We start from the raw sequence: 113,628 nt of genomic DNA, 5'->3' as shown, positions 1-113,628 counted from the left end.
CCGAGAGCAGGGCAGGCCTGCACAGCGGGATGGCGATGCGCAGCAGGATCTGCAGTTCGCTGGCGCCGTCCATGCGGGCGGCCTCGAACATGGCGGGCGGCAGCTGGAGGAAGAACTGGCGGAAGATGAAGACGGCGCTGGTGTTGATCGCGAAGGGCAGGATCATGCCCAGGTAGGAGTCGGCCAGTCCGTAGTCACGGACGATCAGCACGTACAGCGGGATCATCAGCAGCTGGAACGGCACGACCTGCACCAGGAGCACCAGGGCGAAGGTGGTGCCCCGCCCCCGGAAGTGCAGTCGGGCCAGCGCGTATCCGGCGAGCAGCCCGAAGACGGTGGTGCAGACGATCACCCCGCCCGTGAAGATGCCGGAGTTGATCAGTGAACGCCCCAGCGAGATGGCCGAGTTGATCGCGGCGTAGTTGTGCAGACTCAGGTTCCCCGGGTTCGGGAACGCGCCGGCCGGACTCGAGTCGGGCTCCTTCTGCAAGGAGCCGATGATCATGTAGTAGAAGGGGAAGAGGAACGCGAACGCCCCGATGAGCAGCGCGATCTTCGACCGGATCGAGCCGGTGGCGGATCGCGGCGCGTGCGGTGGCCGCCGGCGCCTGCGGCCGGACGGCGCGGTGTCGTCGTCGGTCATCTCAGTCCCTCTCCAGGAAGCGGCGGTAGACGAGCGAGACGGCGGTGATCAGCACGATGAGGATCACGCCGATGGCTGCGGCCTCGTCCGGATGCCCTTGCTGAAGGCCCCGTTGGTACATCAGCAGTACGGGTGACGTCGTCGCGCCGTCGGGCCCGCCGCCGCTGGTGAGCAGATAGGGCTCGGTGAAGAGGTTGGCGCCTGTGATCGTCGCCAGGACCAGGACCAGCAGCGAGGCGGGACGTACCGCGGGAACCGTGATCGACCGGAACGTCCGGAGCCGGCCGGCGCCGTCGAGGGCCGCCGACTCGTACAGCTCGTTGGGCACGTTCTGCAGCGCCGACAGATACAGCACCACGAAGAAACCCAGCTGTTTCCAGGCGACGAAGACCGCGACGACGGGCATCGCCAGATGACTGTTCACCAGCCAGGAGGGATCGGGAGCCAGCGGCCCGAGGACCCGGTTGACCAGACCGCCGCTGTTGAAGAGGAACAGCCAGACGCCCACGACCGCGACGCTGGCGGTGATGTAGGGGATGTAGTACGCCGTCCGGAAGAAGGAGCGGAAGCGCAGCTTCTTGTTCAGCGCACTCGCGAGGACCAGTGAGGCCACCGCCGTCAACGGCACGTTGATGACCAGGAAGATCGCTATGTTGAGGAAGGAGCGCCAGACATCCGGGTCGGTGAGCACGGTGGTGTAGTTCTCCAGCCCCACGAAGGGCCGGTCGACCTGCACACCGGGTGCGGCGAAGAAGTAGTCGTGGAAGGACATCCACACGGCGAAGCCGAGCGGATACAGGAAGATCGCGGCCAGGTAGAGCACGTACGGCGAGACGAACAGCATGCCGATGGGCTGGTGTCCGCCGAGCCGGAACCGCCACTGCGGTCCCCGCCCCGTCGGCGGCCTTCCGGTCTTGTGCGCGGCGCGTCCAGGGCCGCGCGTGTCATGGGTGGTGCTGGAGGACATGGCGGCGGGTCACTGGCTTCCGGCCAGCTTGTCGACCTTGGCGGCGGCGTCCTTCAGGGCGGCGTGGAGGTCGCCCTTGCCGAAGATGACGGCCTTGGTGTAGGCGTCGCGGAAGGTCTGCCAGATCTCCACCGAGTTGGGCACGTTCGGCGCTTCCAGGGTGTGCTCCGCCTGCTGCGCGAAGACCTTGTAGTCCTTGTGGGACGCGAAGTAGGAGGGATAGGCGGACGTCAGGCCCTGTCGCATGGGCATCTGGCCGGTCGCCTCCAGGAGTTTGCCGTCCTGCTCCTTGCCGGTGGCGAACTTCATGACGTCCCAGGCGGTCCCGCGGTTCTTGCAGGAGGTGTACATGCCGATGGACTTCTCGTCGCTGAAGGTGCCCTTGCCGGCGGTGCCGTCGGCGGTCGGTACCGGCACGACGCCCCACTTGACCTTGTCGCCGTAGACGGAGACCGCCCAGGGCCCGACCGTGGCCATCGCGGCCTTGCCCTCGGCGAAGGCGTCGCCGTTGTAGGTCTCCTTGGGAGCGAGTCCCTGGGCGTACATCGTCTTCCACATCTCGGCGGCCTTGATGCCCTCGGGCGAGGCGAACTGGGCCTTGCCGTCCTCGACGAGCTGCTTGCCGGTCTGTGCCGCGAACACCGGGTAGTAGTCGAACCAGGACTGGTAGAACTCCGACGTCGGCGCGGGCCAGATCGCCGCCTTGGACACCCCGCTCTTCACCAGCTTGCGCGAGGTGTCCAGGAAGTCCTGGTAGCCGGCCAGCTTCGGGTGCTCCGGGTCCAGCCCGGCCTTCTTGAACAGCTCCTTGTTGTAGAAGATCATCACCGGGTTGCTCTTCCACGGCATCTGGTAGTACTTCCCGTCCGGGGACGCGTACTGCCCGAGGCGGTCGCCGACACGTGACTGCAGGTACTGCTTGCCGTCGGGGAAGTCGTCCAGCGCGACCAGGCCGCCCTGCTTCTGGAAGCCGGGCACGGCCGCCGGAGCGGTGTTGAGGATCAGGCACGGCTCGTTGCCCGCGGTGATCGCCGCGCCGATGACCTCCTCGGAGCTCTTGCCGGCGGGTATCTCCTGGGCGGTCACCTTCTCCTTGGGGTGGGCGGCGTTCCAGGCCGCCACCATGCTCTTGCCCCAGGCGACCTCCTGCGCGTTGTTGGAGTACCAGATCGTGATCGGGCCATGGGCGTCGTTCGCGCCGCCGCCGGAGCCCGATCCGGTGCCGCCGCCGCACGCGGTGAGTGCCAGAGCCGCTGCCGGCAGCAGGGCGAACAAAGCTTTCTTCATCAGAGGTTCCGTTTCTCACTCGAAGTGATCGGCAGGCGGGCAGGGAACATCACCGAGCTGACGCCGGCCGCTTCCTGGCGGGGAAGAAGTCTGGGAAGTGCCCTGCGGTCACAGGGCGGTACGGGCGGGGGCCGGACCGGTCGAGCCCCGTATCACGAGCGTGGCCGGCTCCAGTTCGACATCGGCGGTGGTGCCCCGCTCGACGACCTCCATCAACGCCTGCGCCGCGGCCCGGCCCCAGGAGGCCGGGTTGGCGCGGCAGGTCGTGAGCGTGGGGCTGGTCCAGGAGGCCAGCGGAACGTCGTCGAAGCCCACCACCGAAAGGTCGTCGGGCAGCCTCAGTCCGGCGTCCTGGGCCACCGCCATCCCGGCCGTGGCGGACAGGTCGTTGCCGTACACGATGGCCGTGGGAGGGTGGGGCCGGGCCAGCAGGGCGCGGGTCGCCTGGGCCCCACCCGCGGCCGTGAAGCCCCCGGACAGCAGCGTGCCGATGGGCAGCCCCGCGTCGGCGAGCGCGTCGGCCCACGCCTGACGGCGCCGTCGGGCGTGCACGAACTCCTCGGGACCGGTCACGTAGGCGATGTCGCGGTGTCCCAGCTCCACCAGGTGCTGCACGGCGTGGCGGACCGCGGGGCGGTCGTCGAGGTTCACCGTGGCCAGGTCGGAACCTGCTGCGACCGCGCCCACGGCGACCGCGGGCAGACCGAGCTCGTCGACCAGCGCCGGTCGCGGGTCGTCCACGCGCAGATCGGTGAGGAAGACGCCGTCGACCCGCCGGTCGGCCGCCAGCCTGCGATAGGTCTCCACTTCGTCGCCCGCGCGGCTCATCTGGAGCATGAGGCCGTCGCCGGTCTCGGAGATCACCGCCTCTATGCCCGCCATGAAGGCCGGGTAGAACGGGTCGTTGCCGATCAGCTCGGGCTCGCGGGCCAGGACGAGGCCCACCGCGCGGGCCCGGCCGGTGGACAGGGCCCGCGCGCTGCGGCTCGGGGTCCATCCGAGCTTCTCCGCCGCCGACCTGACGCGCTGCTGAGTGGTGAGCGCCACACCCGGACGGTTGTTGAGGACGAAGGAAACCGTCGCGCGGGACACCCCGGCCAACTGCGCCACGTCCGCGATGGTGGGACGGCGGGCCATGTGCGACCTCCAACTTCGGGCGAGCGGTGGACTTATGGGCATCTGCCCCGGTTCATGGCCTTGGCCGCCTACGGACAGCCAGTACTTGAACCGGTTTAAATGACGGTTTGTAGCTTCAACTTCATCTCTCGTTAAGTCAAGAGGTCGGCGTGAGACCGGTGGTTTCATCAAGCTTTGCCTGATTTGCCCGAATGGCTGGGCGCATCGCGGCGTCCTGAGCAGGTGGCTGCGCGAACGCCGCCGCGTGCGGTGCCGTCGGCGGGGCGGTCCGGCGGCGCGGCCGACGGGTCGGCCGGGCGAGGGGCCGCGGACCGGTCCGGCGGCGGACGGGCGCGGCGATGCGGCGCCGTTGGCGTGCCGGCGGAAGCACGGGAGCGTCGCGTCGTCCGGTGATCCGGACGGCAGGGCATGCCCCTGTGATGCGCCGTGGTCCCCCGGGCGCGCCCGCAGCCGGCGGAATGCTTCCAGGTGCCGAAGGTCACTGTTTCATGTCGGCATGCAGCGGATTGCAACCGATCTTTCCCCATAGCGGTCTATGTGTCCGAGAGCGCACACACGCGCACGGACCACGGGGGAGAGAAGGCCACAATGAGGGACATCGGCAGGCGGGGAGCCGTCGTACTGGGCGTCACGGGGCTGGTCGTGCCGCTCACGCTCGCGCTCGGCACCGCGCCGGCGCAGGCGGCGAGCTGCACGACGAAGACCGGGCCGTACCAGAGGCAGATCGAGAGGTTCCTCGGCCGGCCCGTCGACGGCCGGCAGTCGACCGCCGACTGCAAGGCCGTACGCGCCTTCCAGACCAAGCACGGCATCACCCCGAACATCGGGTACGCGGGTCCCGTCACCTGGGGTGTGATGAACCTCATGAACAAGCAGAAGGCGGTGGGGAAAAAGCCCAATAAGGACGGCAAGTGCCCCACGAGCAAGGGTCGCATCGCCTGTGTCAACCTCACCCTGCAGCTGAGCTGGATCCAGGACGGCGGCACGCTCGTGTACGGACCCGTACCGGTGCGTACCGGCCGCAACGGCTACGAGACCCGCACCGGCCTGAAGAAGATCTACTGGCGGCACATCGACCACGTCTCGAGCCTCTACAACGTGCCGATGCCCTACAGCCAGTTCTTCGACGGCGGCGAGGCGTTCCACTCGGTGGGCCTCAGCATGTGGAACCCTCCGGGCTCCCATGGCTGTGTGAACATGACCACCAAGGACGCCAAGAAGTACTGGTCGCTACTGAAGAAGGGCGACGACGTCATGGTGTACGGCCGCAAGCCCGGAACCTGAGGTCGGGCGCGGCTGGTTGCCCCGGATTCACGTGATGAGGGACACGGTCCGGAATGTCCGCATGGCGTGCACTTCCTCACGGCGCCTTCACGTCGAGCGGCATATGCTCACACCATGTCCACCACTGTTGAAACCGCTTCCGAGCGATCGGCCGCGGAGGTCAACGAGGAGATCCGGGCCCTGTGGCGCCGGGCGGGCGGGACACTGACCACCGAGCAGCGCGAGCTGTACCAGCGCCTCGTCATGGAGTGGGCCGCCGCCGCTCCGCAGCAGTCGGACAGGGCCGCCTGACCTGCCTCGTGGGGCACCCTCGCCGAACGCGCGAAACAGGGTGCCCCCGACCTCGGCACACCGGCCTCCGTTCGCACCGACCGCCGTCGGCCTGTTCCCGCATCACCTCCGGCACCTTCCTCGTCAGCCCCACGTGGCCGAGTAGTACCGCTGGTACGCCTTCCTGTCCTGCTCCGCGCGGATCCACCGGGTCGCCACCAGCGCGACCAGACTGCCGGCGATGACCAGCAGCCCCGGGCCCACGTTCCTCGGGTCGGTGAGCCGGGCGAGCAGTGTCACCCGGTTCATGGCGCCCGTCACAGGCGCCGGCGACCCGGGAGAGACGGCGCCGGGGGCGACGGCGCTGTGGGTGGCCGGGGCGGACGGGGCGGCGGAGGACGCGGAGCCCTGGCCGGCGCCCTGCCGCGGAGCCGACACGATGAGTTTCACACCCAACGTGGTCAGCGCCTTGGTCACCGGCTGGAAGAACGTCGTACCGCCCGTCGTGCAGTCGCCGGTGCCGCCCGAGGTCACCCCCAGAGCGATCCCCTCCGAGAAGAGCGGGCCGCCGCTGTCGCCGGGCTCGGCGCACACCGTGGTCTCGATCAGGCCGGTGACGGTGCCCTCCGGATAGTTCACCGTCGCGTTCAGCCCCGTCACCTCACCGTCGTGCAGCCCGCTGGTGCTGCCGCTGCGGAACACCCGCTGCCCGACCGCGGCATCGCCCGCGCCCGTGATCCGCACCCCGTTGCCGCCGCCGATCGCCACCACCTCCGCACCCGGACCGGCTCGGCCCGAGGCGTACTTCACCAACGAGAAGTCGCTGCCCGGAAAGCTGCCCCCGACCGTCGTGCCCAGCTGCCGGCTGCCCTGGCCGTCCGCGAACCAGATGGAGCCGGTGGGCCCGCAGTGACCGGCGGTGAGGATGAAGTCGCCCCGCCCGTCGGTCACGTTGAAGCCGGCCGAGCAGCGCCCGCCGGTCGACAGAATGGGCTGCGCCCCGTTGAGCCGGGTGGTGAACCGGCCCCGGGTGCGTTCCATGTGCACGAAAGAGCCGATGCCGTCGGCGACTTGGGACATCCGGCGCCAGTCGGCGGCGGAGACGGTGCTGTCCGCCTCGACCGTCACCCTGTTGGTCCGGTAGTCCGTCACCCATGCCGTACCGGGCACCCGGGGCGCCGTGCGCAGGGCCGCCGTGGCCGATGTCAACTCGTCCATGCTGTGTGGTACGACCTTCGCCTCGGCGCCCGCCCGCCGGACCTCGGCCGCGGCCCCGGTGTCCGTGACGGCCACCACCGGGCGCCCGTCGGCGCCGATCCAACTGCCCGCCGTACGCGCCGTACCCAGCCGTGCCACCAGATCGGCGCCCGCGGAGGCGGCCGCGGTGGCACCCGTGGCGGCTGCCGACCGTACGGAGCCGGGCGCGGCACCGACGGTGCCGGGAGCCTCGTCCGCCATCGCGGCCTGCGCGACCATCGCTCCTCCGAGGAGGAGTCCCGCCACGGCCGTCAGCCGTGTCACCCGTCGGACGACCCGTCGTCGTGCATGCCTCATGCGTGGCTCCCGAACACCGAACACTCCCAACACCGCGCGCCGCATCGGACCTTGGGCGCCCTCCCTCCATACGGGGCGCGGCAGGCCGGTGTTCAGCCCACGGGGGGAGTCCCTGCCGCCGTGCGTCCGCGTCGTTCCGGGGCGCGGGTGCGGCCGCCTGTCCCGGGTGGACGAGGCGGCCTATCTTGGGCGCATGGACGAGATCCCGAACGACCCGGCCGGTGAGCCGCTTTCCCCCCGTGCCCGACTGGCACGGCTCGCGGCCGGAAAGTACCTGCTGATCACCAGCTACCGGAAGAACGGCACCCCGGTGGCCACCCCGGTGTGGGTGGTGCGGGACGGCGACGCGCTCGGCGCGTGGACGGCGGCCGACTCCTGGAAGGTCAGGCGGATCCGCAACCGCGCCGACGTCCTCGTGGGCCCCTGCGACCTGCGCGGCAACCCGACGGGCGACCAGGTCCCGGCGACCGCCGAGATCTGCGACCCGGCCACCACGGCCCGCTACCGGGGTCTGATCGCCCGCAAGTACGGCCTCATCGGCCGCCTCACCCTGCTCGGCAGCCGCCTGCGGCGCGGGGAGCGGGGAACCGTCGGGATCCGGTTGACCCTCACGCACTGACCGGGCCACGAGGGCCACCCGGACGGCACGGCCTCGCCCCGGGACGGGCCGGCGGTCGGAGCCGGGATGACACATATGTTCCGGGGGTCGGGCCTCCGCGTGGCGGCGTTTCGCGGGACGAGCGCCCGGCTAGGGTCCTTCGTCTGGATCGGGCCGGATCCCGCGAACCCGGCGTGGTCCCGACGAAGCGCCCTGGGCCGCGGGCGTCGCGGACAGGGCCGGCACCTGCGGCCGGCCGGTGTCGCGGCAGGGCCGGCGGCGCCCGCGGACGTGACGGAGCTGGTGGAGTGAGGGGAATCCTGGCCCGGGGCCGGGGAGTCGGCGAGTGGCTCATCGCTCGTGCCGGCTGGTGTCTGGCCGTTTCCCTGGCGCTGTACGCGCTGACCGTCGTCACGCATCCGCCCCACCCACTGGACCTGCGCGTCTACCGCGAGGCCTCGCCGCACGTGCTCTCGGGCGGCCTGTACGACCACGTGGTGCGCACCGGTCCGCCCATCCCCGAACTGCCGTTCACCTACCCACCCTTCGCCGCGCTGCTGTTCCTCCCGCTTGCGCATCTGCCCTGGACGGTGCTCGTGGCGCTGTGGCAGGCGGTGTCCCTGGCGGCCCTGCTCGGCATCACGGTGTGCGCCCTGCGGCTGCTGTCGCCGTGCCCCGGCGCCGGCGTCCGGGACCTCGCCCTGCTGTGGGCCGCCGCCGGTCCCTGGCTCGAACCCGTGCGGCACACCCTCGACCAGGGACAGGTCAACCTGCTGCTGGGCGCCGTCGTCCTCGGCGGACTGGCTCTGGCCCGTAAGGCGGCGGGGCGTGGCGCGGCCGTGGGTCTGGCGGCGTCGGTGAAACTGACGCCGGCCGTCGGCGGACTGTATCTGCTGGCCACCCGGCAGTGGCGCGCGGCGATGTGGGCGGCCGCGACCGGCTGCGCGACCGTGGTGCTGGCCTGGGGCGTCGCCCCCGACGCGTCGGCACGGTACTGGTCGGGCCTGGTGACGGACACGGCGCGGGTCGGCCCGGTGTGGTCGGTGCGCAACCAGTCCCTGCGCGGAGCGCTCACCCGGCTGCTCGGGCCCGGCGTGACGGAATCGGCCCTGTGGTGGGCGGCGCTGGCCCTGGTGACCCTGACGGCGGCCTGGGCCCTGCACCGCCGCGTCCGGCGGGGCGACCTGCTCGGCGTTCTCGTCACGGTGGAGCTGTACGGGCTGCTGATGTGCCCCATCTCCTGGAGCCACCACTGGATCTGGTGCGTGCCCGCCATGATCTGGCTGGCGCACGGCCCCGGCCGTCGGCGGACGTTCAGCAGAATCGCCCTCGCCCTGTGGGCACTGGTCACCGTGACCCGGCTGGTGCCGCGTCTCATCGGCGCGGAGGACCGGCTGGGGCACCACGATCCGTATCCCGAACTGCTCGCCTGGCCGGGCAGTGTCTACGCCGTCTGCGCGGTGCTGACCTTCCTCGCCCTGGCCCTGGCCTCGGAGCGCGTCGTGCCGAACACGCCGGGCTCGCGGCGTCCGGAACCGCACCCGGCCGGGCTGTCGTCGGCCAACGGTGCTCCGCGGCGGCTTTCCGGGCCGCCTCGCGACGCCGCCCCACTGCCCGGACGGGGTGGGAGGTAGGCCCGGTCCCGGCCACCGCTCCCCGGTCGGCCCGGGTCGGCGAGGCGCCTCCGCGGACCGGCCCGGGGGGACATCACGGCGGAGTCCCCCGGACCGGAACCCTCGTGGGACCTGCCCCGCCCGAGGGTGCCGTGGTGACGGCGGCTGCCGAGGGATCGTCAGCTCCAGGCGCTGTACGGCTCGTCGACCAGCTGGAAGACCGGCTCGCCGCGCACCGGGTCCTTGGCGGTGGACAGCCGCACCCGGTCGCCGCTGTGGATGCCGATCGGCGGCCCCATGACGCGGCCTCGCACCACGAAGCCCTCACCCATCTCTATGAGCGACACGTTGCGGGCGGCCGGGGTGTTGCGGTGCACCACCGTGGAGTGGCGGACCGTGCCCGTGCCCGCGCTGCGCTCGGTGCGCAACTCGCTGCCCCGGCACACCGGGCACAGCACCCGGTGGAACATCGCCGTGCCGCACCAGGCGCAGCGCTGGAAGTACAGGGCGTCCTGGTCGCGGGCGCCGGGCTCGAGGAGGCCGGTCGCGGAGCCCGCCGTGGCGCGGGCCTCCGCATGAGCCGTGCTGCCTGAGTAGTGGTACACGCTGGTCAACTCCCTGCGCTCGGCCGGAATCCGGCGCGCCCGGTCACCCGTGCACGCCCGTGCGCGGTACCCGTGCCACCGTGCACGGCCACCAGAGTATGGCACTGAGTGCCAGAGGTAAAGGTACTCCGTACCAGAATCTGGCGCCTGCGCGGTACGGAGTACCGTTCCGTGAAAGCTCTGAGGGACAGGTCCGAAATCGATGGCACTCAGTGCAGGACGCTGGGGCGGCCGAGGGCCGAACGAGTCGCCCGGCCTGCCCGCAGTAGCCTTTCCTCGCCCTCTTCCACCAGGCACACCACCCCCGGGAGTCCCGCATGCCGTCCGCACGCCCCCGCCTGCTGTACGTCACCGACCTGGCGTATCCGGCGCGCGGCCGCCGCTACTGCGACGAGGACATATGGCTGACCGCCCGCCTTCGCGAGGAGTTCGACCTGGCCCTGTGCCACCCGCGGGACGCGGCGGCCCTGATGGACGCATTCGACGCCGTCGTCGTCCGCAACAGCGGCCCCGTCCTGGAGTACCGGGAGGCCTACGACGGCTTCCGGACCCGGGCCCTGGCGGACGGAACTCGGGTCTACAACCCGCTCACGGGCCGGGGTGACATGGCCGGCAAGCAGTACCTCCTCGACCTGACCGCCGCCGGGTACCCGGTGATCCCCACCGTCGACCGCCCCGAGGACCTGAGCCTGCTGCCCGCCGCCGACCGGTATGTGGTCAAACCGAAACTGGGCGCCGACTCCATAGGGCTGCGCATCGTCACCGCCGACGGGCTGCCCGGCCTGGTCGACGGCACCGTCCTCGCCCAGCCGCACATCGACTTCGTCCACGAGATCTCCTTCTGCTTCGTCGACCACGACTTCCAGTACGCCCTGTACGCCCCGGACCCCGAACGGCGGTGGGAGCTGCGGCCGTACGAACCCGCCAGGGGCGACCTGGAGTTCGCCCGCCGCTTCATCGAGTGGAACGCCCTCGGCCACGGCATCCAGCGCGTGGACGCCTGCCGCGCCCCGGACGGGGAACTGCTGCTGGTCGAACTGGAGGACCTCAACCCGTATCTGTCGCTGGACGCACTCGACGACCCGGGCCGGGACGCCTTCGTCGCCGCGATGACGCGTTCGCTGCGCGGTTTTCTCGCCGTACCGGGGAAGGCGTAGCGTACGGGCGGACGCGGCCGTGATGTGCCGGCCGGTGCCGCCGGACGGGCACAAGGACCGGAGCGGCGGGCGGAGGGCTGCGGCATGACGGGCATGGACGCGTTTCTGGGGCGGCTCGACCCCGAGATGTACGTGGTGACGGCCGCGGCGGACGGGGAGCGAGCGGGCTGCCTGGTCGGGTTCGCCTCGCAGTGTTCCATCGATCCGGTGCGTTTCGTGGTGTGGCTGTCCAAGGTGAACCGCACCCTCCGGGTTGCCGAGCGGGCGGACCGGCTCGCCGTGCATCTGCTGACCCGCGACCAGTACGCCCTCGCCGAACTCTTCGGCGGCAGCACCGGCGACGACGGCCTGGACAAGTTCGCTCACGTGCCCTGTACCCGGCGGCAGGGCGGGGCCGTCGTGCTCGACGGCGCCCCGGCCTGGTTCGTCGGCCGGATCGTCCGCCGCGCCGACGGCGGGGACCATGTGGGTTTCGTACTGGAGCCGGTGGAGTCCGGCGCACCGGGAGAACACGAAGGGCGGCACGGCCCGTTGCTGCGTCTGACGGACGCGGCCGCCGTCCCACCGGGCCACCCGGTGGACTGACCCGGCCACCGGGCGCATCGGGAAGGATCGGCCGGGCTATGCCCCTTCCACCGGGACCCTGATGTCCAGGACGCAGACGTCGTCCCGCCGTTCGCCCTTGAGCAGCGTGGACAGCAGCGGGCCGGGCGTCTCCGCGCGGCGGGCCGCGGCGGCCTCGGCGAGGCGTTGCAGGCCCTCCTGGATGCTCTCGCCGGGCCGCTCGACCAGGCCGTCGGTGTAGAGCAGCAGCTGGTCGCCGGGCTCCAGCCGGCACTCGGCCTCCTCGAAGTGCGGACTCTCGGTCGCACCCAGCAGCATCCCGCGCGGGCGCTCGAGGTAGCGGGCCTCGCCCCGGCGCAGCAGCAGCGGCGGCAGATGGCCGGCCTGCGCCCACACGAGGCGGTGTTCGTCCGGCTGGTACCGCGCCAGCACCATGGTCGCCGTGCCGTGGACGTCGCGGGAGTGCAGCAGCAGCGTGTTCAGCCGGGCGAGGGCGCCGGTCAGCGAGGAACCCGTGAAGATCATGCCCTTGGCGGTGAACCGCAGCTGGGCCATGGTGGCCACCGCGTCGATGCCGTGCCCGGCGACGTCCCCCACCACGAACAGCGCGTCCCCGCCCGGCAGTTCGATGGCGCTGAACCAGTCGCCGCCGACGTGGACCCCGGACTCGGCGGGCAGATAGGCGAGGTCCACCTTCAGCCCGGCCAGGCGTACGGGCCGGCGGGGCAGCGGCAGCAGCGCGTGCTGGAGCCGGCCGGCCAGCATCCGCTCGGCCTGGAGGATCCCGTGCTGGGCCAGCATCGCCCGCTCGCTCTCCACCAGGGCCAGCTCCGCGCTGCGCTGCGCGGTGAGGTCCTGCACGAAGCCATGGACCTCGGCCGGTGTGCCCTCGGCGTCCGCCACGGCCTCGGCGACGGCCCGCAGGTGCCGTACACCGGACGTCGTGCCGATCCGGAACGGCACGTCGAACGGCTTGCCCGTGTCGAGGAGTTCCCGCACGGCCCCGGCGAGCGTGGGCTCGTCCTCCCGCAGAGCCAGCTTCGGCAAGTCCTCCAGCCGCACCGGGCCGTGGACGGGATCGCGCTCGCAGAGCGCGTAGACCTGGGACGACCAGACGGCCTCCCGGGTGACCAGGTTCCAGGTGGCCCAGCCCAGACGGCCCAGGCGCTGCAGATCCGCCAGGCGCTGCTCCTGCCGGTCGGAGGAGTCCTGGCGCAGCCAGGAGACCAGCAGCCGGTCGCCCACGCGGCAGGCCCGCACCGAGTACGTGGACAGCTCCTGGGCACCGGCCACGAGCTCCTGCTGCGCGTACGGCTCGCTCTCGTAGGGCTCCCCGGTCTCGAGGACGCCCAGCCAGCCCTGCCAGAGCGGTTCCTCGGCGACGGTCGGCCAGCACTCCAGGATCCGCATCCCGGTGAGCTCGCGTCCGCCCCGCCCAGCCGGGTGGACGGTCTGCGGGGTGGCGGCGTCGACGCGGTAGTCCTCCACGTCGCCCGAGGCCGACCGCAGCGGGGTGAGCAGCAGGGTGGTGCCGGGCAGCGCCTCGAACAGGGCGTGGACCTCGGCCGGGGCGCCCTCGCCGGGGTGCTCGGGGCGGGCGTCGAAGGCGCGCAGCCGGCCCGCGCACAGCCGGGCGGCACCGCGCAGCAGTTCCCGGGCGTGCGGGCTGAACGGCCCGTCCTCGTGGCGGAGCACACCTATGGCCACGTGGGCCGGGCTCCCGCCGACCACCGGCAGCCAGGCCCGCGACCGCCACTGCTCGGTGGAGCCGCCGATCAGCAGGTGGCGCTTGCTGTCCTCGGCGAAGTCCTCCAGCCAGCGGGGCTCACCGGCGTCGAGCACGTCCAGCGCGGGGACTCCGCTGGACGGCGGCGCGTGCCGCCACTGGTCCGCCAGGGTGTCGTCGACGCCGGCGTAACCGATCAGCTTCAGCCCGCCGGCGTCCAGCCGCCGGTAGAGGATCACCGCGTCCGCCCCGACGGGCTCGGCGAGGTGCTCCAGCAGGCAGTGGGCGACGTCGTGCGGGGTGCCGGCGCGGATCAAGGCCCGGCCGAGCACCGCGAGGACGGCGGAGTCGCCGCCCGATCCGCCCACCGCGGGCGCGGCCTTGGGGGACGGGGACGGGCCCCGCGTGCCGCCGAGGCCGGAGCCGGCCGGGGCGGCGGAGACGGCCGCGGCGGGCTCGGGGGCCCTCGCGCCTCCGGCGTGGGCGAGCGGGGGCACCAGGGTGCCGAGCGCGATCCAGCACTCCTCCACGAGCGTGTGGCCCGCGGTCTTGGCGCGCTGGATCAGCTCCTCGTGTGCGGCCTCCGGGGAGCAGCCGGTCAGCGCCATCAGCGCCCCCTTGGCCCGCTCGACGACGGTGGAGGTCGCCACCTGCTCTTGCAGCCGGTCCATTTCGGCCCGCTGCCTGGCCACCATCCTGGCCAGCGCCGCCGTGTCGGGTGCGGGGCCGGAGTCCGCGGAGAAGCCGGAATCGCTGGTCACGGGACGAGCATTGCACATCGGCACCGGTCCGATCACCGGATTGCCGGTCGTATTCGAGCAAGAAAGCGATGAGGGACGGGTTTCAGCGGCCGCCGCCGCGTCCCACCAGCGCCTCCGACACCGCCCGGACACTGCGGGCGATGTGCTGGAGTTGCAGCAGTTCAGCGGCGTACAGCTTGATCGTGTGCTCGATGACCGACTCCGGTACGCCGAGCCGGGGAAGGTCGGCGCGGGCGGTCTGCAGGGCGGTGCGGGCCACCCGGATCTCCTGCTGGACCTGGATCTGCGCGTGCCGGGCGAGCAGGACGGGGTGGCGCACCAGCGCGGGGTAACTGCCGTAGCGCGCGGGCACCAGCTCGCGCAGCCACCTGGTCGCCGAACGCTCCCAGTCGTAGCTGCCGGGGGCCTTGACCTGGCAGGGCCAGTCCGGGCTGGTGCGCGGGGTCGTCACAGGCATGATCATCGCTTCCGGGTGTGCGGCGTCGTGGAGGGTGGTCCGACGAGGGCGAGGCGGCCCCGGCCTAGGGGATGACCGGGGCCGCCGCGGGCGCTCGCGCAGGCGGTGCCCGTTCGGACGCCCCGTGGAACGCGCCCGGAGTGGGCCGGCCGCGATCCGTGAGCAGTATTTATATATGCCATCCGCTTGGCAAGACGTATGAAAACATTCATGCCTGCTTTGCGTGACATGCTCCCCATACGTTCCGACCGGTTCCGCGAAAACCGTCGCGACCGGTTCCGCGACCCACCGGTCCTGGTCGGCGTTGTCAGTCCTTGAGGAAGAACTGGTGCTGCTCCGCGAGCTGCTCGTACTCCTCCAGCCGGGCCTGGGTCCGCTCCGGGTCGGCGTCGGTCATGGCCTGGAGCAGCGCCGCGCACATCACACCGGGCCCGGCGTAGGAGTCGAAGACCAGACGGGAGCCCGTGCCGGTGGCGAAGGTGACGTCGGCCTCGTCCGCCACCGGGCCGAGCGCCAGGTCGGTGATCAGCGCCACCTTCAGACCCGCGCTGCGCGCGACCCGGACGGCGGTGAGGGTCTCGTGCGCGTGCCGGGGAAGCGAGAACGCCAGCACCCAGGTGCCGCCGGCCTCACGGGACTGCAGCAGCGCGTCGTAGGCGACGCTCCCGCCGAGGGTGACCAGCCGCACGTCGGGGTGGATGCGCCGAGCGGCGTAGGCGAAGTACTCGGCGAGCGAGACGGAGATGCGCAGCCCGAGCACGGTCAGCGGGGTGGACCGCGACAGCTCGCGGCCGACGGTGATCACACGGTCGGGGTCGGCGAAGTCCCGCCGCAGGTTCTCCAGGTTCTCGATCTCGGCGTCGACCGCGGCCTGGAGTTCGTTGCCCCGGTCCTCCTCCGCCGCGCCCGGACCGCCCGCGAGCGTCTTGAGCGCGATCGACTGGAGCTTCTCGCGCAGCGCGGGGTAACCGCTGAAGCCGACCGCGCCGGCGAACCGCGTCACGGAGGGCTGGCTGACGCCGACCCGGTCCGCCAGCTCGGTGATCGACAAGAAGGCCGCCTCGGCGATGTTCTCGATCAGGTACTGGGCGATGCGACGCTGCCCGGGCGACAGACGGGGCCCGTCGAAAAGCTCTCTGAGCTGGGAGGCCGGGGCCGCCTCCGCGTCCGGCACCGTCTTGCCCGCGGTGATCGCGGACGCCTGTGCCCGGGCCTGCTGCGGCGATGGCGCCTGGGCGCCTTCAATCTCTCCCACAGAGGTTCAACATAGCTCACTCACCGTCATGACCTGGGCTCAGCGCCGGTAGAGCGTGATCGAGTGACCGACCTCGCCGACCGGGCGGGCGGACCGGATCAGGGCGGCCAGCCGCCCCTTCGCCTTGGCGGCCGCCGAGTCCGACACCGCCAGCAGACCGTGCACCCGCCCCGGGGGCACCCCGCGCGGATCGGTGGCGTGGATGCCGTAGAAGGAGGGCACGCCGCTGCCCTTGTAGACGAGCCAGACCCGTTCCCGCGGGTACCGGGTGCGCAGCCGGTCGGCGAGCCGGCCCAGGTCCTGGCCCCAGTCCACGTTCGAGTCGTGCAGCCGCAGATGCGTCTTCGTCGGACCGCCGAACGCCTCGTTCGAGTACGGCAGGTAGTACGGGAACGTCCGCAGCGAACCGACCGCTACCCACGCCACCAGCATCGCCACCACGGCGAGCCCCCGTCCCGCGCCGCGGAGGGCCGGCGCTCCGGCCGTGCGGGGGACCGCCCGTGCCGCGACGGTGACCGTCCCGGCCGCGGCGACGGCGAGGAACATGGGCAGGAACAGCGCGTACCGGGTGCCGAAGTCGCGCGAGGAGTGCATGGCCCCGGCCAGCAGCACGGCGGGCGGCGCCAGGACGTACGGCGCCGCGCGCCGCAGCCGTCGCACCGCCACCAGGGCCACGGCCCCGGCGGCCCACAGGGCCAGCGCGCCGAGCGGCGTCTTCACCAGCAGCGCGACCGGCAGGTAGTACCAGCGCGGCCCGGTGTACACGTGCCCGAACAGGAATCCCTGCCACGGGTGGGCCTCCAGCCCGAACTGGATCCGCATCCCGTCGCGGTACGACACGGGCAGCGGCAGCAGATCCACCAGCGTCCCGGGCAGCCCGTGCACGGCCGGCACCGCCTGCCGGGGCGGCGGCCGCAGGTGCGGGTCGACGACCAGGTACGAGAGCCATACGACGGCGACCGCGACCGCCGCGGCGACGGCCGCCCGTCCGGTGCCCACGGCCAGCAGCCGGGCGGTCCCGCCCCGGTTGCCGCCGGCGTCGCGACGCCGGCCTCCGGCCCACGCCGTGAGCACCGCGAGCGCCAGCAGCACCGGCACGGCGGGCAGCGCGTTCATCTTGGTGGCCACCGCCGCGCCGAGCGCCGCTCCGGCCGGCGGGACGTACCGCATCGGCCGCAGCCGTGCCCGCCACATCAGCCACGCCGAGAGGAGCACGAAGCCGGCCGCCGGCACGTCCAGCGTGGCCAGCGAGCCGTGCGCGATCAGATCGGGCGAGAACGCGAACAGGGTGAGAGCCACCAGCGCGCCCGCGGTGCCGGCGACCTCCCGGGCGAACGCGAACACCACCAGTCCGAACAGCACGGTCATGACCATCACCGGCAAACGGGCCCACAGCATCAGCCGCCAGGGGTCGTTGCCCGACTCGTACAGCAGATGCCGACCGAGCCGGCCCTGGTCGCCGGTGAACGAGGCGTCGAAGTGCGGGCGGGCGGCGGCGACTCCCGTCGCGATCAGCAGCTTGCCGAGCGGCGGGTGTTCGGGGTTGTACGCCAGGCTGTGCTCGTGGAGGTAGACGGCCGCCGTCCCGACGTACACGGGCTCGTCGATGGTGGGGGTCTGCTCGGCCGCCGCCGTGACCATCGCCACGGCCATCTGCGCCAGCAGCAGGACCACGGCCAGCGGCACCAGCCACCGCCGGTTCCGCCGCAGCACGGCGTACCCACGCGCCGACCTCGCGACCCCGGCCGCGCCGGGCGGCACGGCGGACGTCCCACCGGGGGACGGCCGGCCACTGGACGTTCCTCCGGAGGACGTCTCACCCGCGGGGGCCCGACCGGTGGAAGCCCGACCGGTGGAAGCCCGACCGGCGGGAGCACGACCGGCGGAAGCCCGGCCGACGGAAGCCCGGCCGGCCGGGGCCCGAGGAGACCCGTCGCCGGGAGACCCCGGGGCCGGGGTCGTGTGCTGTTCGCCCGCCGTCATCCGCCGTGTCACCGCTCCAGGCTCGTGCCGGCAGACCCTCTGCCGCACCCACCGGTACGGGCGCGGGCGGGCCGTGGTTCACCCGGCTGCCTCGGCCGCTTCGGCGCGGGCCCCGGCCCCCGGGCCCGGACCGGGTGCCGGCGCGGCACGCCCGCCCCGTACCAGGGCCTCCGGCACGACCAGATCCGCCCGGTCCCGGGTCGCCGCCACCAGATCCGCGTTGCGCTGGTCGGTGCCCAGGACCGAGGCGACCGCCTGCTCGTGGTCCTTGCCGAACTCCTCGTGCCGGGCGACCAGCCGGGCGATCCGCTCCCGCTCGTCGAGTTCACAGAACCACACCTCGTCCAGCTGCGGCCGTACGCGCGCCCAGGCACCTGTGTCCAACAGCAGGTAGTTGCCCTCCGTCACGACCAGCCGGACGGAGCAGGGCACCGGGATCGCGCCCGCGAGCGGCTGTTCCAGGACGCGTTCGAAGCCGGGCGCGTACACCGTCCCGCCGCCGTCCGCCGCCGCGACCCCGTACTCCTCGCGCAGCCGGCGCAGCAGCGCCGCGTATCCGGCCGCGTCGAAGGTGTCCGGCGCGCCCTTGCGGTTCCGGCGGCCGAGCCGGTCCAGTTCCACGTCGGCGAGGTGGAAGCCGTCCATGGGGACGTGCGCGACCCAGGGTTCTCCCGTGCCGTTCAGCTCCCGCACCAGTCGCTCGGCGAGGGTGGACTTGCCCGCGCCCGGGCTGCCCGCGATGCCGAGGATCGCGCGGTGCCCCTCGCGGGTGAGGGACCGGGCCCGGATGAGCAGATCGTCGAAGGTCGAGGTCGGCGCCACAGGCCACAGTGTGTCACCCGGTCACCCGGTCACCCGGTCGGCCCTCCTTACCGTCGCACCCAGGGCGTCTGATGGTCCGATGGTTGTCGGAAGGCATGCGGACGGCATGCGGAAGGTATGTCGGAAAGTACGTCTCATGTGGCGCGTGACACCCGCTCGGTCCCGCGTCGTGGGGAAGGGTGCCTGTATGACAGAGCTCGGTCTGCCCCAGACAATCCTGGCCTGCCTCTTCGACCTGGACGGCGTCGTCACCAAGACGGCCGTGGTGCACGCGGCCGCCTGGAAGGAGACGTTCGACGCGTTCCTGCGCGAGCGGGAGGGCGCGGACTTCCGGCCGTTCGACGTCGTCGCCGACTACGACGAGTACGTCGACGGCCGCCCCCGCGCCGACGGGGTGCGCACCTTCCTCGCCTCCCGGGGCATCCAACTGCCCGAGGGCAGCCCGGACGACCCACCGGACGCGCAGACGGTCAACGGCGTCGGCAACCGCAAGAACGAACTCCTGCTGCGGAAGATCCGCACCGACGGTGTCGAGGCCTACGACGGCACCCTGCGCTACATCGAGGCCGTCCGGTCCGCGGGCCTGAAGACGGCGATCGTCTCCTCCAGTGCCAACACCCTGGACGTGCTGCGCTCCATCGATGCCGAGCACCTCTTCGACGTCCGGATCGACGGCGTGGTGGCCCGCGAGCGGAAACTGCCCGGCAAGCCGCACCCGGACACCTTCCTCGCCGCCGCCCACGACCTGGGCGTCGAGGCGAAGCAGGCCACCGTCTTCGAGGACGCCCTGGCCGGCATGGACGCCGGCCGCTCCGGCCACTTCGGGTACGTCGTCGGCGTCGACCGCGTCGGCCAGAGCGACGCCCTCTACGCACACGGCGCCGACGTGGTCGTCAAGGACCTCGCCGAGCTCCTGACCGGCAAGGGAGGTGCAGAGTGATCACCCACGGCGCGTTCGCGGTGGAGCCCTGGACGGTGCGCGAGACGGAACTCAGCCTGGACGTGCTGGCCCAGAGCGAGTCCGTCTTCGCCCTGTCCAACGGCCATGTCGGCTGGCGCGGCAACCTCGACGAGGGCGAACCGCACGGCCTGCCCGGCTCCTACCTCAACGGTGTCTACGAGGCCCACCCGCTGCCGTACGCCGAGGCCGGCTACGGCTACCCGGAGTCGGGCCAGACGGTCATCAACATCACCAACGGCAAGATCCTGCGGCTGCTCGTCGACGACGAGCCGTTCGACCTGCGGTACGGCCGGCTCGTCTCCCACGAGCGCGTGCTCGACCTGCGCCGCGGGGTGATGGAGCGGACCTGCGAGTGGTGCTCGCCGGCCGGCACCCGCATCCGGGTGCGCTCCACCCGGCTGGTCTCCCTCGCCCAGCGGTCCCTCGCCGCGGTGTCCTACGAGGTGGAGGCGGTCGACTGCCACACGCGGGTGGTCATCCAGTCCGAACTCGTCGCCAACGAGCAGTTGCCGCAGACCAAGGGCGACCCGCGGGCGGCGGTGGCCCTGGAGTCACCGCTGGAGCCGGAGGAGCACTTCGCCTGCGACAACCGGCTGCGCCTGGTGCACCGCACCCGCACCAGCGGGCTGCGTGTGGCGGTGGCCGCGGACCACGTCGTCTCCGGCCCGGAGCGCACCACGACCAGCGTGGAGAGCCACCCCGACCTGGCCCGGCTGACGGTCGCCTCCGTCCTGGAGTCGGGGGAGAGGCTGCGTGTGGACAAGCTCGTCGCCCACGGCTGGTCCGGTACCCGCTCCCTGCCGGCGATGAGCGACCAGGTCGACGCGGCCCTGGCGGCCGCCGCGCATGACGGATTTCAGGGCCTGGCCGAGGAACAGCGGGCGTACCTCGACGACTTCTGGGCGTGCGCGGACGTCGAGGTGGAGGGCGACGAGGAGATCCAGCAGGCGGTCCGCTTCGGCCTGTTCCATGTGCTGCAGGCCGGGGCCCGTGCCGAGGAGCGGGCGATCCCGGCCAAGGGGCTCACCGGCTCGGGCTACGACGGCCACGCCTTCTGGGACACGGAGATGTTCGTGCTGCCCATGCTGACGTACACCGCGCCCGGCGCCGTGGCCGAGGCGCTGCGCTGGCGGCAGAACACCCTGCCCGCCGCCCGGGAGCGCGCCGCCCAACTGGGGCTGCGCGGTGCGGCGTTCCCCTGGCGGACCATCGCGGGCGAGGAGGGGTCGGCGTACTGGCCGGCCGGCACGGCCGCCTTCCACGTGAACGCCGACATCGCGCACGCCCTGGTGCGCTACGTGTCCGCCACCGGCGACGAGGAGTTCGAGCGTGACACGGGGCTGGAACTGCTGGTGGAGACCGCCCGGCTGTGGCGCTCGCTCGGCCACCACGACCACCGCGGCACCTTCCACATCGACGGCGTCACCGGCCCCGACGAGTACAGCGCGATCGCGAACGACAACCTGTACACCAACCTGATGGCCCGGGCGAATCTGCTCGCCGCCGCCGACGTCGTCGAGCGCTACCCGAACGAGGCCCAGCAGCTCGGCGCCGACGACGAGGAGAGCGCCTCCTGGCGGGACGCCGCCGAGAGCATGAACATCCCCTACAACGCCGAACTGCGGGTGCACGAGCAGCACGCCGGCTTCACCCGCCTCCAGCACTGGGACTTCGAGGGCACCGGCGCCGACCAGTACCCGTTGATGCTGCACTTCCCCTACTTCGACATCTACCGCAAGCAGGTGATCAAGCAGGCGGACCTGGTGCTGGCCATGTACACCTGCGGCACCGAGTTCGACGACGACCACGTCGTCCGCAACTTCGACTACTACGAGCCGCTGACCGTGCGGGACTCCTCGCTGTCGGCGTGCATCCAGGCCGTCATGGCCGCCCAGGCGGGCTATCTGCGCCTCGCCTACGACTACACGGTCGAGGCGGCCCTGATGGACCTGGAGGACCTGCAGCACAACACCCGCGACGGGCTGCACATCGCCTCGCTCGCCGGAACCTGGATGGCGCTGGTGACAGGGTTCGGGGGCGCCCGCCGGGCCGGCGAGACCCTGGAGTTCGCGCCGCGGCTGCCGGAGAAGTTCGGCCGCCTGGCCTTCGTCATGCTCTTCCGCGGGCGCCGGCTGCGTGTGGAGTTCACACAGGAGACCGCCACGTACACGCTGCTGTCCGGACCGGCGCTGACGGTCCGCCACCACGGCGAGGCCGTCCCCCTCCAGGTGAACACCCCGACGTGCCGCCCGGTCCCGCCGCCGAAACACCTTCCGTCCCCGGAACAGCCCCCGCACCGACGGCCGAACATGCGCTGAGGACGCGGGCCCTCACGCGGGGCCGCTGGTGAGCAGCTCCCGCAGGGCCCGCTCCTCCTCGGGGCTCAGTCCGGTCACGAACTGCCGCAGGGCGGCGATCGGATCAGGGCCCCGGTCCAGCGCCTCGTGCATGGCCTGGGCGGTCAGCTCCGCGGCGTTCTTCGCGGGCCGGTAGGCGCCCCGCCGCCCGTCGACCTCGCGCAGCACCAGGCCCTTGTCGTAGAGCCGCTTGAGGATGGTGTGCACGGTGTTGTAGGCCAGACCGTCACCGAGCGTCAGCTGGATCTCGGCCGGCGTCAGCGGCCGCTCGGTCGACCACAGCGTGGCGAGGACCGCGCTCTCCAGCTCTCCCGAGCTGCGCCGTTCCGTTCTGCCATGAGGCCCTCTGCCAGCCATGCCCTCAACCTTACAGCGCGTAGTGATCTCCGCCGTCCGGCGGTGTCCCGCCCGGCGGGGCGCCCGGGCGCGGGTTACGTTGTCCCTGTTTCGCCGTTTGAATCGTTACCTCAGCTTATTCAACGGATTGTCGTTTTTGTTGGTTTTATCGGATTCTGGCCGAGTCCACGGACAGTTTCGCGACGCTTTCCCGCCGATTCCCGACGTCTTAGCCGACTCCTGCATCGATCCCGCCAGACTTGGAGAGCCAGAACCCTACAGCGCGTAGGGGTGAGGGGTGGAGATGGCCGACAGTCCGCACGCCTTGCTCGCCACGTCCCGGCGAGCCGGACCGGCGCCCGGCCTCGGCCGCGTTCTGCCCTCCCGCCGCGACGTGTCCCTCGCCGCCGTGGCCGCCGCCTTCACCCTGGCCCAGCTCCTCCTCGTCCGCCCCGGCATGGGCCTGGGCTGGGACGAGACCGTCTACGTCAGCCAGGTCAGCCCGCACGCCCCGGCGGCCTTCTTCAGCGCCCCGCGCGCCCGCGGCGTCCCGCTGCTGGTGGCCCCCGTCGCCTCCTGGTCGTCGTCCACCGCGCTGCTGCGCGTCTACCTCGCCGTCCTGTCCGGCCTCGCCCTGTACCTGGCCCTGCGCGTATGGCGGAATCTGTTCCCCACCGGGGTCCTGCCCCTGGCCGGCGCCCTGTTCGCCTCCTTGTGGGTGACGCTGTTCTACGGCCCCCAGGCCATGCCCAACTACTGGGTCGCCATCGGCGCCCTGGTCTGCGCGGGCTGCTTCCTGCGCGTCCACGCGGACCGGCACGACCGCGCGGCGCTGTGGGGCCTCGTCAGCGGCTCCGCCCTCATGGCGTGGATGCGGCCGATGGACGCCGTCTGGGCGGTGCTCCCGCTGCTCGCCCTCGCTCTGTTCCGGCGCCGCCTGCAACCGCCGGCCGCCCTGCTCGCCGGGCTCGTCGCCGGCTCCGCCGAGTGGGTCATCGAGGCCTACGTCGGCTACGGCGGCCTGCTGCGGCGGCTCTCCGACGGCTCAGCCATCCAGGGCGGCCTCGGCCTGCACGTCGCCGTGGCCGACCAACTGCGCAGCCTGGGCGGGCGGACCCTGTGCCGCCCCTGCACGGGCGAGCTGCCGAACCCGCTGGTCACGGCCTGGTGGTACGTCCTGCCGCTGCTCGCGGTGCTGGGCCTCGCCCTGGCCCGGCGGGCCCGGCGTCCCCTCCCCACGCTCATCGCGCTGGCCTGCGGCGCCTCGGTCGCCATCCCGTACCTGTTCATGATCGGTTACGCGGCGCCGCGCTTCCTGCTGCCCGCCTACGCCCTGCTCGCGATCCCGGTCGCCGACGCTCTGGTCCACCTCGTGCGCGCCCCGGGCGGCACCTGGCGGCCGGTGCCGCTGAGCCTGGTCGGGCTCGGGCTGGTCCTCCACGTGGGAGTCCAGTACGCGGTCCTCGCGCACACCGTCGAGCGGACCACCGCCGACCACCGGGAGTGGGACCGCGTCGCCGCCGCGCTGCACCGCCTCGGCGTACGCCCGCCCTGTCTGCTCACCGGAGAGGAGGCCATCCCGATCGCCTTCTACACCGGCTGCGGCTCCGCCGCCACCGGCGGGCACAACGCCAACTCCACCCCGGCGGCCATCGAGGACACCGCCCGGCGCATCCCGGTCGCCACCCTCGTCACCGCCGAGGGCTCCCCGCCCGCCTACGCCCGCACCTGGCCCTTCCAGCAGAGTGGCGACCTGCGCCTGTACGTCGCGCCGGCGGCGCAGAGAGGCGCCGCTGGATGACCTCTCCGCTCCTCACCGCCACGGCAGGCCCACGCGGCCGCGTCTGGTGGCACACCGGGGCCACGCTCGCCGTACTGCTGTGCGCCGGCTACCTCGGCCGGCGTCACTGGCCCGTGCTCGAGACCGGCGCAAGCCGGCTCGCCACCGCCGACCAGGCGTGGCTGCTGGTGGCCGCCGCGGCCACCGTCGCCACCTGGGGGTGCTCGGCTCTCGCCCAGCAGGGCGCGGTGGCCGAGCCACTACCGGGCGGCCGGCTGGTCGCCGCGCAGTTCGCCGCCTCCGCCGCCAACCACGTCCTGCCCGCCGGCCTCGGGGCCGGCGCGGTCAACCTGCGTTTTCTGATGCGTTGCGGACTGTCCGCCGGCCGCTCGGCCAGCGCCCTCGCGGTCAAGGCTGCCGCCGGTGTCCTCACCCGCGCCGTCCTGATCGCCGCCCTGGCCGCGGCCTGCCCGGGCGTCCTGCGGCTCCCGCGCGTCCCGGGCGCCGCCGTGGCCGCCGTCCCGGCCGCCGCGGTGCTGGTGACCGTGCTGGTGCGCGGGCCGCTGCGGTCCCGGTGCGGCTCCGCGGCGGCGTCGGTGCTGAGCGACATCCGGGCCGTGCACTCCCGGCCGCGCCGGGCCGCCGCCCTGTGGGGCGGTTCGCTCGCCTTCGCCTCGGCGCACTCGCTGGTGCTGGTCGCCGTCACCCGGGCCGTCGGGCTGCCGTTGTCCCCGGTCCGGATCGCCCTGCTCTACCTGGCCGCGAGCAGCGCCGCCGCCCTGCTGCCCACCCCCGGCGGCCTGGGCTCCCTGGACGCCGCGCTCGCCTTCGCCCTGACCACCGGCGGTGCCCCCGCGACGACGGCCGCCTCCGCCGTGCTCGGCTACCGCCTGCTGACCGTCTGGCTCCCCCTCGTCCCCGGCCTCCTGGTCCTGACGGCCCTGATCCGCCGCAGAGCGGTATGAGCGGGCGGGGGACGGCGGCGCGCGGGCAGGGCCGGGTCACCGCACGCCACGCGTGCTCGCCCTCGGGTGCGGGCGGGCGCGGACGGATGAGTCCACCGCCGGGGAAGACGATGCGTCAACCGGGGTGATTGGGCCGGGCGCGGCGGGAAACGCGAAACAGGGCACTCCGACACCGAGCCCCGCCGCGAGGGAGGACCCGTGAGCAGCGATCCGATGGCCGACGACGCCTACCAGCCCACCGGGAGCAACGAGGAGCAGGAGGACGCCGCGCCGCTGGACATGCAGGACGCGGTGGACGAGCGTACCTACGACGACACCCTCGACGAGGGGTACTCCCCGCCCGAGCGGCCGCTCGGCGTCGACAAGTACGGCACGACGGCCGCCGAACAGCACGACGGCGAGACCCTGGACCAGCGTCTGGCCCAGGAGCGGCCCGACGTGGCGGAGCGGGAGGGCGACGACATCGGCGACCTGCCCGGCGGCGAGGGGGAGCCGGTCGACCCGGAGGCGGGCACGGCTCGCGCCGGCCGGCTGGTCGCCCCGGACGAGGGGGCGCACACCGACACCATCAAGGAGGAGATCGCCGCCGACCAGGGCGTCGACGGGGGAGCCGCCGGAGCAGAGGAGGCCGCCGTGCACGTCGTGGACGACGACCACACCCTCCCGGACGACGCCGGGCGCTGAGCCCCGCGGAGCCCGCCGGCCCGGTCCCGGAGCGGTCACCCCCGGCACGGGCGAAGGAGGCGTCCTCCTGCCCGGTCGCGGAACGTCTGCCGGACCGGTCCCGGCGCGTTGGCCGGCTCAGTCCCCGAGCCGGTCGATCTGCCGCAGCTTGTTCGTCGCGTCCAGGGCGGCGACCTTGTACGACTCCGCGAGCGTCGGGTAGTTGAACACCGCGTCGACCAGGTAGTCCACCGTGCCGCCGCAGCCGATGACCGTCTGTCCGATGTGGATCAGCTCGGTGGCCCCGGTGCCGAAGCAGTGCACGCCGAGCAGCGTGCGGTCCTCGGGGGAGACCAGCAGCTTCAGCATGCCGTGCGAGTCGCCCATGATCTGCCCGCGGGCCAGTTCCCGGTAGCGGGACACGCCCACCTCGAACGGGACGCGGTCCTCGGTCAGCTGGTCCTCGGTCCGCCCGACGAAGCTGATCTCCGGGATGGTGTAGATGCCGATGGGCTGAAGGCCGTGCATGCGGCCGACGGGCTCACCGCAGGCGTGGTAAGCCGCCGCCCGGCCCTGCTCCATGGAGGTCGCCGCGAGCGCCGGGAAGCCGATCACGTCGCCGACCGCGTAGATGTGCGGCACCTGCGTGCGGTAGTGCTCGTCCACCGCGATCCGGCCGCGCGCGTCGGCGGCCAGCCCGGCCTTGTGCAGGTCCAGACCGTCGGTGAGCCCCTGCCGGCCCGCCGAGTACATCACCGCGTCCGCCGGTATCTTCTTGCCGCTCTCCAGAACGGTCAGCGTGCCGTTCTGATGCCGCTCGACGGCGGCCACCGTCTCCCCGAACCGGAAGGTGACGGCGAGGTCCCGCAGGTGGTAGCGGAGTGACTCGACGATCTCGACGTCGCACATGTCGAGCATGCCCGCCCGCTTCTCGACCACGGTGACCTTGCTGCCGAGCGCGGCGAACATGGAGGCGTACTCCATGCCGATCACCCCGGCGCCGACGATGACCATGGACCGCGGCACCCGCTCCAGCGCCAGCACGTTGTCGGAGTCCATGATCGTGCGCCCGTCGAACTCGACGCTGTCGGGGCGGGCCGGGCGCGTACCGGTGGCGATGACGATGTGGCCGGCGCTCAACAGCCGTTCGTTGCCGCCGGCTTCGCGCAGGGCCACGGTGTGGTCGTCCACGAAGCGGCCGGTCCCGGCGAACAGGGAGACGTGGTTGCGGGAGAGCTGGTTGCGGATGACGTCGACCTCGCGGCCGACCACGTGCCGGGTGCGCGCGGTCAGATCGGCGACGGTGATGTCCTCCTTCAGCCGGTAACTCTGCCCGTACAGATCGCGCTGGGTGAGTCCGGTGAGGTAGAGCACCGCCTCACGCAGGGTCTTGGAGGGGATGGTACCGGTGTGGATGGAGACCCCGCCGACCATGTCGGGGCTGTCGACGACAGCGACCCGGCGGCCCAGCTTGGCCGCGGCGATGGCGGCCTTCTGGCCGCCCGGTCCGGATCCGATGACGAGCATGTCGAAGTCGGGCACGCACCGGAGTCTGACAGCACCACGCCTCCCGCGGAAAGAGCCCGGAGGGACCGGAGCGGCACCCTCGGTCGCTCAGTCCCTCCGGGCTCCCTCCGGACGGCCCGGCGGACCCGCACGGTCCGCCGGCCGAAGGCGCCCTCCGTCCGGATCACCCCGACCCGATCGACGACGCATCGCCGTCCCGGCGTCCCGGGACGGCACGGCTAGGGCAGCAGCTTCTCCAGGGCGGCCGGGCCCTCCGTTTCGATCTTGCGCTTGGCCCACTCCAGGTTGCGCGGGGTGATGTCCCGGCCCGCGGCCAGCACGATGTCCTCGGGTGAGACCTCGGTGCCGGTACGGGCGTGGAGCACGCTGTCCGGGGTGCGGCCCCCGGTCTGACGGGATGCATCGGGTTGTGACGTCGACATGTGTCCTCCTCGGCTCCGGCCGGGTCCCCGCCCGGGTCCGGACTGCGCCGCCCGTGCTGCGGGACCGGGACCTTCTCCCACCATTGCCCGGCGCGCCGCACCCTGCATCCGGAAGGGCCCGCCGCACCGGCCGGATCGGCCCCGGCCGGTTGTGGGGCATCTGCCCGCCGCGTCCGAAAACATCCGTCTCGGCCGTCCGCTCATAAGCTGGAAGGGCCCGAGAAGGCCGGACAGCGGCTCGCTCCGGAAGCTGTCCGCGTGTGCCCAGACAGGGAGGCCGCCGCGATGGCCGACACCCCGACCCCGTATCCCGCGCCCGCCCCGGGCCCGTACCCCGCGGGCGGCACCCAAGGCCCGTACCCCACGTCCGGCACGCTGTCCCGGCCCGGTGCGGCGGGCTATGTGCCGATCGCCGAGCACGGGCTGATCGGCGATCTGCGCACCGTCGCCCTCGTCGGCAGCGACGGCACGATCGACTGGTACTGCTGCCCCGCCTTCGACGCCCCCAGTGTCTTCGCTGCGGTGCTGGACGCCGAGCGGGGCGGCTGCTTCGAGCTCGCCGCGGCCGAGGCGGCACGCACCAAGCAGTTCTACTTCCCCGACACCAACGTGCTGATCACCCGGTTCTTCACCGAGGACGGCGTCGGCGAGGTGCAGGACTTCATGCCCGTGACCGGGAACTCGGGCGGCGGCGGGGAGGCTGCGAGGCACCGGCTCATCCGGCGGGTGCTGTGCGTGCGGGGCACCCTGCCGTTCCGTGCGCGCGTCGCGCCGCGCTTCAACTACGGTGCCGACCCGCACACCCTCCAGGCCCAGGGCTGCGTGGTCCTGTTCGAGTCGGCGACCCTGTCCCTGGCCCTGACGGCCACCGTGCCCCTGGAGATCGACGGCCCCGACGTACGGGCGGACTTCAAGCTCTCCGAGGGCGAGTCGGCGGTCTTCGCCCTCGACCAGGTGGGCGGCGAGGTGGCGCCGCGCCGGTGCGCACACCTGGAGGCCGAGGAACAGTTCACCGCCACCGTGGCGTACTGGCGGCGCTGGCTGGGGCAGTCCCGCTACCGCGGCCGCTGGCGGGAGCATGTGCACCGCTCCGCGCTCACCCTGAAGCTGCTCACCTACGCCCCCACCGGCGCCATCATCGCCGCGCCCACCACGAGCCTGCCCGAACAGATCGGCGGCGAGCGCAACTGGGACTACCGCTACGTCTGGGTCCGCGACGCCGCGTTCGCCGTCTACGCGCTGCTGCGCCTCGGCTTCACCGGCGAGGCGGAGGCCTTCATGCGGTTCCTGACCCAGCACATCAGTCCGGGCGACGGGAAGCCCAACGGTCCGCTGCAGATCATGTACCGCATCGACGGCGGCAGCGAGCTGCCCGAGCGGGTGCTCGATCACCTGGAGGGGCACCAGGGCTCGGCTCCGGTGCGGGTCGGCAACGCCGCCGCCGACCAGCTCCAGCTCGACATCTACGGCGCCCTGATCGACTCGATCTACCTCTTCGACAAGTGGGCCCAGCCGATCTCGAGCTCCCAGTGGGACGACGTGTGCGACCTGGTGAACTGGGTGTGCGACAACTGGGACCAGCCCGACGAAGGCGTCTGGGAGACCCGCGGCGGCCGGAAGAACTTCCTGTACTCGCGCCTGATGTGCTGGGTGGCCATCGAACGCGCCATCCGGCTGGCCAACCGCCGCGGGCTGCCCGCCGACCTGTCCCGCTGGCAGCGGAACCGGGACACGATCTACCGCCGCATCATGGACCGCGGCTGGTCGGCCGGGCGCCAGGCCTTCGTCCAGTACGAGGACGGCGACGTGCTGGACGCCGCCGTCCTGATGATGCCGCTGGCGAAGTTCATCGCGCCGACCGACCCCAAGTGGCTGTCCACCCTGGACGCGCTGACGGAGGACCTGGTCTCCGACTCCCTCGTCTACCGCTACGACCCGCACTCGAGCCCCGACGGGCTGCGCGGCGACGAGGGCACGTTCTCCATCTGCTCGTTCTGGTACGTGGAGGCCCTCACCCGGGCCGGCCGGCTCGACGAGGCACGGCTCGCCTTCGAGAAAATGCTCACCTACGCCAACCACCTCGGCCTGTACGCCGAGGAGATCGGCCGCACCGGCGAGCAGCAGGGCAACTTCCCGCAGGCGTTCACGCACCTGTCCCTGATCAGCGCCGCCTACAACCTCGACCGCGCCCTCGGCTGACGCCGTCCGCGTCCGCGCGTCATGCGCCCGTACGGTCAGCCGATGTGGTACGGGTCGCCGTACACCTGCCAGTCCAGCGGCGGGTCCAGGTCGAGGTTGCCCCGGCGCAGGAAGACCCGCTGCTCGGTGTCGACCCTGCTGGTGTCGCTGTGCGCCTCCTCCTGCTTCATGGCCCACACCCGCGCGTCCAGGAACGCGTCGAGGTACGTCACCTCGTCGCCGCCCTGCGCCGGCGGCCTCGCGGCCCGCAGGGCGCGCTCGCGGATGTTGCGGAAGCTGGTCGGGTCCTCGCCGTCGCCGTGCATCACGATCGCGTCGTAGTAGGCGAACTGGCCGAGCGCGCGCAGCCCGTCCGCCTTGCCCTGCCGGACCGCCGGCCCGAAGTAGACGCGGTCCCGCTCGTCGTTCTGCGCCTGCTGGAACGTCGTGTCCCGGGCCGCCCTGCGCCAGTCCCCGGGGAAGTCCGGGTCCAGTCCCTCGTGCGAGTCGGTGCCGTTCACGCGGCGCAGCGCCGGGAGGTATCCGGCCAGGACGTTGCCGGGATCGCGGTCGGTGTAGAGCCGGACCAGGTCGAGCATGTCGCCGGTGCCCGAGCAGAAGCCGATGATGCCGGCGGTGTAGCCGCGGCCGTCGCCGATGTCCTCGATGTACCGGTACTGCGCCTTCCAGTCCAGCGAGGAGTTCTCCGCGCTGGACACCAGGCGCATGGCCATGTCCTTCTTCGCCGGGTCGTCCAGGCCCGGTGCCGTCGCGGGCGCCGCCGCCGCGCGCGGGGCGTCGAGCAGGGGGACGGCGGCCAGGCAGGCGCCGATGACGGCGAGGACGCCGCGGCGGGAGACGGCGGCGGGAACGTCCGTGCCGGAGTTCGGATGCACCATGGGGGGCTCCAGGAGTGAGTGGGGGGTGGGGAGTCGGCGCGTGAAAGCCGACTGACAGGAAGGTTTACTATCAAAGCTTCGAACGGGTGGACACCCGTCGAACGTGAAATTCGTAGAAACGCACAATAGTGCTCGAGAGTGCTCGGGAGCGCGGCCCCGCGCCGTCAGGACAGCGGCTGCTCCGCCCAGATGACCTTGCCGGTCGGCGTGTACCGGGTGCCCCAGCGCTCGGCCAGCTGCGCCACCAGGAACAGTCCGCGGCCGCCCTCGTCCGTGGTGGTGGCGTGGCGCAGATGCGGCGAGGTGCTGCTGCTGTCGAAGACCTCGCAGATCAGTGTGCGCTCACGCAGCACCCGCACCCGGATGGGCGTGCTGCCGTAGCGGATGGCGTTGGTGACCAGTTCGCTCAGGAACAGCTCCGTGGTGAACGTCAGCTCCTGGAGTCCCCAGTCGGCCAGCCGCCGGCCCACGGCGGCCCGCACGTCCGCGACGGCCGCCGGGTCCCCGGGCACGTCCCACTCGGCGACCCGGTCCTCGCCCAGGGCCCGGGTACGCGCCACGAGCAGCGCGATGTCGTCGCCCGGCCGGAACGGCTGCCGGGCGTCGAGCACCGCACGGCACGTCTCCTCGGGCGACTCGCCGGCCGAGGCGAGCTGCTCGCGCAGTTCCTCCAGCCCGGTGTCGATGTCCCGGTCCCGGTCCTCCACCAGACCGTCGGTGTACAGGACCAGCCGGCTGCCCTCCGCGAGCTCGAGTTCCGCCTTCTCGAAGGGCAGCCCGCCCAGTCCGAGCGGGGGCCCGGCGGGCACGTCAGCGAACACCACCTCGCCCCCCGGCCGGATCACGGCGGGCGGTGGATGGCCGGCGCGGGCCATGGCACAGCGCCGGGAGACCGGGTCGTAGATCGCGTAGAGGCAGGTCGCGCCGACGACGGGGGCGCCGGCGTCGTCCGCCGTCTCGTCCTGGTCGATGCGGCCGACCAGTTCGTCCAGCAGCCCGAGCAGTTCGTCCGGCGGCAGGTCCAGCGCCGAGAAGTTGTGCACCGCGGTCCGCAGCCGGCCCATGGTGGCCGCGGCATGCAGGCCGTGCCCCACCACGTCCCCGACCACGAGCGCGACCCGTGCCCCGGACAATGGCAGGACGTCGAACCAGTCGCCGCCCACGCCCGCCTGGGCCGGCAGATAGCGGTAGGCGATGTCCAGGGCGCTCTGCTCGGGCAGGCTGCGCGGCAGCAGACTGCGCTGCAAGGTGACCGCCATGCCGTGCTCGCGCGTGTAGCGGCGAGCGTTGTCGATCGCGACCGCGGCCCGCGCCACCAGCTCCTCGGCCAGGGCCAGCTCCTCGGCGTCGAAGGGCTCGGCCTGCTCGGACCGCCAGAAGTCGACCAGGCCCAGCACCACCGACCCGGCCCGCACCGGAACCGTGATCAGCGAGTGGATGCCGTACCGCGTCAGCTGCCCGGAGCGCTCCGGGTCCTGGGCCGCCCGGCCCGGGGCCGCCTCCAGCCGGGGCTCCAGGACCGGCCGCCGGGTGCGCAGGCTGTCCGCCTGAGGGGAGGAGGGGACGAGACGGATCTGCCGTCCCACCGGGTACAGCGGGGCGTCGTCGCGGATCCCGCCGGACGCGGTGCGCCGCAGGGCGTCCTCCGGATCCGGTTCCTCGCCGCGCAGCACGGCGTCGTACAGGTCGACGGTGACGAAGTCCGCGAACCGGCCCACCGCCACCTGTGCCAGTTCCTCGGCGGTCCGGGTCACGTCCAGGGTGGTGCCGACGCCCACCCCGGCGTCGTAGAGCAGGCTCAGGCGCTCACGGGCCACCTCGGCGCGGCCGGAGAGCGCGCGCAGTTCGGTGGAGTCGCGCAGGGTGGCCACGCTGCCCGCCGGGCCGCCCTCCAGATCGGTGGGTCGCTGGTTGACCGCCAGCAGCCGGTCGCCGACCAGGTGCACCTCGTCGGTGGCGACCCGCCCGGACGACAGCAGGCCGGCGATGTCGGGGGCGAGACCGAGATCGGGCACGCGCCGCTTCTCCGCGTCCGGCGGCAGGCCGAGCAGGCGGTGCGCCTCGTCGTTGGCGAGCAGCAGCCGGCCCTCGTCGCCGACGATGATCACACCCTCGCGCACCGAGTGCAGCACCGCGTCGTGGTGCTCGTACATCCGGGTCATCTCACCCGGCCCCAGCCCATGCGTCTGCCGCATCAAACGCCGGCTGACCAGCGCCGTACCCGCCGTGGCCAGCGCCAGGGCCGCCGCCGCGGCGCCCAGCACCACGGGCAGCTGACGCGCCGCGACGCCCCCTACCTTCTGCGTGGTGATGCCGGCCGACACCAGGCCCACCACGGTGCCGTCCGGCGCCTTGACCGGCACCACGGCCTGCACCAGTTCCCCGATGGTCCCCTGGGTCTCCTCGACGACGGTGCCGCCGCGCACCGCGGGCCCGATGGTGCCCACGAACTTCTTGCCGATGCGGTTCGGTATGGGATGGGTGTAGCGGATCCCGTCGGTGTTCATGACGACGATGAAGTCGACGTGCGCCCCGATACGGGCGGCCTCGGCGCGCGGCTGAAGGACCGTCGTCGGGTCGGGCGCGGCCAGGGCCGCGCGGATCCCCGGCGCGTCGGCGAAGGTCTCGGCGACGGCGAGCGACCGGTTGCGGGCCTCCTCGGTGCTGTCGTGGCGCACCTGGAGCACCAGGGCCCCGACCGCCGCGAGAACGAGCAGCAGCACGATGACGACCTGAAGGAGGAACACCTGCCCGGCGAGAGTGCGTCCGCGCAGCGCGGCCCGCACGCCCGTGGACCGGCCGTCCGCGGCCCGGGGCCGCTCGGCGCGCTCACGGGCTCGCCCAGCGGAGCCAGGCGCCTGTTCGAGGCGCTGACCGCGAAGACGGCTGGTCGACCGGGTGCCGGTTCGACCCGGAAGCCGGACCATGAGCCATGTCTACACTGCCGCGCCCCGTGAGGCGAGGCCCGTCACACCCGCCGTTCATCGGGTGACGACCGAGCGCCCGCAGGGCGGAGGTGGAGAGCCCCGCGTACCCGTCGGAGCGCGTGGCGGCGTCGGGGGCGCCGCCGCCGATCGTGTCGTGGACGCCGGCACGTCCGGGCCAGGTGCATGGGGTCGGTGGCGCGCGGCCGGATCGGCGACCTGTGTGCATGCCCGCACCGGGGCGCTCGGCCGGCCCGAAGACACCTTCGGCTCAAAGCCAAGGTGCAAGAGAATGGATGACGGGGCGTCAGTGCCTCCGCCCGGCACGCGTGCCGGGTGCAGTACGGTACGGCTGTGTACACCACGACGGTCTCGCGGCAGGTGAAGGCGCCGCCCGCGGCCGTGTACCGGGCGCTCGTCGACCCGGACGCGGTGGCGGCCTGGCGGGTCCCGGACGGCATGACCGGCCACGTCCACGAGTTCGATGCCCGCGAGGGCGGCAGGTTCCGGGTCTCCCTCGTCTACGACGAGCCCGGCGCCGAGGGGAAGTCGGGTGCCCGCACGGACACCTACCGGGGCCGTTTCGCGCGGCTGGTGCCGGGTGAACTGGTGGTCGAGGTCCTCGAGTTCGAGACGGACGACGACGCGCTGCGCGGCCCGATCACGATGACCACGTCCCTCACCGAGGTGCGGGACGGGACGGAGGTCGTCATCCGGCACGAGGGAATGCCGGACGCCGTCCCCGCCCAGGACAACGAGCTGGGCACCCGGATGGCTCTGGACAACCTCGCCCGGCTGGTGGAGGGCGTGCGGCGGTGAGCGCTCAGCGGCCGGCGCCGCGCGCCGCCTCGACGGCCTGCCGGGCGTACCCACGGCCGAACAGCACCGTGTGCACCAGCAGCGGGAAGAGCTGGTGCACCCCGATACGGTGGGTCCAGCCGTCGGCGAGCGGGGCCACCTCCTGGTAGCCCTCCAGCACCCGGTCCAGATGCGGGCAGCCGAACAGGTGCAGCATCGCCAGGTCCGTCTCGCGGTGCCCGCCGTGCGCCGCCGGGTCGATCAGCCATGCCTGCCCGTCCGCGCCCCAGAGCACATTGCCGTTCCACAGGTCGCCGTGCAGTCGCGCGGGTGGCTCGGCGGGGCCGGAGAGTTCCGGCAGCCGTTCCAGGGCGTCCTCGATCACGGCGGCCTCGGCGGGGCGGAGCGAGCCGTCGTCGACCGCGCGCCGCAGATAGGGAAGGACGCGGTGCTCGGCGTACCAGTGCGGCCAGTCGTCGCCGGGCGCGTTGCGCAGGGGCGCGAGCCCGATGTACGCCCGCTCGGGGCCGCCCGGGGGAGGGGCCCCGAACGAGGGTGCCCCGGCGGTGTGCAGGGTCGCGAGCTCACGCCCGAGGCGGAGCGCCGCCCGCGCGCCGGGCGGGCCCGGAGGAACCCGGTCCGTCACGAGCCAGCGCTCGTCGTGTCCGTGCACGGCGGGGACCGCCACGGCGCCCGCGGCGGCCAGCCAGCGCAGCCCCGCGGCCTCGGCGCGCACCGCGCCCGGCTCGTCACCGCGCTTGACGATCACCACCCGCCCGTCGTCGAGCGTCACTTCGGCGAGTGCCGAGGACATCGGGCGCAGGGTCGTCACCCGACGACCCGTCAGCCGGGCCGCCGCGGCAGCCGGGTCGTCCGGGCCGGCGCCCGCGTGGTCCGGCGCGGCGCCGACTTCGTCCGCCCGTCCGTGCTGTCGCTTCCGCACGTCACGACGGCCGGCGTTCGCGCACCCAGGCCAGCAGTCCGGGCATCGCCGCCTCGATCATTCCCAGCACCTCCTCGAACCCCTCCGGACCGCCGTAGTACGGGTCGGGGACGTCGAGGTCGCCGGTGGCCTCCGGGTCGAACGAGCGCAGCATCCGCACCCGGGACGGGTCGTCGACGAGACGGCGCAGTGCCTTCTCGTGGCCGCGGTCCATGGCCAGGAAGAGGTCGGCGTCCAGGTGCTCGGCGCCGATCTGCGCGGCGACGTGTTCGACCGGGTAGCCGTGCCGGGCCAGTGTCTCGCCGGCCCGCTCGTCGATGGGCTCCCCGGCGTGCCACGGTCCGATGCCGGCGCTGGTGACCCGCACCGACCCGGCCGACCCCGCCCGGCGCAGATGCTCGGCGAACACCAGGGCCGCGGACGGAGACCGGCAGATGTTCCCGCTGCAGACAAAACAGATGTGCACGGCCCCAGGGTACGGGGCGGCGGCCCGGTTCGTCGTCCTCCTCGCCCCCCGGCAGAGGCGTCCGGGAGGCTTTCGAGGACCCTCGAACTCGGCGTCCGGAGCCTGCTGTTTGCCTGGACGATCCGGCCGTCCCGTCGCCGTGCGGCGGCCATGGTGTGACTACGCGGGTTCACCGGCGGCGCCGGCTCCCACCGGCTGCCGCGCGTGCAGGTGGTACACGTGGAAGGCCCGTCCGATCACCGGCTGGGCCACATTGCGCACCCGGACTCCGCCGTTGGTCATGCCGTTCTCCGTGCCCAGGTGCGCATGGCCGTGCACGGCGAGGTCGGCCCCGGCCGTGTCGATGGCCTCGGCCAGCAGATAGCTGCCGAGGAAGGGATAGATCTCCAGGGGCTCGCCGGCGAGGGTCTCCGGCACGGGGGAGTAGTGGGTCAGGGCGATACGGATGTCGCAGCCCTGCTCGGTCAGCCGTGCCAGCGACGCGCGCAGGCTGTCGGCGCAGCGGCGGGAGTACCGGACGAACTCCTTCATCAGCGGCTCCCCGAACTCGCCCGCGCTGCGACCGACGAAGCCGCCGCCGAACCCGGTAGTGCCCGCCACCCCGACGCGTTCCCCGCCGCAGTCCACGACGACCGAGCGCCCTTCCAGGACCTGCGCGCCGGCGTCCTCCAGGATGGCGGTGACCTCCTGCGGCCGGTCGTCGTGGTGGTCGTGGTTGCCGAGGACGGCCACCACCGGCACGCCCAGGCCGTGGATCTCCCGCGCCACCACCCGTGCCTCCTCCGGCGTGCCGTGCCGGGTGAGGTCACCGGCCAGCAGGAGCAGGTCGGCGCAGTCGGGCAGCGTCTCGAAGGCGGGGCGCAGGGTGCCCTCGGTCTCGGGCGCCATATGGATGTCTCCGACGGCTGCTGCGCGGATCATGCGAGGTCCTCCGCGTGATCGGGGGAGGAGGAGTCGGCGACCGTGATGTCGCAGTGGACCTGGTGTCCGGCCAGCTCCGCCGCGACGAGGTCGCAGATCTCGTCGCGGGTGTGCGCCGAGGGGACCGTGCCGGTCAGCAGCACCGCCTCGCCGCGCACCTCCAGCCGAACGCCCAGCTCGCCCAGGGGCCCGCCCGCGATCCGGTCCCTCAGATGGGCCACCCGGTACTCCACATTCTCGCCGGCGGCCGGAGCGCCGGGCGCCGGCTTTCGGGCGTGGTGGTTCATGGCTGCTCCTCCCCAGGCTCGTTCCGCTCCCGTGGCGCGCCCTGCCGCTCGTTCTGCCGTGTGCGCGCTGTCTTCTGCCGCGGGGCGATGACCTTCAGGCGTTCGAGAAGGAAGAAGAAGGCGGCGGGCATGGGCTCGTCGCCGCAGGCCCGCCGGACGTGGTCCCAGTCGACTTTTTCGCGCAGGGCGCGGGCGATGGGCAGGACCGCGCCGAAGTCGCAGTGGTGCTCGGAGAAGGCGGCGATCAGACCGCACAGCAGATCGTCGGGGGCCAGCACGGGCATCCGCACCGAGTCCACCGGCAGTTCCTCGGCCCGGGCCAGCATGTCCAGGGAGACGGGCTCGTGGGCCAGTTCGAAGATGATGTCGATGTCCTGGTCGAAGCACTTCGACTTGATCAGCCAGTCCTCCGGCGGCGTATGGACCGGCAGGCCGCCGTCGCGCAGGGTGTCCGCGACCGCCTCGGCGTCCTCGCGCCGTACGCAGAAGTCGGCGTCGTGCCGCAGGTTCGCGTTCCCCCCGTGCGCATAGGCGGCCACGCTGCCCGCCAGGGCGAACGGGTGTCCCTTACGCTTCAGGAGCGCACCGACCTGCTTGGCCGCCTCCAGGATCGCCTGTCCCTGGTCGGGCGGCGGATGCTGTTCCTTCGGCAGCGTTCCGTGCGGGCCGTCAGACTCCGCCCCGCCTGCCGCGAGACGAAGGCCGGGGGGTCCTGCCCGCCGGGCGGAAGCCGCGTCGCCGCCGTTCCGCGTCATGCCCACTCCATTCACCGGACCGAACGCCGGGCGGCCCACCGGGCCGCACCTCCACAGGTCGGCCGGCTCGCCCGGTCCCGGACGCCCACTTGTGCCGGATCGGGTACCCGACGTGCCCGTGCCGACACGGCATGCCCGCCCGCCGTGACCGGCCGAGCCCCGGCGGGCACCGGGCGGCCCGCCGGAGACCCGACGCGGCGGCCGACCGGACGCCGGACGCCCCGGCTCGGGGGCGGCGGGCGGCGGACGCGGTCAGGAACGGCGCAGGGTGCGCTTGGCGAGTTCGTAGGCGGGGAGCATCTGGTCGTGCTCCTCGGTGTCGAGCCCGCCCAGGTGCAGCACGACCGGCCCCTTCGGGGTGACGACGGCGAGCGCGCTCTCCGTGCTCGACTCGTCCAGGGTCTTGAGCGTGATCAGGTATTCGACCTGGACGCCGTCGAGACCGCCCCCCGTGAAGGGGCTGTACTGTGCCTTGCTCACGTCGCCCTCGGCCGTCAGGAAGGCCCGCAGCACCGAGCGGGCGTCCCCCGAGCCCGGCTTGCCGGTGTACACCCGCAGAAAGCCGATGATCCCGGCCGGCTTGGCGTCGATCTCGCACGCGGCGGTCACCGGGCCCACCCGCAGGAACGCGTCCGCGATCGCCCTGGCCTCCGGGGAGTCGCCGCCGACGTCCGGGTCCACGGCCTCGGCCTTCCAGTCGGCGGCGACGTCGAAGCTGACGGGGAGGGGGCACGCCGACCCCGCCGCCCCGACGCCGCCTCCGCGCCGGGCCACGCCCCGCGTGGTCTCCGTGCCCGCGTCCGTGCCCGCGTCGGCCGTCCCCGTGCCGGTGGCCGTCGTCGGCGTACGCGAGGCACGGTGCCCGTCGTCGTCCGACGCCTGCGAGCAGCCGGTCAGCGCCCCGCCCAGCAGCACTGCCGCGGCGACCGTACCGCGCCACGCCGTTCCCGCCCCGATGGTCACCGTGTCTCTCCCCTCCCGCGGGCCGGGATCCTTCCCCTCCCGCAGCCGCGTCACTGTAACGGAGGATGCGCCGCGCGAGGGTTGGAGGGATTCACCCCCGCGTCGCGTGCCCCATGCACCCGCCTCCCCGCCGTGAGAGATTGACGGAGTTGATGCCCGTTGAAGGCGTTTTGTTCTTCTCATCCGGGTTAGCCAGTGGGCTCGGGCCCAGCGGTGACGACCGGCCGGGCGGCGCGGACCGGCGCGCCCGCGGACGACCGCCCTGCCGGACAGGACAGCACACGGCCGGGGCACCCAGCCGCGCCACGGCCAGAAGCGGAGGAACGGTACTGATGAGCGAGGCCAGCCCCATCAAGAAGGCAGCCCACAAGGTCGCCGACGCCCTCCAGGGCGACGGCGCGGGACCGGAGGGGGGCATCCCGGGCAAGCCGGGTTCGCGCTCGCCCTCCGTCGCGGAGCCCACGGAGCCCCAGGGGCCCCTGCCGCCCAAGCCGGACCAGACCGGCCCGGACACCGTCTCGCCCACGGGACAGCCGACCGGCGCGGACCAGTCCGCCATGGCACAGGCCGGGAGCTATCTGACCACCGCGCAGGGCGCACGGCTGTACGACACCGACCACTCGCTCAAGGCCGGTCCCCGCGGACCGGTGCTGCTGCAGGACCACCACCTGCGCGAGAAGATCATGCACTTCGACCACGAACGCATCCCGGAGCGCGTGGTCCACGCCCGCGGGGCCGCGGCGCACGGCATCTTCACCAGCTACGGCACCGCGGCCTCGGTGACCAAGGCGGCGTTCCTCGCAAGGGACGTCGAGACGCCGGTCTTCGTACGGTTCTCCACGGTGCTGGGATCCCGGGGATCCGCCGACACCGTGCGCGACACCCGCGGTTTCGCGACGAAGTTCTACACCGAAGAGGGCGTCTTCGACCTGGTCGGGAACAACATCCCGGTCTTCTTCATCCAGGACGCCATCAAGTTCCCCGACGTCGTGCACGCCGCCAAGCCGCACCCGGACCGGGAGATCCCCCAGGCACAGAGCGCCCACGACACCTTCTGGGACTTCGTCACCCTGCACACCGAGGCCACCCACCACACCCTGTGGAACATGTCCGACCGGGGCATCGCCCGCTCGTTCCGGATGATGGAGGGCTTCGGCGTCCACACCTTCCGCCTGGTCAACGCCAAGGGCAACACCACTCTGGTGAAGTGGCACTGGAAGCCCAAGCTGGGTGTGCACTCCCTGGTGTGGGAGGAGGCGCAGATCATCAACGGCGTCGACCCGGACTTCCACCGCCGGGACCTCGCCGACGCCATCGAGGCGGGCGCCTTCCCCGAGTGGGAACTGGGCATCCAGACCTTCCCCGACATCCCCGAGCAGACCTTCGAGGGCATCGACCTGCTGGACCCGACGAACATCGTCCCGGAGGAACTCGCCCCCGTGCAGCCCGTCGGGCGGCTCGTCCTCAACCGCAACCCGGAGAACTTCTTCGCCGAGACCGAGCAGGTGGCCTTCCACCCCGGCCACCTCGTCCCCGGCATCGACATCACCGACGACCCGCTGCTCGCCGGGCGTCTGTTCTCCTACCTGGACACCCAGATCACCCGCCTGGGCGGCCCCAACTTCGGGCAGATCCCGATCAACCGCACACACGCCCCGGTCAACGACATGCTGCGCGACAGCTTCCACCAGTCCGCCGTGCACACGGGCGTCGCCCCCTACCGTCCCAACTCCCTCGACGGCGGTTGCCCGTTCACGGCGGGCGCGGACACGGGCGCGTACATCGAGACGCCCGTACGCGTGCCGGAGGCGAAGAAGGTCCGGGACGCGCCCGAGACCTTCAAGGACCACTTCAGCCAGCCCCGCCGGTTCTGGCTCAGCATGAGCCCGGTGGAGCGCGAGCACATCATCGGCGCCTACACCTTCGAACTCGGCAAGTGCTGGGAGCAGGCCATCAAGGAACGGGGCCTGCGGGTGCTCGCCAACATCGACCCCGAGCTGTGCGCTCAGGTCGCCGCCGGGCTGGGCCTGCCCGCGCCCGAGGCCACCGTTCCCCTGGCCGAGGTCGAGCCCAGCCCGGCGCTGTCCCAGGTCGGGCGGACCTGGCCGACGGAGGGCAGGGTCATCGGCATCGTCGCCGGGCCGGACGGCGACCTGGACGGCGTGCGGGCCGTACGCGAGGCGGTGCTCGCCGACGGCATGGTCCCCTTCGTCGTCGCGCCGACCGGCGGCATGCTCGGCGACGGCGCCGACGCGCTGCCCGTCCAGCGCACCTACGCCACCGCCCGCTCCGTCGAGTTCGACGCCGTCCTGCTGGCCGGGTCGCCGGGCGTGGGCGCCGACGCCTACGGCGCCCGCGACGCCAAGTCCCCTCTGCCCTCCCCGGAGCAGGCGACCCACGATCCGCGCGTCGTCCTGCTGCTCTCCGAGGCCTTCCGGCACGGCAAGGCGATCGGCGCCTGGAAGGGCGCGGAGGCCGCGCTGGAGGCGGCCGGCGTCCCCGTCGACGCCCCCGGCGTGATCGTCGGCGACAGCGGACCCACCACGCTGGAGCGGATCACCCGTCTCCTGGGTGCCCATCGCGTCTGGGAGCGCTTCCCCGGCGAGGCCTGACCCGCCCCGCCCCGCTGGGCGCCGGTCACGTCCGAACCGTCACAACTGCACACCCGCCGCAGCGCCCGGGCCCCCCGTCCCGCACCGCCGTCCACCGGCGCGTGCCGTGTGGTACATGCCACGCCCCGGAGGAGGCCTGGGCCATATGGCCCGCCGCGGCCGACGGCTAGCGTGGACGGAGTCCTTTTCGTCCGTGAACAGCTCGAACGGCCCGGCAGTGCTCGAAGATCTCTCCCCTCTCATCGCGGCGACCACCCAATGGCTGACCAGCGCGTACCCGGCGTCCGGCGGGGCGCTGGCCTCCGCCCTGTGCGAGGTCCAGGCGCGCCAGGCGGTCACGGTCGCGGCCTGGCTGCGCTACCCCACGTCCATGGACGCCGCACTGGTCGGCATGTCGGGCCCCGGCGGTTCGGCACGGCTGGACTGGATCGCCGGCGCCGACGGCGTCGAGGCCGACGACCCGGAGGCGTGCGCCTGGCGCACCTGGGTGGACGAGGTCGTGGCGAGCTGGGCGGCCTGTCTGCTCACCGACCCCGGTCTCGCCGGCCGCGCGGTGGCCGCGCTCGCCGACGGCGACCACCTGGCGGGCGCCTCGGTCGAGTTCCGCCGGCTCCTCGACCCGGACGAGCGGGACCGCCGGGCGGCCGCGCTGCTGCGCCACCCCGACCTCCTCGCCCCGGTGAGCACCCTGCACCACCCCCAGCTCCTGGACCGTCTGCAACCGGACCGGCCCCTGGCGGCCTGACCGGCACGGACCACCAGGGCCCCGGCCCGGGCCGGAGGGCCCCGAGATCACCGGGGTCCGGGAGCCGCCTCCGCCTTTACCGGGACCCGAGTACCTTCCCCGCCGCCTCTCTTGCGGCCGGCAGCGCGGCGGAGCGGTCGGCGGGGACCAGGCCGATGCGGGTCCGCCGGTCGAGGAGGTCGGCCTCGTCGAGCGCGCCCTCGTGCCGTACGCCCCATGCCAGTTCGGCGCGTGTGACGGGATGGCCTTCGAGCACGGGTTCGCGCAGCCGCGGGTCGCGGACCCCCAGGGCGTGGACGGCCGGTGCCTCGGTGCCGTAGCGGCGGATCAGCCGGCGCGGTGCCCGGAGCGCGGACAGGGCGCGTGGCGACGCGGCGCCCACGAGGGGCAGCGAGGCGGTTGGGGAGGGTCCCGCGGCCAGCCGGCGCGCGGCGACGGCGGCGTCCACGGCGTCCTCGGCCATCCGCCGGTAGGTCGTCAGCTTGCCGCCGACCACGGTGATCACACCGTCCGGCGAGGTGAGCACCGCGTGCCGCCGGGAGATGTCCGCGGTCCGGGGCGCCCCTTCCGGGTCGTCGCCCGGCCCGGTGTCCAGCAGGGGGCGGAGCCCCGCGAAGGCGCCCACGACGTCCGCGCGGTGGACGGGCGCCTCCAGAGCGGACCCCAGGACGTCGAGCAGGAACCCGATGTCGGTCTCCGGGGCCTCGGGAACGTCGGGGATCTCGCCGTCGACGGGCTCGTCGGTGAGACCGACGTAGACCCGGCCGTCGCCCTGGGGCAGCACGAGGACGAAGCGGTTGCTCTCGCCGGGGACCGGAATGTGCAGCCCGGCGGGCAGCGGACCGAGGCGGTCGGCCCGCAGCACCAGATGCGTGCCGCGGGAGGGGCGTATACGGATGCCGTCCACGAGACCGCCCGCCCACACCCCGGAGGCGTTGATCACGGCGCCGGCCCGGATCTCGCCCTCCTCGCCGGTGAGTTCGTCGCGGACCCGGGCGCCGGTCGCGGTCAGTTCCAGCGCCCGCACCCGGGTCAGGATCCGCGCGCCGCGCGCCGCGGCCGTACGGGCGACGGCCGTGACCAGGCGGGCGTCGTCGGCGAGCCGGCCGTCCCAGGACAGCAGACCGCCGCGCAGCCCCGTCCCGCGCAGCGCCGGGGCGAGATGGCGCGTCTCCACGGCGGACAGCCGGCGCGGCGCCGGCAAGGTGGCGCGGGCGGTGCGCGCCGCCAGGCGCAGACCGTCGCCCGCGCGCAGGCCCGCCCAGGCGAGGGCGGCCTGACCGCGGGAGACCAGTGGGGTCAGAGGCAGCACGAACGGCTGGGCGCGGACCAGGTGGGGCGCGGTGCGCTCCATCAGCACCCCGCGTTCGACCGCGCTCTCGTGCGCGACGTCGAGCTGGGCCGAGGCCAGGTAGCGCAGCCCGCCGTGGATGAGCTTCGAGCTCCAGCGGGAGGTGCCGAAGGCCAGGTCGTGGGCGTCGATCGCGGCCACGGTCAGCCCCCGGGCCGCCGCGTCCAGCGCGGCCCCCGCCCCGGTCGCGCCCAGTCCGACGACCAGGACGTCCACGGCCGGACCGCCGACGGTCAGGGCCAGCTCGCGGGCGCGACGCGCGACGGTCAGCGACGATCCGGGAGCCGCGCCGTCCGGGGTGGTGTGCGGGTGGGCTCGGCTCATGGCGTCAGGGTCCTCTCCAGGATGGTCCGCAGTTCCACGAGGAACGCCTCGGCGGTCAGGCCGGCATCGTCCTCGTCGGTCATCGTGCGCAGCGACAGCGTGAAGGACTGGACGACCAGCAGCAGGGACCTGGCCTGCCGGTCCGGGTGGCCCGCGCGTACCGAACCGTCGGTGTGGCCCTCGCGCAGGGCGTCGCGGAGCAGCGCCAGCAGGGCCTCCTGGCTGGCTCCGCGGCGGTCCAGTACATAGGGGAGCAGCAGTTCGGGGTCGACGTCGACGATCTTGCGGAACAGTGGGTGCGCGCGGAACGCCGCCACCCCGGCCACCAGCCCGTCGACGACCCGCGTGCGCGTGTCGCTCCCGGACCGGCGCTCGGGCATCGCCCGCGTGGCCACGTCGATCCACTCCCGGGTCATCAGATCGCCCACCAGGGCGCGGACGTCGGGCGAGCGCCGGTACAGCGTCATCCGGGAGACACCGGCACGCCGGGCCACGTCCGTCATGGTCGTACGCCGGACTCCGACGGCCAGCACGCAGTCGCGCACGGCGTCGAGCACGGGATCCCCGGCGGTGTCCGGCGGGACGGAAGCCGCCGCGAGGTCGCCCTTGGCGTTCGGCGCCGCCGAACCGTTGTGACGAATAGGCGTCATGTGTAACAGTGTAACGCGTGTAACGCCCCTTCGATCCGACCGGTGAGGAACAACCCCATGGACATGCTGTGGAGCGGCTGGGGCGACCCGGCCAAGGCCACACCGCTGCCCGACTCGGTGACCGCGCTGCTGCGCGACCTGCTCGGGGTCACGGCGCACGGCACCGGCCCGGTCGAGCTGGAGGACATCGACGTCCCCGCGGTACCGCTGAGCGCCGCCGCGCACCGTGCCCTGCGGGACGCCGTCGGCGACGAGGCGCACCTCCGCACCGACGCCGAGTCCCGGATCCGGCACACCCGCGGCAAGTCCACCCCCGACCTGCTGCGGATCCGCCGCGGGGACGTCACCGACCTCCCGGCGGCCGTGGTGCTCCCGGCGGGCCACGACGAGGTGCTCGCCGTCCTGCGCGCCTGCGCCGCCCACGACCTGGCCCTCGTCCCGTTCGGCGGCGGCACCTCCGTCGTCGGCGGCCTCGCCCCCGAGCAGCCGGGGTCCCGTCCGCGCCCCTTCGTCGCCCTGGACCTGCGCCGCATGGACGGGCTGCTCGCCCTCGACCCCGTCTCCCGCGCCGCCACCCTGCAACCGGGACTGCGCGCCCCGCAGGCCGAGGCGCTGCTGGCGGAGCACGGCTTCACCCTCGGTCACTTCCCGCAGTCCTACGAGTGGGCCACCATCGGCGGATGCGCCGCGGCCCGCTCCAGCGGCCAGGCCTCGGCCGGGTACGGCCGCTTCGACGAGATGGTGCTCGGCCTCACCCTCGCCACCCCCGAGGGCACCCTGGAGGCCGGCCGGGCCCCGCGCTCGGCGGCCGGACCCGACCTGCGCCAGCTCGTGCTCGGCTCCGAGGGCGTCTTCGGCGTCATCACCTCGGTGACCGTGCGCCTGCGCCCGCTGCCGCACACCCGGGTGTACGAGGGTTGGCGCTTCGCCTCCTTCGAGGAGGGCGCCACCGCGCTGCGCCGGCTGGCCCAGGACGGACCGCGGCCCACGGTGCTGCGCCTGTCCGACGAGACCGAGACCCTGATCGGACTCGCCCAGCCCGACGCCATCGGCGCCTCCGGCGGGCAGCAACCGGCCGGCTGCCAGGCGATCGCCGGTTACGAGGGCACCGCCGAGGACGTCGCCCACCGCCGGGAGCGCGCCGCCGCCGTGCTGCGCGCGTGCGGCGGCACGTACCTCGGCGAGGAACCCGGCGAACGCTGGGCCCACGGCCGCTACTCGGCGCCGTATCTGCGCGACGCGCTGCTGGACGTGGGCGCGTTCGCCGAGACCCTGGAGACCGCCGCGTTCTGGTCACGCGTGCCCGAGCTGTACGCCGCCGTCCGCACCGCGCTCACCACGACGCTCACCGAGTCCGGCACCCCGCCGCTCGTGATGTGCCACATCTCGCACGTCTACGAGAACGGCGCCTCCCTCTACTTCACCGTCGTCTCGGCGCAGGGCGAGGATCCCGTGACACACTGGGCGCCCGCCAAGCGCGCCGCGAACGAGGCGATCCTCGGCGCGGGCGGCACCATCAGCCACCACCACGGCGTGGGCACCGACCACCGCGACGGGTACGTCCGGGAGGCGGGACCGCTGGGCGTCGAGGCCCTGCGCGCCGTCAAGCAGCGGCTCGACCCGCACGGTCTGCTCAACCCCGGAGTCCTCCTGCCCCTGGAGTGACGCGGGCGGGCGCGGCGCCCGCACCGACCCGCGGTCCGCGCGCCCGCCCGCTCCCCACCGTTCCCGATCCGCCCGACCGCCCTGACTCCGCCCGGAGGCCCACCGATGCGACAGTTCACCGCCATCGTCAACCCGACCGCCGGCGGATCCGCGGGTGCCGCGGCGCTGCTGAGGGTGGCCAGGCTGCTCCGCGAGGCGGGCGCCGAACTGGAGACCGAGTACAGCCGCAGCCTCGCCCACGCGCAGGACCTCGCCCGGCGGGCCGGCGAGCAGGGACGGGTCGTCCTGGCCGTCGGCGGCGACGGCATCGCCGGAGGCATCGGCGGCGCCCTGAGCGGCACCGGCACCGTCCTCGGTCTCGTCCCGGCCGGCCGCGGCAACGACTTCGCCCGCGCGCTCGACCTGCCCGCCGACCCGGCCGCACTGGCACGGGTGTTGCTGCACCACGAGCCGCGCCAGGTCGACACCATCGAGGTGGAGTCGGCCGTCCACCCCCGCACCGTCGTCCTCGGCAGCGTGTACGCGGGCGTCGACGCGCTCGCCAACCGGCACGCCAACCACGCCCGGCTGCTGCGGGGCGCCGCCTCGTACTACGCGGGGGGACTGCGGGCGGTGGCCACCTGGCGCGCGGCGACCTACCGCGTCACCGTGGACGGCGAGGAGCACGGCCACCGCGGCTACACCGTGGTGGCCGCCAACTCGGCGTACTACGGCTCCGGCCGGATGATCGCGCCCGGCGCCCGGGTGGACGACGGACTGCTCGACGTGGTGCTGATCCGCGCCGCCCCGCGCAGGCTCTTCTTCGCCCTGATGAACGAGTTGAGGTCGGGCACGCATGTCGACCGGCCCGAGGTGCGGATCCTGCGCGGCCGGGAGATCCGGATCGAGGCCGACCGGCCGGTTCCCTACGGCGCCGACGGCGAGGTCGACGCGGTGCTGCCCGTCACCGCCCGGGTGCTGCCCGGCGCACTCTCCGTACTGTGCTGACCCGCGGGCCGGGCCATCGGTCGAGGCGGTCGGGGCGGGCTCAGGCGCAGCCCCAGGCCGACATCCCCTGGATGCGGGCCAGCCGCCGGGCCACCTTGATCTGCTCCCGGCGCGTGGCCAGGTCCGCCCGGGGCGCGTACCTCCGTCCGCCGGCCGCGATCCAGCTGGACTGGGCGAACTGAAGTCCGCCGTAGTACCCGTTTCCGGTGTTCGCCCTCCAGTTGCCGCTGGACTCGCACGCCGCGATGGCGTCCCAGTTGGGGCTGAGGCCCCGGGACGGGAGCGCGGTCGCCGCGGGTGCTCCGGCCAGCGCCGCGGTGGTCGCGGCGACCAGCAGCGCCCCGCGCAGTCCACGGCGACGAGGGTGCTGACCTGATGCCCCGTCATGACGGACGGAGGCCCTGTCGATGTTCTGCTGCCGATTCATGTGCAGACTGTTACATCATATCAACCTACAGTAGCGAGGCGACGCGCCGATGGTGACGGCGGGCTGCGGCGTGCGCGCAAGCCCCGCTCCGGCCATGCCACATGGGGAAAGCTCCCGTTCATGACGTTCGAGAGTCCCGCGCACCGTGGCGGCCCCCGGCGCGGCCCGTTCGACCAGTTCGCCGAGACGCCTCCAACTTCACCAGCTCACCGGCCTTCTTCCTGATCTGCCTGGTCTTCGTCGGCTTCTTCGTCTCCGCCCACGCGGCCCATCTGGAACCGGAGTTGCTGCTGCTCGCGGGTGAGTCCACGACCGCTGTGACGCTGCTGCTGCCCGCCCTGCTGAAGAACGCCGAGATGCGCGCCGAGCACGCCGTCCAGCGCAAACTCGACGCGCTCGCCCGCGCCCTGCTGGAGATGAACAAGGACGACCACAGCCCGGCCTTCGAGGACCTGAGGAATGCGATCCGGATGGAGGAAGAGACCTGACCGGACGGGCGAAACGCCGCAGCGGTCCTTCCCGGTGCCCGGCGAAACGGACACCATGCCGCGTCATGGACATCCTGCTGGTCGTGAGCGCGTTCAACAGTCTGGCCCAGCGTGTGTACGCCGAACTGTCGGACCGCGGGCACCGGGTGGACGCGGTCCTCGCCTCGCACGGCGCCGACGCCGTCCGCACCGCGATCGCCCGGACGCGGCCGGAGCTGATCGTCGCCCCGATGCTGCGCACGGCGCTGCCCGAGGACGTGTGGCAGCGGCACACATGCCTCATCGTCCACCCGGGACCCCCCGGGGACCGCGGGCCGTCCTCCCTGGACTGGGCGATCACCGACCAGGCGGCGCGCTGGGGCGTGACCGTCCTGCAGGCCGAGGCGGCCATGGACGCCGGTGACATCTGGGCGTCGATGCCTTTCGAGCCGTCCGACGTGGGCAAGAGCGACCTGTACCGCAACGAGGCCGCGGACGCGGCGGCGGCCGCCGTACTGCTGGCCGTACGGCGTTACGAGGAGGGCTCGTTCAAACCGCTGTCCCAGAACGACGCGTCGGTGCACGTGATGTGGCGCGACGTCATGCGCCAGCCGCAGCGCCGCATCGACTGGGACAACGACAGCACCGCCACCGTGCTGCGCAGACTTCGCGCGGCCGACTCCCGGCCCGGCGTGCTCGACGAACTGCGCGGCCGGGAGGTGTTCCTGCACGGCGGCCACCCCGAGGACCGGCTGCGCGGACGCCCCGGCGAACCGCTCGCCACCCGCGCCGGAGCCGTGTGCCGGGCCACCCGGGACGGCGCCGTGTGGATCCCCGAGCTCAGGCCGCGCAAGAACTCCGGCGACCCCGCGCCCTTCAAGCGCCCCGCCACCTCCGTCCTCGGCCCCTGCTCACTCCCGGAGGCCACCGTCCCGCTCGAACTGCCCCCCGGTCGGCGCACCTGGACCGACATCCGCTACCGCCGCGACGGCGACGTCGGCTTCCTCACCTTCTCCTTCCCCGGCGGAGCCATGAGCACCGACCAGTGCCGCAGGCTGCTCGCCGCCTACCGGTACGCGCTCGCCCGCCCCACGCCCGTGCTCGTGCTCGGCGGCGCCCGCGACTTCTTCTCCAACGGCATCCACCTGAACGTCATCGAGGCGGCCCCCGACCCGGCCGCCGAGTCCTGGGCCAACCTCAACGCCATGAACGACCTCGTCGAGGCGGTCCTGCGCACCACCGACCGGCTGGTGGTCGCCGCGCTCGGCGGCAACGCGGCCGCCGGCGGCGTCATGCTCGCGCTCGCCGCCGACGAGGTGTGGTGCCGCGGCGGCGCCGTGCTCAACCCCCACTACCGCCGCATGGGCCTGTACGGCTCCGAGTACTGGACCTACAGCCTGCCGCGCCGCGTCGGCGCACGGACCGCCGAACGGCTCACCGCCCAGGCGCTGCCGGTCAGCGCCGCCACCGCGCACGGCCTCGGCCTGGTGGACCGTCTGCTGCCCGTCCCCGCACCGCGGTTCGCTGACGAGACCGCCCGCAGGGCGGCCGAACTCGCCGCCGCCCCCGACCTCGCCCGGCGGATCGAGGCCAAGGCCGCGGCCCGCGCCCGGGACGAGGCCGTACGGCCCCTCGCAGACCACCGGCGGGCCGAACTCGCCCGCATGCACGAGATCTTCTTCGACCACGCGGCGCCCTACCACGCACTGCGGTCGGCGTTCGTCCGCAAGACGCCGAGCGGCCCCGCCGACCCCCTGGCCCCACCCCTCCTCCAGCCGGCCGGCGGGGACGCGCGATGACGACCCCGCCCGGGTCCCGCCCCCGGATGCTCGTGGCGGGCGTCGGCAACATCTTCCTCGCGGACGACGCCTTCGGCCCCCACGTGGTGCAGGCGCTCGCGGCCCGGCCGCTGCCCGACGCCGTGCGAGTGCGGGACTTCGGCATCCGCGGCCTCGACCTCGCCTACGAACTGCTCTACGGATACGACACCGCCGTCCTGGTCGACGCGGCGCCGCGCGGGCACCGGCCCGGCACCCTGTCCCTGATCGAGCCGGAGCCGCCCGACACCTGCGCCGGGGCCGCGGCCCCGCCCGAGGCGCACGGCATGGACCCCGCGAAGGTGCTGGCCCTGGCCGCCCACCTCGGCGACGGACCGCTGCCCCGGGTCCTCGTCCTCGCCTGCGAGCCCGACGTCCTCCCGCGGGGCGACGAGGACATCGTGCCGGGGCTCAGCGGTCCGGTCGGCGCCGCCGTCGACCGGGCCGTCCAGGCGCTGCACGGCATCGTCCCGGTCCTGCTCGCCGATCCCGCGGCCACCCCGTCCTTGGGCCGCCCGGACGAATCCGCACCGCCGCACACGGCTGCGCTGCCGCTTCCGGCCACCGGCACGGCACAAGATCGGTGAGGGGCCGGACGGCCCGCCCGCCGGCCGGCAGTCCCCCGACCGACCGCGAGCACTCGAACCGACCGCGAGGAGAAGCGACATGTGCCGGTCCGCCGACGTCACACAGGACGTCAAGCAGGCTGTCCTCGCCAAGAACGACGACCTGGCCGAGGCCCTCAGGAGCGACCTGGCCCGGCAGGGGACCGCGCTGGTCAACCTTCTGTCCAGCCCCGGCAGCGGCAAGACCGAACTCCTGGGCCGGGTGCTGGCCCGGGCGGTCGAGCGAGGCGTCCCGGTGGCCGCGCTCACCGCGGACCTGGCCACCGAGAACGACGCGCGCCGACTGGCCCGGTCCGGCGCTCCGGTGCAGCAGGTGCTCACCGACGGGCTGTGCCACCTCGAGGCCCGGCAGGTGCGCGCCCGGCTGGCGGGCCGGGTGCCCGCGGCCACGCGGGTGCTGTTCGTGGAGAACGTCGGCAACCTCGTCTGCCCGGCCTCGTACGACCTCGGCGAAAGCCTGCGCATCGTGCTGATGGCCGTGACCGAGGGCGAGGACAAGCCGCTGAAGTACCCCACCGCGTTCGGCTCCGCCCACCTGGTCGTGGTCACCAAGACGGACCTGGCCGCGGCGGCCGGCTTCGACGAGGACACCTTCCGGGCCAACGTCCACCGGGTCAACCCCGGGGTGGAGATCCTGCGGTCCTGCGCCCGCACCGGCGACGGCGTCGACACCGTACTGGACCGGGCGCTGGCCGCCCTCGACGGCACACCGCCGCACCGACCGCCCCTCGACCCGCGCCCGCACAGCGCCCGGCACGGCCACAGCCACACCCCTCGTCCGGCTCCCGTGCACACAGCCGTCGACGAGTACGCCGACGACACCCGCGCACAGCCCCGCCCGGCCGGTACTCCCGCCTCATGACAGCCCCCGCCACCGCCCCCGTACGCCGCCGGCTCACCGTCCGCGGCACGGTCCAGGGCGTGGGCTTCCGGCCGTATGTGCACCGGCTCGCCGCCGACCTGGCGCTGGCCGGTTTCGTGAGCAACACCGCGGGCGGGGTGCTGATCGAGGTCGAGGGCCCCGCGGACGGTGTGGCCCGGTTCTGCGACCGGCTGGCCGGGCAGCCGCCGCCCCTGGCCGTCGTGACCGGCATCGGACTCGAAGAGCTGCCCGTCACGGGCGCCACCGGCCCCTTCGCCATCCGCCCCACCGAGCGGGCGGCCGGCCGCACCCAGCTCCCGCCCGACACCGCGACCTGTGCCGACTGCCTGCGGGAACTGGCCGATCCCCGCGACCACCGCCACCGGCACCCGTTCATCACGTGCACCCACTGCGGCCCCCGGTTCACCATCGCCACCGCGATGCCCTACGACCGCGCGGCCACGACCATGGGGACCTTCCCGATGTGCCCCCGCTGCGCGCGCGAGTACGCGGACCCCGCCGACCGGCGTTTCCACGCCCAGCCCGTCGCCTGCCCCGACTGCGGACCGCGGCTGCGTCTGGTGCCCGCCGAGGGCGGCGGCCCCCGCCCGGCCCGGGACGCCGAAGCCCTCGCGGCGGCCCGGTCGATGCTCGCCGCCGGACGGATCGTCGCCGTCAAGGGCGTCGGCGGCTACCACCTGGCCTGTGACGCCACCGACCCCCGCGCCGTCGCCACCCTGCGTGCCCGCAAAGACAGGGGCGGCAAGGCCTTCGCGGTGATGTGCGCGGACCTGGCCACCGCGGAACACGTCGCCGTCCTCGGCGAACGCGAACGGGCCGTGCTCACCGGCCCCCGGCGGCCCATCGTCCTGCTGCGCCGCCGTACCCCGGCCGCCGGGCCCCGACCCGCGGACGAGGTGTGTCCCGGCAGCCCGCACATCGGCCTGATGCTGCCCTACACCCCTCTGCACACCTTGCTGTTCGGCCTGCCCGGTGACCCGCCCGGCCCCCGACTGCTGGTGATGACCAGCGGCAACCGCTCCGGTGAACCGATCGTCACCGACGACGACGAGGCGCTGACCCGGCTGGCCGGACTGGCCGACGCCTTTCTCGCCCACGACCGGCCCATCGCCTGTCCGTGCGACGACTCGCTGCTGCGGGTACGCCCCGACGGCACCGAACAGGTGCTGCGCCGTTCCCGCGGCCATGTGCCCCGCCCGCTGCGCCTGCCGTTCGCGGTGCGTCCCGCGCTCGCGGTGGGCGGCGACCTGAAGAACGCGCTGTGCGTCGGCGAGGGCGACCACGCCTGGTTCGGCCCGCACGTCGGCGACATGGGCGACCTGGCCGGCCTGGAGGCCGCCGGGCGAGCCGAACGACATGTGCTGGCGCTCACCGGGGTGAGCCCCGAACTGGTCGCCGCCGACCTGCACCCCGGCTACCACTCCACCCGCCGGGCGCGTCGGCGGGCCGCCGGGCTCGCCCGTCCGGAGCCGGTGCTCGTGCAGCACCACCACGCGCACATCGCCTCGGCGATGGCCGAGCACGGCCTCGACGGCACCACACCGGTGATCGGCGTCGCCTTCGACGGCACCGGGTACGGCGACGACGGCACCGTGTGGGGCGGCGAGTTCCTCCTCGCCGACTACGCGGGTCACCGGCGCTTCGCCCACCTGGCCCCCGCCCCGCTGCCCGGCGGCGACGCCGGGGTGGCCAACCCGTGCCGCCTGGCGCTGGCCCGGCTGTGGGCGGCGGGCCTGCCGTGGGACCCCGACCTGCCCAGCGTCATCGCCTGCGCGCCGGAGGAACGGACCGTGCTGAGGCGGCAGTTGGAGCGGGGACTGGCGTGCGTGCCGACCTCCAGCATGGGCCGTCTCTTCGACGCCGTGTCGTCCCTGGCCGGCCTCTGCCACCGCGCGCACTACGAGGCGCAGGCCGCGCTCGAACTGGAGGCGGCCGCCACCGAGGCGCACGGCGCGGACCGGGCGGCGTACCCCTTCCACCTGACCACCGGAAGCGGTCCGGTGCGGTGCGACCCCGCGCCCATGCTGCGGGCGCTCCTCGCCGACCGGCGGCGCGGTACCCCCGCACCGGTCCTGGCGGCACGCTTCCACCGGGGCGTGGCTCATGCCGTCGCGGAGATCTGCCGCCGCGCCCGCGCGGCGACGGGCCTGACCACGGTCGTCCTCAGCGGCGGTGTCTTCGCCAACGGCCTGCTGGAGGAGGAGTGCGCCGCGCTGCTGGCCGCGGACGGCCTCGCCGTTCTGCGCCACGGCGAGGTCCCGCCCAACGACGGCGGTCTGGCCCTCGGACAGCTCGTGGTCGCGGCCCGAACGCGGCGACGGACCCCGGACCGCGACGCGACCCCGGACCGCGACGCGACCCCGGACCACGACGAGACCCGGGGCAGCGACGAGATCCCCGACCACCACGAGATCGCCGACAGCGACGAGACGGAGTGACCCATGTGTTTGGCAGTGCCCGGCAAGGTCGTGTCCATCGACCACCGCGCCGACCCGCTCACCGGCGTCGTCGACTTCGGCGGGGTCCGCAAACAGGCGTGTCTGGAGTACCTGCCCGATCTGCGGGTGGGGGAGTACGTGATCGTCCATGTCGGGTTCGCCCTGCAACGGCTGGACGAGGAGTCGGCCCGGGCGTCCCTGGAGCTGTTCGAGCAACTGGGGCTGCTGGAGGAGGAGTTCGGCGATGCCTGGCAGCAGGCGGCGGAGCAGGCCGGGAGCCGGGGCGAGGTCCCACCGGTCTCCGCGGCCGGCGCGAGCGAACACGGCGGGAGTGAGGCCCGATGAAGTACATCGACGAGTTCAACGACCCCCAGCTGGCCCGGCGGCTGCTGGACGAGATCCATGCGACGGTCACCCAGCCGTGGGCGCTGATGGAGGTCTGCGGCGGCCAGACCCACTCCATCATCCGGCACGGCCTCGACCAACTCCTGCCCGAAAAGCTGGAGTTGATCCACGGCCCCGGCTGCCCGGTGTGCGTCACCCCGCTGGAGGTCATCGACAAGGCCCTGGAGATCGCCGCACGCCCGGACGTGATCTTCTGCTCCTTCGGCGACATGCTGCGCGTGCCGGGCACCGACCGCGACCTGTTCCGCGTCAAGGGCGAGGGCGGTGACGTACGGGTGGTGTACTCGCCGCTCGACGCGCTCCGGCTCGCGCGGGAGCACCCCGACAGGCAGGTGGTGTTCTTCGCCATCGGCTTCGAGACGACGGCGCCCGCCAACGCCATGGCGGTGCACCAGGCCCGCCGCCTCGGCCTGGACAACTTCAGCCTGCTGGTCTCGCACGTCCGGGTTCCGCCGGCCATCGAGGCCATCATGACCGCGCCCGCCTGCCGGGTGCAGGGCTTCCTGGCCGCCGGGCACGTGTGCAGCGTCATGGGCACCGCCGAGTACCCGGAGCTGGCCGCCCGGCACCGGGTGCCGATCGTGGTCACCGGCTTCGAACCGCTGGACATCCTCGAAGGCGTCCGCCGCGCCGTCCACCAGTTGGAGCGCGGCGAGCACCGGGTGGAGAACGCCTACCCGCGCGCGGTGCGCGAGGACGGCAACCCGGCCGCGCTGCGCATGCTCCAGGAGGTCTTCGAGGTCGCCGACCGCAACTGGCGCGGTATCGGACGCATCCCCGCCAGCGGCTGGCGGCTGTCGGACGCCTTCCGCGCCTACGACGCCGAACACCGCTTCGACGTCACCGGCATCCGCACGGAGGAACCCGCCGTGTGCCGGGCCGGCGAGGTCCTCCAGGGGCTGATCAAGCCCACCGAGTGCGCCGCGTTCGGCGCCGCCTGCACACCGCGCACCCCGCTCGGCGCCACCATGGTCTCCAGCGAGGGCGCCTGTGCGGCCTACTACCTGTACCGCCGGATGAACGGCACTCCGGCACCGGGCTCCCGTATCCCGCAGGAGGAGATGAACTCCGTTGGCTGAACTCGCCCCGGAAGCGACCGAGACCGCCCCCGTCGACCCCGTGAACTGGACCTGCCCCGCCCCCCTGCGCGACCAGCCGGTCGTGGTCATGGGCCACGGCGGAGGCGGCGCCCTGTCCGCCGAATTGATCCACGACGTGTTCGCCCCGGCTTACGGCAACCCCGTCCTGGCCGGCATGGGCGACTCGGCCGTCCTCCATCTCGGCGGCGCCCGGCTCGCCTTCTCCACCGACTCCTACGTCGTGCGGCCGCTGTTCTTCCCCGGCGGCAGCCTCGGTGACCTCGCGGTCAACGGCACCGTCAACGACCTGGCCATGAGCGGCGCACGCCCCGCCTACCTCTCGGCCGCCTTCGTCCTGGAGGAGGGCGTGGAGCTGGCCGTCGTCGACCGGGTCGCGCGCGCCATGGGCGCCGCGGCGGAGGCGGCCGGGGTCACCGTGGCCACCGGCGACACCAAGGTGGTGGAGGCGGGGCACGGCGACGGCGTGTACGTCACCACCGCCGGGGTCGGGCTGGTCCCCGAGGGGGTGGACATCCGCCCGCAGCGGGCCCGCCCGGGGGACGCCGTGATCGTGAGCGGCCCGATCGGGCTGCACGGCGTGGCCGTCATGAGCGTGCGGGAGGGCCTGGAGTTCGGCGTCGAGATCGCCAGCGACACCGCACCTCTGGCCGACCTGGTGGCGGCCGTGCTGGCCGTCACCCCCGACGTCCATGTGCTGCGCGACCCCACCCGGGGCGGGCTCGCCGCCTCGCTCAACGAGATCGCCCGCGCCTCCGGCACCGGCGTCCGGCTCCAGGAGCGCGCGATCCCCGTACCGGATGCCGTCGCGAACGCCTGCGGCTTCCTCGGCCTCGACCCGCTGTACGTCGCCAACGAGGGACGACTGGTGGCCTTCGTGTCAGCGACGGAGGCCGAGGGGGTTCTGGAGGCGATGCGCGCTCACCCGCAGGGCGGCGAAGCCGCGCTCATCGGCGAGTGCGTCGCCGAACACCCCGGCATGGTCGTCGTCTCCACCGGCCTGGGCGGCACCCGGGTCGTCGACCTGCCGCTCGGGGAGCAACTTCCGCGCATCTGCTGACCCCGGGGAGGCCGCCGCAGGTCCGGGCGGCAGCGCGACCGGGGGAGGCGACCTCGCCGGTGAGTCGGGCACCGGCGGGGGACCGCGTCCTCCCGGGTGCGGCCGGCCTGCCCGGCGGTCCAGGGCGCCCGGACCGGCCCGGGGCCGTCAGGGCGTGGGCGGCGGCGCGGGCTCGACGGCGGTGATCTCCAGTTCCCGTCCGCCGCGCAGGTCCCGTGACGGGCGGTCGCAGCGCGGACACCAGAAGAACGGCGGCATGCCCAGCGCGAACTCCGCCGCGCACGGCGCGCAGTAGGCGCGCGCCGTCACATGCTCCACGACCAGCCGGGCCGCGGCCAGGGGGGTGCCCTCCCGGGCCACCTCGAAGGCGAAGTCCAGCGCGTCGGGCACCACACCGGACAGCTCACCGACCCGCACGGTCACCGACGCGACGTCGCCCGTCCCGTCGGCCCGCGCCCACTCCTCGGCCCGCTCCACGATCGCGGTCGCGATCGACAACTCGTGCACGTCTCTCCCTGCCGCCCAGCCTGTCGCCAGGCGTCGCTCGGCCCGTCGCCGGGTCGCTCAGTGCCGTTCGGTGAGGTTGGCGAAGAACTCCTCCACGGCCCGCCACACCCGGCCGCCGCCCGACAGTCCCCGCCACTCCCGGCGCACGAGGGCCACCATCCGGAAGCAGTCGTCGACGGGCACGATCCAGTGGTGGTCGAGGCCGCGGACGGTGTTCACCAGCAGCGCCTCCACGTCCGGTTCCATGGCGGCCAGTTCGGGACACTGCTCGGCGGCCCGCCGCCAGGCCGCCGCGTCCACCTCCCACCGCATCGCGCCCGCGGGGCTCGGCCCCTGGGCGGTGACCGTTCCGTCGGCGTGCGGCACGAAGAACACCAGACCGACCGGCACCCCGAGCGTCCCGGTGTCGACGCCGCGCAGCCGGATCCGGCGCCGCGGCACGAGCCGGAAGCGCCCGTCGCCCGCGCCGTCCCCGGCGAACAGCAGGGAACAGGGTCCGCAGGCGCAGCAGAGCTCCGCCTGCGCGGTGTCGTAGAGATGGGCGTGCTCCTCGGGCACCGGCGTGGCGCACAGCTCGCACGCCTCGGCGCCGGCCGACCGGTCGGCCACGGCCGAGGAGCGGATCAGGCGGGCCAGTGCCCCGTCCGAGCTCACCGCGCCTCCCCGGCCGGGGCCGTGCCCGTGGGCCGTCGCACCAGGGCGTCCAGCGGTACGAACGCCGGTGCCGCCCGCCGGTCGGCGGGCTCCGGGAGGGGTTCCACCGCGGTCAGCTCCGGAGCGGCGGCGAGCACGGCCTGGCGCACCGCCTCACGCACCGCCCCGCCGGCGTCTCCCGTCCCGCCGCCGCACCCGGAACCGCAGCCGCCGGCGGTCTTCAGGCGGACCCGGGCCACCGATCCGTCGACCCCGGCCCACTCCACGTCGCCGCCGCGTTCACGCACGGCGGGCCGCAGCCGTTCGACCGCGCGGGCGGCACGGCGTTCGGCGGGTTCGGGATGGATCTCGTGCAGCACCAGCAGATGCCCGAGAAGCTCGTCCTCGGCCAGCTGCCGGGCCAGGGCCTCGTCCGCGCGCTCCAGCACCCGGGCCAGCGCCTCGCCGTAGACCTCCGTCAGCAGCCGGACCGCCTCCACCGCCAGGCGCACCGTCGGACCGGGCGCGCAGTCCAGTCCGGCGAGCAACTCGTCGATCCGGGCGAGCCGGACCTCCACGTCCGCATCCTGGAGGCGGCCGGCGGGGAAGGCCGGCCCGGCGTCAGCCATGTCCGGCTCCGTAGGTGGGGGTGTGGCTGGTGGTGAGGGTTCTGCCGTTGCCGATGTACATGTGGACGCCGCAGGGCAGGCACGGGTCGAAACTGCGGACGGTGCGCATGATGTCGACGCCCTTGAAGTCGTCCGGCCCGTTCTCCTCGAAGACCGGCTGCCCCTGGACGGCGTCCTCGTACGGCCCGGGGGTGCCGTAGGAGTCGCGGGGGCTGGCGTTCCACGGGGTGGGCGGGTACGGGTGGTAGTTCGCGATCTTCTTGTCCCGGATGACGAGGTGGTGGGAGAGCACACCGCGGACGGCCTCGTGGAAGCCGCAGCCGATGGCCTCGTCGGGGACCTCGAAGTTCTCGAAGACCTTGGTGTCGCCGCCGCGGACGAGGCCCATGGCGCTCTCCAGGAACTGGACGGCCATGGCGGCGGCGTAGGCGACGAAGTAGGGGCGGGCGCGGTCGCGTTCGATGGTGTTGGACCACTTGGGGATGTGCCATTCCAAAGTGGTCTCGGGGAGCTTCTCGCTCTTGGGCAGGGTGATGCGGACGCTGTGCCCGGTGGCCTTGACGTAGGGGGTGTCGACCAGGCCGCTGAGCGCGGTGGTCCACAGGCGGGCCAGCGGTCCGCCGCCGGTGTCCAGGGCCAGGTGGTCGCCGGTGCGCCGGTCGTACCAGCGGGGGCTCATCACCCAGCTGTAGTTGCCGTCGAAGTCACGTTTCTGCGGTGCGGGCAGGGTGGTCTGGTTCCAGGGGTGGCGGATGTCGACCGGGTTGCCGAGCGGGTCGTGGGTGACGAACGGCTCCTCGTTCACCCAGTCCTCGTAGAAGGAGGAGCCCAGCAGGATCCGCAGGCCGAGGTTGATGTCGACCAGGTCGTTGGTGACCAGTTCGCCGTCCACGACGATGCCGGGGGTGACGAACATGTCCCGGCCCCAGGCGTTCATGTTCTCATAGCGGTAGTCGCAGGTGGCGGGGTTCTGGAAGGCGCCCCAGCAGCCCAGCAGGATCCGGCGTTGTCCCACCTGCTCGTAGCCGGGCAGGGCCTCGTAGAAGAAGTCGAAGACGTCGTCGTTCATCGCCACCGCCTGCTTGATGAAGTCCAGCACCCTCAGCAGGCGGGAGAGGTAGTCGGTGAAGACGGTGGGCTGGGGCATGGTGCCCACCCCGCCCGGATACAGCGTGGAGGGGTGCACGTGGCGGCCCTCCATCAGGCAGAACATCTCCCGCGTCACCCGGGAGACCTTGAGCGCCTGCTTGTACACCTCGCCCTCGAAGGGGTTGAAGGCGCGCATGATGTCGGCGATCGTGCGGTAGCCGTGGATGTAGCCGCGCGGGGCTTCGGTGCGCTCCGCCCGGGCCAGGACGGACGGGTTGGTGGCCTTCACCATGGCTTCGCAGAAGTCGACGAAGACCAGGTTGTCCTGGAAGATCGTGTGATCGAACATGTACTCGGCGGCTTCGCCGAGGTTGGTGATGTGCTCGGCCAGGGGCGGCGGTTTGACGCCGTAGGCCATCTGCTGGGCGTAGTTGGAGCAGGTGGTGTGGTTGTCGCCGCAGATCCCGCAGATCCGTGAGGTGATGAACCCGGCGTCGCGCGGGTCCTTGCCCTTCATGAAGACGGAGTAGCCGCGGAACAGGGAGGACGTGGAGCGGCACTCCACGACCTCCTGGTTGGCGAAGTCGATCTTCGTGTAGATGCCCAGGTTCCCGATGATCCGGGTGATCGGGTCCCAGGACATGTCCACGATCTGCGCGGGTTTGCGTGCCTTGGAGCGGGCCTCGGTGGTGGTCATCTGGGTTGCTGCCCCTCGCTGTCCGTGTCCGATGGGGGTGGTGTGGGGGTGTGGTCCGGTCGGGCCGTGGGGGGCCGCTGGTCGGGCAGCGGCTCGAGCTCGTCGGGACGGAAGTAGTGGAAGCGGCCGTACCAGGTGTGCAGCTCGGACGCGGGGTCGTCGTCCACGGTGACGGCGAGGTGGACACCGCCGTCCACGTCGTGGCGTACGGCCGCGACCCGTGCGGTGCGCCCGGCCAGGAACATGTCCTGGGCGTCGGCACCCCGGCCGAGCGGACGGAGCCGGACCCGGCTGCCGCCGCCCACGCGCACGCCGTCGACCAGCACCGTGTCCGTGGCGGGGGACAGGCCGTCGTCACCGCCCTCCTGCCACCAGGCGGGACGCCCCGGGCCGGGGGGCTCCCGCCGCTCCGGGGCCAGGGAGCGGATGGCGCCGTGCAGCCGGGCGAACACCTCCGGCGGCATGGTGTCCACCCGGTCGAGGATCGCGGCGGCGCGTGGATCGGTCGCCCGGGCCTCGGCCTTCTCCTCGTCGGTCAGGAGCATCGTGCGCAGGGTCAGGATCTCGTCGATCTCCGCCGCGTCGTGGAGATCGCCCGGGCTCTCCGGCGCCACCTGAGGGCGGTCGGAGAGGATGATCGGCGCGGAGAGCAGGACCGGCCCGGCGCCCCCGGAACCGTCGCCGCCGGCGGGCGCCGGTCCGCCGAGCACCGGGTAGGTGAATGCGTTGCGGCACGCGGCCGCGTGCTCCGCCAGATCCGGGGGCGGATCGATCAGCGACACGAACTCCACGCCGTCGCCGCCGATCAGGCAGTGCGTCGCGATGAGCGCGTGGCGCAGCGCCTCGGCCCGCCCCGCGGCCGGGTCCGGGGCCCGGCCGGTGTTCTCGGTGCGCACCCGCAGCCGGACCAGGCCGGGCGCGAGCCGTTCGGCCGTGAGCACGGTGCTCGCCCGGACCTCCGCGCACCGCCGCACCACCCGCCCGGCGCCCGAGGGCAGCGACCGGGTCTCGGCGCAGGCCGCCGCGCCCACCGGGACGGTGAGGTCGCGCCGGAGCAGGTCGTCCAGGGCGACGGCGAGGTCGGTCTCGCGAGGCACCGCCTCGTCGAAGGTCAGATGGGCCGTGCCGTCGTCGGTCCGCAGCGACTCGACCGGGCGGTGCCCGCCGTCCGCGTCCGCGGCCTCCACCTGCTTGTGCCGCATCTGCAGGTACCGCACCCGTACCCGCAGGCCGGCATCCGGCCGCCGCACCCGCACCAGGCACTCGGTCCGCTGGTACCAGGAGTCGGCGGAGCCCGACACACCGGCCGCGACCGGGCCGTCACGCTCCACCCAGTTCCGGGGCAGCAGGACGCCGAACTGCCACCGCACCCGGTTCTTGGGCGACGAACGGCGGTACGGGTAGAGCAGGTAGCCCTCGTAGAGGACCGCGTCGGCCACCGCGCTCAGCCGGTCGAAGCCGGGCCCGTCCCGGTCCAGGGTCGGAGCACCTTCGTCGACGGCGGCCGCGTACGGCACGGCGTCCTGGGTCACGGCATCGGGCATCCGGCCTCCCTCGCATTCGCGTGTGCGCCATCCCTTCCACCACCGGCGCACCGCTCACGCGCCCCCGCCCGCCTGGCCCGGTGTGTTGGCCCGTCCGGCGCAACGGCGGGCCCGCGCCGCCGGATGCGGGCCGCGCGCTGCCGTACGTCCGGCCGCGCCCCGCCGGAATCCGCCGTTCCGCATGGAACGGCCTGGCCAGGGCACTTGGAACGGGTGGCGTCCGGTGTCAGCGGAGCCACGGCCGACGGTGTGGATGAACGCATGGACGTGCTGGCCCGACTGGACGCCTACCAGCGACGGCATCGCTGGGCGGGCCTCCCGCTGGCCGTGATCTACAAGTTCTACGACGACCAGGCCGCCTATCTGGCCGCGCTGCTGACGTACTACGGCTTCCTCTCGCTGTTCCCGCTGATGCTCTTCCTCGTCGCGGTGCTCAGCGCGATCCTCAGCGGCAACCCCCACCTCCAGCAGCAGGTGCTGAACTCAGCGCTCAGCGAGTTCCCGGTCATCGGGGACCAGATCGTCAACAACATCGGCTCCTTCCGCGGCAGCACCGTCGCCGTCGTGGTCGGCGTGATCGGCAGCTTCTACGGCGCGCTGAACGTCGCCCAGGCCGCCCAGCACGCGCTGAACAAGATCTTCGCCGTGCCGCGGCACGCCCGGCCCGACCCGCTGCACTCGCGCTGGAAGGGGCTGAAGTTCCTGTCGCTGCTGGCGCTCGGCCTGTGCGTCATCACCGGTGTGTCCACCGTCGCCGAGTGGGCGGCGGGCATCTTCGGCGCCCGGTTGGAGGTCGGCGTGCGCGTGGCCGCCGGCCTCCTGGCCGTCCTGCTGAACGCCGCCCTGCTGATCGGCAGCTACCGACTGCTCACCCGGCGCCGGGTGCCACTGCGCGTGATGTGGGGTCCGGCGCTGGGTGCCTCGTGCGCCTGGCAGGGACTGCTGTGGGGCGGCACCTACTACGTCGGGCATGTGCTGAAGGGCACCACGGCGACATACGGACTCTTCGGCATCGTGCTCGGCCTGCTGGCCTGGATCTACCTGGGGGCGCTGGTGTACCTGGTCACGGCGGAGATCAGCGCGGTACGGTGCATGCGGCTGTGGCCCAGGAGCCTGCTCAGTCCGTTCACCGACCGCGTCCACCTGAGCGCCGGGGACCAGCGGGCCTACCGGTCCTACGCCACGACCGAGTCCTTCAAGGGATTCGAGCGGATCACCGTCCACTTCGACCCGCCGCCGCACGCGCGGGAGGGTGAGGAACGGGCGCCCGAGGAGCACGACCGGGACGGCCTCACGTGACGGCGGACGCCCGCCCCGACGCGTGGCCGCGCGACCTCGCCGCCACGGGCCCCTCGCCGCGCCGGACCGCCCGGCCGTACGAGGTCCGTCGTATCACCCCTGTGCGGAGGGAGTGTCCGCACCCGGCGGCGTCCCGGGCGTCATGTCCGGCACCCGCAGCGCGAGCAGGGCGACATCGTCGTCGTAGGTGTCCTCGCGGGAGATCAGGTGGTCGCAGAGGGCGGCCAGTGGGGCCGTGGCCAGGGCGGCGGCGCGGTCGGCCAGTTGCCGCAGCCCGGTTCCGATGTCCTGCCCACGGCGTTCGACCAGTCCGTCGGTGAACAGCAGCAGCGTGCTCGCCGGAGGCAGCGCGTGGGTGTGGTCGGGGCGGTGCAGCCCCGGATCGACGCCGACCGGGATGCCGTGCGGTTCGGGCGCCAGCCATCGTGCGGTGCCGTCGGAGGTGATCAGCAGGGGCGGCGGATGGCCGGCGTTGGTCCAGCGCATGGTGTATCCGGCGCCCGGCTCGCGCGCGATGCGGGCCATCACCAAGGTGGCCGCCGTGGGGTCGGGGGACATGGTCAGCGCGTGATCGAGCCGGTCCACGACCAGGCTGGGCGACCCGCCCCGGTCGAACGCCAGCGCCCGCAGCATGCTGCGGATCTGCCCCATCACCGGCGCAGCCTCCACGTCGTGGCCGGTGACGTCCCCCACCACGACGAGGACCGCCCCGTCCGGCAGGGGCACGGCGTCGTACCAGTCCCCGCCGAGTTTCGGCAGCTCGGACGCCGGCTGGTAGCGGACCTCCACCTCGAGGGGCGCCAGGTCGGGCAGCACGGGCAGCAGCCGGCGCTGGAACTGCTCGGCGGCCCGCTTGAGATGTTCGTACAGCCGGGCGTTCTCGATGCTGACGCCGGCCGCGCTGGCCAGCGCGGTCAGCAGGGCCTCGTCGTCGTCACCGAACGGCGTCCCGTCGTGCTTGTCGGCGAGGTAGAGGGTGCCGTACACGGTGCCGCGCACCCGCAGCGGGACCCCCAGAAGGGTGGTCATCACCGGGTGCCCGGCCGGGAACCCGACCGAGCGCGGGTCGGCGGCGACGTCGTCGACGCGCAGCGGCGCGAGATCCGCGAACAGGGCGCCCAGCAGCCCGTGGCCCTGTGGCAGTCCGGACTCGGCCAGCAGCCGCGTCCGGTCCACACCCGCGGTGATCAGGTCGGCGAACTCCCCCTCGTCCCCGAGCACGCCGAGGGCGCCGTACCGGGCGGCGACGAGGTCGACCCCGGCGTTCACGATGTCCTGGAGCACTGTCCTTGTGTCCATGTCAGCACTGATGGCCACCACCGCGTCCAGCAGCCGCCGCAGCCGGCGCTGCTCCAGCGCCAGCTGCCGTACCTGGGCGCTGAGATCCGACACGGTCGCGCCACCCGGCAGCGGCCGCGGCTCCCGCGGATCGTCCGACATGCCCGGCACCTCCCGCCGGGGCCGGCTGTCGTCGCCCGCCCACCGGGCACTGCCCCGGCACGATCACCCTACGCCGCGGGCGGGACGGCGGCCCGTCGTCGCGTCACCCGTCGGGCCGGCCGCACCGCACGGCAGCGGAACGGGCGCCGGTCCGGCCGGGCCGTAGGCCCGTCACGGCAGGACCGGCGCGACCGTGCAGGCCGTCAGCAGGCGCCCTCGTCCTGCCACGGGCCCCACTGGGAGGCACCGGGGACCTCGTTCTGGGTCCACCACTTGGCCTTCCAGTCGTGCTCGCCGTAGGAGACCTCGTCGCCCGCGGTGTACACCGAGCTCGCATTCCAGGCCGGCTTGCACTCGTCGCCCGGCGGGGTCGGCGTGGAGGAGGTGGGTGGCGTCGTGGTGGGCGGGGCGGTGGGCGGTGTGGCGCCGGCGAACTTCACCGAGAACTTGGCGAAGTCCCACGCGTTCTGCGCAACGCTGGAGCAGGTGCCGGAGGTGCGGCCGCCGTTGTCGGGCGGGGAGCACTGGCGGTCGCGGTTGAGGGACCAGAACGTGAAGCGGTCCATGTGGTGGGTGGTGGCGAAGTCCAGCACGGTCTGGAAGTCGTTCTGGTAGAACATCTCGCCGGTGTCGCTGCGGCCGTTCATCCCCGAGAAGCCCTCGTGGGCGTAGGCGGTCGCCTCGTCCCAGCCGAACGTGGACTGCAGGATCTGGTTGAACTTGGTCAGCGCGCCGGTCGGGGAGGCCGCGCCGTTGAAGCCGCCGTCGAACGGCATGATGGAGAAGTTGTTCGGGGTGAACCCCTGCGACTTCGCCTCCAGCAGCATCTGCTTGCCGAACCATCCGGTGCCGTCCGCCGTTCCGGCGGTGGTGACCGAGACGTAGAGGCCGGGGTTGTGCTGCTGGAGGATCTTCGCGGCGCCGATCTCGTTGTGGATGGCCGCCGCGTTCTCGTACTCCGGCTCCTCCAGGTCGAAGTCGATGGCGTGCAGCCCGTACTTGGTGATGACCTGCTGGTACGCGGCGGCCGTGGCGGCCGGGTCGGAGCAGGCCTGGCCGAGCTTGGTGCCGCCGTAGCCGCCGATGGAGACGGAGACGTCGCCGCCCCTGGCGCGGATGGTGTCGATCACGGACTTCACGGCCGTGTCCGAGGAGACCGCGGCGGTGCCGCCCCAGGTGGGTGTGCAGCCGCCGCCGTTGGGGGCGAGGATGAAAGCGAGCTGGAACGCCTTCAGCCCGGTGGCGTCCATGATGGCGGCCGCGTCCGGCGGGTCGTTGTCCAGAGGCATCAGATACGGGGCCGCGGCGTACCAGCGGTCGCTCGGCCGGGTGGTCGCGCCCGAGGCGCTGCCCGCGACCAGTGCGGTGGTGCCGACGGCGGCGAGCGCGACGGCGGTGGCCGCGCCCAGACATGCGTGACGACGTCTCACTGCCTGCCTCCAGGGGGTGTGGGGAAGTTGCCCCAGCTTCCTGAGGGTGTTGCGAGCACGTCAATAGATTGGTCTGGACCAGAGGAGTCCTTGGACTGGACCATACGATTCCTTTACCTGCCGGAGGAGCCGCACCGGGCCGCTCGGGGAAGGCCCGGGCCCCGCGGAGGGGGGCGTCCGGCGGCGTGGCGGCGCGGACGGAGGCGGCCCGCGCGGTGAGGATGGCTTCCGGCGTCGCCCGCCGCTCGGCGACGCGAATCGACTCGGAGACGGATGTGACGGTACGTCGGATCGGCCTGGTCGTGCACGAAGGGCGCGCGGAGGCCGTGGCCGCGGCGGGGGCCGTGCGCTCCTGGTGCGCGGACCATGCCGTGCACTGCACGGACATCGACGTGTGGCGCGACGGCGGGCGGCACAGCGCCCGGGAGGAGGTGGACGCCGCCGGCGACCCGGACCTCATCGTGACCCTGGGCGGCGACGGCACGTTCCTGCGCGGCGCCCGGCTGGCCGCCGTGCACGACGCCCTCGTCCTGGGCGTGGACCTCGGCCGGGTCGGCTTCCTCACCGAGGTGCCCGTGGCCTTCGTCCACTCGGCGCTGGACGCGGTCCTCGCCGAGCGGCTCGACGTCGAGAACCGCATGCTGCTCACGATGCGCGCCTCGCGCCGTCTGGAAGTGCCCGCCGGCATCGAGGAACTCATGCGCTACGGCCGCCGCCCGATGCTGCCGCCGCCACGCGTGCGCACCGAGTGCGAGTCGGGCTGCGACTGGGGCATCGCGCTGAACGTCACCGCGCTCAACGACATCGTCGTGGAGAAGCTGGTGCGGGACCGCCAGGTGTCGGCCGGCGTCTACATCGCCGGACGGCTGCTCGCGTCGTACTCCTCGGACGCGCTGCTGGTCGCCACCCCGACCGGCTCCACGGCCTACAGCTTCGCCGCCGGCGGTCCGGTCGTCTCGCCGCGCGCGGACGCCCTTGTCTTCACGGCCGTCGCCCCGCACATGGTGTTCGACCGCTCGGTCGTCGCCGCGCCCGACGAGCCGATCGCCCTGCGCATGCTGGACCACTCGGGCCAGGCCGTCGTGAGCATCGACGGACAGCTGCGCGGAGTGCTGGACCCGGGGGACTGGATCGGCATCTACGCCTCCCCACGCCGGCTGCGGGCCGTGCGGCTGGGCCCGATGGACTTCTACGGCCGCCTGCGCGAGCGCATGAGACTCTCCGACGCCCCCGCCGCGGTCGCCGACGGCACCCCGCCGCCGCTCTGGCCGGTGACCTCGCCCCGGCCCGGAGACCTCGCGCACCTGGCACTGCCGCCCGCACCCGACGCTGCTCCGCCGCCCCAGTGAACCCGCGGCCGACGCGGCGGTCGTGGCGGCGGCGGTGTCGGCCGGAGGAATCCGGCGGGCATGCCCTCAGGCCGGGTGGTCGCCGGGCAGGCGGTACGCGGCGAGGGCGGCGATGTCGTCCTCGAGGCGGCCGCCGCTGTGGATGAGCAGATCCTCGTGCAGACGGTCCAGCAGAGTGCGGGGAGGCAGTGCGGCCCACTGCGCGACACGCTCGGCGAGCGGGTAGAAGGCCCCCTCGGCGTCGCGGGTCTCGGTGACGCCGTCGGTGTAGAGCAGCAGTTGGTCACCGGGACGGAACGGCTGGACGTCCACGCGGTAGCCGTTGCCGATCAGCATGCCGAGGTTGATGGGCGGTGACGGGTCGGTCGCGTACAGTTCGGTGACGCCGCCCTCGTGGACCAGCAGGGGCGGCGGATGACCGCAGTTGACGATGCGGACGATCTGCTGGTGCTCGGGGATCTCGGCGAACACCGCGGTGACGAAGCGTTCCGCCAGCTCGCTGCCGGGCAGCTGCGCGGCGTGACGGCTCATGCTCCGCTCCACACGGCCCGCCACGCCGGCCAGGCCGGGTTCGTCGTAGGCGGCCTCCCGGAACGCGCCCAGTATCGTCGCGGCCGTCTCCACGGCGACCAGGCCCTTTCCGCGCACGTCCCCGATGAGCAGCCGAACCCCGTACGCCGTCGGCACCGCCTCGTACAGGTCGCCCCCGATGCGCGCCTCCGCGGCGGCGGACAGATAGAGCGTCTCGACGAAGACCTGGCCGAGGTGACGGGGCACCGGCCGCAGCAGCACCCGCTGCGCGGTCTCCGCCACCGAACGCACCGTGGCCAGCGTCCGTTCCCGTCGCCTCCGGTGCGCCGCCAGGATCGTGCCGAGAACCCCCACCAACCCGGTGCAGACGTAGTTGGCCACGTAGTGGCGGTCCCACAGAAAGCCGACCATACGCCCGGCACAGCACGGCGTGCCCGCCAGCACGCCCTCGAACACGACGGCGAACACCGTGGTCGCGGCGACCCCGGCGGGCCCGTAGGCGAAGGCCGCGACCAGCGGCAGGGCGGTGAGCAGGAAGCTGACGGGCCAGTCCACCGGAGTGATCGGCTCGATGGCCAGAACCCCGGCGACGTAGGCGAGCGGCAGCAGGCGCAGCCACCGCGGCGTGGCGGGCAGCCGGCGCTGGGCGGCCTTCACCCGTGCCGCACGGGCCCGGGCGGCCTCGGACCGGCCGGGCGGCCTCACCGCGGGACCCGGTGCGGACCCGGCGGTGGCACGGCGGACCCGTCAGGGCACCGCGGACGCACGAGCGTGCGGCCCGGCACCGGGCGACGGTCTGCGCGGTAACACTCAGGCGGCCTGTTCACAGGAACTCCCGGCGGGCTTGATCAAGACCACCAGCCTGCTGCGGAACTCCGTCCCGAGGGCTCCATTGCTCCAGGCAAGGGCATGTCAGCGCAATGGGCGACGGCACACCGGCGGGCCCGGTCCCCGCCACGCCCTGTCTCCGGTCCTCGCCGACGGCCCCGGCCCGCGGCCGGTGCCGCGCCGGTGGTCACCACCGGCCGTCGCCGCCGTGGCCGTCACGCGAAGCGCGTGGTCGATGAAGTGCCGCGAGGCCGGGGGAGGGTGCGTCCGGAGAGCCAGGCGATGCCGATGTCCCGGGCGCCGTGCACGTCGGTGATCCCCAGATAGCGGATCGGGACGTCACCGGTCGCCGCCGCGTCCGGTGACGACGGGATCAGGGAGACGCCGAGCCCGGCCGCCACCAGGCCGCGCAGGGTGTGCACCTCCTCGCCCTCGAAGCCGACGATCGGGGCGAAGCCGGCCTGACGGCACAGCGACTCGGTGACGCTGCGCAGCCCGTAGCCGGGCCTCAGCAGGATGAAGGGCTCCTCGTCGGCCTCGGCGAGCCGGACCCGGGGGCGGCCGGCCAGCCGGTGCCCGGTGGGCACGGCGAGCAGCAGCGCTCGACCAGCAGGCGCCGCCAGGTGATCAGCGGATGGCCGGGGTCCCCGCTGGTGATCGCCATGTCCGCGGTGGCGTCGAGGAGATGCTGGACCAGGCCGTTCTCCCCGTGCTGGTGCAACTCGAAGCGGGCCTGCGGAAAGTCCTCCCGGAACCCGGTGACGAGGCGGGGCACCAGCCAGGTGCCCAGGGTGTGCAGAAAGGCCGGCGGCACCACGCCGGCGGCCGGGTCGACGAGTTCGGCCACGGCCCGCCGCCCCCGGTCGTAGTCGTCCAGGGCGGCGTCGACGTACTCCTTGAACACGCGTCCGGCCGGTGTCGGGCGCAGCACACGGCCGACGCGGTGGAGGAGCTGCGCGCCCACCTCCTCCTCTGAGCTGTCGCTCATCCATGCGTACGGTGCATGGAATGCCAACGCACGCCGAGTGGCTGTCAGTGCACTCCCGCGGTGACGCCGATGGCACGGACGTTCGTCATCTCGGGCGTCACGGCCTCCGCCTTCCGTGGGAGCCGGCCGGGACTCGCCGACGTGCCGTTCAGCAGACGTGCCAACCTCCCTGTGCCGGGCACGACGGCCCGGCCGGCACAGGGAGGTGGACGTTTGACCGGTCACATCGGACGCGTCGGCGGGCGACAGGTGGTGGCGGTGCTGGCGCTGGGGGGCGGTCTCCTGCTCGGTCCGGTCCTCTCGGCCCAGGCGGCCGAGGACAACGCCATGGCGCCGGGCGAATCCGATCCCGTGCCGACGGCCCTGGAAGCGGCCCACGACCTGGTGTCACCGGTTCTGAACGCCGACGACGGGGACCACGGTGGCAAGGGCCGCGGGAAGGGCCACGGCAGGGGCAGGGGACACGGCTGAGCGGTCCGGCGCCAACCGCCCCTGAACAGCGCTGACGACGCGTTCGGGTGACGGTGCGCGCGTCTCGTGGGGCGTCGGCGGCACGGGCGGGATAGTGTGATGGTCACGCAGGCAGCCGGAACTCCCGGCACCCGCCCCTGCGTTGGTGGTCCAAGGAAAGACACCCCGCTTCCCGCGGGGAGATGCAGGTGCAAGGCCTGCCCAACGCTCCTCACGCCGCATCCCCCGTCCGCCGCAGGACGGGGGATGCGGCACGTTCCGGCAGGCCGCCGCGGTCAGCCGAGGTTCCCGGTACGGGCCGCCCGCCACAGGTCCACGCCGCCGTCGGTGGCGTACTTGTCGATCTCGGCCAGTTCCTCGTCGCTGAAGTCCGGCCGCTCGAGCGCGGCCACGTTCTGCTCCAGCTGTTCCACCCGCGAGGCGCCGATGACCAGCGAGGTGACGCGCTCGTCGCGCAGCGCCCAGGCGAGCGCCATCTGCGCGAGGCTCTGGCCGCGCCGGGCCGCGATGTCGTTGAGGGCGCGCAGCCGGCGCAGCATGTCCTCCGACAGCCACGCGGTGTCGAACGACGTGCCCCGCGCCGCCCGCGAGTCCTGCGGGACGCCGTCCAGGTAGCGCCCGGTCAGCAGGCCCTGGGCCAGGGCCGTGAAGCCGATGACTCCGAAACCCTCCTCCTGTGCCGCGTCCAGCAGGCCCTCGGTCTCGATCCACCGGTTGACCATGCTGTACGACGGCTGGTGGATCAGCAGCGGGGTGCCCAGGTCGCGGAGGATGGCGGCGGCCTGCCGGGACCGCTCGGCGTCGTAGGAGGAGATGCCCACGTACAGCGCCTTGCCCTGGCGGACGGCCGTGTCCAGGGCGCCCATCGTCTCCTCCAGCGGCGTGCTCGCGTCGAGCCGGTGGGAGTAGAAGATGTCGACGTGGTCGAGGCCCATCCGGCTCAGCGACTGGTCGAGCGAGGCCAGCAGGTACTTGCGGGAGCCGCCGCCCTGCCCGTACGGGCCGGGCCACATGTCCCAGCCCGCCTTGGTGGAGATGACCAGCTCGTCCCGGTACGGCGCGAGGTCCTGCCTCATCAGGCGACCGAAGTTGATCTCCGCGGAGCCGTAGGGCGGCCCGTAGTTGTTCGCCAGGTCGTGGTGGGTGATGCCGAGGTCGAAGGCGCGCAGCGCGATCTCGCGCTGGGTCTCGAACGGCCGGTCGTCGCCGAAGTTGTGCCAGTAGCCCAGGGACAGGACGGGCAGGTCGAGTCCCGAGCGGCCCGTGCGCCGGTAGCGCATGGTGCCGTCGTAGCGCGTGGGATCCGCGACGTAGGTCATCGAGTGTTCTCCGGGTGGTGCTGTCATGGGTCGTCCTGCCGTGGACGGCGGGACGACCCCCACCCTACGAGCCCGGCCGGACCGGCGGTGCGCACGGGGCGTGCCGCACAGGACGCCGGCAGGCCGGGGACCGCCGGGCACGTCCGGACCCCTGAGAACGCCGAGAAAACTCTTGGCTACGCATTTTCCCGGACACCTGTCCGGGCCACGCTCGTTGCCTAGCATGAGGTGATCACGCGAGGTTTCGAGCCGGGGAGGACGAGCATGCCGGTGGCCGGCCGCCCTGGTGCGGGGGCGCCGCGGCGGTGGGCCGTGGCCGGGCTGGTGGCCCTGCTGCTCCTGGCGGCCGGCGTGGTGGCCCTGGCCCGCGCCCGGCACCGCGCGGACGCGGGGGCGCAGGGACCGCCGCACACCACCGTCGAGGTCTCGCAGAGCCACTGCGGCCGCGGCTGGGACGCGGCGGAACCAGGCGTGCGGATCTTCGACCTGCACAACACCTCCGACCGGGCCGCCGAGGTCTATCTGGAGGCGCCCGGGACCCGCGCCGTGTACGGGGAGGTCGAGGGCATCGGACCGGGCACCACCCGGTCCCTGACGGTCCGCCTCGGACAGGGCGCCTACGCGTTCCGGTGCGTGCCCGAGGACGCCGACGCGGTCACGGGGCCCACCGTCCGCGTCGGCCGGGGCCGCGGCGGCCCGGCGGCGGCACCCGTCACCGAGCACGACCTGATCCCCCCGGCGATCGACTACCAGAAGTGGGTCGCCGGGGGACTGGCGGACACGCTGCGGCTGACCGGGCGGCTGCGCGACGCGATCGACCGCGGCGACCTCGGCGCGGCCCGCGCGGCCTGGCTGCCCGCGCACCTGCGGTACGAGCGCCTCGGCGGGGCCTACGACGCGTTCGGCGACGCGGACGCGCGGATCAACGGCACCGACGCCGGCCTGCCCGGCGGCGTCCACGACCCCTCGTTCACCGGCTTCCACCGGATCGAGTACGGGCTGTGGCACGGCGAGTCCGCACACGCGCTGCGCGCCCCGGCCACCGCCCTGGTCAAGGCCCTCACCGCGCTGCGCGACGACTGGGCGCAGGCCCGTATGGACCCGGCCCAGCTCGGTCTGCGAGCCCACGAGATCCTGGAGAACACCGTGCAGTTCGAGCTGACCGGCCGCACCGACTACGGCAGCGGAAGCAACCTCGCCACCGCCCGCGCCAACCTCGACGGCACCCGTGCCGTGCTGTCCCGGCTGCGCCCGCTGCTCGCTCCCCGCTACCCCGGTCTGCGGGACCTGGACCGGGAGATGGACCGTGCCCAGGCCCTGCTGGACAGCCTCCACCACGGGGATCGCTGGACTCCGCCGGCCGGGCTGAGCCGCAGTCGGCGGGAGAAGACCGACGCGGTCCTCGGCGACCTGGTGGAACGGCTGGCCTCCGTGGCCACCCTGTGCGATCCGCGGAGGACGGCGTGAGCCCCGGCGAGCGGACGCGCCCCGGCGCGCGGGACGAGCCGCCGGCAGCTCGTGTGGGACGGGCGGCGGCTCCGGGGGAGGGGGACGCGGACACCGGGGGAGTGGGGCGGCGCCGCTTCCTGCGCGGTGCGGCCCTGGCCGGTGCCGGACTGGCCACGGGCGGCGGAGCCGCCGTTGCGACCGGCTCCGCGGCCGGTGGGCTCGAACCGGGCCCGGTGCCCTCGGCCGTCGCCGCGTTCCACGGGCCGCGCCAGCAGTCGGTGCTCGCGGCCCCGCGTCGGTCGACCGCGTTCGTCGCCTTCGACGTCACCGCCGACGACCGCGCGGAGCTGACCGAACTGCTGCGCACGCTCACCGACCGCGCCCGGTTCCTCACCTCCGGCGGCATACCCGAGCCCGTCGGCATCACCGGTCCGCCCGCCGACTCCGGCGTTCTGGGCGGCCGGCTGCCCTCCGGCGCGCTGGCCGTGACCGTCGGCGTCGGCGCCGCGCTCTTCGACGACCGTTTCGGGCTCGGCACCCGCCGCCCGCGGCGCCTGACGGCCATGCCGTCCTTCCCGGACGACGATCTGCGGCCGGACTGGTGCCACGGCGACCTGAGCCTGCAGCTGCACGCCGACGAGCCCGACACGGTCCTGCACGCGCTGCGCGACATCGCCCGGCACACCCGCGGCGGGATGCAGGTCCGCTGGCGCCTGGACGGCTTCACCAGCCCGCCCCGCCCGTCGGGCACCCCGCGCAACCTGATGGGCTTCAAGGACGGCACCGCCAACCCCGACCCCACCGACCCCGGGGAGATGAACCGGCTGGTGTGGGTGGGGCCGGGCGGCGGGGAGCCGGACTGGGCGGTCGGCGGCAGCTACCAGGTGGTCCGGCTGATCCGGATGCTCGTGGAGTTCTGGGACCGGGTCTCCCTCGCCGAGCAGGAGCGCATGCTCGGCCGGGCCCGGGAGTCCGGGGCCCCGCTGGACGGGAACGCCGAGCAGGACACCCCGAACTTCGCGGACGACCCCAAGGGCGACGTCATCCCGCTGGACGCGCACATCCGCCGCGCCAACCCCCGCACCACCGCCACCGCCGACCAGCGACTCCTGCGCCGCGCCTACAACTACGACCGGGGCCTGGACACCAACGGCAACCTCGACATGGGCCTGCTGTTCTGCTGCTACCAGCAGGACCTCACCCGCCAGTTCGAGACCGTCCAGAAGCGCCTGGCGGGCGAGCCGCTCACCGACTACATCGAGCCGTTCGGCGGCGGCTACTTCTTCGCCCTGCCCGGCGTCCGCGACGAGAGCGACTGGTACGGCCGCACGCTGCTCGCCTGAACTCCCGGGCCTCCTCGGTCTCTTCACTCCTTTTCGGCCTTCCGGAGGGGTACGTTCGGCCAATTGGTCAATACACGGTCAAGAGTTGGCGCTGCCTTCCTGACCCGGTGTTCACTTCCACGCCATCATGGCTCCGCCACCGCGCCGCCCGCCCGGCGGAGCATCCCAGGCCGTACGACGCCAAGACGATCCTGCCCGGAAGGTGAAGCCGCATGGCCAGCAGGGGAAGACGAGCAACGATACGACGCCTCGGGGCGCTGGCCGGTGCCGCGGCGCTCACCGTCCTGGGCGCGGGAGCCCCCGGCCGGGCCGCCGTGCCCACCGGCCACCACGGTCACGGATCGACGGCCACGCCCATCAAGCACGTGGTCGTCCTCTTCGACGAGAACGTCTCCTTCGACCACTACTTCGCCACGTACCCGAAGGCCGCCAACACCGATGGCACGCGGTTCACGGCGTCGAGGAGAACCCCCAGAGACATCGACACCCTCGCCCACGCCGGGCTGCTGGAGCACAACCCCAACCAGTACGCGCCCCGGCGGCTCGGCCCGGCGCAGGCCGTGACCTGCGACCAGAACCACTCCTACGGGCCCGAGCAGTACGCCTACAACGGCGGCAGGGCCGACCAGTTCGTGCAGAACACCGAGGTCGACAAGTGCAGCGGCGGGCTGTTCGGCGAACCCGGCCTGGTCATGGACTACTTCGACGGCAACACCGTCACCGCGCTGTGGAACTACGCCCAGCACTACGCCCTCGGCGACCGTTCCTTCAGTTCCAACTACGGGCCGTCCACCCCCGGCGCCATCAACCTGGTCTCCGGCCAGACCCATGGGATCATCTCGGTCGATCCGGCCTCCGGCACGGAGAACCCCCGGCAGACCTCCACGCCCGACCCCTACACCGTCAAGTCGCCCGACGCCGACGGCGTGGGCACGATGGTCAACGACCCGGACCCGGGCTACGACGACTGCTCCGGCAAGAACCACACCAGCAGCAACGCCCTGGGCGTGATGACGGGCCGCAACATCGGCGATCTGCTCAACGACCGGCACGTCACCTGGGGTTGGTTCCAGGGCGGTTTCCGGCCCTCCACCGCGTGGAGCGGCAAGCAGGGCGAGTACGCCCGGTGCGACACCGCGCACGCCAACGTCGGCGGCGCCCAGGTCGTCGACTACAGCCCGCACCACAACCCGTTCGCCTACTACGAGTCGACGGCCAACCCGCACCACCTGCCCCCCGAGGACGTGGCCGAGATCGGCCACGACGGCCGGGCCAACCACAACTACGACCTCACCGACTTCTCCGCCGCGCTGAAGGCGGGCAAGCTGCCGTCCGTCAGCTTTGTCAAGGCGCCCTCCTACCAGGACGGCCACGCCGGGTACTCCGACCCGATCGACGAGCAGCACTTCCTCGTCGAGCAGATCAACGCGATCCAGAGTTCGCCGCAGTGGAGGTCCACCGCCGTCGTCATCGCCTACGACGACTCCGACGGCTGGTACGACCACGCCTTCGCCAAGGTGCGCAACGGCTCCACCGACACCTCGCTCGGTTCCAACGGCAAACCCACCGACAGCCCGGCCTGCCAGGCCGGCCCTCCCGCGTCCGGCGGCTACCTCGACCGCTGCGGTCCCGGCACGCGCCAGCCGCTGCTGGTGGTCTCGCCGTACAGCAAGGTCGACAAGGTCGACCACACGCAGACCGACCAGGCGTCGATCCTCCGCTTCATCGAGGACAACTGGCACACCGGGCGCATCGGTGACCACTCCTTCGACGCCACCGCGCGTCCCCTCACGGGGATGTTCGACTTCCGCCACCCCAACGGCAAGCGGCTGCTGCTGAACGCCGACGGCTCGGTGCGGTCGGTGGGCCCGATCCGTGACGTGGCGCCGGTCGCCACCTCCATCACCCCCGGCCCGGCCATGCAGAACACGGCCGCGACGACCGATGCCCCGTCCTTCCCGACGGTGCCGGTGGCCGTCGCGGCGGGTGGCCTGCTGGCCGCCGTTGTGTCGGGAACGTACCTCTCCCGGCGCCGCAGGAACCGGGGCGCGGCCTGAGATCCCCGGGTCCGGCAGGGGCCGCGCCCTCGGTGGCGGCCCCTGCCGCGTGCGGGGTCCCGAGTCAGGGCCGGAACGGCAGTGCCGCACAGTCGGCCGGGGCCGGCTTGCCCGCGAGGCGGTCGGTCAGCCAGGAGACGGCCGTGCCCTGGTCGGCGAGCAGCGGCGCGAAGTGGTTGAGCAGAGGGCTGATGAGGTTCGGCAGGACGACCGGCCGATAGGTGACGTCGGCGCCCTTGCGGCACCAGTCGACGGCGAGCTGCCGGGCCTGGGCGTGCGGGACGAGGTTGTCGCTGGTGCCGGTGGCCAGCCGCACCGGGCCGGCCGGTTTCAGCCTGCCGATGCGCTGGGTGTCGAGGAAGGCCCGCAGGGCGGGCGTGGAGCGGATGATGTCGCTGACGGACCGCCCGTCCGTCGTCCACCGGGTGCTCCTGGTGTAGCCGTGGTGGAGGACCGCGTCACCCACGCACATGGTCGACAGGTCCTTGAGGGCGGCCTTGCCGCGGGCGTTGAGATGCGCGTCGGCGATCGGCCCGAGCTCGGGGTCGGTCTGCAGGAAGCCGTTGAGGGACCAGCCGAGGGCGCCGGCCAGCTCACTGCCGTCGATGGCCTTGGTGACCTTGGTCAGGTCGGCGGGCGGCGCACCGGCGTAGGTGCCCACGAGGGGCACGTCGGGGGCGTAGGAGGGCTGGAGTTCGGCGGCGGCCGCGGTGGCGCCGCCGCCCTGGCTGTAGCCGAAGAGCCCGACGGGCGAGTCGGAGGTCACCGAAGCGCCGCGCACCGCGCGGGCGGCGCGGGCCGCGTCGAGGACGGCGTGGGCCTCGTCGACGCGGTCGACGTAGGTGTGCAGCCGGTCCGTGGTCCCCAGGCCGACGTAGTCGGTGATCATGACGGCGGCGCCTCTGGCGAGCAGCCGGTAGACGGACAGGTCCTCGTAACCGACCGACATCGTCCGGCCGTTGAAGGACACCGGGTGCTCCAGTGCCATGGAGGCCGCGCACTGGTCGCCCTGGCCCATGGTGCCGGGAGCGACGACGACCAGCGGGCGCGCGCCGGAACCCGGCCAGTGCGCCGTCGGCTCGATGTAGGCGCCGGTGACGGCGACCGGTCGGCCGCCGGCGTCGGTCGACTTGTACATCACCCGGGTGGCGCGGCCCGGCAGCGGGCCGTCGATGCCGGGCAGGCTGAGGGCGAGCGGGAGCGGCTCGCTGCGGATCAGGGTGCCGTCGGCGTTGGGCAGTCCGGTGGGCGGGGTGTAGAACGCCGGGATGGTGACGCCCCGGGACACCACGGGTGCGGACGCCGTGGCCGCGGTGGCCGGGGTGGCGGCGAGGGCCTGGGCGCCGAGGCACGAGGCAGCGGTGACCGCTGCGGCGAGCAGATGTCTGCGCGCGGGCATGGGGAACCTCCTGGGATGCGGCCGAGCAGGAGAGACCGCCTCGTGCCGGGACGGCGGACGACGGCCGGTCCGGGCACGAGGGCAGGACGGCGTGAGGCGGCACGGTCGTCCGCCGGCTTCCTCACGCGGAGGGGGAGTGAACTGACGAGACCGTACCCACCAGCCGTTACCGCGGGTACCGGCCGGTAGGTTACGGTTCAGTAATTTGACTCAGCGTCTAATAAAGGAGCGGTTTCCGTGACGGGACGTCGAATCCGGATCCGAACGCCCGCCGCTCACCAGGCCATTTCGTCGATCAGCAGGGACATGTCCGGTTCCGGGACCCGGCCCAGGGTCTGCTCCGCCCAGATCACCTTGCCGTGCGCCACATAGCGGGTGCCCCACCGGTCCGCGAACTGGGAGACCAGGAACAGCCCGCGGCCGCCCTCGTCGGTGGTGGCCGCGCGCCGCAGCCGGGGAGAGGTGTTGCTGCCGTCCGACACCTCGCAGACCAGGGTCCGGCCCAGCAAGATCCTGACCCGCACCGGCGGCGCACCGTAGCGGATCGCGTTGGTGAGGAGCTCGCTGAGGATCAGCTCCGTGGCGAACGACACCTCCTCCAGCTCCCAGTCCACCAGTCGGCGGCTCACCTCCGCGCGTACCCGGGAGACCGCGCCGGCCTCGAACGGCACGTCCCAGACCGCCACCCGGGACGGGTCCAGCAGCCGGCTCCGGGCCACGAGCAGGGCGACGTCGTCGCTGGGGTGCTGCGGCAGCATCGTGTCCATCACGGCCCGACAGGTCTCCTCCGGTGACAGGTCCGGATCGGCGACTGCCTCGCCGAGGATCCGCAGCCCCTGGTCGATGTCCCGTCTGCGGTCCTCGACCAGTCCGTCCGTGAACAGCACCAGCCTGCTGCCCTCCGGCAGCGCCAGCTCGCCCGCCTCGAAGGGATGCCCGCCCACCCCCAGCGGCGGCGACAGGGGCAGGTCCGGGAAGGTCACCCGGCCCGCGGGGTCCACCACGGCCGGGGCGACATGCCCGGCCCGGGCGACGGTGCAGTGCCCGCCCACCGGGTCGTAGATGGCGTACAGGCAGGTCGCACCGGTGACCCGCGAGCTCTCCGGGTCCGCCGCCTCCACCTGGGTGTCCAGACGCGCCACCATCTCGTCGAGATGCCCCAGCAGCTCCTCCGGGGGCAGGTCCAGCGAGGAGAAGTTCAGCACGGCCGTCCGCAGTCGGCCCATCGTCACCGCCGCGTGCAGCCCGTGACCCACCACGTCCCCGACCACGAGCGCCACCCGGAACCCCGGCAGCGGGATCACGTCGAACCAGTCGCCGCCCACACCCGACTGCGCCGGCAGATAGCGCCACGCCACCTCCAGCACGTCCTGCTCGGGCAGGTCCCGGGGCAGCAGGCTGCGCTGCAGGGTCACGGCCATCTCGTGCTCACGGGAGTAGCGGCGCGCGTTGTCGATCGCGACGGCCGCGCGGGCCACCAGCTCCTCGGCCACCGCGACGTCCTCCTCGTCGAACCGGGGCGACCCGGCCCCCCGCCAGAAGTTGACCATGCCCAGCACCACACCCCGTGCCCGCAGCGGCACCGTGATCAGCGAGTGAATGCCGGAGGCCAGCACCTGGCGCGCCCCCTCGGGATCCTGCGCCCGCCAGTCCCGGGCGGACTCCAGGCCCGCCACCAGCACGGCCTTCCCGCGGCGCAGCGCCGCCACCATCGGCGTGTCCGCCACCACGAACTGGATCGAGTCCCCGACCGGCTGCAACGGATCGCCCGGAAGCGAACCGTGCAGCGCGGTACGGCGCATCCGGTTCACGGCGCCCGTGGGCTCCTCGCCATGCAGCACCGCGTCCAGGAGCTCCACGGTGACGACGTCCGCCATCCGCGGGACCGCCACCTCGGCCAGCTCCTGCGCGGTGCGCCGCACATCCAGCGTCCGGCCGATCCGCACCCCGGCCTCGTACAGCAGCGTCAGGCGCCCCCGCGCCATCTCGGCCCGGCCGGACAACGCCTGCAACTCCGTGGTGTCCCGGAAGCTGGCCACCAGGCCCTGCGCGCCACCGTACGGCGCGGTGCGCCGCGTGTTGACCGCCAGCAGCCGGTCGCCGGCCGGGCACACCACGTCGGAGGCGGCCTCGCCCGACACCAGCAGCCGCGTCAGCTCCTCGCCCACCCCCAGCTCCGTGACATGCCGTCGGCCGGCGTCCGACGGCAGGCCCAGCAACCGTTGCGCCTCGTCGTTGGCGAGCAGCAGCCGGCCGTCGGCGCCGACGATCAGCACGCCCTCGCGCACCGCGTGCAGCACGGCGTCGTGGTGCTCGTACATCCGGGTCATCTCGGCCGGGCCGAGGCCGTGGGTCTGGCGGCGCAGCCGCCGGCTGACGAGGGCGGTGCCCCCGGTGGCCAGCGCCAGGGCGAGGGCCGCCGAACCCAGCACCATCGGCAGCTGCTGGTCCAGCAGATGCCCCACGTTCTCGATCTCGATCCCGGCCGTGACCACGCCGACCACGCGCCGGCTCGCGTCCATCACCGGTACCACCGCCCGCACGGCGTCGGCCGGCTTGCCGTGGAAGGTGTCGGTGAACGTCTCGCCCATCGCGGCCCGGCCGACGTCCTGCGCCGTGGTGCCGATCAGATGCTTCTGCGTGTCCGCGAGCCGCACGCCCCGCGGGTCCAGTACGGAGATGAAGTCGACGCCGGATCCGGCTTGCGCCTGCATGACCGAGGGCTGGAGCACCCTCGTCGGATCGGCTGACTGGAATGCCGCCACCGTGCCGGGCGCGTGCGCGAACGTCTCCGCGACGGCGAGCGACCGCTCCCTGGCGTTGTTCTCGCCGTCGTAGCGCGCCTGCAGCACCAGTGCGGTCGCGGCCGCGGCGATGAGCACCAGGACCACGATGACCTGGAGCAGGAACACCTGCGCCGCGAGCGTGCGCAGGCTCCAGGACGGCGAGAGGCGGCGTCCGGGGAACCGCCAGGGGCGGCGGGACGGATCAGCGGACCGCCGCCCGCCCGGCGGCGGTGCCGCTTTCGACCGGGACCGGCGGGTGCGTCCGATCATGTTCCCAGTTCTAACACCGCGCTTGACGCGGGGGCGACCCGGGAGGCTGCTGCTCCGCCCAGATCGTCTTGCCCGAGCTGGTGTACCGGGTGCCCCAGCGCTGGGCGACCTGGGCGACCAGGAACAGGCCGCGTCCGCCCTCGTCCGTGCCCAGTGCCCGCCTCATGTGCGGGGACGTGTTGCTGGCGTCGGAAACCTCGCAGATCAGGGCGCGCTCATGGATGAGACGCAGTCCGATCGGGCCGCACGCGTGCCGGATGGCGTTGGTGAGCAGCTCGCTGACGATCAGCTCCGTGGTGAAGACCATCTCGTCCAGCCCCCACCGGCACAGCTGCTCGGTGACGTTCTCCCGGGCCACGCGCACGGCCGAGGGGTCGGTGGGCACCTCCCAGGTGGCCACGCGGTCGGAGCTGAGGACGTGGGTGCGGGCGATGAGGAAGGCCACGTCGTCCCGCGGCCGGTCCGGCAGCAGCGTGCGGACCATGATGTCGCAGATCTCCTCCAGGGGGCGGTCCGGGTGGGCGAGGGTGAAGCACAGGCGCTCCATCCCCACGTCCACGTCCCGGTCCGACGCCTCGATCAGCCCGTCCGTGTAGAGGGCGATGACGCTGCCCTCCTCCACGGCCACCTCGGCCGACTCGAACGGCAGGCCGCCCAGTCCCAGCGGCGGGCCCGCGGGGATGTCGGGGAACTCCACGGGCTCGCTCAGATGGGCGATCGCGGGGCTCGGGTGCCCGGCACGCGCGACGACGATCTTGCGGGCGATCGGGTCGTACACCGCGTACACGCAGGTCGCTCCGATCACCCAGGGCTCCTTGGCCGCCGCCTCCGCTTCGTCGGACAGGCGGACGACCAGATCGTCGACGCGCGCCAGCAGCTCGTCCGGGGGCAGATCCAGGTCGGCCAGGGTCTGCACGGCGGCCCGCAGCCGGCCCATGCTGGCCGCCGCATGGAGCCCGTGGCCGACCACGTCGCCCACCACCAGCGCGACCCTGGCACCGGAGAGCGGGATCACGTCGAACCAGTCGCCGCCCACCCCGGACTCGGCGTCGGCCGGCAGATAGCGGTAGGCCACCTCGACGGCGCTGTGCTCGGGCAGGGCGAGCGGCAGCAGGCTCGTCTGGAGGGTGAGCGCCGCCTGGTGCTCGCGGGCGAAGCGCCGGGCGTTGTCCACACACATGGCGGCCCGCCCCACCAGGTCCTCGACCAAGAGCAGGTCGTCCACGTCGAACGGCTCGGGGTTCTTCCAGCGCAGCAGCGTGACCACGCCCATCGTGGTGCCGCGCGCCCGCAGGGGCACGACGAGATGCGTGTGCACACCGAGCCGGAACATCTTCTCCCAGCGCCGGGCGTCGTGGGCGAGCCAGGGCGTCCAGGTGCCGACGACCTCCCGCAGGGGTTTTCCGGTGGCCAGGCACCGCCTCTGGGGAGACAGGTCCGGGTACCGGGTGGGTTCGCCCACCCGGACGATCACCTCCGGCTGGTCCTCCTTGATCGACCGATGGACCACGCGCCGCAGCGTCTGCGCCCCGTACGGCGATTCGGCGTCCCGCACCTTCGTCGCGTGGACGGCGTCCAGGAGGTCGATGGCCACGAAGTCGGCGACCTGCGGGACGAGGACCTCCGCCAGCTCCTGCACCGTCCGGTCCAGGTCCAGGGTGGTTCCGATGTGATCGGTGGCGGCGTTGAGCAGCGTCAGCCGTTCGCGCGCCGGGTCCTGTCCGGTCAGGTCGAGAGCGGCGTAGCAGATGCCCAGCGTGCGGCCCGCACCGTCCCGCAGCGGAAAGAAGGAGCGCAGCCGGGAAGTTCCTTGTGCCTCTTTGTCCGACGCCGTGTGCCGGCCCGGGGTGTGTTCGAGGGTCACCTGGCACTTCCCGGAGAGCAGCACCTGCCTGGCCTGCCGGGTCACCACGGCGGACTCCCGCGCCGTGGCGACCAGGGCCCGCAGGGCGCTCTCGTCGCGGGCATCCGCCTCGGCCACCTCGGATCCGGCGTCTTCGCCGGGGTAGGGGACCTCGGCGGTGCCGTCGTCCATGGCGGCCAGCGCGCGGTTGACCCACCGGTAGCGCAGCTGGGTGTCCAGGACCGCGACCCCGAGCGGCGACTGTTCCAGCAGGGCGCGCGCCACCGCCTCGTACCTCTCGTGCCGGCGCTGCCGCGTCACGTCGCATCCGAGGACGAGCCAGTCGTCGCCGCCCGCACCGCTGAGCCTGCACACCCGCACGGCCAGCCGCACGGCCCGGCCCGAGCGGTGCCGGGCGGTGATCACTCCGGCCCAGGTGCGGTCGACGCCCCGCAGGAACTCCGTCACGGCGGTCACATCGCCCTGCATCAGCAGGGAGCCCGCCGGCCGGCGCAGCACCTCGCGGGCGGGGTGACCGACGAGTTCCTCGGCTCCCCGGCTCCAGTGGACGATCAGTCCCTCGGTGTCGATCACCGCCACGGCCGTGGAGGCGAAGTCGAACGGATCGCCCGGACCCGCACTGCTCGCCGCGCCGCTGACGCCCATGCCTTCATCCCCATCCACGGGCAGGACCCCCCACGGGACATTTTCCCATCGGGGACCGGGTCCCGCGCCCGGAGCGGCCAGGGCCTAGGGGTGGCCCAGGGGAGGGGACGCGGCCGAAAGGGCCCGCTACGCCTGCCGTCCCAGCGCGGCCAGCGCGTCGTCCGTGAGCCGGTAGACCGTCCACTCGTCCTGCGGACGGGCGCCCATCGCCTCGTAGAAGTCGATCGCCGGGCGGTTCCAGTTCAGGACCGACCACTCCAGGCGCTCGTAGCCGCGCGCCACGCAGAGGCGGGCGAGCTCCGTCAGCAGGGCCCGGCCGTGGCCGCCGCCGCGGGCCTCGGGACGGACGTACAGGTCCTCCAGGTAGATGCCGTGCACGCCCCGCCAGGTGGAGAAGTTGAGGAACCACAGGGCGAAGCCCACGACCTCGCCGTCCGGACCCTCCGCGACATGCGCGTAGGCCGCCGGGCGCGATCCGAACAGCGCCTCCGCGAGCTGCTCCGGCGTCGCCCGCGCCTCGTCGAGAGCCTTCTCGTACTCGGCCAGTTCGCGGATCAGGCAGTGGATGACGGGAACGTCTGCGGGGGTCGCGGCGCGGATCATGGGCGCAGTCTCACACACCCCGATCGCAGGGCCCCGGCCGGGTCTCCGGCCGGGACCGCGGGAGCGCCGTCGGGTGTCAGACCGCCGGCGCCGGGTAGGTCGGGTACTCCACCCCGGAGACGTACTGGACGACGCGGATGACCTGGCAGGAGTAGCCGAACTCGTTGTCGTACCACAGGTAGAGGATCGCGTTGTCGCCCTCGACCTTGGTGGCGCCGGCGTCGACGATCGAGGCGTGGCGCGAGCCGATGAAGTCGCTGGAGACCGCGTCGGGCGCCGTGATGAAGTCGATCTGGCGCTTGAGCGGCGAGGTCAGCGAGACCTCGCGGAGGTGGTCGAGGACCTCTTCGCGGGTGGTCTCGCGGGCCAGGTGCAGGTTGAGGATCGCGATGGAGACGTCCGGCACCGGGACGCGGATCGAACTGCCGGTGATCCTCGCCTTGAGGTCGGGCAGGGCCTTGGCGACCGCGGAGGCCGCGCCGGTCTCGGTGATGACCATGTTGAGCGGCGCGGACCGGCCACGGCGCTCGGACTTGTGGTAGTTGTCCAGCAGGTTCTGGTCGTTGGTGAACGAGTGGACGGTCTCCACATGGCCGCGCAGCACGCCGTACTCGTCGTCCATCGCCTTCAGCGGCGGCACGATCGCGTTGGTCGTGCAGGAGGCGCAGGACAGGATCCGCTCGTCCGGCTTGACGGTGTCGTGGTTGACGCCGTGCACGATGTTCGGCACGTCGCCCTTGCCGGGCGCGGTCAGGACGACCTTGTCGATGCCGGGGCGCAGGTGCTTGGACAGGCCCTCACGGTCACGCCACTTGCCGGTGTTGTCGATGAGGATGGCGTCCTTGATGCCGTACGCCGTGTAGTCCACCTGCGTCGGGTCGTCGGCGTAGATGACCTTGATCGCGTTGCCGTTGGCGACGATCGTGCTGGTGGCCTCGTCGACGGTGATCGTGCCCTGGAACTGGCCGTGGATGGAGTCGCGGCGCAGCAGCGAGGCGCGCTTGACGATGTCCTGCTCACCGCCGCCGCGCACCACGATGGCGCGCAGCCGCAGGCCGTTGCCGGAGCCGGCCTTCTCGATGAGCAGGCGGGCGACCAGGCGGCCGATGCGGCCGAAGCCGTACAGGACGACATCGCGTCCCGCGCCGCGCTCGATCTTGCCCTCGCCCGTGGCGCCGGCCACGGCCTCGGCGGTGAACCGCTCCACCGACAGCCCGCGGTCGTCGCTCCTGTACGTCGCGGCCAGCATGCCGATGTCGATCTGCGACGGCCCCAGGTCCAGCGAGGTCAGGGCGCGGAGGAAGGGGAGGGTCTCGGTGACCGAGAGCTCCTCGCCGGCGATCTGGCGGGCGAAGCGGTGGGTCTTGAGGATGCTCACCACCGACTTGTTCACCAGGGAGCGGCTGTGCAGCAGGACGGTGACGTCCCGCTCCCGGTGGAGCTTCCCGATCATCGGGATCATCGACTCCGCGATCTCCTCGCGGTTCTTCCAGTTGGTGAACGAGTCGTCGTTGACAGTCACAGATCTATCTTTCGAGCTAGGAGGCGCTCATATGCTAACCACAGGGCATGTTGATCACCCAAGCGGCGGTCGTCGCAGTCCCCTTCGCGTGCTATGTCCCTGTGTGGAACGGGCTGGAACGGGCTGAACGCTGATCGACGCGCCGGCTGCACGGCCGTCGAGGCCGCGCCGCCCCGACGCGTCACCCACCGGCCCGGCGTCAGCACCCGCCGGCGGCAGCCGCACCCGCACCGTTCACCCCACCGCCCCCGCACAGGAGGCGGCCCCGGGTGTGACATGTGAGCCTGGTGCGGGGACGGACGCTCCCGGAGCAGGGCGAACGCATGCCCGGGCCGCGCGCACGTCTCCCGTCAGGAGCCGGACCGTCGCCAGGAGAGGCCGAGCACATGAGCGTCCACACCAACGGCACCGCCCCCGTCGGTCAGCAGTCCGCGGGCACCGGTGAAGGAGCCGGCTTCGACGAGATCCACATCCTCTGGATCTCGGAAGGCATGAGCTGCGACGGCGACACCGTGTCCATCACCGCGTCGGACCAGCCCGCCATCGAGGACATCGTGCTGGGGCTCGTCCCCGGGCTGCCCAAGGTGAACCTGTACAACAAGGTGCTCTCGCCGAGCCTGGGCGGCGAGGACTTCCTCGCCCCCTACCGGGCCGCGGCCCGCGGCGACCTCGCGCCGTTCATCCTCGTCATCGAGGGCTCGATCCCCAACCAGAACATCATCGAGGGCACCGGCTACTGGACCTCCTTCGGCAACGATCCCGACACCGGAGAGCCGCTCACCCTCAACTGGTGGCTCGACCAGCTCGCGCCGAAGGCCTGGGCGGTCGTCGCGGCCGGCACCTGTGCGGCGTACGGCGGCATCCACGCCATGGCCGGCAACGCCACCGGCAGCATGGGCCTCGCCGACTACCTGGGCTGGGACTACACCTCCCAGGGCGGCCTGCCCATCGTCAACGTGCCCGGCTGCCCGGTCCAGCCCGAGAACTTCATGGAGACCCTGACCTGGGTGCTCTATCACGCCGCGGGCTCGGCGCCGCCCCCGCCGCTGGACGAGATGCTGCGCCCGCAGTGGCTGTTCGGCAAGACCGTGCACGAGGGCTGCGACCGGGCGGCCTACTACGAGCAGGCCGACTTCGCCAGGGACTACAACTCGCCCAAGTGCCAGGTGAAGGTGGGTTGCTGGGGCCCGGTGGTGAACTGCAACGTGCCCAAACGCGGCTGGATGGGCGGCGTCGGCGGCTGCCCCAATGTCGGCGGCATCTGCATCGGGTGCACCATGCCCGCCTTCCCCGACGCCTTCATGCCCTTCATGGACGAGCCCACGGGCGGCAGCCTGTCCTCCGTCCTCATCAAGCCGTACGGCGCCGTCATCCGGCGGCTGCGCGGCATCACCAGCATGGCCGTCAACAAGGAACCGAGGTGGCGCCACAACAAGGAGAAGCTGACCAGCGGCTACGACCCGCACTGGCGAGCCTGACACGGCGCGGACGACCCGAGGCGAACCCGGCGGACCGAGGAGCCCGGGCGGAACGAGCAGCTCGAACAGACCGAGGAGCGGACCATGGGCAGGATCAGAGTGGGCAGACGCCACGTGCGGCCCGACACCGCGCGACACGTACGCGGACTGCACCAGGGCAACGCCGGCCCCTACGACTGTCAGCAGGGACACCACGAGGACGGCACCGCCGACGCCCGGCGGTCCACCGGCATCCACTGGAAGAAGCACGACGCGATCACCAGGACCATGCCGAACATCTCGCCCGGGTGACGCGTCACCGGGCGGACACCGGGAACGGCATGCACGGACGGCAGCGGCCGGGCAAGGAGCAGGGAGCAGGGATGACAGGGAAACAGGTGCTCATCGCGGAGGCCGTGGTGCTCGGCGGGCTGACGCTCGCCCTGCTGGCCAAGGAGCTTCCCGGGGCCATGCGCGAGGTCAGGATCTGGCGGATGGTCGGTCTCCGCTCCGGCGGGCGGCATCCGCGCTGACCGCGTCGGGACGTGAGCCGGAACGGACGGAACTCAGGACAGGGCGAAGTACCTGAGCCAGACGTAGAGCAGTGACAGGGCGACCGTCACCGCCGTCACGACCAGGCCGTACTTGGTGAACTGCCAGAAGGAGATCGGCTGCCGGTTGCGCTCCGCGATGCCGAGGACCACGACGTTCGCCGAGGCGCCGATGGCGGTGGCGTTGCCGCCCAGGTCGGCCCCGATGGCCAGCGCCCACCACAGCACATGGTCGCCGCCACCGCCCATGTGGTGCACCAGGTCCTCGGTGATGGGCGCCATCGTGGCCACGTACGGGATGTTGTCGACGACTCCTGACAGCACCGCGGAGGCGCCGAGCAGCGTCATCGCCCCGCCCAGTTCGTTCCCGCCGATGACACCGGCGAGCGCCTGGGAGATCAGGTCGACGACGCCCGTTTCGATCAGGCCGCCGATCATGATGAACAGCCCGCCGAAGAAGGCCAGCGTCGGCCACTCCACCTCGGCCAGGACGTCGCCCGTCTCCACCGCGGACACCGCCACGAGCAGCCCGGCGCCGAGCAACGCCACGACGCTCGGGGCGTAGTGCAGTACCGGGTGCAGCACGAACCCCGTCACGACCAGGCCGAGTACGACGAGCCCCTGGGCCAGCATCCGCGGGTCGCGGATCGCCTCGCGCTCCTCCAGCGCCATGATCTCCGCGGCGCGGTCCTCGTCGAAATGGAGCGCGGAGCGGAACATGAACCGGCACAGCCCGAGCAGGACCACGACGAGCACCACGACCAGCGGCCCGAGATGGACGAGGAAGTCGTTGAAGGTCAGTCCGGCGCGGCTGGCGATGATGATGTTCGGCGGGTCACCGACCAGCGTGGCGGTGCCGCCGATGTTCGACGCCATCACCTCCGCGATCAGGAACGGCGCCGAGGGCACCGCCAGCCGCTCGCACACCAGCAGGGTCACCGGGGCGATCAGCAGCACCGTGGTGACGTTGTCGAGCAGCGCCGACGTCACCGCCGTGATCACCACCAGCATGGCCATGACCCGGAACGGCTGCGCGCGGGCCCGCTTGACCGCCCAGATCGCCAGGTACTCGAACATGCCGGTCTTCTTCAGCACGCCGACGATCACCATCATGCCCATGAGCAGGAAGATGACGTTCCAGTCGACCCCGCTGTCCTCGGAGTAGAACGCCGACACGTCGTCGGTCGCGCCGATGGCCAGCATCAGGCCCGCCCCGCCGAGTGCGACGGCGACGCGGTGGATCTTCTCGCTGATGATGAGGGCGTAGGCGCCCACGAAGACGGCGACGGCCGCCCAGCTGTGCCAGTCGTTCACGGTGCTCCGGTCGGTGGACGGACGTGGTCGGGGGAGACGTGTCCCCTGCTCGCCGACCAGACTTCCCGGCACACCGGGAAGAACCTTACCCGTCCTTGACGCCGCTGTGGCAGATCCCTGATCCGTCCACGGGTATGCGGCGCGCACCCGGCAGGACGGGGGCCGACCCCGGACGGCAGCTCATGACGCGGCGCGCAGCAGCCGCTCCAGCAGGTCCGAGGCGGTGATCACCCCGAGCAGCCGCACGCCCGCCTCGTCGCTGTCGACGACCGCGACGAGGGGACTGCGCACCCGCGCCATCAGCGCGGCCACCTCCAGCGCGGTGTCGTCCGGGGCGGCCACCGGCGGCTCGGGCACCGACGGCGACAGACAGTCACGCACCGTGCGGCCCCTCAGAGCCTGGCAGAGCCGGTCGGCGTGGCTCTCGTCGACCACCGCGGCGAGCGTCGGGTCCTCCATGACGTACGCCGGCACCACGGCCTTGATCATCTGAGAGGCCGGCAGGATCGCCTTGGGCGCGCCCTCCTGGTCCAGCACGAGCAGCGCGGGCAGCCGGTGTTCGGCCATCAGCCGCGCGGCCTCGGTCGCGTCGGTGTCGACACCGACCGTCTCGTACTCGACCGCCAGGTCACGTGCCCGCACGAGTCGCCCTCCCTTCTCGTCCACGTCCGCTGTCGCCTCGCAGCGCCATTGTGACGCACCCGCCGTGAGCTGCCCGTCCGATGCGCCGGTGGCCGCGGGCCGGGTCGCCGCCTTGGCGGGTCGGTGCCGCGGCGGTACGGCCTTCCGGGTGAACCGGGGATGCGGGTGGGATACGGCCCGCCTAGCGTCGAGAACGCACACCGGCGGGGGTGATCGGGAGGAAGCGGACATGGGCCGCAGCAGACGGACCGCGCACGGAACCGGTGACGCCGACAGCACCGAGGACGTCCAGGAGGACGTCCGGCCGGATCCGGAGCCCCGCATACCCGGCGTGGCGGAACGGCTGTGGTCCGCGGACGGGACCATACCCAGGGCGCGCGGACTGCGGCTGCGTCTGGCACGGGCCGACCTCGCGTCCGTCCTGGTGGCGAGCTTCCTGGTGTCGCTGGGACTGGCGCTGTGCGCGGCCGTCACCCTGCCGCCCGTGTGGATCCTGCTCGCCCTGCTGGGCCGCGACCCGTGGCCGTCCCCCGGCTGGGCCCTCGGACTGGGCATCTGCGCGGTCGTGCTCACCACCGCGTCCGCCACGCTTGGCGGCCTCCTCTACAACGTCTCGGGCCGATGCGCCGGCGGGGTCGAGCTGACCCTGACCGAGGACGCCCCGGCCGTGGCGGCGTCCGCGCCGGAACCGCGACCGGAACAGGCGGAGCGGGCGACGAGCACGGCTCGGCCCATGAGCGGGAGCGGTTCACCCGGGCCGCCGCTGTGAGGGTTGCCGGGCGTCGGGGCCCGGACCGCCGGGATCGGGCTGCGGGGCGTCCCAGCCGGCGGAGCCCGTCGCACCGGCCAGCCCCATGCTTCCCGCGCCGATCAGCGCCACGCCGATCACCTCCGGCAGCACCCGGACCCCGAGCCCGATGTACTCCTCGAACAGCGCCCAGCCCAGCGCCACGCTGGTCACCGCGTCCCCCAGGGTCAGCGCGTGTTGCGACGCGGTGAGGCTGCCTGCCCGGAACGCGCTCTGCAACAGCAAAAAGCTCAGTCCCCCGACGACGATCGTGGCGTACGGCGGCCACTGCGTGAGCAACGCGCCGAGGCCCTGGTCGAACCGCCCGGTGACCTCCTTCAGCAAAGCTGCCGTGGCCGCGAACGACACCGCGGACGCCAGCCCCAGCAGGGCGGCCCGAGGAGCGCCCCGCACCAGCCGGGACGCCACGAGCAGCGCCACCACCAGGGCCAGCAGCGCCGCGCCCACCGGGAGCCAGAGTTCCGGCGGGGCGGTGGACGTGCCCTCCGGGGGCGAGGCCGCGCCGAGGAAGAGGGCCAGGCCGACGGCGAGAGCGGCGAACGCCAGCCAGGTCCGCCGGTCCGGACGACGGCGGAAGACGAGGCTGCCCACGGCGAGGGTGAACAGCAGCTCGGTGGCCAGCAGCGGCTGCACCACGGAGAGACTGCCCACGGACAGCGCCGCCGCCTGCAGCACGGTGGACACCGCCAGCAGGCCGGCACCCGCGAGCCAGTACGGGCGCCGCAGCACACGGACCAGCCACCGCATCGCCTGCCGCGCCCCGGACCCGCCCCCGGACTCGTCCGTAGCGGCCCGCCGCTGGAGCACGGAGGCCGTTGCGTTGGACAGCGCCGCCAGCAGGGTGAGCACGATGGTGAGGGGGCTCACCGGCAGTCGTCCGGCCTCGGTGGCGGGCCGGCGGGCGAGCCCGCCGCGGTGACGGCCGGGGAGCCGGAGGGGACGTGGGACACGGTGGCGTTCCTGGGCGGCGACGGCGAACGCCGGGAGGAGGCGGCAGGTGCCGCTGCCACCCGGGTCCGGACGGGCTGGGCCGTCACGGAGTATCCCGCCGACCACGTCACCAAACGCACGAGCACACCTACTCCTCCCGGGGCAGCCAGTGGTGATCGCAGAACCAGCGCCCGAGCATCGAGCTGCCGTACACGACGAAGCCGACCCCGGTGAGCCAGGACTCCACGACCAGCACGATGCCGACCGTGCCGTAGCTGAGCGCGTTCTCGACGATGAGCGGGGTGAAGACCAGATAGGAGAAGTAGCGCAGGCCGCCCAGGCCCACCATGGTCGCGAGCGCGCCGGGCAGCAGCCTGCGCCACTGGACCTGGCCGCCCAGGAGGAAGTGCTGGCCCCACCAGAAGAACAGCGCGCCGGTGGACGCGGACAGGGTGATGCGCGGCCAGCCGTGGAACGCGTGTCCGGTCAGCACCTCCTGGTAGAGGTACGCGCTCAACGCGGCCAGCCACGTCGCCTGGCGCCACACGCGGTGCCACGGGCCGGGCGGCAGGCCCCAGATCCGTTCGTAGCCGTTCTGGACGCTGCCGGCGAAGGAGATGCCGAACACCGCGAGCAGGAGTCCGCCCCAGACGCTGGTGGTGCCGATCACCTTGACCGGGGGACTGATGATGTCGGAGAGGACGCGCGCGGACCGGCCGGACAGGCCCATGCCGTCGACCAGCCATTGCGCGAAGCCGCCCTCGCCGAGGGGGTCGGCGGCGGCGATGACGATGAGCAGGGGCGCCAGGGTCACCAGGGAGAGGGTGGCGAACCCCATCGCCCGGTGCATCAGCTCCAGATCGCGTCCGCGCCGGACCAGGGCCAGCGCGGCGAGCCGCTGCTCCAGGTCGAGCACCGCCTGCCGCAACCGCGGGAAGTGACGCTTCACGCCCGCCATCCTGCCCACATGGACGGCCGCCCGCCGCCCGAAACCTCCGTCTGCTCCCCACCGTCCCGGTTACCCGGCCCCCGCCGGATACTCCGTGACCACCTGGGACTGTCTGGGATCGTTGTTGGTGGAGGTGCCGGCGGCGAGGGCGGAGGTGAGGGCGAGCAGCGCGAAGACGAGGGCGGCCAGGAGCAACCCATGGCGCCGCCGTTCCGCTCTCGGCCGGGGCGCGGTGATCTGCTCGAACGTCGCCAGCTTCTCCGCCAGGAGGGGATCCTCGGCCGCCAGCCGCTTCTCGATCCGCGCGAGTTCGCGCTCGTAGTTCACGTTCACGGAGGACTCCTTCGAATCCGGCGGTAGCGCCCCGCGACGATCGGCCGGCGCACGCGACGTCACTGCGGGCGCGGCCTCACCGCGGACGCGACGATGACGTCCGGCGCACCGCGAGCGCGCCCCCGAGCGGCGGAACCGGCACGGGCCGCATGTCCGCAGTACCCCCATGGCGCACGATGACGCGGAGAGCCACTGCTGACGGCCCACGCCGCCGGTGGCCCGTGCCCCCTGACCGACACCGGGCGGCCACGGGGCGTCACACCGGCCGGCGCGGCGCGGCGGCGCGGGGCCCGGTCAGTGGCGGGCCCGGCGGGTGGCCGCGTCGCGGATGCGGTCGAGGGGGCCCCACAGCTGGGTGGTGAGTCTGACGAGCGGGGCCGAGGCCGGGGCCGCGGGGCGCGGCCGGGTCGGTGCCGCCGCCCTGGTCTCCCGTACCTTCGCGCCCAGGTCCCGCAGGACATCGGCGGGGCACAGCGCCTGGAGCCGGGGGAACAGCAGCTGCTCCGCCTCGACGATGTGCCGGGTCACCCGGGTGATCAACGACAGCAGCAGCTCCACGAACTCCTCACCGGCCGGATCGGCACCCTCCAGCGCCTTCAGCAGCTCTTCGATGTGCCGCAGTTCGCGCAGCTCTCCCTCGACCCGGCCGTCGCCGTCCGGCAGGAAGCGGCGGACCGCCGGGTACAGATGGGCCCGCACCGCCGTCGCATGACGCACCAGTTCCCGGGCGGCGCGCTCCACCAGGGCCAGGCGCTCTGCGGAGCCGGACGGTGCGGCCCGGATCCCGTCGAAGAGGGACCGGATCCTGGTGTGGTCCTCCGTCAGCTCCTCCACGATGCCGCCTCGACTGTCCAATGCAGCTCCTTGCCGGAGCGCCGTCCACTGGGCGCTCCTGGTGCGTCCCGGCCGCGCCGGGCCGAAGGGTCGTCGGGGTCGTAGGGGTCGTTCAGTGGAAATGGGGGCGCGCCCGGCATGCCTGCGGCATGCGATCGCGCCGTACACCCAAGATTGAAACACCCGACAGGCGGGCGCCCCCGGGCCCGCCGCGCCGTCCGGGCTGGCCGGCGGCAGCCCGGACGGTCACACGAGGAGCGTGATGCGGGCGTGCTGATGCGGCGCCGCAAGGCGAGAGTCGAAGCCAGGGCCCGGCAGGCGGCTTTCCAGACCTATGTCGCGGCCGACCGGCGCGCGCCCGTGTCCGAGCTGGCCGGGCAGCTGCTGCGCAAGGCCTTCCCCGACCACTGGTCGTTCCTCCTCGGCGAGATCGCCCTGTACAGCTTCGTCGTCCTGGTGCTCACCGGCTCCTTCCTGACGCTCTTCTTCGATCCGAGTCTGGCCGAGGTGCGCTACACCGGCTCCTACGGGCCGCTGCGGGGCCTGCTGGTCTCCAAGGCGTACGAGTCGACCCTCCAGCTGAGCTTCGACGTGCGCGGCGGCCTGCTGATGCGGCAGATGCACCACTGGGCCGCCCTGGTGTTCGTGGCGGCCCTGGGCGTGCACATGCTGCGGATCTTCTTCACCGGCGCCTTCCGCAGACCGCGCGAGCTCAACTGGACCGTGGGCGTGACGCTGTTCCTGCTGGCGCTGCTGGAGGGATTCGCCGGCTACTCCCTCCCGGACGACCTGCTGTCCGGCACGGGACTGCGCACCGCCAACACGATCGTGGAGTCGATCCCGGTGGTCGGGACCTATCTCGCCTTCTTCGCGTGGGGCGGCCCCTTCCCGGGCGACGCGCTCACGAAACGGCTGTACATCGTCCACGTGCTGTTCGTGCCGGGCCTGCTGATCGCCCTGATCGCCGTGCACCTGTTCATGGTGGTCTACCTGAAACACACCCAGTGGTCCGAGGAGGGCAGGACCAACCGCAACGTGGTGGGACAGCCCATGTTCCCCGCGTTCGTGGGCAAGTCGATCGGGCTGTCGCTGATCGTCTTCGGGGTGCTCGCCGTCATGGGGGCGATCGCCCAGATCAACCCCATCTGGGCCTTCGGACCGTACGTCCCCGACCAGGTGTCCACCGACGCCCAGCCGGACTGGTACGTCGGGTTCCTGGAGGGCGCGCTGCGGCTGATGCCCGGAGTGGAGTGGAACGTCGCCGGGCACACCTTCATGTGGAACGTACTGCTCCCGGCGGTGGTGCTGCCGGGACTGCTCTTCCTGGTGCTCTACTGCTATCCCGTCTTCGAACGCTGGGTCACCGGGGACCTGGTGGAGCACCATCTGTGCGACCGGCCGCGGGACCGCCCCGTGCGCACCGGGCTCGGCGTCGCGGCGATCGTCTGGTACGCCGTGCTGCTGCTCGCGGGCGGCAACGACGTGATCGCCACCGTGTTCCTGGTCTCCGTCAACGGCCTCACCTGGATCTTCCGGGTGCTGCTGTTCGTCGGTCCGGTGCTCGCGTACCTGATCACCAGACGCGTCTGTCTCGCTCTCCAGATGCACGAACGGCGGCTGCTGGAGGAAGGCGAGGAGACCGGCGAGGTCTACCAGGATCTCCCGGGCGGCATGGCCGAGAGCCACGAAGGACTCGACCGGCGCCGCCGCTACAAACTTCTGGTCAGGGACATTCCGCTGCCGCTGGCGTACCCCGGGCGCGACGCCCCGCTGCGCCGCCGGCTCCAGGCCCGGCTCAGCGCCTGGTACTACGGTGAGCGGGTGGATGTGCCGACGACGGGCGAGGAGCGTCTCCAGATCACCGGCCGCACGGCCGACCCGGTGGCGGGCGGGGCCGGTTCTTCGCAGGAGTGAACGCCCGTTCCCCAGGCAAGTGACGCTCCTGATCCCCACGACAGCCATGGTGGTGCCGTGTCCACGCCTGAGCACGCGGACACGGCGTCCTGCTGCGGGTCACCTCCGGGCGTCGCCCCGGCGCGCCTTGCCGATGGTCATCCCCATGGCGGCAAGACCCAGCACCACGGTCACCGCGCCGACCCAGCAGTTGTTCCAGATGATGCCCGCCCGCGCGGTGTGCAGGAAGGTCACCACCCAGGGCGAGATGAACAGCCACACGCCGAGTGGAACGAGCGCCCACGCCAGCCGGAACATGCGTTCCGGGGCCAGCGCCAGGCCGAGCCCGATCACACCGATGGTGATGCCTACGATCAGGTTGTTGACGGTGATGGCGGGCTGGACCGAGAAGTGCACGACCCAGGGGGAGATCGCGGCGTAGAGGCCTGTCAGCACGATCAGGCCCTCGACGGCCATCGCCGGGCCGCTCGAAGCGGTGCGTTCGAGCCGTTCCCGCATCTCCGCCATCTCGGGATGCGCACCCATCGTCTCCGGATGGGCGCCCACGTCACTGGAGCGATGTGGATACGACATTGCTGTCGTCTCCTCTCCGAAGGGGAGTCTTTGCCTTATGCAAGGGTTCCCCTGTTCAGATGACTTATGCCGTTTTTATGTCGATTTCACAGGATTCCTGGCCGGGGGAGACGGCTCGCGGTGGGCGGCCGGACTCAGGCGGTGTCACGCCCCACGAACTCGAACACCATGCCGAGCAGCCCGACGGCGAAAATTCCGAATCCGATCATGAAGAGCCAGAAGCCGTAGATGACGCCGACGGCGCACACGGTCACTCCGGCGGCGGTGATCACCGGGTTTCTGCTGTGCGGCGGGAAGAAGTCGACGCGACCGCTGCGTTCCCGGATCTCCCCGGTCGGCCGGTCCTCGGGCCGCTGACCCTTGCGCCGGTGGTTGATCAGGCAGAAGAAGGCGATCAGTGACGCCATGAGGCAGGCCACGGTCAGCGCGGCGATCCCGGCGGGCTCCCGGGCGAACCAGATGTAGGCCGCGTCCGTGAGGGCGAAGAACACGGCCACGCCGCCGAAGAGGTAGGCCTCGGACTTCATTCGCTCTGCCCTCCCATGGTGTCGGGCGTGGCTTCCACGGCTCCGTGCTCCGCCGGCGGCAACTCCCGCACGATCTCCGGGTGATGCAGGTCGAAGGCCGGGGAGTCGGAGCGGATGCGGGGCAGCTCCGTGAAGTTGTGCCGGGGCGGCGGACACGACGTCGCCCACTCCAGCGACCGGCCGTACCCCCACGGGTCGTCCACCTCCACCTTCGTCCCGTAGCGGGCGGTCTTCCACAGGTTGTACAGGAAGGGGAACGTGGACAGGCCGATGAGGAAGGCGCCGATCGACGAGATGGTGTTCAGGGCGGTGAACCCGTCGGCCGCGAGGTAGTCGGCGTAGCGCCGGGGCATGCCCTCCGCGCCGAGCCAGTGCTGGACGAGGAAGGTGGTCTGGAAGCCGACGAACAGCGTCCAGAAATGGATCTTCCCCAGCCGCTCGTCGAGCAGTTTGCCCGTCATCTTCGGCCACCAGAAGTAGAACCCGCCGAAGGTCGCGAAGACGATCGTCCCGAAGAGCACGTAGTGCAGATGGGCCACGATGAAGTAACTGTCGGTCACATGGAAGTCCAGCGGCGGGGAGGCGATGAGGACACCGCTGAGCCCGCCGAGCAGGAAGGTGACCATGAAGCCGAGCGACCACAGCATCGGTGTCTCGAAGGAGAGACTGCCCTTCCACATGGTGCCGATCCAGTTGAAGAACTTCACCCCCGTGGGGATGGCGATCAGGAACGACATCAGGGAGAAGAACGGCAGCAGGACCCCGCCCGTGGCGAACATGTGGTGGGCCCAGACGGTGGCCGACAGCATGGTGATCGAGATGGTCGCGCCCACCATGCCCACGTAGCCGAAGACCGGTTTGCGACTGAACACCGGGATGATCTCCGTGACCACACCGAAGAACGGCAGGGCGACGATGTAGACCTCCGGGTGGCCGAAGAACCAGAACAGGTGCTGCCACAGCAGCGGACCGCCGTTGGCGGAGTCGTAGATGTGGGCGCCCAGCTTGCGGTCGGCCTCCAGCGCCAGCAGCGCCGCGGTGAGCACCGGGAAGGCGGGCAGCACCAGGATCGAGGTGAACAGCACGTTCCAGGTGAACAGCGGCATCCGGAACATGGTCATGCCCGGCGCGCGCAGGCACATGATCGTGGCGATGAAGTTGACGGCGCCCAGCGTGGTGCTCAGACCCGCGACCACCAGCCCCATGGCCCACAGGTCCCCGCCGTGGCCGGGGCTGTGCTCGGCGTTGTTCAGCGGCGCGTAGGCGAACCAGCCGAACGGCGCCGCCCCGTTGTCGACCGCGAACCCGGACAGCACGGTCAGCCCGCCGAACAGGAAGAACCAGTAGGTGAGGGCGTTCAGCCGGGGGAAGGCGACGTCGGGGGCGCCGATCTGGAGCGGCATGATGGCGTTGGAGAACCCGGCGAACGTGGGCGTCGCGAACAGCAGCATCATGATCGTGCCATGGATCGTGAACAGCTGGTTGTACTGGTCGTTGTCCATGATCTGCAGGCCCGGCCGGGCCAGTTCGGCCCGCATGAACATCGCCATGATGCCGGCGGCCAGGAAGAAGCCGAACGCCGTGACCAGGTACATACTGCCGATCTTCTTGTGATCGGTGGTGGTCAGATAGTCCCGGATCCTCTCGCCCGTACGGCCCCGGGGCGGCCGCGCGGTGTGCCGCGGCTCGTCCACTCCGGGATGAGTCTGTGACATGAGCGCCCTCCACGCGCTTCGACGGGCCGGTCCGGACGCCCGGACCTGCCCGGCGGACGGTCTGCTGCGACAAGCCCTAACCGCCGGACGGACGCGCGGAGGGACCGGAGCGGGGAGCCGACCTGGTGTGGATGTACAGCTCCCGTCGGTCCCCGACGGGGAGCCGGGGCGGCAGGGGCAGCTCGTAGCGGACCGGGCGGCGGTGGTCGGCGAGCTGGCGGCGCGGGTTGTAGACGTGGTTGAACTTCCACAGCATGCGCGCGAAGTTGGTCTGTCCGTGCGCCAGCCGGCCGGCGAGCACCCGCGCCGCGCCGAACGCGGTGCGCAGACCCAGGTGCTTGCGGTTGATCACCGACTGGGTGCGCACCAGCTCCTCGTAGAACCGGTCCAGCGGCAGCGTGGTGGGGACCACGGCGTGCTGGATGTCGAACAGACGGTAGTCGCGGGTGGTCAGCCGGCGCGACTCGGTGTGCCAGATCTCGGTGCCCGGATAAGGGGTCATCACCGTCAGGTGCACGATCTCCGGGACCGACAGGGCGAACTCGCGCACCAGCCGGAAGCGTTCGGTGTCCCAGGCCGGATCCACGATCAGATTGATGGCGACGTTGATGCCCAGCCGCCGAGCGGTCTGCAGGGCACGGAAGTTGTCGTCCGGGTTGACGCGCTTGCGGAACAGGTCCAGACCCTCGGCGTCCAGGGCCTCCATGCCCAGGAACATGTAGCGCAGGCCCAGCCGGGTCCACCGTTCGAACACCTCGGTGTGGCGCAGCAGCACGTCCGCGCGGGTCTCCAGGTAGTACTGCTTGCGGACCCGCCGGCGCTCCAGTTCGGCGGCGATGGCGTCGCCGTGCTCGGGACGGATGAACGCCACGTCGTCGACGATGAACACGTTGGGTTCGGCGATGGATGCCAGCTCCTCGGCGGCGGCCTCCGGGCTGGCCTTGCGATAGCTGCGCCCGTAGAACGTCCAGGCCGAACAGAACGAGCAGTCCCAGGGGCAGCCCCGGGTGAACTCCATGGAGGCGCACGGATCCAGCTCACCGATGAAGTAGCGGCGCCGATGGCTCATCAGGTCCCGGGCCGGCCGCGGGGAGTCGATGCTGTGCAGCATGCGCGGGGCCGGCCCGTGCCCGTCGGTGGTGACGATCCCGGGCACCTCCCGCAGGCCACCGTCGCGCACCGCCTCCAGCAGCGGCGCCATCGCCGGCTCCCCCTCACCCCGCACCACGGCGTCCACGGCGCCCCGCGCCTGGCGCAGCACGTCGTCGGCCACGAAGGAGACGCTGTGCCCGCCGAAGAAGACGAAGCAGTCCGGCAGCGCCTGCTTCACGGCCCGGGACAGGTCGATGGCCTCGGGAATGTTGGCCAGGTAGTTCAGCGAGAAGCCGAGGACCTGCGGCCGGAAGGAGTGCACCACCCGGCGCAGGTCCCGGTGCCTGAGGACCTGCAGATCGACGACCCGTACCTCATGTCCTGCTTCGCGGGCCGCGGCGGCCACCCGCTCCAGGCCGAGCGGTTCCAGCCTGAGGAAGATCTCCGAGTACATCAGGGCACTGGGATGGACGAGCAGGACGCGCATGGATCACCTCGGGTTCCGCGGCGGGATGCGGGGGAGCGGCCACGCGAGGCGGTACGGGCAACGGCACCCGGTGCTTCCCCGGCCTTCCCGTCGGTGGACGACTTCGCCCGGCGTCCATGACGGGTCGTGACAGGCGCACGGCGTACTTCATTCGGTCCCGTTCCCGCCGGGCTTCATGCGGGCCTTCCCCCGGCTGCCGCACACGTTCCGTCTCACGGGGGACCCGGCCGGTGTGGCGGCCGGCGGCGGGACGACCCGGGCGGGCGGGAGCGGGCCGACCGCCTCCCGCGACGTTTACGGACCCCCGCACGGGTCACCCGCGGGTGACGACGCGAGGACGACGGCCGAGGGTGGCGAGGGAGCGTGTGATGGCGGTGACCGACGGCTCGGAACCGGGCGCCCGGCCGCCGCTCGAAGCCTGCCGCGTCGAAGCCGTTGACGTGCACGCGTTCGAGCTGCCCACCGACGGCCCCGACGGCAGGGAGCAGGACGGCACCCTGGAGTGGACCTCCACCACCATGGTCCTGTGCCGGGTGCACGCGGGTGGGCGCACGGGCATCGGTTACACCTACGGCGACGTGTCGCTCGCCACCTTCCTGTCGGGCACGCTCGCCCCTCTGCTCGAGGGACGGCCGGCCTCCTCGCCGCCCGCGCTGTGGGAGCTGATGGGCAGGCGGATCCGCAACGCCGGCCGCCCCGGAGCCGGGTTCATGGCGGTGTCCGCCGCCGACGTCGCTCTGTGGGACCTCAAGGCCAGGCTGTTGGACCTGCCGCTGGTCCACGTCCTCCCGGCCTGCCACGACCGGGTCCCGGTCTACGGCAGCGGCGGCTTCACCAACTACTCGCTGACCCGCCTCACCGAGCAGCTCACCGCCTGGACCGAACAGGGCATCCCCCGTGTGAAGCTGAAGACCTCACGGGACCCCGACCGCGACCCGCAGCGGCTGACCGCGGTCCGCCGGGCGATCGGTCCCGGACCCGAGCTGTTCACCGACGCCAACGGGGCCCTCGGCCGCAAGGAGGCGCTGTACTGGGCGCACAGGTTCCACGACGAGTGGGACGTGCGCTGGTTCGAGGAACCGGTCAGCTCCGCGGACATCGAAGGCCTGCGGGCCCTGCGCCGCGGCGGGCCGCCCCGGCTGGAGATCGCCGCGGGCGAGTACGCGTACACCACACGGGACTTCGTGAACCTGGTGGACGCCGAGGCGGTGGACTGCCTCCAGGCGGACGTCACCCGCTGCGGCGGCATCACCGGCGTGCTGGAGGCCGCCGGCCTCGCGGCCGCCCGGCACCTGGACCTGTCCGCGCACTGCGCGCCGGCGGTCTCCGCCCACGCCTTCTGCGCCGTGCGCCGACTGCGGCACCTGGAGTACTTCCACGACCACGTCCGCTTCGAGCGGCTGGTGTTCGACGGCACGCTGCCGCCCGTCGACGGCACCCTGCGCCCCGACACCGGCCGGCCGGGCCTCGGCCTGGAGGTCAAATGGGCCGACGCCGAGCCGTACCGCGTCCACGGGCAGCGACCCGACTGACCCGGATCGGGCCGGGCGACGTGGGCCCGGAGGAGAAAGGGGGCCCGTGGGGGCCCGGGCAGCCGCACCGACCGGCCTTCCGGTCAACTCTGCTCAACATCAAGGGAGATGGTGTGCCAGACTGCGGTGATCGTCGTTTCCGCCCGACATCCACCGCACCCGTTCGACGGAGGAGCCCGCCATGGCGACCGGAGCCCCCGACCTCCCGGCCCCGCAGATGGACACCAGCAAGGCGCACCCTGCACGGGTGTACGACTGGCTGCTCGGCGGCAAGGACAACTACCCCGCGGACGAGGCCGTCGGGCGCATGCTGCCGCCCGAGGCGCGCGACGGCGCCCGGCAGAACCGCGCGTTCATGCACCGCGCGGCCGCCTGGCTCGCGGGGCAGGGCATGGACCAGTTCCTCGACATCGGCACGGGCATTCCCACCGAGCCGAACCTGCACCAGATCGTCCAGCGAGTGGTGCCCACCGCGAAGGTCGTCTACACGGACAACGATCCGATCGTGCTGCGGCACGCCGAGGCCCTGCTGGTCAGCGGGCCGGCGGGGACGACCGACTACATCGAGGCCGATGTGCGCCGACCGGAGCGGATCCTCGAGCACGCGCGCAAGGTGCTCGACTTCGAACGCCCCGTGGCGCTGTCGCTGATCGCGCTGCTGCACTTCCTCCCCGACGACCAGGAAGCCCACGCCATCGTGCGCGAGCTGGTCGACGCGCTTCCGTCGGGCAGCCACCTCGTGCTGACGCACGCCTCGTCCGACATCTTCCCGGAACTGGCGCGCCAGGTCACCGACGAGTACGCGAGGGGCGGCATCCGCCTCCGTTTCCGAAGCCGCCCGGAGTTCGCCCGCTTCTTCGAGGGACTGGAGCTCGTCGGCCCCGGCCTGGTCACGGCCCCCGAGTGGTTCACCGCGCCCCCCGTGCCGCGGTCCGAGGAGAGCGGGATCTACGCCGGCGTCGCTCGCGTCCCCTGACGCGGCGTGCGGGCCGCGAGGACACCGGACTTCCTCCCCTGCCCGAGGTGCGGGAAGTGAGCTCAGCCGTCAGCGCGGCGGCTGGTCGGGGCCCCGGTCCTGGTCGCGCATCTGTTCCCTGAGCCGCTCCTGGCCGGTGTCGACCTGGCTGCGGTACTTGCCCTGGGTGCGCTCGTCGATGTAGTCACCGCCCTTGTCGACGCCCTTACCGGCCTGCTCCTCGTGACCCTTCAGCAGCCCCTTGAGCTTGTCCATCATGCTCATCGCGTGCTCCTTACGGCGAGGGTTCCCTTCCAGCATGGCCGACCCCTCCCAGGGGCGCATCCGCAGCGGAGGCGGGGAGCCGGGAGGGTGCCGGGCATGGCCGGGAGGGGGGCGGACGGGTGCCGGACGGGGTGCCGGACAGGACGCGAGGCGGCGGGCCCCGGCCGGGCGGCGGCGTACCGGACCGTGTTCAGCGCACCGGGAATCCGAACGAGTACCCCTGCTGCCTCAGCCAGGGCAGCACCTCGCGCAGCGCCGCCACGGTCTGGGAGCGGTCGCCGCCCGCGTCGTGGAACAGGATGGTCGGACCGTTCGAGACCTCCGCGTGCACGGTGGCGACGATGGCCGCCGTACCGGGCCGCTCGAAGTCCTTGGTGTCCACGTTCCAGCCCAGCGGCCGCATCCCGTGGGACGCGGCGAGGCCGCGGCTGTACGGGGTGAAGGCGCCGCCCGGGGCCCGGTAGTACATGGGGCGGACGCCCCCGGACGCCTTGGTGATCATGCGTTCCGCGTCCAGGATCTGCTGCGACTGGTACGCCTGCGACTTGTGGTCCATGCCGGTGTCGTGCGCCACCGTGTGGTCGCACAGCCGGTGACCGGCCGCCACGACCGCCCGTACCAGGTCGGGGTGCGCCTGGGCCTGCGTGCCCACCATGCAGAACGTGGCCTTCACACCGTTGTCCCGCAGCACTTGCAGCACCCGCGGCGTCCACACCGGGTCGGGTCCGTCGTCGATGGTGATGTTGACGCCCCGGGCACCGCGGTCCGAGGCGTGGGCGATCGCCGCCGACACCTTGACCTTCGCCGAGCCCCCGGCCGGGGCCGCCGGCGCGGAGGGCCGCGCCGAGACGCCCGTCCTCGCATGCTGCTTCCCGGTGGGATCCGCCTGCGCGGTCCACACCGAGGTGGCGGCGGCCACCGCGGTCACCCCGATCGCCGCCGCGAGCACCCGACCGTGCCATCCCCGCCCCGCATGCCGCACCATGTCCGCCCCGCTCCTCGCCTTCCGTGTGCTTGTGCACCCGTCAGGACGGCACAACGGCCCTTCGGGATCCGTCTGTTACCGATCGGGGACATTTCCGGGGGGAACCCGCGACGGGCCGGGCCGGCCGGCCCCGTGGACGCCGACGAAGGGAGCCCATGGGAGCGGTCGGAGGGAGTCGTCCGAGGGAACCCGCGGGCGAGCACGGACGGCATCAGTGGCCCGGCTCACATGGCGTGACAGGGGTGTCGCCGACACCATGGTCTGCGTCACCGGCAGGCCGAAGGGATCCAGGATGTTCCGCAAGGTACTGGTCGCCAACCGGGGTGAGATCGCGATTCGCGCGTTCCGCGCCGGCTACGAACTGGGCGCGCGCACCGTCGCCGTCTTCCCGTACGAGGACCGCAACTCGCTGCACCGGCTGAAGGCCGACGAGGCCTACGAGATCGGCGAGCCGGGACACCCGGTGCGGGCCTACCTCTCCGTGGACGAGATCGTCCGCGCGGCGCGCCGGGCCGGCGCGGACGCCGTCTACCCCGGATACGGCTTCCTGTCCGAGAACCCCGAACTGGCCCGCGCCTGCCAGGAGGCGGGCATCACCTTCGTCGGCCCGGACGCCGCCACCCTGGAACTGACGGGGAACAAGGCCCGCGCGGTGGCGGCGGCGCGGGCGGCCGGCGTGCCGGTCCTCGGCTCCTCGGCCCCCTCCGACGACGTCGACGCACTCGTCCGCGCGGCCGAGGACATCGGCTTCCCCCTGTTCGTGAAGGCCGTCGCCGGCGGCGGCGGGCGCGGCATGCGCCGCGTCGAGGACCCGGCCGCGCTGCGGGAGTCCATCGAGGCGGCCTCCCGCGAGGCCGCCTCCGCGTTCGGCGACCCCACCGTGTTCCTGGAGAAGGCCGTCGTCGAACCCCGCCACATCGAGGTGCAGATCCTCGCCGACGGCCGGGGCGACGTCATCCACCTCTTCGAACGCGACTGCTCGGTGCAGCGCCGCCACCAGAAGGTCATCGAGCTCGCCCCGGCACCGAATCTCGACCCGGCGCTGCGCGACCGCATCTGCGCCGACGCGGTGCGCTTCGCCCGCGAGATCGGCTACCGCAACGCGGGCACGGTGGAGTTCCTCCTCGACCGCGAGGGCAACCACGTCTTCATCGAGATGAACCCGCGCATCCAGGTCGAGCACACGGTGACCGAGGAGGTCACCGACGTCGACCTGGTCCAGGCCCAGCTGCGCATCGCCGCCGGCGAGTCCCTGGCCGACCTCGGACTGACCCAGGACAGCGTCCGGTTGCGCGGCGCCGCCCTGCAGTGCCGCATCACCACCGAGGACCCGGCCAACGGCTTCCGTCCCGACACCGGCCGGATCAGCGCCTACCGCTCACCGGGCGGCTCGGGCATCCGGCTGGACGGCGGTACCACGCACGCCGGCACCGAGATCAGCGCCCACTTCGACTCCATGCTGGTCAAACTGACCTGCCGGGGACGGGACTTCAAGGCCGCCATCGGCCGCGCGCGGCGCGCCGTCGCCGAGTTCCGCATCCGCGGCGTCGCCACCAACATCCCGTTCCTCCAGGCCGTCCTGGACGACCCCGACTTCCAGGCGGGTCGGGTCACGACGTCGTTCATCCAGGAGCGGCCGCACCTGCTCACCGCCCGTTCCTCCGCCGACCGCGGCACCAAGCTGCTCACCTACCTCGCCGACGTCACCGTGAACAAGCCGCACGGCGAACGGCCCGAGTCGGTCGACCCGGTGACCAAGCTGCCGCCGCTGCCCGCCGGTGAAGCGCCCGCGGGCTCCCGGCAGCACCTGGTCGACCTCGGCCCCGAGGGCTTCGCCCGCCGGCTGCGCGAGGCGCCGACCATCGGCGTCACCGACACCACCTTCCGCGACGCCCACCAGTCGCTGCTCGCCACCCGCGTGCGTACCAAGGACCTCCTGGCCGTCGCCCCGGTCGTCGCCCGGACCCTGCCCGAGCTGCTCTCCCTGGAGTGCTGGGGCGGCGCGACCTACGACGTGGCGCTGCGCTTCCTCGCCGAGGACCCCTGGGAGCGGCTGGCCGCTCTGCGCGAGGCGGTGCCCAACATCTGCCTCCAGATGCTGCTGCGCGGCCGCAACACCGTCGGCTACACCCCGTACCCGGTAGAGGTCACCGACGCCTTCGTCCAGGAGGCCGCGGCCACCGGCATCGACATCTTCCGCGTCTTCGACGCCCTCAACGACGTCGACCAGATGCGCCCGGCCATCGACGCCGTGCGCGAGACCGGCACGGCCGTCGCCGAGGTCGCCCTGTGCTACACCGGAGACCTCTCCGACCCGGGCGAGCGCCTCTACACCCTGGACTACTACCTGCGTCTGGCCGAGCGGATCGTCGCGGCGGGCGCGCACGTGCTCGCGGTGAAGGACATGGCCGGACTGCTGCGCGCGCCGGCGGCGGCCAGGCTGGTGTCGGCGCTGCGCCGCGAGTTCGAGCGCCCGGTGCACCTGCACACCCACGACACCGCGGGCGGGCAGCTCGCCACCTACCTCGCCGCGATCCAGGCCGGCGCCGACGCGGTGGACGGCGCGGTCGCCTCGATGGCCGGCACCACCTCCCAGCCGTCGCTGTCGGCGATCGTCGCCGCCACCGACCACTCCGAGCACCCCACCGGCCTGGACCTCCAGGCGGTCGGGGACCTGGAGCCGTACTGGGAGAGCGTCCGCAGGATCTACGCCCCCTTCGAGGCGGGCCTGGCCTCGCCCACCGGTCGCGTCTACCACCACGAGATCCCCGGCGGCCAGCTGTCCAACCTGCGCACCCAGGCGGTCGCGCTGGGCCTCGGCGACCGCTTCGAGGACATCGAGGCGATGTACGCCGCCGCCGACCGCATCCTGGGGCGCCTGGTCAAGGTCACCCCGTCGTCCAAGGTGGTCGGCGACCTCGCCCTGCACCTGGTCGGCGCCGGGGTCGCGCCGGAGGACTTCGAGGAGACACCGGACCGGTTCGACATCCCCGACTCCGTCATCGGCTTCCTGCGCGGCGAGCTGGGCACCCCGCCCGGCGGCTGGCCGGAACCGTTCCGCACCAAGGCGCTGAAGGGCCGCGCGGACGCCAGGCCCGCGGCCGAGCTGACCGCCGAGGACCGCGAGGGCCTGGAGAAGTCCCGCCGCTCCACCCTCAACCGCCTGCTGTTCCCCGGACCGACACGTGACTTCGAGTCCCACCGCCAGGCCTACGGCGACACCAGCGTGCTGGACAGCAAGGACTTCTTCTACGGCCTGCGCCCCGCCAAGGAGTACGCCGTCGACCTCGAACCCGGCGTACGGCTGCTGATCGAGCTCCAGGCCATCGGCGAGGCCGACGAGCGCGGCATGCGCACCGTGATGTCCACGCTGAACGGCCAGCTGCGCCCGATCCAGGTGCGCGACACCGCCGCCGCGGCCGACGTGCCCGTGACGGAGAAGGCGGACCGTGCCAACCCCGGCCATGTGGCGGCGCCGTTCGCGGGTGTGGTGACACTCGCCGTGGTGGAGGGTGACGAGGTGGCGGCCGGGGCGACCGTGGCCACCATCGAGGCGATGAAGATGGAGGCGGCCATCACCGCCCCGACGTCGGGCCGCGTGACCCGGCTGGCCATCAACCGCATCCAGCAGGTGGAAGGCGGCGATCTGCTGATCGAGGTCTCCTGATCCACCGTCCGTGACGGGGAGCCGCCGCGGTGGGCCTGCCGCGGCGCCACCCCGTCAGGGGGCGTGGGGATCGGCCTTTCCACCGGTTCGCCCCGGCGTGCGGGGACGGCACGGCGAGGCCGGGTCGTCCCGATCGACGGGCCGGGTCGGTCCACGGCAGGGCCGGGCAGGCTCACCGGCCGGGTTCGTCCTCCAAGGAGCCCAGCCAGGCTCGGGCCGCGGCGGCCAGTGCGCCGATACCGGTGCTCAGGGTCGGCTCGACGACCGGCGCGAAGTGCGGGGAGTGGTTGGAGGGCTGGCCGCGCGCCACCTTCGCCAGATCCTCGAAGGTGCGGGCCGAGGCGAAGGCGGTGGGATCCGCACCGCCCAGCAGCCAGTAGACGCACGGGGCGCCGGCCGCCTGGGCCAGCAGGCCGACGTCCTCGCTGCCGGTGGCCGGACCGGGATCGATCAGGCGTGAGTCGCCCAGCGCGGCGGTGAGGGCCTGCCGGGTCCGCTCGGACGCCGCGGGGTCGTTGACCACCGCGGGGAACGACTCGGTGTACGCGATCTCCGGTTCCCGGGGCGCGCCGGAGGCGGCCGCCTCGCCGCGGACGATCCGCTCCACCGCCCGCAGCACGGCCTCGCGCACCCCCGGCTCGTAGGTCCGCACGCTGAGCAGCAGTTCGGCACGGTCCGGAATGATGTTGGGCTTCGTTCCGGCGTGCAGCGCGCCGACGGTGACGACCGCCGTGGAGGTGCCCGCCACCTCCCGGGAGACGACGCCCTGCAGGCGCTGCACCGTCGCGGCGGCCATGAGGACCGGGTCCACGCAGGCTTCCGGCCGTGACCCGTGGCCCCCGCGGCCGTGCAGCACGACGCGCAGCGAGTCGGCCGCGGCGAACGCCGGCCCCGGGTGCAGCCCGACGAAGCCCGCGGGCAGCGGTGACACATGCTGCCCGAGCACGACCTCCGGCCGGCCGAACCGGTCGTACAGCCCGTCGTCGATCATGGCCCGGGCGCCCCCGCCGACCTCCTCGGCCGGCTGGAAGACCAGCAACAGGGTGCCCCGCCAGGCATCCCGGCGGGCCGCCAGTTCGGCCGCCGCGCCCAGCAGACAGGTGACGTGCATGTCGTGGCCGCAGGCGTGCATGACGGGCACCGCGCGCCCGTCGGTGTCGGTCGCCCGGGCCGTGCTGGCGTACGGCAGACCCGTCTGCTCCCGCACCGGCAGGGCGTCCATGTCGGCGCGCACCGCGACCGTCGGCCCCTCGCCGCCGCGCAGGACACCGACCACGCCGGTACCGCCGACGCCGGTGGTCGTCTCGTAGCCCGCGGCGCGCAGCCGCTCGGCGACGACACGGGCGGTGCGGTGCTCGGCGAAGGCGAGCTCGGGATGAGCGTGCAGGTCGCGGTAGACCTCGGCGAGGCCGTCGAGGCCGGGCCGCGGGGACGGTCTGCTGGGCATCGTGCCACCTTCCGATACGGGTCCGGATCCGGCGGTGCCGCCAGGGAGTGCCACCCGGCTCAACATACCGAGAACGTGATCTCCCGGCCCGGCCAGGACGGGGGGCCTCTCCGGGGCCTCGTTCGCACACCGCGACAGCGCGCCGCCGCCGGTCCGGGCCGGGCGCCGTGGGCACGCCCACGTGGCCCGGCCCGGGGATTCACCCGCCGCCCGGTCCGCGATTCACCCGCTCGCCTCGTCCCGGGCCCGGTTGCGGGCCGCCATCACGGCGTACACGACGACGCCCGCGAACAGGAACAGCACGCCCTGGTAGACGGCGGCGTAGCCGGCGCCCGCGACGAGCCACATCGAGAAGGCGGCCGCGATCGAGGCGATCACGGCGTCCCGCACCAGCCGGGCCCGGTCGACCATGTCCCGGCGCCCGGCGACGAGGTGGAACAGCTGCGCCGCGGTGGCCAGCAGGTACGGCACCGTCGCCGTGAACGTGGTGACGAGGACCAGGACCTGGAAGACCTTCGCCGAGCCGGAGGTGTAGTTGTAGACGGTGAGCAGAGAGGCGAGGACGACGGCGACGGCCACTCCGAAGGTCGGAACGCCCCGCCGGCGGCGCCCGAAGGCGGCCGGGAACAGGCCGTCCTGTGCGGCGGCGTACGGGGTCTGGGCGCTCAGCAGCGTCCAGCCGTTGAGACAGCCGGTCATCGACACCAGCGCGGCGACCGCGACGGCCGAGCCGCCCCAGGCGCCGCCGAACATGGCGTTGACGGCGTCCGAGAACGGCGCGGCGGACTCCACCAGCCGGCCGTGCGCGACCGTGCCGAAGACCGACAGGGTGCCCAGCAGGTAGACGAGGGCGGCTCCCATAGTGCCGATGACGGTGGCGCGGCCCACGTTGCGCCGCGGGTCCTTCACCTCGCCCGCGCTGACCGCGGCGGACTCCACACCGAGGTAGGAGAAGAGCAGGAGCGCGGCGGAGGCGGACACCGCGCCGACCGCGCTGCCGCCGCCGGCGTTGAAGGGACCGAGGTTGTGCGGGTCGAAGAAGAACAGCCCGCCGACCGCGACGAGCAGCAGGGGCACGAACTTCAGCACCGTGGAGACCAACTGGACGGCGCCCACGTAGCGGGTGCCCGCGAAGTTGGCGAGCGCCGGCAGCCACTGGAGGGCGAGCGCGGCCAGGCACGCGCTCCAGCGGTGGTCGTTCACCGGCACCAGCACGTCGAGGTAGCCGACGGCGGCGACGGCGAGCGCCGCGTTCGACACCCAGGTGGTGATCCAGTACGCCCAGGCGGCCAGGAAGCCGGCGAAGTCGCCGAAGGCCCCGCGGGCGTAGACGTAGGGTCCGCCGGTGCGCGGGTCGCGTTCGGCGAGCCGGCCGAAGACGAGCGCGAGGGTGATCGCGCCGACGGTCAGGACGCCGAAGGCGACCAGGCTGACCGTGCCGTACGGGGCGACGGAGGCCGGGAGCAGGAAGATGCCGCCGCCGATGATGTTGCCCATGACCAGCGCGGTCGCCACGGGCAGGCCGAAGCGGCGGGCGTGCCGGTCGGTGCCGCGCGTGCCGGCGCCGGTGGTCGAGGGGGCCGTCGGACCACCGCTGATCACGGGATCGACGGTGGGGGAGGGGGCCGCGGGGGTGTCCTGCGGGGCCGGAGCCGACTGCTCGGCGGTCCCGGTGACGTGCATGGGGTGGTGCGCCTCTCTTCGAACTGGTGCCCGGGATCGCCGGACGGACCTATGGTCCGGCATCGGTCGTCATGACTCCAAATCGCCTCGTTTCGTTTCGTATGGAGGGGTGCGACACCGCAAAACGTGCGCCGGCGTGGACTCGAAGACGGCACATGTCCGGATCGCGGGGTCTCGGCCGACGTGGGAGAGGTCCAGTGGACGGGGTGCGGGTGAGGTGCCGCCGGGGCGCGAGTGGGGCACGCGAGGGCGCGATGAGGGGGGACGCCACAGGATGATCTAGCGTGGGCGTCATGCCCGATATGTCGCACGGGGAACACGGCCGCCCGCCCACCGTGGGCGAGCGCTGGGCCGCCTTCCGGGAGTCGCCGTGTCTGCCCGCGACGGTCCTGACGCTGATCATCGCCGCCGCGGCCGGACTCTTCGCCGGCTCCTACACGTACGCCATGGCCAACCCCACCCCGCACACCATCCCCACCGCGGTCGTCGGCGCCCACGACCAGCCCGGTGCCCGGCGGTTCGTGGCCGGTATGGAGAAGGCCCTGGCGGCCTCGCTGAAGTTGCAGTCCTACGACACCCTCGGCGCGGCGGAGGAAGCCGTCGACGACCAGAAGGTGTTCGCCGTGCTGGACGTCCCCACGGCCGCGGACGACGTCACGCTCTACGTGTCCAGCGCCACCGGGGCCACGGTCGCCCAGGTACTGGTGGAGTCGGCGGCGAAGGTCGGCCGCGCCACCGGCGCGCCCGTCGCCATCCGCGACCTGAAGCCCTTGCAGCGGGGTGATCCGCACGGGCTGGCGATCTTCTACATCTCGCTCGCGGCGGTGATCGTCGGCTTCGTCGGGGCCATCCAGCTCAACGTGCAGGCCTCCGGGCTGAACCCGCTCGGGCGCATCGCCTACACCGCCGCCTACTCGCTGCTCGGCGGATTCGTGATCGCCGCGGTGGTGGACTGGCTGCTCGGCGCCCTGCGTCTGCCCTTCGCCCATTCCTGGATGATCCTGGCGCTGACCATGTTCACCTCCGGCATGGTCGCCACGATGTTCATCACCCTGTTCGGACGCTGGGCCATGATCCCGACATGGGGCCTGATGGTCCTGCTGGGCAACCCCTCCTCGGGCGGCGCGGTCTCCTGGCCGCTGCTGCCGTCCCCGCTCGGCGTCATCGGCCGCTGGCTGCCGCCCGGCGCATCGGTGAACGCCCAGCACACGGCCGTGTACTTCGCCGGGCACCAGCACGCCTTCCCCTTCCTGGTCCTCGCTGCCTGGGCCCTCGTCTCCTGCGCCGTCTTCTGGATCTGGCGGCACCGCCACCCCGGCGGCCGCGAAGACCCTCCCGCCCACGCCGCCCCCTGACGGCCGTCCATGACGCCGGAGGTCATCGATCCCGCACTGTCCCCCGTGCCACGATCGTCGCCGTGAGAAGGCCGAGCGACCGACCGGAGGACACCATGCCCGCCTACGCCATCGCCCACTTGCGCGAAGCCGCCCCGCACCCGGAGATCGCCGAGTACATCGAACGCATCACGGACACCTTCGCACCGTACGGCGGACGCTTCCTCGTGCACGCCACCCAGCACGAGGTGAAGGAGGGCAACTGGCCCGGACACGTCGTGGTGATCGCCTTCCCCGGGATCGGCGAGGCACGGGCCTGGTGGGACTCGCCCGCCTACCAGCAGATCGCACCGCTGCGTTCACGCCACGTCGAGGGCGACATCATCCTCGTCCCGGGCGTCCCCGACGGCTACGACCCGGCCACCACGGCGAAGGCGATGCGGGAGTCGCTGCCCGGCGGCCGGTGACTCACCGTCCGCACCGGCCCGCCGCGTCGCCGTCCGCGGCGGCCGAACGGGCCGAACGCGCCAGCCACTCCTGGTAGGCCGGCGCCAGGCGCGCCACCTCCCAGTAGGCCTCCTCCAACTCGGCGTAGGCGCGGTCCAGTTCCCGCTCGGAGCGGGCCGCGAGCAGCAGCCGTACGCCGATCGGGTCACCTTCCAGCGGCCGCACGGCGAGGTCGGGGCGCGGGTGCGCGGTCGGCTGGATGACCGTGACGACCTCGCCGGTGGCGGCCAGCGAGTACGCGGTGAGGTAGTCGCCGTGCACCAGGTCGGGTTCGAGCCCTGCCGCACGCAGCACCCGGCACAGGGCGTCCCATTCACCGTCGACCGTGGAGTCGACCATCCAGCGCTCGCCGTCGAGGTCGGCCGGCCGCACCTCGCGTCGCGCGGCCGCCGGATGGTCCGCGGCGAACGTGACGAACTGCGGCTCCCGCTCCACCAGCACCCGCAGACAGAGCCCGCGCGGGACGCGCAGCGGACTGCCCTCGACCTCATGCACGAAGGCGAGGTCGAGCCGGCCCGCCGCGACCATGCCCAACAGGGAGTTCGCGGACACGTCCATCTGGAGCACCGGCTCAATCCCGGGCAGCCGGGCCCGCAGCCGGCGCAGCCAGCCCGGCAGGGCCCGGCTCGCGGTGGCGCCGATGCGCAGCAGGGTCCCGCCGGCGGCGCGTGCCGCCGCCGCCCTGGTGTCGGTGACGATCGCCGCGAACTCGGCGACGAGGGGCCGGGCGCGGCTCAGGACGAGGTGCCCGAGCGGGGTGGGGCGGCAGCCGCTGCGGGCGCGCATGAACAACTGGGCGCCGAGGGCCTGCTCGATGCGGCGCAACTGCGTGCTCAACGAGGGCTGGGCCACGCCCAGTTCCCGAGCCGCTTTGTGCAGGCTGCCCAGGTCGGCGATGGCGCAGAGCGCGCGTAGGTGCCTCACCTCGAGCTCCATGGAGGGAGCGTAGGGCGGATGTGCGGCGCCCCACCAGATGTTCACATCGCGACGAAACCGCACGAGTCGGCCGGCTGATAGCCCGGCGCTATCCCCAATTGCCATCATCCGCAGGCCCGTTGGTCTCCCCGAGACTCATGTGCAACCGATCGTTCCACCCCACAGAACGAGAAGGAGCCCCCACATGATCTCGTCCCGCACGGGCGCACGGTTCGCGAAGACCTCCAGACGACTCGTCGCCCTGGCGCTCGGCCTCGGTCTGGCCTCCGCCGCACTGGGCACCGCGAGCCCGGCGAGCGCCCGGACGGCCGCCCACCCGGCGCCGGCCGGCTCGACCCCGGGCGTCGCCGCCCGCTACGCCGGCACGGCCGAGGACGCCGCGAACAACAAGGCGTTCTTCGACGCCGTGCTGAAGTCGGTCGCCCGGAAGCAGACCGCCCACCCGAATCTGAAGTCGGTGACGGTCTACTACAACGCCTCGCAGGCACCGAGTTTCCGCTCGCAGATATCCAGCGCCGCGTCCATCTGGAACAGCTCCGTGTCGAACGTGAAGCTCCAGGCCACCTCGTCGGGCGCGGACTTCGCCTACTACGAGGGCAGCGACCCGCGCGGCTCCTACGCCTCCACCGACGGCCACGGCCGCGGGTACATCTTCCTCGACTACGCGCAGAACCGGCAGTACGACTCGATCCGGGTCGCCGCCCACGAGACCGGTCATGTGCTGGGTCTGCCCGACCACTACAGCGGCCCGTGCAGCGAGCTGATGTCGGGCGGAGGTCCCGGCCCGTCCTGCACCAACCGCTACCCCGACGCGACCGAGCGGTCCCGCGTGAACCAGCTGTGGGCCTTCGGCCTGGCCAAGGCCCTGTCCGCCGTGAACACCAGGCGGTGACGGCGCCCGGAGTGGCACAGGCGTGATCCGTCCGTTCCGCCGCCACGCCGCACCGGGAGAGGCCGACAGGTGCGATTCGGGCGTGGCCGCGCCTGCGCGACCGGACCGGCCGGCCCGGGCCGCGGCGTTCGGGTGAAGAGGGCCTGTGTGCCCGGTGCTCGGAGAAGTGCAAGAGGTACGGCGTGGGCGGGAACCCGTTGTGCCG

General features: G+C 72.9%; 96 protein-coding genes and 1 pseudogene (1 of these 97 only partly in view). 42 read left to right on the top strand and 55 right to left on the bottom strand.

The window, feature by feature from the left end; all coding sequences use genetic code 11:
* From ACWDUZ_RS00485 to ACWDUZ_RS00470, 4 genes are all read right to left on the bottom strand, one after another.
* Positions 1–643, bottom strand: the 5' portion of a protein-coding gene (locus tag ACWDUZ_RS00485) for a carbohydrate ABC transporter permease (RefSeq protein ID WP_451629518.1). 251 nt of this gene lie to the left of the window's left edge; 643 of the gene's 894 nt are visible here — the first part of the coding sequence; it begins with the start codon at positions 641–643; its stop codon lies off the left edge, out of view.
* Between the two features lies 1 nt (position 644).
* On the bottom strand, positions 645–1,610 hold the full coding sequence (locus ACWDUZ_RS00480) for a carbohydrate ABC transporter permease (protein WP_451629517.1): 966 nt from the start codon (positions 1,608–1,610) through the stop codon (positions 645–647).
* Between the two features lie 9 nt (positions 1,611–1,619).
* A complete protein-coding gene (locus ACWDUZ_RS00475) occupies positions 1,620–2,897 on the bottom strand; it encodes an extracellular solute-binding protein (RefSeq protein ID WP_451629516.1) in 1,278 nt (425 codons plus the stop codon).
* A 108-nt stretch (positions 2,898–3,005) separates the two neighbouring features.
* Positions 3,006–4,034 carry a LacI family DNA-binding transcriptional regulator gene (locus ACWDUZ_RS00470; protein ID WP_451629515.1) on the bottom strand — a complete coding sequence of 343 codons (1,029 nt, stop codon included), beginning with the start codon at positions 4,032–4,034 and terminating at the stop codon, positions 3,006–3,008.
* Positions 4,035–4,622: 588 nt separating this feature from the next.
* Here ACWDUZ_RS00470 and ACWDUZ_RS00465 point away from each other — a divergent pair.
* On the top strand, positions 4,623–5,318 hold the full coding sequence (locus ACWDUZ_RS00465) for a L,D-transpeptidase family protein (protein ID WP_451629514.1): 696 nt from the start codon (positions 4,623–4,625) through the stop codon (positions 5,316–5,318).
* A gap of 114 nt (positions 5,319–5,432) precedes the next feature.
* Entirely contained in the window at positions 5,433–5,609 is a 177-nt protein-coding gene (locus ACWDUZ_RS00460) for a hypothetical protein (protein ID WP_451629513.1), read from the top strand.
* Between the two features lie 123 nt (positions 5,610–5,732).
* On the opposite strand, the gene ACWDUZ_RS00455 is transcribed toward ACWDUZ_RS00460, so the two are convergent.
* Positions 5,733–7,142, bottom strand: coding sequence for a S1 family peptidase (locus ACWDUZ_RS00455; protein ID WP_451629512.1), 1,410 nt, complete (start codon positions 7,140–7,142; stop codon positions 5,733–5,735).
* Between the two features lie 193 nt (positions 7,143–7,335).
* Between ACWDUZ_RS00455 and ACWDUZ_RS00450 the strand changes: the two genes are divergently transcribed.
* A complete protein-coding gene (locus ACWDUZ_RS00450) occupies positions 7,336–7,761 on the top strand; it encodes a PPOX class F420-dependent oxidoreductase (RefSeq protein WP_451629511.1) in 426 nt (141 codons plus the stop codon).
* 287 nt (positions 7,762–8,048) lie between these two features.
* On the top strand, positions 8,049–9,374 hold the full coding sequence (locus tag ACWDUZ_RS00445) for a glycosyltransferase 87 family protein (protein WP_451629510.1): 1,326 nt from the start codon (positions 8,049–8,051) through the stop codon (positions 9,372–9,374).
* Positions 9,375–9,532: 158 nt separating this feature from the next.
* Here the strand turns inward: ACWDUZ_RS00445 and ACWDUZ_RS00440 are convergent, their stop codons facing one another.
* Positions 9,533–9,958 (bottom strand): Zn-ribbon domain-containing OB-fold protein, encoded by a 426-nt coding sequence (locus ACWDUZ_RS00440; RefSeq protein ID WP_451629509.1) that lies wholly within the window; start codon positions 9,956–9,958, stop codon positions 9,533–9,535.
* A gap of 317 nt (positions 9,959–10,275) precedes the next feature.
* Between ACWDUZ_RS00440 and ACWDUZ_RS00435 the strand changes: the two genes are divergently transcribed.
* Positions 10,276–11,115, top strand: coding sequence for a hypothetical protein (locus tag ACWDUZ_RS00435; protein WP_451629508.1), 840 nt, complete (start codon positions 10,276–10,278; stop codon positions 11,113–11,115).
* An 84-nt stretch (positions 11,116–11,199) separates the two neighbouring features.
* On the top strand, positions 11,200–11,700 hold the full coding sequence (locus ACWDUZ_RS00430; RefSeq protein WP_451629507.1) for a flavin reductase family protein: 501 nt from the start codon (positions 11,200–11,202) through the stop codon (positions 11,698–11,700).
* Between the two features lie 36 nt (positions 11,701–11,736).
* On the opposite strand, the gene ACWDUZ_RS00425 is transcribed toward ACWDUZ_RS00430, so the two are convergent.
* The 5 genes from ACWDUZ_RS00425 to ACWDUZ_RS00405 form a co-directional block, all read right to left on the bottom strand.
* Complete coding sequence (locus tag ACWDUZ_RS00425) at positions 11,737–14,184, bottom strand: SpoIIE family protein phosphatase (protein WP_451629506.1); 2,448 nt, start codon at positions 14,182–14,184, stop codon at positions 11,737–11,739.
* Positions 14,185–14,248: 64 nt separating this feature from the next.
* Complete coding sequence (locus ACWDUZ_RS00420) at positions 14,249–14,629, bottom strand: hypothetical protein (RefSeq protein WP_451629505.1); 381 nt, start codon at positions 14,627–14,629, stop codon at positions 14,249–14,251.
* Between the two features lie 301 nt (positions 14,630–14,930).
* Complete coding sequence (locus tag ACWDUZ_RS00415; RefSeq protein ID WP_451629504.1) at positions 14,931–15,878, bottom strand: MurR/RpiR family transcriptional regulator; 948 nt, start codon at positions 15,876–15,878, stop codon at positions 14,931–14,933.
* Positions 15,879–15,917: 39 nt separating this feature from the next.
* Positions 15,918–17,519, bottom strand: a complete 1,602-nt coding sequence (locus ACWDUZ_RS00410; protein WP_451629805.1) for a glycosyltransferase family 39 protein — start codon at positions 17,517–17,519, stop codon at positions 15,918–15,920.
* A 420-nt stretch (positions 17,520–17,939) separates the two neighbouring features.
* Entirely contained in the window at positions 17,940–18,683 is a 744-nt protein-coding gene (locus ACWDUZ_RS00405; RefSeq protein ID WP_451629503.1) for a nucleoside/nucleotide kinase family protein, read from the bottom strand.
* A 187-nt stretch (positions 18,684–18,870) separates the two neighbouring features.
* On the opposite strand from ACWDUZ_RS00405, the gene ACWDUZ_RS00400 reads away from it, so the two are divergent.
* Both ACWDUZ_RS00400 and ACWDUZ_RS00395 read left to right on the top strand, forming a co-directional pair.
* On the top strand, positions 18,871–19,623 hold the full coding sequence (locus ACWDUZ_RS00400; protein WP_451629502.1) for a beta-phosphoglucomutase family hydrolase: 753 nt from the start codon (positions 18,871–18,873) through the stop codon (positions 19,621–19,623).
* Positions 19,620–21,962: a glycoside hydrolase family 65 protein gene (locus tag ACWDUZ_RS00395; protein WP_451629501.1), complete on the top strand. Its 2,343-nt coding sequence runs from the start codon at positions 19,620–19,622 to the stop codon at positions 21,960–21,962. The genes ACWDUZ_RS00400 and ACWDUZ_RS00395 overlap by 4 nt, the downstream gene beginning before the upstream one ends.
* Before the next feature lie 12 nt (positions 21,963–21,974).
* On the opposite strand, the gene ACWDUZ_RS00390 is transcribed toward ACWDUZ_RS00395, so the two are convergent.
* Positions 21,975–22,358, bottom strand: a complete 384-nt coding sequence (locus tag ACWDUZ_RS00390; protein ID WP_451629500.1) for a BlaI/MecI/CopY family transcriptional regulator — start codon at positions 22,356–22,358, stop codon at positions 21,975–21,977.
* 283 nt (positions 22,359–22,641) lie between these two features.
* On the opposite strand from ACWDUZ_RS00390, the gene ACWDUZ_RS00385 reads away from it, so the two are divergent.
* The 3 genes from ACWDUZ_RS00385 to ACWDUZ_RS00375 all read left to right on the top strand — a co-directional run bounded on the left by ACWDUZ_RS00385 (position 22,642) and on the right by ACWDUZ_RS00375 (position 25,766).
* Entirely contained in the window at positions 22,642–24,138 is a 1,497-nt protein-coding gene (locus ACWDUZ_RS00385; RefSeq protein WP_451629499.1) for a hypothetical protein, read from the top strand.
* Positions 24,135–25,082 (top strand): lysylphosphatidylglycerol synthase domain-containing protein, encoded by a 948-nt coding sequence (locus tag ACWDUZ_RS00380; protein ID WP_451629498.1) that lies wholly within the window; start codon positions 24,135–24,137, stop codon positions 25,080–25,082. Before ACWDUZ_RS00385 ends, ACWDUZ_RS00380 begins: the two co-directional genes overlap by 4 nt.
* Positions 25,083–25,280: 198 nt before the next feature.
* Positions 25,281–25,766, top strand: a complete 486-nt coding sequence (locus tag ACWDUZ_RS00375; RefSeq protein ID WP_451629497.1) for a DUF5709 domain-containing protein — start codon at positions 25,281–25,283, stop codon at positions 25,764–25,766.
* A 117-nt stretch (positions 25,767–25,883) separates the two neighbouring features.
* On the opposite strand, the gene sthA is transcribed toward ACWDUZ_RS00375, so the two are convergent.
* Both sthA and ACWDUZ_RS00365 read right to left on the bottom strand, forming a co-directional pair.
* Positions 25,884–27,287, bottom strand: a complete 1,404-nt coding sequence (gene sthA, locus ACWDUZ_RS00370) for a Si-specific NAD(P)(+) transhydrogenase (RefSeq protein WP_451629496.1) — start codon at positions 27,285–27,287, stop codon at positions 25,884–25,886.
* Positions 27,288–27,490: 203 nt separating this feature from the next.
* A complete protein-coding gene (locus ACWDUZ_RS00365) occupies positions 27,491–27,694 on the bottom strand; it encodes a hypothetical protein (protein WP_451629495.1) in 204 nt (67 codons plus the stop codon).
* 285 nt (positions 27,695–27,979) lie between these two features.
* Here ACWDUZ_RS00365 and ACWDUZ_RS00360 point away from each other — a divergent pair, with 285 nt between their 5' ends.
* Positions 27,980–29,893 (top strand): glycoside hydrolase family 15 protein, encoded by a 1,914-nt coding sequence (locus tag ACWDUZ_RS00360; RefSeq protein ID WP_451629494.1) that lies wholly within the window; start codon positions 27,980–27,982, stop codon positions 29,891–29,893.
* Between the two features lie 35 nt (positions 29,894–29,928).
* Here ACWDUZ_RS00360 and ACWDUZ_RS00355 read toward each other — a convergent pair whose 3' ends face one another.
* Positions 29,929–30,771 (bottom strand): chitosanase, encoded by an 843-nt coding sequence (locus tag ACWDUZ_RS00355; RefSeq protein ID WP_451629493.1) that lies wholly within the window; start codon positions 30,769–30,771, stop codon positions 29,929–29,931.
* A 164-nt stretch (positions 30,772–30,935) separates the two neighbouring features.
* Positions 30,936–33,698, bottom strand: coding sequence for a SpoIIE family protein phosphatase (locus ACWDUZ_RS00350; RefSeq protein ID WP_451629492.1), 2,763 nt, complete (start codon positions 33,696–33,698; stop codon positions 30,936–30,938).
* A 351-nt stretch (positions 33,699–34,049) separates the two neighbouring features.
* Between ACWDUZ_RS00350 and ACWDUZ_RS00345 the strand changes: the two genes are divergently transcribed.
* Entirely contained in the window at positions 34,050–34,514 is a 465-nt protein-coding gene (locus ACWDUZ_RS00345) for an SRPBCC family protein (protein ID WP_451629491.1), read from the top strand.
* 4 nt (positions 34,515–34,518) lie between these two features.
* On the opposite strand, the gene ACWDUZ_RS00340 is transcribed toward ACWDUZ_RS00345, so the two are convergent.
* The 6 genes from ACWDUZ_RS00340 to ACWDUZ_RS00315 all read right to left on the bottom strand — a co-directional run bounded on the left by ACWDUZ_RS00340 (position 34,519) and on the right by ACWDUZ_RS00315 (position 38,828).
* Positions 34,519–35,307 (bottom strand): fructosamine kinase family protein, encoded by a 789-nt coding sequence (locus ACWDUZ_RS00340; RefSeq protein WP_451629804.1) that lies wholly within the window; start codon positions 35,305–35,307, stop codon positions 34,519–34,521.
* Between the two features lie 130 nt (positions 35,308–35,437).
* On the bottom strand, positions 35,438–35,902 hold the full coding sequence (locus tag ACWDUZ_RS00335) for a low molecular weight protein-tyrosine-phosphatase (protein ID WP_451629490.1): 465 nt from the start codon (positions 35,900–35,902) through the stop codon (positions 35,438–35,440).
* Between the two features lie 159 nt (positions 35,903–36,061).
* Positions 36,062–36,823: a metallophosphoesterase family protein gene (locus ACWDUZ_RS00330; protein WP_451629489.1), complete on the bottom strand. Its 762-nt coding sequence runs from the start codon at positions 36,821–36,823 to the stop codon at positions 36,062–36,064.
* On the bottom strand, positions 36,820–37,110 hold the full coding sequence (locus ACWDUZ_RS00325) for a hypothetical protein (RefSeq protein WP_451629488.1): 291 nt from the start codon (positions 37,108–37,110) through the stop codon (positions 36,820–36,822). Before ACWDUZ_RS00325 ends, ACWDUZ_RS00330 begins: the two co-directional genes overlap by 4 nt.
* A complete protein-coding gene (locus tag ACWDUZ_RS00320) occupies positions 37,107–37,865 on the bottom strand; it encodes a nucleotidyltransferase family protein (RefSeq protein ID WP_451629487.1) in 759 nt (252 codons plus the stop codon). Before ACWDUZ_RS00320 ends, ACWDUZ_RS00325 begins: the two co-directional genes overlap by 4 nt.
* A gap of 252 nt (positions 37,866–38,117) precedes the next feature.
* Positions 38,118–38,828 (bottom strand): lipoprotein, encoded by a 711-nt coding sequence (locus ACWDUZ_RS00315; RefSeq protein ID WP_451629486.1) that lies wholly within the window; start codon positions 38,826–38,828, stop codon positions 38,118–38,120.
* Between the two features lie 332 nt (positions 38,829–39,160).
* Between ACWDUZ_RS00315 and ACWDUZ_RS00310 the strand changes: the two genes are divergently transcribed.
* Complete coding sequence (locus ACWDUZ_RS00310) at positions 39,161–41,440, top strand: catalase (RefSeq protein WP_451629485.1); 2,280 nt, start codon at positions 39,161–39,163, stop codon at positions 41,438–41,440.
* A 217-nt stretch (positions 41,441–41,657) separates the two neighbouring features.
* Positions 41,658–42,185: a hypothetical protein gene (locus ACWDUZ_RS00305; protein WP_451629803.1), complete on the top strand. Its 528-nt coding sequence runs from the start codon at positions 41,658–41,660 to the stop codon at positions 42,183–42,185.
* 76 nt (positions 42,186–42,261) lie between these two features.
* On the opposite strand, the gene ACWDUZ_RS00300 is transcribed toward ACWDUZ_RS00305, so the two are convergent.
* Both ACWDUZ_RS00300 and ACWDUZ_RS00295 read right to left on the bottom strand, forming a co-directional pair.
* The gene (locus ACWDUZ_RS00300) at positions 42,262–43,860 is read right to left on the bottom strand and encodes a glycerol-3-phosphate dehydrogenase/oxidase (RefSeq protein ID WP_451629484.1); all 1,599 of its coding nucleotides are present in this window, start codon (positions 43,858–43,860) and stop codon (positions 42,262–42,264) included.
* Positions 43,857–44,510, bottom strand: coding sequence for a TetR/AcrR family transcriptional regulator (locus ACWDUZ_RS00295; protein ID WP_451629483.1), 654 nt, complete (start codon positions 44,508–44,510; stop codon positions 43,857–43,859). Before ACWDUZ_RS00295 ends, ACWDUZ_RS00300 begins: the two co-directional genes overlap by 4 nt.
* A gap of 57 nt (positions 44,511–44,567) precedes the next feature.
* Here ACWDUZ_RS00295 and ACWDUZ_RS00290 point away from each other — a divergent pair, with 57 nt between their 5' ends.
* Complete coding sequence (locus ACWDUZ_RS00290) at positions 44,568–46,175, top strand: FAD-binding oxidoreductase (protein WP_451629482.1); 1,608 nt, start codon at positions 44,568–44,570, stop codon at positions 46,173–46,175.
* A gap of 105 nt (positions 46,176–46,280) precedes the next feature.
* Positions 46,281–47,162, top strand: a complete 882-nt coding sequence (locus tag ACWDUZ_RS00285) for a diacylglycerol kinase family protein (protein WP_451629481.1) — start codon at positions 46,281–46,283, stop codon at positions 47,160–47,162.
* Between the two features lie 40 nt (positions 47,163–47,202).
* On the opposite strand, the gene ACWDUZ_RS00280 is transcribed toward ACWDUZ_RS00285, so the two are convergent.
* Positions 47,203–47,589: a transglycosylase family protein gene (locus ACWDUZ_RS00280; protein WP_451629480.1), complete on the bottom strand. Its 387-nt coding sequence runs from the start codon at positions 47,587–47,589 to the stop codon at positions 47,203–47,205.
* A gap of 101 nt (positions 47,590–47,690) precedes the next feature.
* Here ACWDUZ_RS00280 and ACWDUZ_RS00275 point away from each other — a divergent pair, with 101 nt between their 5' ends.
* The 8 genes from ACWDUZ_RS00275 (at position 47,691) to hypE (ending at position 56,382) form a co-directional block, all read left to right on the top strand.
* Complete coding sequence (locus ACWDUZ_RS00275; protein WP_451629479.1) at positions 47,691–48,077, top strand: hypothetical protein; 387 nt, start codon at positions 47,691–47,693, stop codon at positions 48,075–48,077.
* A 65-nt stretch (positions 48,078–48,142) separates the two neighbouring features.
* Entirely contained in the window at positions 48,143–49,855 is a 1,713-nt protein-coding gene (locus ACWDUZ_RS00270) for an enoyl-CoA hydratase-related protein (RefSeq protein ID WP_451629478.1), read from the top strand.
* Positions 49,852–50,460, top strand: a complete 609-nt coding sequence (locus tag ACWDUZ_RS00265) for a hydrogenase maturation protease (protein ID WP_451629477.1) — start codon at positions 49,852–49,854, stop codon at positions 50,458–50,460. Before ACWDUZ_RS00270 ends, ACWDUZ_RS00265 begins: the two co-directional genes overlap by 4 nt.
* Before the next feature lie 79 nt (positions 50,461–50,539).
* Complete coding sequence (gene hypB, locus ACWDUZ_RS00260; protein ID WP_451629476.1) at positions 50,540–51,361, top strand: hydrogenase nickel incorporation protein HypB; 822 nt, start codon at positions 50,540–50,542, stop codon at positions 51,359–51,361.
* Complete coding sequence (hypF, locus tag ACWDUZ_RS00255; protein WP_451629475.1) at positions 51,358–53,820, top strand: carbamoyltransferase HypF; 2,463 nt, start codon at positions 51,358–51,360, stop codon at positions 53,818–53,820. Before hypB ends, hypF begins: the two co-directional genes overlap by 4 nt.
* Before the next feature lie 3 nt (positions 53,821–53,823).
* On the top strand, positions 53,824–54,165 hold the full coding sequence (locus tag ACWDUZ_RS00250) for a HypC/HybG/HupF family hydrogenase formation chaperone (RefSeq protein ID WP_451629474.1): 342 nt from the start codon (positions 53,824–53,826) through the stop codon (positions 54,163–54,165).
* Positions 54,162–55,304 (top strand): hydrogenase formation protein HypD, encoded by a 1,143-nt coding sequence (hypD, locus tag ACWDUZ_RS00245; RefSeq protein WP_451629473.1) that lies wholly within the window; start codon positions 54,162–54,164, stop codon positions 55,302–55,304. Before ACWDUZ_RS00250 ends, hypD begins: the two co-directional genes overlap by 4 nt.
* Positions 55,297–56,382, top strand: a complete 1,086-nt coding sequence (gene hypE / locus ACWDUZ_RS00240; protein ID WP_451629472.1) for a hydrogenase expression/formation protein HypE — start codon at positions 55,297–55,299, stop codon at positions 56,380–56,382. The genes hypD and hypE overlap by 8 nt, the downstream gene beginning before the upstream one ends.
* A gap of 147 nt (positions 56,383–56,529) precedes the next feature.
* On the opposite strand, the gene hypA is transcribed toward hypE, so the two are convergent.
* From hypA to ACWDUZ_RS00215, 5 genes are read right to left on the bottom strand one after another with little or no spacing between them, the layout of a single operon-like run.
* Positions 56,530–56,889, bottom strand: a complete 360-nt coding sequence (gene hypA / locus ACWDUZ_RS00235) for a hydrogenase maturation nickel metallochaperone HypA (protein WP_451629471.1) — start codon at positions 56,887–56,889, stop codon at positions 56,530–56,532.
* A 57-nt stretch (positions 56,890–56,946) separates the two neighbouring features.
* The gene (locus tag ACWDUZ_RS00230; RefSeq protein ID WP_451629470.1) at positions 56,947–57,543 is read right to left on the bottom strand and encodes a DUF5947 family protein; all 597 of its coding nucleotides are present in this window, start codon (positions 57,541–57,543) and stop codon (positions 56,947–56,949) included.
* Positions 57,540–58,151, bottom strand: a complete 612-nt coding sequence (locus tag ACWDUZ_RS00225) for a NifU family protein (protein ID WP_451629469.1) — start codon at positions 58,149–58,151, stop codon at positions 57,540–57,542. The genes ACWDUZ_RS00230 and ACWDUZ_RS00225 overlap by 4 nt, the downstream gene beginning before the upstream one ends.
* Positions 58,144–59,937, bottom strand: a complete 1,794-nt coding sequence (locus tag ACWDUZ_RS00220) for a nickel-dependent hydrogenase large subunit (protein WP_451629468.1) — start codon at positions 59,935–59,937, stop codon at positions 58,144–58,146. The genes ACWDUZ_RS00225 and ACWDUZ_RS00220 overlap by 8 nt, the downstream gene beginning before the upstream one ends.
* On the bottom strand, positions 59,934–61,481 hold the full coding sequence (locus ACWDUZ_RS00215) for a hypothetical protein (protein WP_451629467.1): 1,548 nt from the start codon (positions 61,479–61,481) through the stop codon (positions 59,934–59,936). The genes ACWDUZ_RS00220 and ACWDUZ_RS00215 overlap by 4 nt, the downstream gene beginning before the upstream one ends.
* A 261-nt stretch (positions 61,482–61,742) precedes the next feature.
* Here ACWDUZ_RS00215 and ACWDUZ_RS00210 point away from each other — a divergent pair, with 261 nt between their 5' ends.
* Positions 61,743–62,780, top strand: a complete 1,038-nt coding sequence (locus tag ACWDUZ_RS00210) for a YihY/virulence factor BrkB family protein (protein WP_451629466.1) — start codon at positions 61,743–61,745, stop codon at positions 62,778–62,780.
* 93 nt (positions 62,781–62,873) lie between these two features.
* Here ACWDUZ_RS00210 and ACWDUZ_RS00205 read toward each other — a convergent pair whose 3' ends face one another.
* Both ACWDUZ_RS00205 and ACWDUZ_RS00200 read right to left on the bottom strand, forming a co-directional pair.
* On the bottom strand, positions 62,874–64,220 hold the full coding sequence (locus tag ACWDUZ_RS00205) for a PP2C family protein-serine/threonine phosphatase (RefSeq protein ID WP_451629465.1): 1,347 nt from the start codon (positions 64,218–64,220) through the stop codon (positions 62,874–62,876).
* A gap of 203 nt (positions 64,221–64,423) precedes the next feature.
* A complete protein-coding gene (locus ACWDUZ_RS00200) occupies positions 64,424–65,650 on the bottom strand; it encodes a chitinase (protein WP_451629464.1) in 1,227 nt (408 codons plus the stop codon).
* Positions 65,651–65,925: 275 nt separating this feature from the next.
* Here ACWDUZ_RS00200 and ACWDUZ_RS00195 point away from each other — a divergent pair, with 275 nt between their 5' ends.
* Entirely contained in the window at positions 65,926–66,999 is a 1,074-nt protein-coding gene (locus tag ACWDUZ_RS00195; RefSeq protein WP_451629463.1) for an NAD(+)/NADH kinase, read from the top strand.
* A gap of 66 nt (positions 67,000–67,065) precedes the next feature.
* Here the strand turns inward: ACWDUZ_RS00195 and ACWDUZ_RS00190 are convergent, their stop codons facing one another.
* Positions 67,066–68,166, bottom strand: coding sequence for a PP2C family protein-serine/threonine phosphatase (locus ACWDUZ_RS00190; protein ID WP_451629802.1), 1,101 nt, complete (start codon positions 68,164–68,166; stop codon positions 67,066–67,068).
* 407 nt (positions 68,167–68,573) lie between these two features.
* A pseudogene (locus ACWDUZ_RS00185) lies at positions 68,574–69,346 on the bottom strand (LysR substrate-binding domain-containing protein).
* Between the two features lie 213 nt (positions 69,347–69,559).
* Between ACWDUZ_RS00185 and ACWDUZ_RS00180 the strand changes: the two are divergent.
* A complete protein-coding gene (locus ACWDUZ_RS00180) occupies positions 69,560–69,817 on the top strand; it encodes a hypothetical protein (RefSeq protein WP_451629462.1) in 258 nt (85 codons plus the stop codon).
* A 275-nt stretch (positions 69,818–70,092) separates the two neighbouring features.
* Here ACWDUZ_RS00180 and mgrA read toward each other — a convergent pair whose 3' ends face one another.
* Positions 70,093–71,136 carry an L-glyceraldehyde 3-phosphate reductase gene (mgrA, locus tag ACWDUZ_RS00175; RefSeq protein ID WP_451629801.1) on the bottom strand — a complete coding sequence of 348 codons (1,044 nt, stop codon included), beginning with the start codon at positions 71,134–71,136 and terminating at the stop codon, positions 70,093–70,095.
* Between the two features lie 264 nt (positions 71,137–71,400).
* Here mgrA and ACWDUZ_RS00170 point away from each other — a divergent pair, with 264 nt between their 5' ends.
* From ACWDUZ_RS00170 to ACWDUZ_RS00160, 3 genes are all read left to right on the top strand, one after another.
* On the top strand, positions 71,401–72,603 hold the full coding sequence (locus tag ACWDUZ_RS00170; protein ID WP_451629461.1) for an EfeM/EfeO family lipoprotein: 1,203 nt from the start codon (positions 71,401–71,403) through the stop codon (positions 72,601–72,603).
* Between the two features lie 101 nt (positions 72,604–72,704).
* On the top strand, positions 72,705–73,928 hold the full coding sequence (gene efeB, locus ACWDUZ_RS00165; protein WP_451629800.1) for an iron uptake transporter deferrochelatase/peroxidase subunit: 1,224 nt from the start codon (positions 72,705–72,707) through the stop codon (positions 73,926–73,928).
* Between the two features lie 212 nt (positions 73,929–74,140).
* A complete protein-coding gene (locus ACWDUZ_RS00160; protein WP_451629460.1) occupies positions 74,141–75,985 on the top strand; it encodes a phospholipase C in 1,845 nt (614 codons plus the stop codon).
* A gap of 64 nt (positions 75,986–76,049) precedes the next feature.
* Here the strand turns inward: ACWDUZ_RS00160 and ACWDUZ_RS00155 are convergent, their stop codons facing one another.
* From ACWDUZ_RS00155 to ACWDUZ_RS00135, 5 genes are all read right to left on the bottom strand, one after another.
* Positions 76,050–77,384 (bottom strand): lipase family protein, encoded by a 1,335-nt coding sequence (locus tag ACWDUZ_RS00155; protein ID WP_451629459.1) that lies wholly within the window; start codon positions 77,382–77,384, stop codon positions 76,050–76,052.
* Between the two features lie 275 nt (positions 77,385–77,659).
* Positions 77,660–80,440, bottom strand: coding sequence for a SpoIIE family protein phosphatase (locus ACWDUZ_RS00150; RefSeq protein ID WP_451629458.1), 2,781 nt, complete (start codon positions 80,438–80,440; stop codon positions 77,660–77,662).
* 10 nt (positions 80,441–80,450) lie between these two features.
* Positions 80,451–82,967: a SpoIIE family protein phosphatase gene (locus tag ACWDUZ_RS00145; protein ID WP_451629457.1), complete on the bottom strand. Its 2,517-nt coding sequence runs from the start codon at positions 82,965–82,967 to the stop codon at positions 80,451–80,453.
* Between the two features lie 108 nt (positions 82,968–83,075).
* On the bottom strand, positions 83,076–83,552 hold the full coding sequence (locus ACWDUZ_RS00140) for an N-acetyltransferase family protein (RefSeq protein ID WP_451629456.1): 477 nt from the start codon (positions 83,550–83,552) through the stop codon (positions 83,076–83,078).
* A gap of 76 nt (positions 83,553–83,628) precedes the next feature.
* Positions 83,629–85,074, bottom strand: a complete 1,446-nt coding sequence (locus tag ACWDUZ_RS00135; RefSeq protein ID WP_451629455.1) for a glyceraldehyde-3-phosphate dehydrogenase — start codon at positions 85,072–85,074, stop codon at positions 83,629–83,631.
* Between the two features lie 386 nt (positions 85,075–85,460).
* Here ACWDUZ_RS00135 and ACWDUZ_RS00130 point away from each other — a divergent pair, with 386 nt between their 5' ends.
* From ACWDUZ_RS00130 to ACWDUZ_RS00120, 3 genes are all read left to right on the top strand, one after another.
* Complete coding sequence (locus ACWDUZ_RS00130; protein WP_451629454.1) at positions 85,461–86,552, top strand: NADH-quinone oxidoreductase subunit B family protein; 1,092 nt, start codon at positions 85,461–85,463, stop codon at positions 86,550–86,552.
* An 84-nt stretch (positions 86,553–86,636) separates the two neighbouring features.
* On the top strand, positions 86,637–86,843 hold the full coding sequence (locus ACWDUZ_RS00125) for a hypothetical protein (protein ID WP_451629453.1): 207 nt from the start codon (positions 86,637–86,639) through the stop codon (positions 86,841–86,843).
* A 71-nt stretch (positions 86,844–86,914) separates the two neighbouring features.
* Positions 86,915–87,064: a hypothetical protein gene (locus ACWDUZ_RS00120; protein WP_451629452.1), complete on the top strand. Its 150-nt coding sequence runs from the start codon at positions 86,915–86,917 to the stop codon at positions 87,062–87,064.
* A gap of 33 nt (positions 87,065–87,097) precedes the next feature.
* On the opposite strand, the gene ACWDUZ_RS00115 is transcribed toward ACWDUZ_RS00120, so the two are convergent.
* Positions 87,098–88,396 (bottom strand): SLC13 family permease, encoded by a 1,299-nt coding sequence (locus tag ACWDUZ_RS00115; protein WP_451629451.1) that lies wholly within the window; start codon positions 88,394–88,396, stop codon positions 87,098–87,100.
* 180 nt (positions 88,397–88,576) lie between these two features.
* On the bottom strand, positions 88,577–89,038 hold the full coding sequence (locus tag ACWDUZ_RS00110) for a CBS domain-containing protein (RefSeq protein WP_451629450.1): 462 nt from the start codon (positions 89,036–89,038) through the stop codon (positions 88,577–88,579).
* A gap of 229 nt (positions 89,039–89,267) precedes the next feature.
* On the opposite strand from ACWDUZ_RS00110, the gene ACWDUZ_RS00105 reads away from it, so the two are divergent.
* Positions 89,268–89,807: a DUF3566 domain-containing protein gene (locus tag ACWDUZ_RS00105; protein ID WP_451629449.1), complete on the top strand. Its 540-nt coding sequence runs from the start codon at positions 89,268–89,270 to the stop codon at positions 89,805–89,807.
* Here ACWDUZ_RS00105 and ACWDUZ_RS00100 read toward each other — a convergent pair.
* From ACWDUZ_RS00100 to ACWDUZ_RS00085, 4 genes are all read right to left on the bottom strand, one after another.
* Entirely contained in the window at positions 89,787–90,713 is a 927-nt protein-coding gene (locus ACWDUZ_RS00100; RefSeq protein WP_451629448.1) for a DMT family transporter, read from the bottom strand. The genes ACWDUZ_RS00105 and ACWDUZ_RS00100 overlap by 21 nt on opposite strands.
* Positions 90,714–90,924: 211 nt before the next feature.
* A complete protein-coding gene (locus tag ACWDUZ_RS00095; protein WP_451629447.1) occupies positions 90,925–91,734 on the bottom strand; it encodes a ribonuclease BN in 810 nt (269 codons plus the stop codon).
* A 60-nt stretch (positions 91,735–91,794) separates the two neighbouring features.
* Positions 91,795–92,058 carry a DUF3040 domain-containing protein gene (locus tag ACWDUZ_RS00090; RefSeq protein ID WP_451629446.1) on the bottom strand — a complete coding sequence of 88 codons (264 nt, stop codon included), beginning with the start codon at positions 92,056–92,058 and terminating at the stop codon, positions 91,795–91,797.
* Positions 92,059–92,352: 294 nt separating this feature from the next.
* Positions 92,353–92,913, bottom strand: a complete 561-nt coding sequence (locus ACWDUZ_RS00085; RefSeq protein ID WP_451629445.1) for a hemerythrin domain-containing protein — start codon at positions 92,911–92,913, stop codon at positions 92,353–92,355.
* A 249-nt stretch (positions 92,914–93,162) separates the two neighbouring features.
* On the opposite strand from ACWDUZ_RS00085, the gene qcrB reads away from it, so the two are divergent.
* The gene (gene qcrB / locus ACWDUZ_RS00080; protein WP_451629444.1) at positions 93,163–94,806 is read left to right on the top strand and encodes a cytochrome bc1 complex cytochrome b subunit; all 1,644 of its coding nucleotides are present in this window, start codon (positions 93,163–93,165) and stop codon (positions 94,804–94,806) included.
* Between the two features lie 99 nt (positions 94,807–94,905).
* Here qcrB and ACWDUZ_RS00075 read toward each other — a convergent pair whose 3' ends face one another.
* The 4 genes from ACWDUZ_RS00075 to hpnR all read right to left on the bottom strand — a co-directional run bounded on the left by ACWDUZ_RS00075 (position 94,906) and on the right by hpnR (position 99,200).
* On the bottom strand, positions 94,906–95,379 hold the full coding sequence (locus ACWDUZ_RS00075; protein ID WP_451629443.1) for an SPW repeat protein: 474 nt from the start codon (positions 95,377–95,379) through the stop codon (positions 94,906–94,908).
* Between the two features lie 134 nt (positions 95,380–95,513).
* Positions 95,514–95,906: an aa3-type cytochrome oxidase subunit IV gene (gene ctaF / locus ACWDUZ_RS00070; RefSeq protein WP_451629442.1), complete on the bottom strand. Its 393-nt coding sequence runs from the start codon at positions 95,904–95,906 to the stop codon at positions 95,514–95,516.
* Positions 95,903–97,621, bottom strand: a complete 1,719-nt coding sequence (ctaD, locus tag ACWDUZ_RS00065) for an aa3-type cytochrome oxidase subunit I (protein WP_451629441.1) — start codon at positions 97,619–97,621, stop codon at positions 95,903–95,905. Before ctaD ends, ctaF begins: the two co-directional genes overlap by 4 nt.
* Positions 97,622–97,697: 76 nt before the next feature.
* Complete coding sequence (gene hpnR / locus ACWDUZ_RS00060) at positions 97,698–99,200, bottom strand: hopanoid C-3 methylase HpnR (RefSeq protein WP_451629440.1); 1,503 nt, start codon at positions 99,198–99,200, stop codon at positions 97,698–97,700.
* A gap of 368 nt (positions 99,201–99,568) precedes the next feature.
* Between hpnR and ACWDUZ_RS00055 the strand changes: the two genes are divergently transcribed.
* Positions 99,569–100,732: an enolase C-terminal domain-like protein gene (locus ACWDUZ_RS00055; RefSeq protein ID WP_451629439.1), complete on the top strand. Its 1,164-nt coding sequence runs from the start codon at positions 99,569–99,571 to the stop codon at positions 100,730–100,732.
* A gap of 181 nt (positions 100,733–100,913) precedes the next feature.
* Positions 100,914–101,708: an SAM-dependent methyltransferase gene (locus ACWDUZ_RS00050; protein ID WP_451629438.1), complete on the top strand. Its 795-nt coding sequence runs from the start codon at positions 100,914–100,916 to the stop codon at positions 101,706–101,708.
* A gap of 69 nt (positions 101,709–101,777) precedes the next feature.
* On the opposite strand, the gene ACWDUZ_RS00045 is transcribed toward ACWDUZ_RS00050, so the two are convergent.
* The gene (locus ACWDUZ_RS00045; RefSeq protein WP_451629437.1) at positions 101,778–101,972 is read right to left on the bottom strand and encodes an antitoxin; all 195 of its coding nucleotides are present in this window, start codon (positions 101,970–101,972) and stop codon (positions 101,778–101,780) included.
* Between the two features lie 190 nt (positions 101,973–102,162).
* Complete coding sequence (locus tag ACWDUZ_RS00040) at positions 102,163–102,957, bottom strand: polysaccharide deacetylase family protein (RefSeq protein ID WP_451629436.1); 795 nt, start codon at positions 102,955–102,957, stop codon at positions 102,163–102,165.
* Positions 102,958–103,249: 292 nt separating this feature from the next.
* Between ACWDUZ_RS00040 and ACWDUZ_RS00035 the strand changes: the two genes are divergently transcribed.
* Positions 103,250–106,624, top strand: a complete 3,375-nt coding sequence (locus tag ACWDUZ_RS00035) for a pyruvate carboxylase (RefSeq protein WP_451629435.1) — start codon at positions 103,250–103,252, stop codon at positions 106,622–106,624.
* A gap of 172 nt (positions 106,625–106,796) precedes the next feature.
* Here ACWDUZ_RS00035 and ACWDUZ_RS00030 read toward each other — a convergent pair whose 3' ends face one another.
* Positions 106,797–108,071, bottom strand: coding sequence for an amidohydrolase (locus tag ACWDUZ_RS00030; RefSeq protein ID WP_451629434.1), 1,275 nt, complete (start codon positions 108,069–108,071; stop codon positions 106,797–106,799).
* Between the two features lie 222 nt (positions 108,072–108,293).
* Positions 108,294–109,754: an amino acid permease gene (locus tag ACWDUZ_RS00025; protein WP_451629433.1), complete on the bottom strand. Its 1,461-nt coding sequence runs from the start codon at positions 109,752–109,754 to the stop codon at positions 108,294–108,296.
* A gap of 302 nt (positions 109,755–110,056) precedes the next feature.
* On the opposite strand from ACWDUZ_RS00025, the gene ACWDUZ_RS00020 reads away from it, so the two are divergent.
* Together ACWDUZ_RS00020 and ACWDUZ_RS00015 are read left to right on the top strand one after the other, a co-directional pair.
* A complete protein-coding gene (locus ACWDUZ_RS00020; protein ID WP_451629799.1) occupies positions 110,057–111,109 on the top strand; it encodes an ABC transporter permease in 1,053 nt (350 codons plus the stop codon).
* Between the two features lie 95 nt (positions 111,110–111,204).
* Positions 111,205–111,555: a DUF1330 domain-containing protein gene (locus ACWDUZ_RS00015; protein ID WP_451629798.1), complete on the top strand. Its 351-nt coding sequence runs from the start codon at positions 111,205–111,207 to the stop codon at positions 111,553–111,555.
* 1 nt (position 111,556) lies between these two features.
* Here ACWDUZ_RS00015 and ACWDUZ_RS00010 read toward each other — a convergent pair whose 3' ends face one another.
* Positions 111,557–112,531: a LysR family transcriptional regulator gene (locus ACWDUZ_RS00010; protein WP_451629432.1), complete on the bottom strand. Its 975-nt coding sequence runs from the start codon at positions 112,529–112,531 to the stop codon at positions 111,557–111,559.
* Between the two features lie 184 nt (positions 112,532–112,715).
* Between ACWDUZ_RS00010 and snpA the strand changes: the two genes are divergently transcribed.
* A complete protein-coding gene (gene snpA, locus ACWDUZ_RS00005; protein WP_451629431.1) occupies positions 112,716–113,423 on the top strand; it encodes a snapalysin in 708 nt (235 codons plus the stop codon).
* Positions 113,424–113,628: the final 205 nt, after the last annotated feature.

The organism is Streptomyces sp. NPDC003393, assembly GCF_053589015.1.
This window is presented reverse-complemented; position numbering and strand designations above follow the sequence as displayed.

What these genes read in the sequence shown, in the direction of transcription:
- ACWDUZ_RS00310 (WP_451629485.1), top strand. Translation starts at nt 39,161, where the DNA reads ATGAGCGAGGCCAGCCCCATCAAGAAGGCAGCCCACAAGGTCGCCGAC.
- ACWDUZ_RS00340 (WP_451629804.1), bottom strand. Translation starts at nt 35,307, where the DNA reads ATGTCCTCGGCACTCGCCGAAGTGACGCTCGACGACGGGCGGGTGGTG.
- ACWDUZ_RS00045 (WP_451629437.1), bottom strand. Translation starts at nt 101,972, where the DNA reads ATGAGCATGATGGACAAGCTCAAGGGGCTGCTGAAGGGTCACGAGGAG.
- ACWDUZ_RS00170 (WP_451629461.1), top strand. Translation starts at nt 71,401, where the DNA reads ATGCCGGTGGCCGGCCGCCCTGGTGCGGGGGCGCCGCGGCGGTGGGCC.
- ACWDUZ_RS00300 (WP_451629484.1), bottom strand. Translation starts at nt 43,860, where the DNA reads ATGAGCCGAGCCCACCCGCACACCACCCCGGACGGCGCGGCTCCCGGA.
- ACWDUZ_RS00210 (WP_451629466.1), top strand. Translation starts at nt 61,743, where the DNA reads ATGGACGTGCTGGCCCGACTGGACGCCTACCAGCGACGGCATCGCTGG.
- ACWDUZ_RS00480 (WP_451629517.1), bottom strand. Translation starts at nt 1,610, where the DNA reads ATGTCCTCCAGCACCACCCATGACACGCGCGGCCCTGGACGCGCCGCG.
- ACWDUZ_RS00105 (WP_451629449.1), top strand. Translation starts at nt 89,268, where the DNA reads ATGGGCCGCAGCAGACGGACCGCGCACGGAACCGGTGACGCCGACAGC.
- hypB (WP_451629476.1), top strand. Translation starts at nt 50,540, where the DNA reads ATGTGCCGGTCCGCCGACGTCACACAGGACGTCAAGCAGGCTGTCCTC.
- ACWDUZ_RS00160 (WP_451629460.1), top strand. Translation starts at nt 74,141, where the DNA reads ATGGCCAGCAGGGGAAGACGAGCAACGATACGACGCCTCGGGGCGCTG.
- ACWDUZ_RS00010 (WP_451629432.1), bottom strand. Translation starts at nt 112,531, where the DNA reads ATGGAGCTCGAGGTGAGGCACCTACGCGCGCTCTGCGCCATCGCCGAC.
- ACWDUZ_RS00075 (WP_451629443.1), bottom strand. Translation starts at nt 95,379, where the DNA reads ATGTCGTATCCACATCGCTCCAGTGACGTGGGCGCCCATCCGGAGACG.
- ACWDUZ_RS00250 (WP_451629474.1), top strand. Translation starts at nt 53,824, where the DNA reads ATGTGTTTGGCAGTGCCCGGCAAGGTCGTGTCCATCGACCACCGCGCC.
- ACWDUZ_RS00320 (WP_451629487.1), bottom strand. Translation starts at nt 37,865, where the DNA reads ATGACGCGGAACGGCGGCGACGCGGCTTCCGCCCGGCGGGCAGGACCC.
- ACWDUZ_RS00330 (WP_451629489.1), bottom strand. Translation starts at nt 36,823, where the DNA reads ATGATCCGCGCAGCAGCCGTCGGAGACATCCATATGGCGCCCGAGACC.
- ACWDUZ_RS00295 (WP_451629483.1), bottom strand. Translation starts at nt 44,510, where the DNA reads ATGACGCCTATTCGTCACAACGGTTCGGCGGCGCCGAACGCCAAGGGC.
- ACWDUZ_RS00400 (WP_451629502.1), top strand. Translation starts at nt 18,871, where the DNA reads ATGACAGAGCTCGGTCTGCCCCAGACAATCCTGGCCTGCCTCTTCGAC.
- ACWDUZ_RS00385 (WP_451629499.1), top strand. Translation starts at nt 22,642, where the DNA reads ATGGCCGACAGTCCGCACGCCTTGCTCGCCACGTCCCGGCGAGCCGGA.
- hypD (WP_451629473.1), top strand. Translation starts at nt 54,162, where the DNA reads ATGAAGTACATCGACGAGTTCAACGACCCCCAGCTGGCCCGGCGGCTG.
- ACWDUZ_RS00425 (WP_451629506.1), bottom strand. Translation starts at nt 14,184, where the DNA reads ATGTGCAATGCTCGTCCCGTGACCAGCGATTCCGGCTTCTCCGCGGAC.
- ACWDUZ_RS00275 (WP_451629479.1), top strand. Translation starts at nt 47,691, where the DNA reads ATGGGGAAAGCTCCCGTTCATGACGTTCGAGAGTCCCGCGCACCGTGG.
- ACWDUZ_RS00430 (WP_451629507.1), top strand. Translation starts at nt 11,200, where the DNA reads ATGACGGGCATGGACGCGTTTCTGGGGCGGCTCGACCCCGAGATGTAC.
- ACWDUZ_RS00130 (WP_451629454.1), top strand. Translation starts at nt 85,461, where the DNA reads ATGAGCGTCCACACCAACGGCACCGCCCCCGTCGGTCAGCAGTCCGCG.
- ACWDUZ_RS00465 (WP_451629514.1), top strand. Translation starts at nt 4,623, where the DNA reads ATGAGGGACATCGGCAGGCGGGGAGCCGTCGTACTGGGCGTCACGGGG.
- ACWDUZ_RS00380 (WP_451629498.1), top strand. Translation starts at nt 24,135, where the DNA reads ATGACCTCTCCGCTCCTCACCGCCACGGCAGGCCCACGCGGCCGCGTC.
- ACWDUZ_RS00350 (WP_451629492.1), bottom strand. Translation starts at nt 33,698, where the DNA reads ATGGTCCGGCTTCCGGGTCGAACCGGCACCCGGTCGACCAGCCGTCTT.
- ACWDUZ_RS00270 (WP_451629478.1), top strand. Translation starts at nt 48,143, where the DNA reads ATGGACATCCTGCTGGTCGTGAGCGCGTTCAACAGTCTGGCCCAGCGT.
- ACWDUZ_RS00470 (WP_451629515.1), bottom strand. Translation starts at nt 4,034, where the DNA reads ATGGCCCGCCGTCCCACCATCGCGGACGTGGCGCAGTTGGCCGGGGTG.
- ACWDUZ_RS00325 (WP_451629488.1), bottom strand. Translation starts at nt 37,110, where the DNA reads ATGAACCACCACGCCCGAAAGCCGGCGCCCGGCGCTCCGGCCGCCGGC.
- ACWDUZ_RS00420 (WP_451629505.1), bottom strand. Translation starts at nt 14,629, where the DNA reads ATGATCATGCCTGTGACGACCCCGCGCACCAGCCCGGACTGGCCCTGC.
- ACWDUZ_RS00290 (WP_451629482.1), top strand. Translation starts at nt 44,568, where the DNA reads ATGGACATGCTGTGGAGCGGCTGGGGCGACCCGGCCAAGGCCACACCG.
- ctaF (WP_451629442.1), bottom strand. Translation starts at nt 95,906, where the DNA reads ATGAAGTCCGAGGCCTACCTCTTCGGCGGCGTGGCCGTGTTCTTCGCC.
- ACWDUZ_RS00020 (WP_451629799.1), top strand. Translation starts at nt 110,057, where the DNA reads ATGTCGCACGGGGAACACGGCCGCCCGCCCACCGTGGGCGAGCGCTGG.
- ACWDUZ_RS00220 (WP_451629468.1), bottom strand. Translation starts at nt 59,937, where the DNA reads ATGACCACCACCGAGGCCCGCTCCAAGGCACGCAAACCCGCGCAGATC.
- ACWDUZ_RS00030 (WP_451629434.1), bottom strand. Translation starts at nt 108,071, where the DNA reads ATGCCCAGCAGACCGTCCCCGCGGCCCGGCCTCGACGGCCTCGCCGAG.
- ACWDUZ_RS00365 (WP_451629495.1), bottom strand. Translation starts at nt 27,694, where the DNA reads ATGTCGACGTCACAACCCGATGCATCCCGTCAGACCGGGGGCCGCACC.
- snpA (WP_451629431.1), top strand. Translation starts at nt 112,716, where the DNA reads ATGATCTCGTCCCGCACGGGCGCACGGTTCGCGAAGACCTCCAGACGA.
- ACWDUZ_RS00285 (WP_451629481.1), top strand. Translation starts at nt 46,281, where the DNA reads ATGCGACAGTTCACCGCCATCGTCAACCCGACCGCCGGCGGATCCGCG.
- ACWDUZ_RS00215 (WP_451629467.1), bottom strand. Translation starts at nt 61,481, where the DNA reads ATGCCCGATGCCGTGACCCAGGACGCCGTGCCGTACGCGGCCGCCGTC.
- ACWDUZ_RS00055 (WP_451629439.1), top strand. Translation starts at nt 99,569, where the DNA reads ATGGCGGTGACCGACGGCTCGGAACCGGGCGCCCGGCCGCCGCTCGAA.
- ACWDUZ_RS00435 (WP_451629508.1), top strand. Translation starts at nt 10,276, where the DNA reads ATGCCGTCCGCACGCCCCCGCCTGCTGTACGTCACCGACCTGGCGTAT.
- mgrA (WP_451629801.1), bottom strand. Translation starts at nt 71,136, where the DNA reads ATGACCTACGTCGCGGATCCCACGCGCTACGACGGCACCATGCGCTAC.
- ACWDUZ_RS00355 (WP_451629493.1), bottom strand. Translation starts at nt 30,771, where the DNA reads ATGGTGCATCCGAACTCCGGCACGGACGTTCCCGCCGCCGTCTCCCGC.
- ACWDUZ_RS00450 (WP_451629511.1), top strand. Translation starts at nt 7,336, where the DNA reads ATGGACGAGATCCCGAACGACCCGGCCGGTGAGCCGCTTTCCCCCCGT.
- ACWDUZ_RS00455 (WP_451629512.1), bottom strand. Translation starts at nt 7,142, where the DNA reads ATGAGGCATGCACGACGACGGGTCGTCCGACGGGTGACACGGCTGACG.
- ACWDUZ_RS00280 (WP_451629480.1), bottom strand. Translation starts at nt 47,589, where the DNA reads ATGAATCGGCAGCAGAACATCGACAGGGCCTCCGTCCGTCATGACGGG.
- ACWDUZ_RS00225 (WP_451629469.1), bottom strand. Translation starts at nt 58,151, where the DNA reads ATGGCTGACGCCGGGCCGGCCTTCCCCGCCGGCCGCCTCCAGGATGCG.
- ACWDUZ_RS00035 (WP_451629435.1), top strand. Translation starts at nt 103,250, where the DNA reads ATGTTCCGCAAGGTACTGGTCGCCAACCGGGGTGAGATCGCGATTCGC.
- ACWDUZ_RS00205 (WP_451629465.1), bottom strand. Translation starts at nt 64,220, where the DNA reads ATGTCGGACGATCCGCGGGAGCCGCGGCCGCTGCCGGGTGGCGCGACC.
- ACWDUZ_RS00150 (WP_451629458.1), bottom strand. Translation starts at nt 80,440, where the DNA reads ATGATCGGACGCACCCGCCGGTCCCGGTCGAAAGCGGCACCGCCGCCG.
- ACWDUZ_RS00125 (WP_451629453.1), top strand. Translation starts at nt 86,637, where the DNA reads ATGGGCAGGATCAGAGTGGGCAGACGCCACGTGCGGCCCGACACCGCG.
- hpnR (WP_451629440.1), bottom strand. Translation starts at nt 99,200, where the DNA reads ATGCGCGTCCTGCTCGTCCATCCCAGTGCCCTGATGTACTCGGAGATC.
- ACWDUZ_RS00050 (WP_451629438.1), top strand. Translation starts at nt 100,914, where the DNA reads ATGGCGACCGGAGCCCCCGACCTCCCGGCCCCGCAGATGGACACCAGC.
- ACWDUZ_RS00390 (WP_451629500.1), bottom strand. Translation starts at nt 22,358, where the DNA reads ATGGCTGGCAGAGGGCCTCATGGCAGAACGGAACGGCGCAGCTCGGGA.
- ctaD (WP_451629441.1), bottom strand. Translation starts at nt 97,621, where the DNA reads ATGTCACAGACTCATCCCGGAGTGGACGAGCCGCGGCACACCGCGCGG.
- ACWDUZ_RS00095 (WP_451629447.1), bottom strand. Translation starts at nt 91,734, where the DNA reads ATGGCGGGCGTGAAGCGTCACTTCCCGCGGTTGCGGCAGGCGGTGCTC.
- ACWDUZ_RS00460 (WP_451629513.1), top strand. Translation starts at nt 5,433, where the DNA reads ATGTCCACCACTGTTGAAACCGCTTCCGAGCGATCGGCCGCGGAGGTC.
- ACWDUZ_RS00265 (WP_451629477.1), top strand. Translation starts at nt 49,852, where the DNA reads ATGACGACCCCGCCCGGGTCCCGCCCCCGGATGCTCGTGGCGGGCGTC.
- ACWDUZ_RS00120 (WP_451629452.1), top strand. Translation starts at nt 86,915, where the DNA reads ATGACAGGGAAACAGGTGCTCATCGCGGAGGCCGTGGTGCTCGGCGGG.
- ACWDUZ_RS00155 (WP_451629459.1), bottom strand. Translation starts at nt 77,384, where the DNA reads ATGCCCGCGCGCAGACATCTGCTCGCCGCAGCGGTCACCGCTGCCTCG.
- hypF (WP_451629475.1), top strand. Translation starts at nt 51,358, where the DNA reads ATGACAGCCCCCGCCACCGCCCCCGTACGCCGCCGGCTCACCGTCCGC.
- ACWDUZ_RS00410 (WP_451629805.1), bottom strand. Translation starts at nt 17,519, where the DNA reads ATGGTCACGGCGGCGGCCGAGCAGACCCCCACCATCGACGAGCCCGTG.
- ACWDUZ_RS00025 (WP_451629433.1), bottom strand. Translation starts at nt 109,754, where the DNA reads ATGCACGTCACCGGGACCGCCGAGCAGTCGGCTCCGGCCCCGCAGGAC.
- ACWDUZ_RS00140 (WP_451629456.1), bottom strand. Translation starts at nt 83,552, where the DNA reads ATGATCCGCGCCGCGACCCCCGCAGACGTTCCCGTCATCCACTGCCTG.
- ACWDUZ_RS00360 (WP_451629494.1), top strand. Translation starts at nt 27,980, where the DNA reads ATGGCCGACACCCCGACCCCGTATCCCGCGCCCGCCCCGGGCCCGTAC.
- ACWDUZ_RS00475 (WP_451629516.1), bottom strand. Translation starts at nt 2,897, where the DNA reads ATGAAGAAAGCTTTGTTCGCCCTGCTGCCGGCAGCGGCTCTGGCACTC.
- ACWDUZ_RS00040 (WP_451629436.1), bottom strand. Translation starts at nt 102,957, where the DNA reads ATGGTGCGGCATGCGGGGCGGGGATGGCACGGTCGGGTGCTCGCGGCG.
- ACWDUZ_RS00015 (WP_451629798.1), top strand. Translation starts at nt 111,205, where the DNA reads ATGCCCGCCTACGCCATCGCCCACTTGCGCGAAGCCGCCCCGCACCCG.